Genomic DNA, 84,836 nt, shown 5'->3' on the forward strand with positions numbered 1-84,836 from the left:
TCTTCACGCGCCAGGCCGCCGACAAGGTGGGCGCCACCAAGATGGACCGCCCCGAGGACGTCGAGCCCTCCCCGCGCACCGGCCGCGTCTACGTCGCGCTGACCAACAACAGCGACCGTGGCAAGCCGGGCAAGGAAGGCGCGACCGAGTCCAACCCGCGCAACCTGAACAAGCACGGCCAGATCCTGGAGCTCGCCGAGAACTTCGACGACCCGGCGGGCGACGGCTTCGCCTGGCGCCTGTTCCTGGTCGCCGGTGACCCGAACGACCCGGCGACGTACTTCGCGGGCTTCCCGAAGGACAAGGTCAGCCCGATCTCCTGCCCGGACAACGTGGCCTTCGACCCACACGGCAACCTGTGGATCTCCACGGACGGCAACCAGCTCGGCTCCCACGACGGCCTGTTCGGCGTCGCGACGGCCGGCGACCGCCGCGGTGAACTGAAGCAGTTCCTGACCGTCCCGCGCGGCGCCGAGACCTGCGGCCCGCTCATCCAGGACAAGCGCGTCCTGGTGGCCGTCCAGCACCCGGGCGAGATCGACGGCGCGTCCGTCGAGAAGCCGCAGTCGGTGTGGCCCGACGGTCCCGGCAAGATCGTCCGCCCGGCCGTCGTCTCGGTCTGGCGCAAGGACGGCAAGAACATCGGCGTCTGATCCGCTGGTTGGGCGAATGTTTCACGTGAGCTGTGTTTCACGTGAAACATCCGCCCGCCCGGTCAACTGCCGTCCGGCAACCGCCCGACCGGAAGCGCGAGGGTCGTCAGCGCGCCCCCGTCGGGCGCGTTGGCGAAGCTCAGCGTGATCTCCAGGACCGCCGCCTGTCCCGCCACGATCGTGAGCCCCAGCCCGTGGCCGCGTCCGCGGCCCGGGTCTCCGGTCCGGAACCGCTGGGGGCCCTGCTCGATCAGCTCGGGCGGGTAGCCGGGCCCGTGGTCGCGAACCGTCACCACCGGGCCCTCCACGGTCACCTCGACCGGCGGCCGGCCGTGCTTGTGGGCGTTGGCCAGCAGGTTGGCGAGGATCCGGTCCAGCCGTCGCCGGTCGGTGAGGACCACGGCGTCCCGGACCACCCGCACCGAGGCGGTCGGCCCGGCCCCGGCGACGGCCCGCTCCACGGCCCGGCCGAGTTCCACCCGGGCCAGATCGGCCCGTTCCACGCCCGAGTCCAGCCGGGAGATCTCCAGCAGGTCCTCGGTCAGCAGGTGCAGGGCCTTCAGCCGGTCGTTGATCATCTCTTTGGGGCGGCCCTCGGGCAGCAGCGCCGCCGCGGCCAGCGAGCCGGTGAGCGGGGTGCGCAGCTCGTGCGCGACGTCCGCGGTGAAGCGCTTCTCCGCCTCCAGCCGGTCCTGGAGCGAGCCGGCCATCGAGTCCAGCGCCTGCGCCACGTCCCGTACCTCGTCCCGGTCCCGGGAGCGGCGGCCCTGCCGTCGGTCGTCCGCCCGGGTGGGGAAGCCCACCCGGGCGTCCAGGTCCCCGGCGCTGATCCTGCGGGCCACGGCGGCGGTGGTCGCGAGCCGCCGGCTGATCCGGTCGGCGAGGAAGAGGCCGGCCAGCGCCACCACGCCGGCGGCGAGGGCGGCGGAGGCGAGGATCGCGGTGTCGATGTCCCGCAGTCGGCTGCGGGTGCTCTGGAACGGGATCCAGACGGCGAGTGCCTGCTTGTCGGCGGGGGCGGCGGCCCACATGACGGGCTTGCCGTCGTATGCGCCGACCATGCTGCCGGTGTCACCGCGGGCGACGAGTTCCCGCAGCAGCCCGGGGAGCTGGGGCGGGTCGAGGACGATGTTCACGTCGCCGTGCGTGGTGCCGTACTCGTAGTGGCTGAGGGCGTGCTCCAGGGCCGTGTCCGCGTCCTTGCGGACCGCGCCGACGATCTGCTCGGCGACCACGTTGTGCACCAGGATCCCCAGCACGGCGGCGACCATGCAGCACACCATCGTGGTGGTCAGGGCGATCTTCCAGCGGAGGCTGCTCAGCGCGTGCATCGCTGCCCGTCCGGGCTGAGCGGGACGCCGGTGAGGGACGGGCAGTCGTCGAGGGTGAGCTGGGAGAGGTTCATGATCCCGGCCTTGGGGTCCCACGCGTAGTCGGAGACGGCGACGTACGTGGGGTTCGACGTCGGTTCGCGGACCGCGAGGTGTTCGGCGGCCACCTCCACGCCTTCCAGCACCGCCCGCCGGGACAGGATCCGGGCGATCCTCCCGTCGTCCTGGACCGTGTAGACGCGCAGTTCGCTGAGCCGGCCGTCGATGTCCAGTGCGGTGATCAACTCCTCCCGGCCGTTGCCCGTCAGGTCGTGCAGGACCGCAGGGCGCACCGGGCAGTCGGGGCCGCCGTCCACAGCCTGTGTACAGAGCGCGAGCCGCTGGACGGCCCGGGGGTCGACGAGCCGGCCGGTCCCGCCGTCCTGTGCGGTGGCGGAGGTGACGTCGGCGCGTACGACGCCCAGCGCGTTCACCCCGCGCATGCTGAGGCCCGCCACCGTGGGGAGCCCGGGCACCACGGCGGCCGTCCCCGGCTTCTGGTCCGGCTCCGGCGGGTCGGGGCGGACGTCCTTCCACAGGCTCAGCGGTGCGTGCACCGTGCCGAGGTCGCCCTCGCTCTTCAGCCCCTCCACATCGGCGCACCCCGCCAGGAGGACGGCGAGGACGATCACGGCCGGGGCGCGGTGCATGTTCCGATGCTCTCCCGGCGGGCGGTTCCCGGCCCGGACTCAGGCCCATCCGGGGGACCGGGGTCAGGGCTCAGGCTGGGCAATGGCGCGGGCCGCCGCGACCTCCTGGTGGACGGGGGCCAGGACGCTCGACGTCCCGCCCGGGGGCTCCGCCTCGACGCGTTCCGGAATGGTGCTGCTGCGGACCCGCTCGGCCAGTTCGCGCAGCCGGGAGGCGATCTCCTCCACCTCGCCCGGGTCGGGCGGCGCCGCCCCGTGGTTGACCCGGACCCGCGCGGCGGTGGTCGCGTCCACGATCCGCTCGACGGCGACGACCAGCGGCCACCAGGCGGCGGCCCGCGCCCCCGTCGGCGGCGGCTCGGTCAGCGCCCGCTGGAACTCGCTGCGCACGCCCGACAGGTCGCGGTAGATGCGCCGCCGGGCCTGGAGGCGGGCGGTGCGCGCCGCCGCGTGCGCGGCCTCGTCCGGGAGCGGGGCGAAGGCCCGTTCCACGTAGCGGGCGGCGTCGTCCACGGTGTCGGCGAGCCGGTCCCCGATCCGGGTGTGCCAGCTCTCGGGCCACAGCAGGTATCCCGCGAGCAGGGTGATGGCGCAGCCGATCAGGCTGTCCAGCAGCCGGGGGCGGATCAGGTCGAAGCCCTGGTGGTTGAGGAGGTCGGAGAGCAGCAGGATCACCGGGGTGATCGCGGCGGTCTGGAAGGCGTACCCCTTGACGGAGAAGGCGGGGATCAGCGCGGCGAGCACCATGATCACCGGTACGTCCCACCAGCCGCGCGGCACCTCGGCGAGCACGGCGGCCGCGATGACGAGCCCGCCCGCGGTGCCGACCGCGCGCAGCACGGCCCGGGAGAACACCGAGCCGAAGTCGGGCTTGAGGACGAAGGTGACGGTCAGCGCGACCCAGTAGGAGCGCTCGACCTCGATCACCGAGACGAGTGACTGCGCGAGCCCGATGCACAGCGCGAGCCGCAGCCCGTACCGCCAGGAGGCCTCGGAGAACATCATGTCGCGCACCGCCCGCCGGGCCCGCACGCGCAGGGCGGCGGGCCGGCCGAGGCGGTCGTCCACGTTGTGCAGGTCCGGTGCGGCGAGGTAGACGATCTTCGCGGCATGGCGCAGGGCCGCGTCGACGGCCCGTTCGGCCGGGGTGTGCGCGGCGGGCAGTTCCAGTACCGGGGTTCCGGTGCGGCCCTCCTCGATGGCGTCGGCCAGGTCCCGTACGGCCGCCGGGATCTCGGGCGGCAGCGGCCTGCCGCGCAGGTGTGCGGCGGGCGCGGCCTCCACCAGCGGGATCACCACGTTGAGCTGGGCCAGCATCCGCACGAGCGAGGGGCTGCGCCCGTGCACCCGGGCCCGGCGGCCGAGCACGAGGTCGTAGGCGTGGTTGATGGCCTGGGTGACTTGCTGGCGGCGTTCGTCGTAGAGGGTGCCGGGGCCGCCGGCGGCCTCCAGGGCGGTGGCCAGCGCCCGGTAGGTGTCGGCCACGGCGGTGCGCTCCGGCTGCCGGCCGCGCAGCGGCCAGCCCAGCAGGGTCAGCGCGAGCACGAACAGTCCGCCGGCGCCCAGCAGCAGCGGGGCCGTCCACCAGGGTTCGGGGAGCGGGAGTCCGGCGCCGATGACGGCGTTGAGCAGGAGCAGCAGACCGGACACGGAGGCGACCGTGCCGATGGAGGAGATCATCCCGGAGACCAGGGCGATCAGGGTGAGGGCGCCGACGGCCAGCCAGCCGTGTCCGTAGACCAGGGTGCCCAGGGCCACGCCGACGGCGCCGAAGAGCTGCGGGACGGCGATGTTCAGGACCCGCATCCGGTAGGCGTCGGCGGTGTCGCCGATGACTCCGGCGAGGGCGCCCATGGAGGCGAGCGCCCCGTATTCGGGCTCGTCCAGGGCGAAGCCGACGGCGAGCGGGGTGGCCAGGGCGACGGCGGCGCGCGCCACGGCGGCCCAGGGGATCGGGGCGGAACTGGGCTTCAGCCCGTTGAGCAGCCAGTCGGGCGGAGCGAGCGGATGGTGCCGGGCTCGCCGCGACGCTATGTGTTCGGTGCGTTCGGTGCTCATCCCGCTTCCGTGCCGCCGCTCGCGAATCGGTTCTTCTGGGTTCTTCTGCGTCGTTCTGCGCGTGTTGGTACCTTCCGAGCTTATGGGGTGCGGCGCAGTCGGCCCGTCACCCATGCGGCCAGTGCGGCGGTGAGCCCGATCACCAGCACCACCCAGGCGGTGGTGCGCAGGAACGAGGTGAGGGCGTCGTACACGGCTCCGGCGGCGGGCCGGTCGATGTCGGCGGGCAGGTCGTCCAGGGTGAGCCGGCGGCACACCTCCACCGTGAGCCACAGCAGCCCCGCCCCGACCGCGAGCCCGAGTCCGGTGGCCATGACGGCGCGCCTGCGGTGGACGGCGACCGCGATGGCGGCCGCGGCCAGGACCAGGGTCAGCACGGGCAGCCAGACGCCGGCGATCTGCAGCATGTGGAAACCCTCCCGGAGGGCGGCGAGGTTGTCGTACTCCATGACCTTCACGGACAGGTGCGTCACGGGGATGCGGTCGGCGAAGGGCACGCCGCCCTCGACGAGTTCGCCCTTGACCTGCGCTATGACGGGCGCGAGGTCGATGGTGAGGGCGTCGCCGTGGCCGGTGGTGAGCGCGTCGAGGAAGGCGGCGTGGGCGGCGCGGTTGGCCGCGTCCCAGGCCGTCTGGTAGGCGGGGGTGCCGGCGAAGGAATGCAGGGCCTCGCCCAGCAGCGCGTCCACCCCCATCTGGAAGGGGCCCGCGTCGATCTGCCCGGCGAGGGCGCGGGTGACCTGGGTGACGACGACTTCCTGGACGGCGGGGTTCGCGGCGAGGGGGGACATGGCGGCGGTGTAGCGGTCGGCGTTGCCGAGCTCGTCGTCCGCCCAGTACGCGACGGCGCTCGCGGGCACCAGGAGGGCCACGAGCGCGATCAGTACCGCCGACAGGATGGTGCGCACCTCACCAGGGAAAGCGGGCGCGGGCCGGGACGCGAGCGGTGTTGCTGCGGTTGGGGGGTGGGCCGTCCCGCGGCGCCGCGCCCTTGCCTTCAGTGATCTGGATATCTAATATCCAGGATATGAAGATGGGCGAGGGCGTCGAGTGGGCGCTGCACAGCTGCGTCAACCTGGCCTGGAGCGGCCCGGACCGGTCCGTCTCGGCGGCCCGGCTGGCCGCGTGGCACGACCTGCCCGCCGCCTACCTCAACAAGCAGCTGCAGGCGCTGGCCCGGGCGGGCATCGTCACCTCCTCCCCCGGCCCCCGGGGCGGCTTCAAGCTGGCCCGCCCGCTCGCCGCCATCTCGCTCATGGACGTGGTCGCCGCCGTCGAGGGGCCCGACGAGGCCTTCCGGTGCGCGGAGATCCGGCAGCAGGGTCCCGGCGCCGGCGCCCCGGCGGCCGATGCCGCCGACTGCGCCATCGCGCACGCCATGACCCGGGCCGAACTGGCCTGGCGCAGGGAGCTGGCCGCCCAGAACCTCGACGAGATCCGGCAGCAGGCCGAACGGCAGGCCCCCGGGGCCCCGGCCCGGCTCCGCGCCTGGCTCGCCACGCAGTAGCGAGACCGCACCGCGCCCACCGCACCGCACGTTCGGAAACGGAAACGGAAAACGAAAACGGAAACAGGGAGCTCGGCATGACGCGCAGCATCATCAACCCGGCAGGACTCCACACCCCGACCGACTACGGCTACAGCCACATCGTCTCCGCCTCCGGCGAGCAGGTTTTCATAGCCGGCCAGTACGGCTCCGACGAGAGCGGCCACGTCGTCTCAGAGGACTTCGCCGACCAGGTCGAGCGGGCCCTCGCCAACCTCCGGACCGCCCTTGAGGCCGTCGGCCTGGGCCCCGCCGACGTCGTCCGCATCGGCACCTACATCGTCGGCCACGACCAGTCGAGGCTGGAGGTCCTCCTCAAGCAGCTGCACGCCACCTGGGGCACCGAGCTGCCCGCCCAGACCCTGATCGGGGTGGCCTCACTGGCCCTGCCCGGCATGCTCTTCGAGATCGACGCCGTGGCGGTGCGCACGCACTGACCGTTGATCCACTTGCCGGCCCGGTGTGGCGGGTGTGCCCTGGATGATGGGAGAGAGGAGCCCGTCATGGCACATGCGGCACCCACCGCCCGCAGGCGGCAGCCCGGGCAGTCGGCGGACATGGCCCACCTGAGCAAGAGCGCCTACGTGCGACCCCTGCTCGCCGGACTCGTGTACGGCGTATGGGCCGCCTTCATCCAGCGCCAGATGGGTCCGGTCGACGCGGGCAACGTCTTCTACGGGATCCTGTGCGGCGTACTGTTCGCCGGGATCATGTTCGCCCTGGCCCGGATCGGCCCCCGCCTCAGGCGCGAGGTCCACGCCGCCTCGTACGGCGTCTTCCTCGGCATCGCCGCGGGCTATCTGCACAGCCTCACCAACTGCTCCGTGCTCCGCGCCACCGTGACGGGCCTCTTCGTCGGCCTCGGCGTAGGCCTGGCGGCGTTCTACCGCTACTACCAGCGCGAGAACTGACGGGCGTGGACCCGAGATACGGAGCAGCGCCTGGACCGAGGCGCCCGCAGGACCACACGGTCCTGCGGGCGCCTCGGGTCGCCCCTACGCGGCCGAGTCGGCGGTGGCCGTCTGCTGCGGTTCACTCTCGGACTCGGCGGCCATGGCCTCGGCCTTCGGTGGCTCGGTCGGCTCGGCCTTGCGGACCGGCGGGGTGAATCGCGTGACCTCGGCGCGGAGCATGGCGTTCAGTGCGGCGTACGGGTCGATGGGCATGGCGGAACCTCACGGTGCTCAGGGGGTGTGGGGGCTGCGCGGTGACCGGGGGTGTCCCGGGGATGTCCTGCCGCAAGGGCGGACACCTTCTCGGCCGGCTCAGCAGCGCAGAACCACACTCCGCACCGTCCGCAGGGACAGGGCCGGTTCGGCCGTCTCCGCGGCCGGCCCGCACGGCGGCGCGTCCGGTTGTTTCACGTGAAACACCGAGAGGGTCGCCCGCCGTACGCCGGGCAGCCCGCGCGCGGTGGTCCGTACGGCCGCCCGTGCCTCGGGGTCGGCGGCCGGATCGGACTGGCCCTCGCCCGGTTCGCCGGGCTCGGAGGGCGCCGTGGAGGCGGGCCGGGACTCGGCGGCCGCGGCGCCGGCCGGGCCGGCGCCGAACACGCACAGCAGCACGACACAGGCCGCGGTCAGGGCCCGGGTCAGTGCCAAACGTGTGCATTGACTCCCGCTCATGCGAGGGGTGTGCCCCGCCACGCCGGACGACTCCCCGGCCGGTCCCAAGAAGCCCCCGACCGGGGGACGAAGACACCCCTCACGGCTGACAAACGGCCGTGGGGGGCGGGCGGGTTGGGGGCGCGGGCCGCGCCGGACCGAGGAGTTACAGGGTCAGGTCAGTGGGTGCGGCGCTGCCCGGTCAGCCGGGCCAGTACGGCGGTCTCGCCGCCGAGCAGCCGCAGTTGGGGACGCCCGGCCGGATCCTCCCGGGCCACGGCTCCGCCGGGAGAGACCCGTACGACGGTGAACACGGCCGTACGGCTGTCCGCGCGCGGGATCTCGATGGTCCGGCCGCGCCGCAGCTCGCCCAGGCGCAGCCCCTCCGCGGTGACCACGGCCGTCCCGGCCGCCCCGGGCGCGGGACCGTCGGTGTCCCAGACGGCCTCGTCGTGGTCGCCGGTGAGGGACACGTCGACGCCCAGGCTGGGGATGCGCAACCGCAGCGGCCGCGCGGTCCGCAGGGGTCCCGTGACCGTCCGCAGCGGTCCGGCGGCGGTCCTCGGCGACCGCTCCCCCCGGCCGGGGGTGTGCTGCCCGGATTGCCCGGACTGCCCGGACTGTTCCAGCTCCCGCACGAGCCGGCGGTGCCCGGACAGTCCCAGCGCCCGCGAGGGCAGTGCGTCGTCGGTGGTCACGGCGGCGGGCTTGGCGCCCTCGGTCCGTTGCAACACCACGATGCCGGTGGACAGCAGAGCCACCGTCAGCGAGGCGACGACCCACTGGGCGCGGGGCATGGGAATCCCTCCTGTCCGGCACGTGCGGCCGGGTCATGTGAGCAGTGGACACCTCCTGTGCCCGTCGGCACCGGGTGAAACGCGGTGGACTGACAGACCGTCACGGGCGTGTCGACCCGGGGCGCCTGCGTTTCCGCAGCTCGCACCGCATGCCCGCGCCCCTTCCCGCGCCCGTGGGTGATGCGCCCGAAAGGGTGATGCCGAAGGTGGCGCCGGGGTCTCACATGACGACGGCGGCCGTGCCCGCGCCCATCGCCACGGCGGCGAGGTGCACAGCCGGGTGGCCGTAGTCGCCGTACCAGAGGTGGCGGGCCAGGCCGCCGAGGGCGGCCAGAGCGGCGATGACGCCGATCTGGCCGAACAGCGTGACGGCGCAGCAGGGGGCCAGGAGCAGCAGGAACGAGTTGAGCCAGAACGGGGCGGCGCCCGTCCAGCCTCGCCATTCCCTGATCGCCGTCGGCATGTGCTACCGGCCCCCCTCATCGTCAACTTGTCGGCTGCACAGCCTCCTTGGGGGCAGAGGCGGGCGCAAGGGCCCGTTCGGCTAGATAGCCGAAGGCCAGGCCGAAAGTCGTCCACAGGGTGGTCTGGATGGCCAGGGACGCGAGGCGGAAGTCCCAGATCAACGCGGCCGGGAAGCCCGCCGGGACCTCGTTGATGCCGGGCAGGAGGGCGTACGAGACGCCGATGGCGAGGACGAGGAACGCACCGGCGGCGATCGACGCGTTCCAGTTGCCGAGCTTGGGCGCGAGCCGCCGGCCGAGGATCAGCGCGCCCGCCGCCAGCAGCGCGCTCAGGGCGATCATCAGCAGGTAGAGCGCGGTTCGCCGCCCGGCGGTCTCCGGGTCGCCGACGGCGGGGGGATTGGCGGGGTACTTGAGGAACGGCACCAGGGTGACGGTGACGAACAGGGCCGCGGTGACCAGCGCGGCCGTGGCCCGCGGGCCGAAGCGGCCGATGCGGCCCAGCGCGTAGCAGTAGACGAGCGCGGCGATGCCGCCGAGCGCGACTCCGTACAGCAGGACGCCGGTGCCGAGGCCGGCCGTGGCCTGGAGGGCCCGGCTGACCGGTGCCTCCTCGCCGTGGTCGTGTCCGGCCGGGGCGGCCTCCTCGATGGCGATCGCCGCGTCCACCTTGGATTCACCGAGGAGGTACGCGACGAGGAAGGCGACGGCGCCGGCCAGCAGACCGGCGAGCATGCCCCGGACGAGCAGCGTGCGGGGGGAAACGTTCATGGTTCGGTTCCCTTGCGGAGACGGAGGTCAGTGGCAGGGGAATCAGTGGCAGGGGAACCCGAGGAGGTGGCGTCCGTCGTGGAACCACTCGTGGATCGTCTCTCCTTGGAAGACCGCGGTGGCGCCCTGCTCGGCGCCGACGAAGTAGAGCAGGACCAGCATCAGGGCCCCGGCGAACACGGCCCAGGGGGCCAGTGCGGAGAGCGAGATGGGGGCAAGGGCGGGGGCGTTCGTCGTGGGCACGGCGGAGTGGGCCATGGCAGAACCTCCAGGGGGAAACACGCGTCCCGGTCAGTGGTGCTCTCGACGACGGTGACGGGTCTGACTCGCCTCCCCCTCCGGGAGGTTTCACAGTGGCGCGACCGTGCCGGATTCTCACCGGTGCTTCCGTCGGACCGTCGTCATTCAGTTGTGTCGTCCGGACCGTACCGCGCCTACGCTCCCCTTATGAAGACCCCGTTGATACGTGTCCGTCTTTCGAGGCTCCCACTGGACACGGACGCCCGCCAGGGCCGCTTCGGTCACGCGCGGCCCTGCCCCGGGTACGAGGGGCTGCGGGGCCTGGACGCGGGGGAGTGGGCGGGGCGCACCCTGGACGAGGTGGCGGCCGCGGAACCGGGGGCCCTGCACGCCTGGATGACGGACCCCGGGTACGCGCCCCCGGGCGGGGAGTCCGTGGACGGGCTGATCGCGCGCGTCGGGGCGGAGCTGGCCGGGCTGGCCCCGGGCACCCACCGGATGGCGGTCGAGCAGGCCGTCGTACGGGCGGCCGTGGTGTACGCCCTGGAGCTGCCGGCGCCGGTCTTCTGGCGGCTGGACGTACGGCCGGAGTCGGTGACCACCCTCACCGGCCGGGCGGGACGCTGGAACCTCCTCGTGGGCCGGCCGGAGGACGCCGATCAGGGGCCGCCGCAGCAGTTCGGCCCGGACCCCGCGACGCGGTCCGGGCCGAGCACGCCGTCCTGACCGGCGTTACGCGACGATCCAGTCGGACGTCGCGATCACCGGCTGCACGCCGTCGCGGTGCACGGTGCCCTCGATGAGGCCGTACATCCGGTCCGCCGCGAAGTAGACCTCGTTGTCGTTCTTGAGGCCGAAGGGCTCCAGGTCGACGAGGAAGTGGTGCTTGTTGGGGAGGTTCAGCCGCACCTCGTTGACCCTGGGGCAGTTGTCGAGCACGCGCTCGGCCATCTGGTTCAGGGTCTGCTGCAGCGAGTACGAGTACGTCTCCGCGAAGGCTTCCAGCATGTTCTTGCGGACCTTCTTGTACGACTGGTCCCAGTCGTACGAGGCGTCGTCGGCGGCCAGCGCCGAGTGCGCCCAGCGCGCGGTGACCTTGGTCGCCAGGATGCGGTCGTACGCCTCCTGGAGGGTCGTGTACTTGTCCTTGATGTAGCCGTGGAACTCGGAGTTGGTCGAGTTCATCACCGTCAGGTCCTTCAGACCGGAGATGACCTGCAGGCCCGTGGTCTCGCTGTAGGTGATCTGCGCGGTGCGCACCTCCTGGCCCTTGCGGACGAAGGAGTGCTGCTCCTTGCGCGTCGGGACCGGAATGCGGTCCCACACGTACTCCTCGATGCGGATCTGCGCCTCGCGGATCGGCTGCTGCGAGGAGACGAAGTGCTTGGCGAGCAGGATGCCGAAGGCCTCGGGGGAGTCGATGCCGTGCTCCTTGCCGAAGGCGTACACCGTGTTCTTGGTGGTGTCGGTCGGCAGGCAGTTGGCGTTGTTGCCGGTGAGGTGGACGTCGCGGAACTCGCCGCGGAGCGCGACCGAGACGTTGAGGTCGCGGATCTCGTGCCAGGAACCTCCCCCAGACTCCGTCTGGGAGGTGCCCCCACGGCCCTTGCGGGTGACCTTGACGATGCGGTTCTCGGCCTTGCCGTACTGGTTCTGTGCCAGGACGTGCTTGCTCATGGCTGTCTTCCTTCGGGTACACGGAGTCCGGCTGACGTGCTGACTGGATCCCGTACGCCCGGCGTCCAGCGGAAGGCCCGCTCCCCGCCGTTCGGTCACGGAGGACCGCCCCGGGACTGACGTGCATCCCGGTCCGTAGGTGCTCTGTTCGGATTTCAGCACGTTCACGTGGTGTTCGTAATGGCGCGGAACATCCAAGACAGGCACCCACGGGTTGGGCGACCGTATGTTTCGCCAGGTCAGACCGTGTGCGCGTCGGCCACCGAGAGGGCTTGGTCGAGGATCTCCAGCCCCTTGGCCACGTCCTGCGCCGAGATGTTGCAGGCCGGTGCGACGTGGATGCGGTTGCCGGCGACGAGCGGCCAGAGCCCGCCCTTCTTGCAGGCGGCGGCGAACTCGGCCATCGGAGCGTTGTCCGCCCCGGCGGCGTTGTACGGGACCAGCGGCTCGCGCGTCTCCCGGTTCCGTACGAGCTCCAGGGCCCAGAAGGTGCCGAGGCCGCGGACCTCGCCGACCGACGGGTGCCGCTCGGCCAGCGCGCGCAGGCCGGGGCCGAGCAGCTCCGCACCGGTGCGGGCGGACCGCTCGACGATGTCCTCCTCCTCCATGACGTTGATCGTCGCGACGGCGGCGGCGCAGGCCAGCACGTGCCCGGAGTAGGTCAGCCCGCCCGGGTAGGGCCGTCGGGCGAAGGTCTCGGCGATGGCGGCCGAGATCGCGACGCCGCCGAGCGGTACGTAGCCGCTGGTCACGCCCTTGGCGAAGCAGATCAGGTCGGGGCGCACGTCCCAGTGCTCGGAGGCGAACCACCGGCCGGTGCGCCCGAAGCCGACCATGATCTCGTCGAGGACGAAGACGATGCCGAAGCGGTCGCAGAGCTCGCGCACGCCGGCCAGGTAGCCGTCGGGGTGCACGAGGACGCCCGGGGCGCCGCCGACGGTCTCCAGGATGATCGCGGCGATGGACTGCGGGCCCTCGAAGACGATGGTGTCCTCCAGGTGACGCAGGGCCCGCTCGCACTCCTCGGCCTCCGTGGCCGCGTAGAAGGGCGAGCGGTAGGCGAAGGGCCCCCAGAAGTGCACGACGCCGGCGGTCGCGGAGTCGTTGCCGAAGCGGCGGGCGTCTCCGGTCAGGTTGATCGCGGTGGAGGTGGCGCCGTGGTAGGAGCGGTACGCGGACAGGACCTTGGGCCGGCCGGTGTGCAGCCGGGCCATGCGGACGGCGTTCTCCACGGCCTCGGCCCCGGCGTTGGTGAAGAAGATCTTGTCGAGGTCGCCCGGGGTGCGCTCGGCGATCAGCCGGGCCGCCTCGGAACGCACGTCGACGGCGAAGCCGGGCGCGACGGTGCACAGCTTGGCCGCCTGCTCCTGGATGGCCGCGGTGACCTTGGGGTGCTGGTAGCCGATGTTGGTGTAGACGAGGGCGCTGGAGAAGTCGAGGTAGCGGTTGCCCTGGTAGTCCCAGAAGTACGACCCCTCGGCGCCGGCGACGGCGAGCGGGTCGATGAGCTCCTGCGCCGACCAGGAGTGGAAGACATGCTTCCGGTCAGCGTCTTTCACGGTGGCGAGGGCGTCGGCTTCTGCGTTCATGAAACGAGCGTAGTTGTCCGGGATGTGGACACGCGGGGGTCGCCCACGGTGTCCACTGCGTGGCGCTCGGCAAGCCCCAGGCCTGCGGCCCGCTCGTTGTGGCGGGGTCGGATGTGTGTGTCGGGGTGATCCCCGCAGGGCGTCGAACGCAAGGTGCCCCGGCCCTCCGGCTCCTCGTCACGTCCGGCGTCCGCGGAGACGCCCCGGCGCGCGCCCGACCCCGGCGCGGCCGGCCCACCACCCGCCCCCGCCCGAGCGGCGCGGCCAACCGGCGCCCGGCCAGGTCAGGACAGGGCTTCGGCGTACAGGCGGAACAGCCGCGGGCCGTCGGCCGGAGCGGCGGCGGCGAGCCGGTCCCAGGCCGTGGCGGCCGCCGCGCGGGCCGTCGCCCCCGCCCACGGCCGCGGCAGCAGCTCCGGCGGGAGCAGCGGATCCGGAACCATCGCGGCGGAGAAGGCCGCGGCCAGCGCGACGGCGTGCGCCAGCCCCGCCACCGCCCCGTCCGCGGGCCCGGCCCCGTCCGCAGGTCGCACGGCGACGGCCCGCGTCGACCCTGGCGCCGCGTCCCCGGCCGCCGCGTCCCCGGCCGCCCCGCCCCCGGTGGCCAGGGCGTGCAGGGCCTCGTAGCGGGCGGCGATCTCCGGCAGGGGCCACAGGCGGACCGCCAGGGTCCGCGGATCCGCGGCGGCGCCCACCGCCAGATCGCGCGTGCTCAGGCAGCTCAGCGCCTCGGCCAGACCCAGCTCCGCCGCCCGGGCCCGCACGTACGGGCCGATGGCGTTGGGCGTGACGTACAGGCCGCCCTGCACGGGCGTCGCCCCCAGGCCCGTCAGCGCGTCCCGCAGGGCGTCCCGTGCGGCCCGCGCGGATTCCGGTACGGCGAACGCGAAGACGTGCCAGACGCCGTCCCACGGCTCCAGCCCCCGGTCCTGCCGGTACGCGTGGCGGACGAACTCCACCTCCGGTACGAGCGGCAGCCCCGGCCCGGCCGCCCCCACCAGGCGCAGCACGGCCCGCCGGCCGCGCCCCTCCACCGTGAACCGGCCCTCGGCCACCAGCCGTTTCACGCACAGCCGCACCTGCTGGTCGGTCATCCCGAGCAGCCCTGCGACCTCGTACAGCTCGCCGCCCGCGACCGTCCCGTCCTCCCGGACCAGCGCGTGCACGACCATCCGCGTCGGGATCCCGCCGGCCGCATCCGTACCGCTCACCGCGTCACCGCCTTGTGCATCGTCGTCACGCCCCCGAATCCGAGCACGTCGCGCAGCCAGGGCGTGCGCTGCACCCGTACCGCCCGGAAACCGTGCCGTTCGTACAGGGCCCGCGCCCGCGGGTTCTCCGCGACCACGTCCAGCCGGATCCGCCGGCACCCCTGCTCCACGGTGATCGCCTCGACCTCCCGCAGCAGCAGGCCGCCGATGCCCCGGCTCCGCTCGGCCCGGTCCACGGCGATGCCGTCCATGACCAGCTCGCCGCGGGCCGGGGTGCGCTCCAGCAGGGCCAGCAGGAAGACCCGCCACAGGCCCCGTACGGGCCCGTACGCCGCTCTGACCGCGGCCGCGTCGCCGCCGACCAGGCCGCGCCCGGCCAGCTGGTAGCCCGCCACGCCGACCACCCGGCCGTCCTCGTCCGACCGGGCCGTCACGGCCCGGTCCCGGTGCAGGTGCTTCGCGATGAGCCGCCGCCCGGCCTCCGCCGGGCCGAGGGCGGCGCCCAGCTTCCCGCCGAAGGCCTCCCAGTACAGCTCGGCCACCCGCTCCTCGGCGCCCTCGGGCACCCCGCGCAGCAATGTCGTCATACGCACGAGTCTAATACGTTCATCCACGCTACGATCGTTTCGGAGTTGATAGTTTCACGAAGCCGTGGATCGACGGATCGACGGGTCGACGGATCGACGGATCGACGAATTCGAGAAGGAGCCCCATGTCCCGCACGCTCCGCACCGCCCTGCTGCTCCTCCTGGCCACCGCCCTGCTCGCGGGGGGCCTCGCCGGCCTCGTCCTCTGGCAGCACGACTACGGCCTCCACGAGGAGCGCGTCACCGTTCCCGCCGCCGGCCACGACCTGCCCGGCGTGCTCGCCACCCCCGTCGGCAGGGGGCCCGGCCCCTTCCCGCTCGTCGTCCTCGTGCACGGCGACGGCGAGGTCGACGCCACCCACGACGGTTTCTACCGCCCCTACTGGGAGGCCTTCGCCAAGGCCGGATACGCCTCCCTCTCCCTCGACAAGCCCGCCGACTGGCTCGGCCAGAGCATGGACGACCGGGCCCGCGAGACCACCGACGCGCTCACCTGGGCGGCCCGTACCCGGCCCGAGATCGACGCCGGACGCATCGGCCTGTGGGGCGCCAGCCAGGCCGGGTGGGTCATGCCCAAGGTGGTCGCGCGGGCCCCGGCGCCCGGGGTGCGCTTCGTCATCGCCGTCGGCACCGCCGTGAACTGGGAGCGCCAGGGCGAGTACAACCTGCGGGCCGAGCTCCGCGCCGCCGGGGCCGACGCCGGGCGCACGGCGGCCGCCCTGCGCACCCGGGAGGACAACCTGGCGCTGCTGCGGCGCGGAGCCACGTACGTGGAGTACCGCGCGAGCCCGGGCGCCGACCGGGAACTCACGGCGGAGCGCTGGTCGTTCATCAGCCGCAACCACACCGCGGACGCGACCGCCGACCTGCGGGCGATGCGGGCCGCGGGAGCCGTCCCCGTGCTGCTGATCTCCGGCGCCGACGACCTGAACGTGGACGGTGCCGAGACCGAGGCCGTGTACCGGAGCCTGCTCGCGCCCGGCACGCTCACGGTCCGCCGCTATCCGGGGGCGGCCCACTCCCTGCTCCGGACCCCGGTCGAGCGCTCCTCCTGGCGGCTGACCCTGACGGCCGTGTTCGCCCCGCGCGCCCTCTTCCCGCCCGGCCTCCTCGCCGACCAGCAGCGCTTCCTCCAGGAGCTGCCGCGGAGCTGAAAGGGTCGTCCTCCAGGAACGCCATCCGCAGCTCCGAGAGCCGGGTCACCGGCGCAGGACCCGCGCGGCGGTGTCGGGGTACCGGGCCAGGGCCCGTACCGCCAGGGCCCCGGCATCGAGAACCGCATGCCGACATTGTGCGACTTGCCCTGCCGATATTGCCATTTCGTTATCGGCGATTGCCGGATAGGCCCGAAATGGCGGCAGTTGGTGATGATCTACTGGATGTCGCTTCGGCCTGGCGCGACCAATCAGGGTGGGGCGCAGGCGCTTTAGCGACACTTTAGTCCGCGCGGCTCCGGCAGTGCAATCGGGGATCGCGGAATCAGTATCTGGGGGAGAACATGTCTTTCGTTTCCAAGAAATCCGCCATGCGCGTGACCGTCGCCGCGGTCGCCATGGCGTCCTTCGCCCTGACGGCCCCGCAGGCCTCCGCGGTGGAGGCCGTACCGGCCGCCGGCGGCGTGCAGATCTCCGCCGCGGCGGACGCCACCACGCGCGCCGTCGTCAAGGCCCAGCCGGCGGCGGCGGCCGCGACGGCCAACCTGTGCGGCGCCGGCTACGAGCTGACCTTCGCCGAGCAGCTTCCCGACTCCCGCCGTTTCGGGACCCTCTTCACCTACCGCAAGGAGGGTGTGGGTTCCTGTGCCGTCTTCGACAACAACCTCGGCACGGCGAAGTACATGAAGCTGAAGATCTGCGAGACCTCGAAGCCGCGCCCCGCGGGCACGCCGCGTCCGTGCCAGACGGACGAGGGGAACTTCAGCCAGTACGCCGGTCCGGTGCGCGTGAATGACGTGTGCGGAGAGGTCACCGCGATCATGAAGAGCAACAACATCGCGATCATCGACCGCGTGCGCCTCGTTCCGCCCTGCAAGTAACCGATTCACGGAAGACGGCCCCCGCGGCGGAAATGCGGGGGCCGTCTGCCGTTGCGCCGGAACGTCCCGTCGCGGGGGCTACTTGTCGGAGTAGCTGAAATCCCCGACGGTCCACGCGCTGACGTCCTTCACCGCGATCCGGTACATCCCGCCCGTCTCGGGGATGCCCAGGGTGCCCTGGAGAATGCGCGCCACGTGGAAGTGCAGGTGCGAGGGCGGCGCCGCGGCCTGTCTGTCACCGCGGCCGGCCGAACTGAAGATCTCGGCGAACGGGCCCAGTTGGTCGGAGTCCCGCAGGACCTCGGCCACCCGCTGACGCCAGACGCTCTCGGGGGCGAGCCGGCCCGTGATGACGGCACCGTGGACCACGACGGTCAGGGACATCTGATTGGTCTGCTCCGACTCGACCATGGCGGCGAGATCGAGGAGCAGGTCGTCAGGGATCGACATGGACAGCGACTCTAGCAAGCGCGGTCAGGCATCGGCCGGGCTTCCGAGCAGCGCCGAGGCCTCCTGGAGCGGGGTGAGCGCGGGCGCCGGCACGGGTACCGAAAGGTCGCGGCAGGTGAAACCGAGACGGGTCAGCGCCCGGGTCACCTCGGCCGCCGTGAAGTCGCGCCGGTCCTGCCGGGTGATGACCTCACCGACCTGCTTGACGGGGTAGGTGCGGCGGCTGATGATCACCGACGCTCCCGTGACGGGCTCGGCCTTGACGCCCTTCATCTTCTCCTCCACCTCGCTCTTCTCGAGGTCGAAGGGGTACCGGGCGATGACGAAGCGCATGATGCCTCACAGACGTGGCGGAGCGGGCGGGACGGGGCGGTACAGGGCGGTGCGGGGGCGTTGCGGGGCGCCGGTCAGGCGGCCATGCCCAGGGAGCGGCGGCGCTCCTGGGCGGGGCGGCTGCGCCGGCCGCGGGAGGAACGCGCGCTGCGCCCGGACCGCTCCGGCTGCGGCGCGGTGATGGTGACCGGGATGCCGGACGGGGCCTGGGCGCCGGTGATCCGGCTCAGCGCCTCCTCGCCCGAACGGACCTGGGTGGTCTGCGGGACGATGCCCGCGGCCGCCATCAGCCGGGTCATCTCGCGGCGCTGGTTCGGGGTGACCAGGGTGACGACGCTGCCGGACTCGCCGGCGCGCGCGGTGCGGCCGCCCCGGTGCAGGTAGTCCTTGGGGTCGGTCGGCGGGTCCACGTTCACGACGAGGTCGAGGTTGTCGACGTGGATCCCGCGCGCCGCGACGTTGGTCGCCACGAGCACCGTCACGTGGCCGGTCTTGAACTGGGCCAGGGTCCGGGTGCGCTGGGGCTGGGACTTCCCGCCGTGCAGCGCCGCCGCCCGTACGCCGCTGTTCAGCAGGTGGGTGGTGAGCTGGTCGACGGCGTGCTTGGTGTCCAGGAACATGATCACCCGGCCTTCGCGCGCCGCGATCTCGGTGGTGGTCGCGTGCTTGTCGGTGCCGTGCACGTGCAGCACGTGGTGCTCCATCGTGGTGACGGCGCCGGCCGACGGGTCGACGGAGTGCACGACGGGGTCGGTCAGGTAGCGGCGCACCAGCCGGTCGACGTTGCGGTCGAGGGTGGCGGAGAAGAGCATCCGCTGGCCCTCGGGGCGCACCTGGTCGAGCAGGGCGGTGACCTGCGGCATGAAGCCCATGTCGGCCATCTGGTCGGCTTCGTCCAGGACGGTGATCGCGACCTGGTTCAGCCGGCAGTCGCCACGGTCGATGAGGTCCTTGAGCCGTCCGGGCGTCGCGACGACGACCTCGGCGCCGCCGCGCAGCGCGCTCGCCTGCCGCCCGATGGGCATGCCGCCCACGACGGTGGCCGTACGCAGCTTCATGGCGCGGGCGTAGGGGGCGAGGGCGTCCGTGACCTGCTGCGCGAGCTCGCGGGTGGGGACGAGGACCAGGGCGAGCGGCTGCCGGGCCTCGGCGCGCTGTCCGGCCGTACGGGCCAGCAGCGCGAGGCCGAAGGCGAGGGTCTTGCCGGAGCCGGTGCGCCCGCGGCCCAGTACGTCGCGGCCCGCGAGGGAGTTCGGCAGGGTCGCGGCCTGGATCGGGAACGGCATGGTGACGCCCTCGGAGCCGAGCGCGCTCAGCAGCTGCTCGGGCATGTCGAGGTCGGCGAAGGACTCGGCGGCGGGGAGCGCCGGGGTGATCGTCTCGGGGAGGGCGAATTCGCCCTGGAGGGCGGCGGGGCGGCGGCCGCCGCCGTAGCCGCCGGACCGGCCGGAGCCGCCGTAACCGGAGCCGCCGGAGCGGCTGGGGGCGGAGGAGCCGAAGCGGCTGCCGCCGCGGCCGGAGCCGCCTGAGCCGCCGAAGCCCGCGGAGCCGCCCTTGCGGGGGGCGCGGGAGGTGCGGTCGTTCGTGCGAGTGGTGCGGTTCATGCAGAACCTTCCTCGATGCGGCGCGTATCGAGGAATTCCCGGGCAGGGGGATTCGCGAGAACGAGCCGGAGTAAAGCCGGGACGGGGCCGTGCCGTGCCGTCAGGGGCGGGCCGGTCCGTCGTGGAGAGTGTGCCGCGCTGCGCGTCGGAGAGCCGGGGTGCGGCGGACGGTGTGCGGGCGGGGGCGGGACGGTGCGTCGTGGGAGACACTGCCGCCCGGCCGGACGTTGAGGCGGGCCGGCGCCGAGCGCCGTCACCCGCCGCTCGCGCGGGCCGTCGGGAACCGACAGGGTGCGCGAGCGGGGAAAAAGCAACGCGCCGAGGCCCGCACCCCAAGGTGCGGGCCTCAGCTGCGTGTACGCGTCAGCGTCAGGCGGGAACGATGTTCTCGGCCTGCGGGCCCTTCTGGCCCTGCGTGACGTCGAAGGTAACCTTCTGGCCTTCCTGAAGCTCACGGAAGCCAGAAGAGGCGATGTTCGAGTAGTGAGCGAAGACGTCAGCGCCGCCGCCCTCCTGCTCGATGAAGCCGAAGCCCTTTTCCGCGTTGAACCACTTCACGGTGCCAGATGCCATATGAATTCTCCTTTGGGGCAGTGCCCGGGACCGCACTGTGCGAGCCCGGCGTCGCCGCGATGATTGCCCCGACCGGAATGTGCAAATCTCACTGCATGCGCCGGAAATAAAAAGTGCACCCACCGAAAAATCAGGTGAGAGCACTTGTAAGTTTTTGGGAACCACAACTGCAACTGACTTCACAGTAGCACGGGAGGCGGCTTCGGGGGCGTAGATTTTTCCCCGTAGCAGGTCTGGCGTAATTCCGCACCTGCGGGAACAAAAATCCACGCGTGAAAATCATATAAACGCGTGTCCCGCTTGGTCGTAGCCGTGCGCGGTGTGACGCAGGTCATGCGGAATGTCCGGCCCGCCGGCGCACTCTTCCCTCCCGAGACGCCGTCGAGGAGGAGGAAGCCGTGAGCATCCCGTGGACCGGACCCGGTGAACGGTGACGGCGGCCGAGCCGGCCGCGCTCGTCCGCGCCGCCCAGCGCGGGGACCGGATGGCCGTCCAGGAGCTGCTGGACCTGCTGACCCCGTACGTCGGGCGGCTGTGCGGCCCCATCGCGCTGCAGGACGGGCCGGACGCCACGCAGGAGGCGCTGATCGTGATCTTCCGCAACATCGGCCAACTCCGTGAGCCGCAGGCCCTGTTCGGCTGGGCCCGGGTGATCGCCGTACGGGAGGCCGTCCGCATCGCCCGGGCGGCGGCCCGAGTGGTCCCGGACCCGCTGGAGGACGTGCCCGCGCGCGACGATCCGCAGCTCGCCGCCGACGTGCGCGACGTACTGGAGCGGCTGACCCCGGCGCACCGCGCCGTCCTGGTCCTGCGGGACCTGGAGGGGCTGGACGAGCACTCCGTGAGCGCGCTCCTCGGCGTGCCCGAACCCACCGTGCGGACCCGGCTCTTCCGGGCCCGTCGCAATTTCCGGAAGGCGTGGGGACGTTGAAGGACTCCTGGCCGGTCGCCGAACTCGACGCCGTCCGCAGGCTGCGCGTCCTCGCGCGCAGCACACCCGGCGCCGGCTTCGCGGAGCAGCTGATCGACGCTCCCCTCGACCAGGTCTGGGCGCTCGCCTCCGACCTGGAGAACCAGCTGCCCGTCTTGATCACCGACATCCGCTCCTTCACGGTGACCTCGGCGGCCGGCGAGCGCCTGGAGGCCCGGGCCCGCAGCCCGCTGGGCCTGCGGACCCGCTTCGACGTCGTGCTGCGGCCGGGCTGGTGCCTGATGCAGAGCCGGTTCGTGCTGGGCGGGATGGCCGCGGTGGCGGAGGGGGACGGCACCCGGTTCGCCTTCTTCGGCGCCCTGCGCCTGCCGGGCACCGGGCCGGCCGAGCGCGCGCTGCACCCGCTGATGTCCGCGCTGGGCGCGAGGGCGCTGCGGCGGTTCACGGACCAGCTGGCCCGGCCGGGCGGCGGCGGGTGACCCGTACGGCGCGGGGCCGCGCCGTCCGCCGTCCTACGCCCCGATGCGGACCAGCGCGAGCGTGATGTTGTCGGGGCCGCCGGCGTCGATGGCGGCCCGCCACAGCTCGAAGGCGGCCCTGCCGTCGTCGTGCACCCGCAGCAGCTCCTCGATCTCCTCGTCGGGCACGGGGTCGGTCAGTCCGTCGCTGCACACCAGGTAGCGGTCGCCCTCGGTCAGCTCGAAGGCCGCGATGTGGGGCTCGATCGTGTGGTAGCCGCGGCTGCCGCCGAGGGTCTGGGTCACGGCCGACGTGGTGCGGTGTCCGGGGGCCGGTGGCGGGCTGTCGTCGACGCTGACCTGGCGCAGGCCGTCCGGCGCCGCGCGGAACACCTTGCTGTCGCCGACGTTGAACACCATCAGCGACTCCGGCAGGACGAGGGCCCCGGCGATCGTGGTGCCCATGGCGACCAGGTCCGGCCGGCCGTCGGTGGCCGAGTGCACGGCGTGGTTGCAGCGGCGCAATGCGTCACCGAGGGAGTCCTCGCCGTCCAGTTCGGCGCCGAGCGAGGCGAGGTGCCGTACGACCAGTTCGCTGGCCACCTCACCGGCCGGCTGCCCGCCGAGCCCGTCGGCGACGGCCACGACGAGCGGTCTGCCGAAGGGGAAGAGCAGGGTCTGGGGGTTCTGCGTCACGGTCCCGCACAGGGTCCACGGGCCGACGACGAGGCTGTCCTCGTTGCTTTCGCGCACCAGCCCGACATGACTCAGGGCGGTCACAGCTATGTAGGGCACGTCGATGACCCGCCTCTCGGCAACGGCAACGGCAGACGCGTACCTCACCCATTGTCGCGCCGTCCCGGCATGCGGGGCGCGGTCTGCCGGAGCACCCTGGTCGTGGAGCCGCCTGTTCGCCGACCGGCCGCCCGGCCAGGAAGGACTGGACATGTTCGCGAGGCTGAGCACCTACCAGGGATCACCGGTCCCCCCGGGGGGAGACCTGACCGCCAGTTCGGAGGCGGCCGTCAGGCAGGTCAAGGACGCTCCCGGATTCCGGGGCGTCTACTACCTCGTCGACCGGGCCACGGGGGAGGCCAAGTCGCTGACCCTGTGGGAGGACGAGCGGGCCATGGACGACAGCGAGGAGCAGGCCGCCCGCATCCGCGAGGAGACGGCGCAGCGGGAGGGGCAGCGGATCGTGTCCGTCGAACACTTCGAGGTGGGCTTCAGCCACCTCCAGCCGTAGCGCGGACCGGCTGAGAGGGCCGGCTACGGGGACCAGCTTCCAGAGCACCAGGTACGAGGAGCGATGGCCATGGGCAAGCTCTCGATCGACCAGTTGCGCGAACGGGTCCGCGGGGCGGTCGTCACGCCCGGCGACGCGGCCTACGACGAGGCCCGCAAGGTCAACAACGCCATGATCGACCGGAGGCCGGCCGCCGTCGTGCGCTGCGCCAACGCGGGCGACGTCATGGCCACCGTCGATTTCGCCCGCGAGAACGGGCTCGATCTGGCGGTGCGCGGCGGCGGGCACAGCGTGCCCGGCTTCGGCACCTGCGACGACGGCGTGGTCGCCGACCTGTCGGGGATGCGCGGGGTCCGCGTGGACGCGGCGCGCCGGACGGCGCGCGCCGAGGGCGGCGCGACCTGGGGCGACTTCAACGCGGCGACGCACGCCTTCGGGCTGGCCACCACCGGCGGGATCATCTCGACCACCGGGATCGGCGGGCTCACCCTTGGCGGCGGCATCGGCTACCTGTGCCGCGGAATGGGCCTGAGCTGCGACAACCTGATCTCGGCCGATGTGGTGACCGCGGACGGCCGGCTGCTCGTGGCGAGCGAGGAGGAGAACGCCGACCTCTTCTGGGCGCTGCGCGGCGGCAGCGGCAACTTCGGCGCGGTGACCTCCTTCGAGTACCGGCTCGGCCCCGTCAAGGACATCTACGGCGGGCCGATGCTGTTCGAGCTGGAGGACGCCGCCACCGTGCTGCGCTCCTTCGCGGACCACATCGCCGACGCCCCGGAGGAGCTGGGCGGGTTCCCGGCCTTCCAGATCGCCCCGCCGCTGCCCTTCATCCCGGAGGACCGGCACGGTGAGCCGTTCGCGCTGATCGTGGCCTGCTGGGCCGGGCCGATCGACGAGGGGCCGCGGGCCCTGGAGGCCTTCCACGACTTCGCGCCGGTGGTCGCCGAGCACGTGGGGCCCATGCCGTATCCGGCGCTCAACAGCGCCTTCGACGCCCTCGTACCGCCCGGACTCCAGCACTACTGGAAGGCCAACTTCGTCACCGAGCTCACCGACGAGGCGATCGCGGCGCACCTGGAGCACGCCCCGCGCCTGCCCGCCGTGAACTCGACGGTCCACATCTACCCGGTCAACGGCGCCTGCCACCGCGTCGCCCCGGACGCGACGGCCTACGCCTACCGCGACGCCTCGTTCGCCACCGTCATCGCCGGCATGTGGCCGGACCCCGCCGACAACGAGGCCAACACCGCCTGGGTGCGGGACTACTACGCGGCCACGGCCCCGCACTCCGAGGAGGGCGGCTACATCAACTTCATGGCCGATGACGACCAGGGCCGCATCCGGGCCAACTACAAGGGGAACTACGACCGGCTGGCCGAGGTGAAGCGGACCTACGACCCGGGGAACCTGTTCCACCTGAACCAGAACATCAAGCCGTAGCGGGGGCGCGGCCGTCCGGAGTCATGCGGATGCGGAATGTCACGGGATCTGCATATTTTGTCAGGTGTACCGGAAGATCCTGTACCTCCGGTTTGTCTGACTGAGGAAGGCCCCCATGAAGCGTTTCCCGGTGATCGGTCTGCTCTGCGTCAGCGTGGCGTTCGGTCTCTCCGCCTGTTCGGACGACAGTTCGCCCGAGGAGGAGGCCACCCAGGCGGCGGCCGACCTCTGCACCGATCTGACCGCGTTGAAGGCCGACAACGCCAAGCTGAAGGCCCTGAACCCCGCCACCGCGACCAAGGACCAGGTCAAGGAGGCCTACGACGCCGTCCAGGACGACTGGAACGGGGTCAAGGAGAACCTGAGCAAGATGAAGGAGGCGGAGAAGGCCGCGGTGCAGTCGGCCGCCGAGGACCTCAAGAAGAGCTACGAGGACCTGCCGGGCGACACGACGGGCAAGGACGCGCGCACCCAGCTCGAGCCGCAGATCCAGAAGCTGGACGAGGCTACGACGGCGGCCGCCAAGGGTCTCCGGTGCTGACGGGGTGGTGACGCGGCGGGACCCCGGCCGGCTCCCCGGCCGGGGTCCCGCTCCGTACGTTCACGCGTCGACGTCGTCGTCCGGATCGGCGGGTCCCGCCCCGCGCCGGCGCATCCCGACCTTGACCGCGCCGAAGAGCGCCTTCGCGATCACGCCCACCAGGAGCAGGTCGGCGAGCATCTGCGCGGTGGTCAGTACGCGGGCGGTCTGGGTGACGGGGGCGATGTCCCCGAAGCCCACGGTCGCGAACACCGTGACCGTGAAGTAGAGCGCGTCCGTTCGGTTCAGCGTCTCCGAGAACGATGCCCCGTTCTCTTCGGCGAGCAGGAAGTACGTCACGGAGAAGAGCACCAGGAACAGCGGTACGGCGGTCGCCAGCACCTCCAGGGCGCGCAGCCGCGGGTGCTGAGCGTGGGTGACGGCGGCGACCTGCCAGGCCACCAGGAGGCCGAAGAGGCCCAGGCCCAGTACGAGCGTCACGACGGTGCGCACGCCGAACACGCCGTCCAGGGGCGCCAGGTAGTACAGCGCCGTGATCAGGACGATCGAGGCCGCTGAGCGGAGCAGGCAGCCCCACAGGACGCGCCGGCGCTCCCGGGGTGTTGCGGTGGTGGTGCCGTCCATGGACCACTCCTCGCGCAGGCGGGCAGAGCCCCCCGGCCATTGCAGCACCCGCCGCCGCGCCCCGCATCTCCGCATGCGGACGACTGGGCCGCCCGGGTCAAGGCAGTGCCCTGGGCGTCCAGATGAGCGGATACGCGGCGCTCCCGGTGCGCTCGGCCCATTCGAGCCGCTCCCGTACGACGGCCCGTCGGCTCTCGGGGCTCTCTTCCGCGAGCCGGCCGAGGAGGTCGCGTACGCGGCGCAGGGCCATCGGGGAGTCCGCGGCGGCGAAGAGGAGGTCGTCGAAGGCCGTCCGGACGTACTGGTCCCAGTCGGGGACGGGGACCGTCACCCGTACCCGGCCGGCCCCGTCGGTGAACCGGCCGAAGTCCAGCTCCCGGTCGGCGAGCCGGGTGAGCAGGTCTTCCAGGCGGTCCACGACCTCCACCGCCGTCGCCGGATCGTTGACGGCGGGGGAGAGCGCGCGGAGCGCGATGTCGATCAGGAGCCTGAACGGCAGTTCGGGATCCTGGTCGAAGGTGCGTTCCACGCCGGTGATCACGGCCTCGCGCAGGACCTCCTCGGTCAGTTCGCCGCCCGTCACCTCGGCCAGGGCCATGCCCCGCGAGAGGGTCCGGCCGGGGGTGACCCGGAAGTCGATCGCGCAGTCGTGCCGCTGAGCCATCGCCACCAGGGCGTGTACGTCGATCTGCTGGACCACGGTCGCGGGCCCCGACCAGCGCACGGTCGAGGCGGCGCCGGTCCCCGCGGGCGCCGGCGCCGGGGCCGTGCGGCCGGGGACGTACGGCCGCAGGTGCAGTGAGTCGTACGACCGGTGGGCGCGGGTGGCGATCGCGGTGAGCGAGTGGGCGAGCTGGATCGAGTCGAACGCCTTCGTCTGCAGCGTCCTCATCTGGGCGAGGGCGATCAGCGTGAGGATCATGGCGACGCAGGGGAGGAGGGCCGCGACCTGCTTGCGGGTGCCGATGCCGAGCCCCGCGACGACGCAGAAGACGAAGACCCCGACGGCGAAGGCGAAGGCGCGCCACACGATCGGTTCGTCGCGGAAGAACGCGAGGCGCGGGGTGAACGTGGTCGCGGAGAACTGCACGACCAGGAACAGCATCGAGTAGATGATGCTCACCAGGCTGATGACGCCGAACCCGACCGAGAACAGCATGGTCGTCACGCGTCCGGCTTCCACCTGCGGTCCCACGTCGGCCAGGGGGGCGAGCAGCCCCAGCGCCAGCCCGCCGAGCGCGCAGATCAGCTGGGTCAGGTCCCGGCGCATCGCGCGCGTCGGCCGTTGGAACATGCGGCCAGGCCCCCTCACGGTCACGGTCACGGTCACGGGTTGGGTCACGTGTTGTGGGTTACGGGAGGGATGCAATCACGGGAGTGACGGGACCGGGCGGTGAAATGCCGGATATGCGCTGTTCGCTGTTTCTCGTGGAAGGGTGGTCACCGACGTCGGCAACCGTTCCCGTGAGGAGTGCACCGTGTCCGGTCCGCAAGTCCCCGCGCGCCGGCTCCGCCTGCCCCCGTGGATGCGCAAGCACACGCCGCTGCTGACCCGGATCCTCGAACAGCTCGCCAGTGTCAAGGTCCTGGACTGCGCGTTCCGGCTGGCCGCGCAGGCCTTCCTCGGCGCGGTGCCGGCCCTGTTCGTCATCGGCGCCCTCGCACCCGACTGGCTCCAGCAGGAGCTGGTCTCGTCCATCCGGGCCACGCTCGGGCTCCAGGACGCCGCCCTGGACCAGGTGCGGCAGGTGTACTCCGCCACCGATTCCACCGCCACCGCGAGCACCGGCGCGGTGGGCGTCGTGGTGACGCTGATCTCGGCCACCGCGTGCAGCCGCGCCCTCCAGATGACCTGCGAACGCTCCTGGCACCTGCCCAAGGCCAAGGCCCGGCTCGCGGCCTGGCGGTGGCTGGCCTGGCTCCTCGTATGGCTGAGCGCACTGCTCTTCCAGGGGCCGGTCCAGAGCGCCTTCGGCGCCGGCCCGGTCGGCGGCTTCCTGCTCGCCGTGGTCAGCGGGACGCTGCTCTGGTGGTGGACCCAGCACCTGCTGCTCGGCGCCCGGATCCCGTGGCTGCCGCTGCTGCCCGGCGCGGTGCTGGCCGGGACGGGGGAGCAGCTGCTGTCGATGGTGTCGAAGCTCTACATGCCGCACGCGGTGGAGCGCAGCATGCGGCAGTTCGGCAGCCTCGGGTCGGTCTTCGCGCTGATGTCCTGGCTGATCGTGCTGTTCATCGTTCTCACGCTCTCCATCGCCGTCGGGTACGTGGTGGCCCGCGAGCCCCTGCCGGCCCGCTGGCTCGGTACCGCGCCGCAGGACGGCGAGGCCGAGGCCTCCGGGGGAGACGGGATCACGAGGCGAGGATGAACTCGCCGACCAGCCGCACGAATTCGTCCTCCTTCTCGAAGAACGCGACGTGCCCGGCGTCGATCTCGGCGTACGTGCTGTGGGCGATCGCCCGGTGCAGGGCGCGGCTGTTCTCCACCGGGACGGTGAGGTCCCGGGCGGCGCCGATGACGAGCGTCTCGGCCCGGACGCGCGGCAGCAGGTCGCGGATGTCGACGCGGGTGTCGAGGTCGACGTGGCGCAGGGTGCCGGGCGTGGCCGGCATGTTGGGGATCAGGAGTTCCATCTGCTCGCGGCCGATCGAGTTGAGGAAGCCGCGGCTGAAGCCGGTCATGGCGACGGCGCGGCCGAAGGCGGCCGGGTCGGAGACGCCGATCTGCTTCCAGAGGGTGAACAGGTTGCGCAGGTACTCGTCGCCCTCGGTGTGGGCCCATCCGGCGACCAGGATCAGGCGGCGGACGAGGTCGGGGCGCAGGGCGGCGACGGCCGCGGACACCGGGGCGCCCATGGAGAAGCCCAGCAGGTCCACCGGGCCGGCGGCCGCGTCCTCGATCACGGCGATGACCTGCGCGGCCAGACCCTCCACGGTCAGCGGGGCCCCGTCGTCCGTGGTGCGGTCGGTACCGGAGAGGTCGGGGGTGATCACGGTGTGGCCGGCGGTGAAACGGGGCAGTGTCCGGGCCCAGTTCACGGCGGAGCCGCCCGATCCGGTGCCGTGGACGAGGACGAGCGCGGGGCCCGTGCCGGAGCCGGAGCGCTCGTAGTGCACCCGGGCGCCGGCGACGCTCACGGTGGCGGCGAGGGTGGTGGCGGTGGTGGAGGTGACGGTGGTGGCGGACATGGCTTCTCCTTGTGGCGCGGTACGCGGTACGCGGTACGCGGTGTGGGGTGGGGGGTGCCGGGGAGGTGTTCCGCTCCGGCTCCGCCCACACTGCCGCCGCGCCGCGAGGGGCGGCAGAGCCCCGCTGAACCTGGGACCGGGGATCCCTGGTTACGGCGCGGAACGGTCCGGCAGGATGATCCACATGACGATCGACCGCCGTGAACTCGCCGATTTCCTCCGCCGCTCGCGCGAGCGGGTGCGTCCGCAGGACGCGGGTCTGGTCGCCGGACCCAGGCGGCGCACGCCCGGGCTGCGGCGCGAGGAGGTCGCCCAGCTCGCGGGCATGTCGGCCGACTACTACATCCGGCTGGAGCAGGCCCGCGGCCCGCAGCCGTCACCGCAGATGCTGTCCGCGCTCGCCCGCGCCCTGCGGCTCGGCGACGACGCGCGCGACCACCTGTACCTGCTCGCCGGGCACCGCCCGCCCGCCGGGCGGGTCGCCGGCGACCAGGTCAGCGCGGGCCTCCTGCACCTGCTGGACCAACTGCCCGGCACCCCCGCGCAGGTCCTCAGCGACCTCGGCGACGTCCTGGCCCAGAACGACATGGCCCGCGCCCTGCTCGGCGGCGTGTGCACGGTGTCCGAGCACGGCCGCAACGTGATCTGGCGCTGGTTCGGCGACCCGGCCGCACGGAACGCGTACCCGGCCGGGGAACACGAGCGGTACAGCCGGGCGCACGTCGCGGACCTGCGGGCGGCCGTCGGCCGGCGGGCCTCCGATCCGGCCGCCACCCGGCTGGTGGAGCGTCTGCGGGGGGCCAGCGAGGAGTTCACCGCGCTGTGGGAACTGCACGAGGTCGCCGTCCGCCGGCACAGCCGGATGCGCGTGATCCACCCGGTCGTCGGCGTCGTCGACCTCGACTGCCAGGTGCTCCTCGCACCGGAGGGCGAGCAGCGCCTCGTCCTGCTCACGCCCCCGCCCGGCACGGACACGGCCGACCGCCTCGCCCTCCTCCGGGTCGTCGGCACGGAGCAGTTCACACCGGCCGGCTGATCCGGGCGGTTGACCGGTCGGTTGATCCAGCCGGGTCAGGAGCGGCCGCGGCCGCCCGGGCCGACGATGCCGAACAGGGCGCCGTCGGGGTCGCGCAGGGTGACCTCGCGGGGGAAGAGACCGGAGCCGGTCGCGGAGCCGGTCGCGGAGCCGCTCACCGGTCCGGGCACGGGACGGGTCGTGGAGACGGTGCTGCCGCCCAGTCCGGTGGCCGCCTTCACCGCGGTCTCCACGTCGGGCACCCGGAAGTGGACGTGCCAGCGCGGCCGCAGGCTCGGATCGGGGGCCGCCGCGAGGCTCCCGCCGTGCAGGCGGGCCACCGTCCGGCCCGCGTGGCGCAGCCGGATGCGGTTGTCCGCCTCCACGTAGGCGACCTCGCAGCAGCCGCTCTGCCCGCAGGCCCACTCCAGGACCTCGCCGTAGAAGATGGCGGCGTCGAAGGCGTCCCGGGTGCGCAGTTCGAGCCAGGCCGGGGCCGCCTCCCCGCCCATGCCCCAGTCGGGGATGGCGTCCCCTTGCCAGATCCCGAAGACGGCCCCGTCACGGTCGGAGGCGAGTGCCGCCCGGCCGGTGCCGAAGGCGAGGGGGCCGACGGCGACGGTTCCGCTGCGTTCGCGGATGCGCGCGGCCGTGACGTCGGCGTCGTCGACGGCGAAGTACGGGGTCCAGGCGACGGGGGCCGTGACCGCCGGCGGCAGGGCGCCGATCCCGGCCACCGGGACCCCGTCGCTGAAGCCGACGGTGAACCCGTCCCCGAGCCGGGCCGAACCGAACTCCCAGCCCAGGACCGCACCGTAGAACGCCTTCGAGGCGCCGGGGTCGCGGGCCATCAGACTGACCCAGCAGGGTGCGCCGAACGTCTCGTGACTCGATGTCGACACGTCTGTCCACCCCATCCGCTGGTGCGCCCCCGGGAGCCCCGTTCCGTCGGGCACATCCTCGTACCGTCGCCCGGCGGCCCCGGGGCGACACGGCGTACGGGCACCCGGGCGGCGCAGCGTTCGGACGGGGAACCGGCGACGTAGTCGGACACCGGTTCGTCCAGCCGGAGTCCGCCGTCCTGGGCGAGGAGGGTGAACGGCCGCACCGACTCCGAGGGCCGGGCCGTGGGTCCGTGCGGGTGAAGTGATCTGCCTCACACGCTGTCACAGCGGGCGAGCGGCCGGTGTCCATAGGGCGAAGCGAAACCCCAAGAAGCGGAGGACACCATGGCTGAGAACTTCGATGTCGTCGTGATCGGCGGCGGGTACGCGGGCGTGATGGCGGCCAACCGGCTGACGCAGCGCGGCGACGTGCGCGTCACGCTGGTCAACCCGCGTGCGACCTTCGTCCACCGGATCCGCCTGCACCAGCTGGTCGGCGGGACCGACAGCGCGGTCGTCGACTACCGGGAGGTGCTGGCCGACGGCGTGCGGCTGGTGGTCGACACCGTGGCGCGGATCGACGCGGTCGGGCGCAGTGTGGCGCTGGCTTCGGGTGGTGCGGTCGGTTACGACTACCTGGTCTACGCGGTGGGCAGCGGCAGCGCCGACCCGGGCGTGCCCGGGGCCGCGGAGTTCGCCTACCCGCTCGGCACGCTGGAGGAGGCGCAGCGGCTGCGGCCGGTGCTCGACGGCGCTCCCTCGACGGCCGCGGTGACGGTGGTCGGAGCGGGTCCGACCGGCATCGAGACGGCCGCCGAACTGGCCGAGCAGGGGCGGTCGGTGACCCTCGTGTGCGGCGGGGTCCTCGGGCCGTACCTGCACGCCCGGGGCCGGCGCTCGGTGGCCGGGCGGCTGGCCGCGCTCGGGGTGACCGTGCTCGACGGCCCCGGCGCGAAGGTGACGGCCGTGACGCCCGACGCCGTACGGCTCGCCGACGGCCGGACGCTGCCGAGCGAGGTGACCATCTGGACCGCCGGCTTCGCGGTGCCGGACCTGGCCGTGCGCAGCGGGCTGAGCACCGACGCCCAGGGGCGGCTGCTCACGGACGAGACGCTGACCAGCGTGGACGACGTACGCGTCATCGCGGCCGGCGACTCGGCCGCGCCGTCGGACCTGCCGCTGCGGATGAGCTGCCAGGCCGCGATGCCGATGGGCGCGCGGGCGGCCGACACGGTGCTCAGCCGGATCGCGGGCGAGCGGCCCGAGACCCTCAACCAGTCGTTCGGCGCGCAGTGCATCAGTCTGGGCCGCCGTACCGGCATCTTCCAGTTCGCCAACCGGTCCGACGTCGCCGTGTGGTTCAACGTCCACGGCGGCCTGGGCGCGAAGCTCAAGGAGGCGGTGTGCAAGGGCGTCGTCAAGCACCTGGCCGAAGAGGGGCACAAGCCCGGCGGATACGGCCTGCACCGCATCTCGGGCGGCCCCGGCCGCCAGCGGCGACTGGCCGCGAAGCGGACCGAGGCCCCGGCGCAGCCGCGCGCTTGAACCGGGTGATCCCCGTGGACGCGTCCGAGCTCGCCGAACCGCGCACCGTGTACGTGTTCACCCCCGCAGAGGGGGCAGACCTGGGGGCTGACGTACGACAGCCTCCAGGCCAGGCTCCTGGAGCGCTCGAAGCCGTCGGTCCCGGCTGACCGGACCGCATCGAGGTGATGGCTGCATCCGGTCCTGACGTCGGGTCCCCCCCCCGCATCAGACCTCGGTCCGGATGGGGCGGGCGTGCGTGTGGCGTGAAAAGGCTGTCCGAAAGTTGAAAGCATAGCCGTGGAACGATCACCGCACTATCATCCGATTTTGCTTGGGCTTGACCAGAAGCCCAGGTGAAAGCGATGCGGGGGAATCACATGCATCACCATTTGGGACGGCTCGGAGTAGAGGAAAGGCAAGAGCAGGCATACAGAGGCCTGTTGCGCTGTACACGGGCCACGCCCCACACCCTGGCGGTCCACCTCGGCTGTGCTGACGCCGAGGCCGTGGAATCCGTGTTGAACGCGCTCGTGGCCATGGGCATGGCCACCGCCGACGGGACGGAGGTCTACCGGCCGGTCGCCCCGAGCACGGTCGTGGCCCGGCTCGTCGAGCGGCGGCTCAAGGCCCTCCACGAGGAAATGCGGCATGTCTCGGAGACCCGGGACCTGCTCGAATCCCTGCTGCGCGAGCAGCAATTCGAGAACGACGGCTTGTACGCCGACTCCCAGACCGACGCGCCGCTCATCGAACGGCTCGAAGGTCTCGTCAAAGTCCGGGAGAAACTCGACGAGTTGTCGTTCTTCTGTCGGACCGAACTGCTCGCCACCCAGCCCGGCGGACCGATGACGAAGGACAACATCGCCGCCGCCCGGCCGCTCACCGAGCAGCTGCTGCGGCGCGGGGTCGCGATGCGCACCATCGTGGAGAGCGGCGCCGTCGCCGACCTGGCGACCGCCGCCTACCTGCAGGAACTCACCACCAAGGGGGTAAGGATCCGGGTCGTGGAACGGGCCGCCGAACGGCTGCTGATCTTCGACCGGCAGACCGCGCTGGCCCCCATCGACCCGAACGACTCGACGCTGGGCGCGGTGGCCGTCCGCGAGCCGGGCCTCGTCGGCGGCATGATCTCGCTCTTCGACCGGATCTGGGCCGAGAGCCGCGAGCTGGACGAGGTCGTCGGCAGCCCCGCGGAGGGCGAGGGCCCCGAGGGCGGACTGTCCGAGCTGGAACGGCAGATCCTGGCCACCATGCAGATGGTCGACAAGGACGAGATCGGCGCGCGCGAGGTCGGCGTCTCCGTCCGCACCTACCGCAAGTACGTGGCCGCGCTCATGGGCCGGCTGGACGCGGCCAACCGCTTCCAGGCGGCCCTGCTGGCCCGCGACCGCGGCTGGATCTGACGAGGGCCGGATCCCGTCAGGCCGGGGACCCCCGGGCCGCGTCAGCGGCCCGGGGTGTCCTCGGGGTCGAGCAGCCACTCCCACCCGATCAGCCCCGGGTCCTGCCACAGCCTCCGCAGTTCCTCGGTGACGGTCTCGGCGGCCGTCGCCTCCGGCAGGACGACCGCCAGCGAGAAGCCCACGGCGAAGAACTGCACCGTTCCGCGCCATCCGGGCGGCAGCAGCGACGACACCCGCACCGCCGTGGTCTCCGGCGCCCCGGGCCGTTCGTGGGCCGGCGCGGACGCCGCCGCCGGGGACGGCATCACCAGGACGCGCAGGAAGGTCAGCGCACCGGTGTCCCGCGGCGCGGGCTCGTGAGGGCCGTTCGTCATGCCGCCCGCCCGCCCGGCAGGTCCCGCGCCGCCTTGTCCATGTCCGCCGCCGCCTCCGTCCGTACCGCGCCCGCCTCCACCGCGCCCACGTCCACCGCCTCCGTCTGCACGGCCAGGGCCGTCAGCGGCCGCTCCGCGAACATCCGTACGGCGGCCCGGGAGACGTCGGCGAGCGGGGCCTCGCGCAGCGCCCGGGGCAGGCGCATGAGCCAGGTCGCGTCGTGCCCGTAGGCGGCCGTCTGACAGAGCATGTCCGCAAGGGTCTCCTGTGTGTCGAACACGCTCAGCACCTGCCCCGCGCAGAAGAGCCGCGTGGCGTCCGCCTCGGCCGCCGTGAACGGCTCGCGGGCCAGCCGGCGCACCCGCTCGCGCAACTCCCGTACCGCCTGCGGCCGGTGCGGTCCCTCGTACCAGGCTCGCAGGAAGGCGCGGTGGCCCGCCGCGGCCGTGTCGCGGCCGGTGATCACGGTCAGGCCGGGGGTGCGGTCGACGGCCAGCCGGGAGCCGAACCAGCCGCCCAGCGCCGCCGTGGCCAGGTAGTCCGCGGCCTCGGTCGCGGTGCTCATCGCCGCGGGCGCGCAGAGGGTCACGTGCGCCTCGGCGGCACCCGGCCGGTGCAGGGTCAGCACGGTGTCCTCCCCGTAGGCGTTTCCGGGCCCCGGCGCCGCCCCCTCGGTCATGACGGGGTGGGCGGCGCTCCACCCGGCGAGGGTACGGGTCACCAGGGCGGCCGTGGCGTCCGGGTCGCCGGGACCCGTCACGACGACCACGGCACCCGCGGGTCCGGGCAGGGCGGCGGCGCCGGCGCCGGCCGCCGGGAGCAGCCGCAGGCGCAGCGCGGCGTCGGCGGTCCGCTGGAGGGCGATCGCGGCCGGGCCGGCCAACGCCGCGGCCTGCGCGGGCCCGTTCGGGAGACCCGCTGCGCCCGTACCGGCGGCCAGGACCGTGCCGACGACCGTCCGCAGCCAGTCCCCGGCCCGCTCGGCCGGTGCGTGACCGCTCACTTCCAGCCACTGGTCGTCCGTGGTCACCTGGACCGTGCCGAAGTGGCCGGTGGCCCGCCAGGCCGCGCCGGCCCGCAGCTGGGCCTCGTACGCCAGCCGCCGGACCTGGCCCGGGGCGCGCCAGCCGCCCGGACCGAGCGGTGCCTTGATGCGCAGCTCGGCCAGCGGGGTGCGCTCGTCCCGGTAGCAGACCACGCGGGTGCCGGCCGGGGTGAGGGTCTCGGCCCATGCGGGCACGACCGGCTCGCGGGCGGACCGGACCGGGGCGGCCGGGGCCTCGTACGGCGCCGGACGCGTGCGCTCCGGGCCCGGCGTCAGCACCAGCACGGCCCGCGCGCTCTCACGCAACGCCCGCGCGGCCCCGGCCACTTCGGCGGGGCCGACGTCGGCCAGCAGGTCGGGCAGTTCGGCGAGCAGGCCGGGGCGGCCGAACAGCAGCTCCAGCCGGCCCAGGGCGCGGGCTCGGGTCTGGAGGTCGTCGTGCCGGCGCACGTGGTCCAGTGCCAGGTCGCGGACGGCCGTGCGGACCGCCTCGCCGTGGCCCGGCGCGCCCGGATCCGCCCAGTGGGCCAGCCCCGCGTCGACCCGGTCCACGAACCGCTCGGGCGCGGTGTCCGGCGGCAGCAGACCGGTGACCACCAGGGTCTCGGGGGCCAGGGCGTCGAGCGGCCCGAAGAACCCGCAGCTCGTCTCGACGGGACCGCCGCCACCGCGCGCGCCGGTGGCGCGCAGCAGCCGGGCCAGCACGGTGTGCGCGAGGTACCCGGTCAGGTCGCGGGCGGGGTCCGGCAGCCGGTAGCCGAGCGCCACGGCGGTCGCGGGCACGCCCGGTTCGGTGCCGTACGCCCACCGGTCGGCCTCCGGCGCCTCCTCGCGCAGATCCGGGCGGGCGGGCACGGGCCGCCCCGGGATGTCCCCGAAGTGCCGCTCTACCAGCGCGCGGGCCTCGGCCGCGTCGAACCCGCCGGCGAGCGTCAGCACGGCGTTGCCGGGCGCGTAGTGCTCGGCGAAGAAGGCCCGGCAGTCGGCGACGGTCGCCGCGCGCAGCCGCTCGGCGTCGCCGTACCCGTCGTGCGCGTTGGCGTACGAGCGGTAGAGCACGGCGGGCAGCAGCGGCCAGGGGAAGCCGCCGTACGGGCGCTCCACCGTCGTCCCGTGGATCTCCAGCGCGACGCCCTCCAGTTGCTCCGCGAGGGCCTCCTGGGTGAACAGCGGAGCCCGCATCCGGTCGGCTTCGGCGAACAGCGCCCCGTCGAGGGCGGAGGCGGGCACGGCCTGGTAATAGTCCGTGTAGTCCTGGTGCGTGGTGCCGTTCGCGGAGCCGCCGAGCCGGTGGATCCGGTCGTAGAACTCGCCGCCGGTCAGCCGCTCGCTGCCCTGGAACATGAGGTGCTCGAAGAGGTGCGCGAAGCCCTCGCGGCCGGGGGGTTCGGACCGGAACCCGACCCCGTAGTGCACCGCCACCGCCACCCGGGGGTGGCGGTGGGAGGGGGCGAGCAGCACCCGGAGCCCGTTGGGCAGGGTGAAGCGGTGCATCAGTGGTCTCCTGGTGCGGTGGGACCGCCGAAACCGGTGAGGTAGCCGAGGAAACCGGCGAAGCGTTCGACGGTCTCCGGCTGCCAGCCGACGTAGGCGGTGTAGTCGTGCAGGTGCAGGGCGATGCGCAGGGCCGCCAGCCGCGGCCGCAGCGGGCCGAGGGGGCGCCCGTACCCCTCCTCGACGGCGTCGACGAGCCGTTGCCAGGCCTCGCTGTCGCCGCCGAGCTGCCAGGCGAGCTCGGTGAGTTCGCCGACGGCCCAGCCGACGTCGGAGTACCAGGGGGCGAGGCACACGTCCTCGCCGGCCAGCAGCTCTACGGGGCCGTCGGCGGGGCCGGATGCGGGGCCGGATACGGGGTTCGCGACGAGCGAGCCGAGGCCGGGCGCGCCGTGGGAGACGACGAGGGCCGGGTCGGCGGCGAGTTCGGCGGTCCAGTCGCGCAGCCGGTGCCAGCGCTCGGCGCCGAGCCGCTCGCGCAGCACGGACGCGGCCTGCGCGGCCCAGACCTCCGGCGCGCGACCGGCGAGCCACGCGTCGAGCCGCGCCCAGCCGCGCGAGGCGGTGGGCGGGGCCGGCGCGCCGGCCGGGACCGGGGCCGGGGCAGGAGCCGGGGCGGTGTGCAGCGCGGCGAGGGCGCGGCCGAGGGCGTGCAGGGCCGGGCGCAGCCCGGGGTGCGGGCCGTGCCGCAACAGGTGGCCCGCGACGGACTCGTCCCCGGACAGGCCCCGGTAGGCGCGCGCGCCGCCGGGCAGCTCCTCCCCGTAGACCAGGCGCACGCCGGGGGTCCGGGGGATCTCGGGGAGGGTGGCCGGGAGCGGGTGGAAGCCGGCGGGCGCGAGCGGTCCGGGCTCCCGGACCCACAGGCCGCCGTGGACGGTCGTGCGCAGCAGCCCGGTCCCGAAACGGACGGGACCGGTGCCGGCGACGTCCTCGACGGCGCCCTCGACGACGGTGGCGGTCACAGCGTGCTCGCCGGCGGCGGGAGGGGCACGGACACGGCGGCCGCCGCCAGTTCCCGGCGGCGCTGCTCGACCATCGCGAGCGCGTCCGGCAGCGGCGCCGGCGCCCAGGCGTCCTCGCGGCCCGTGGTCATGGAGAGCCCGGGGCGCGGCGGCAGCACGGCCACGTTGGGCCGGGCGGCCAGCGCCGCGTGGTGGGCCCGGTACGCGGCGCTGTGCAGCCCGCCCGGCGGCAGCGCGGGCAGCAGCACCACCGGGGCGGTGGTGCACTGGGCGGCCAGCAGTGCGGGGCTGTCGGCCAGCCCGAGGGCCAGACGCGCCATGAAGTGCAGGGTCGCGGGGGCGACGATTACGGCCTCGGCCCACTCGGTCCACAGCACGTGCCGCGCGTGCACCTCGTCCTCGGCCCAGCGGTCCGGCAGTACCTCGGCCCCGCTGTGCCCGGCGAGCGTGACGCGGCTGACGAACCGTTCGGCGCTCGCGGTCACCCCGATCCGCAGCTCCAGGGCCGGGTAGGTGCTGCGCAACCAGCCCAGCCAGTACGGCAGTTCGGCGGCGGACACGGCCCCGGTCACCACGAGCAGCAGCCGTGAGATCCCCAGCGCGGGCGCCGGTACGGCGGCCACGGAACCGGGGGCGGCCTGGGCGGGTGGTGCGGCCGGAGCACCCGGTGCGGGCCGTACGGCCTGTGCGGCCTGTGCGGCGACCGCCGCCACAACGGCCGCCGGGGCCGGCGCGACCGAGGTCGCGACGGCCTGCGTACCGGCGCTCACCGGGTCAGCTCCGGCAGCATCGCCCGCAGGTCGGCCAGCGCGGAGGGCAGCCCCTCCACCTGGCACACACCGGTCAGGTTCAGCGCGATCTCGTCGACACCGACCGCCGCGTACTCCACGAGCCGGTCCCGGACCTCGCTGATGTCGCCGTGGACGAACGCGCCGCCCTCGATCACGGCCTTCGCGACGGACAGCGGGTCGGGCTGGTCGATGTCGATGCCCGAGCGGCGCAGCATGTCCTGGTAGTGCGGCATCGACAGGTGCCCGGTGTTGCCCGCCAGGACCAGCTTCGCCGGGTCCCGGTCCGGCGCGGTCAGAGCCACCGGCACCATCGCCACCAGGCGCGGCATCGGCCGGCCCGCGGCCTGCGCCCCGGCCTGGAGCTCGGGGACGATGACGTCCCGCAGGTACTTCGGCGGGGTCAGCCACGTGATGGCCACGTCCGCGACCTCGCCGGCCAGCCGGGCCATCTTCGGGCGCAGCACCCCGGCACCGAGCTCGACGCGCGGCCCCGGCAGGGACGGCAGTCCGATGCGGCAGTCGAAGTACTCGCCCCGCAGCTCGACCTCGCGGTCGGCCAGCAGGCCGCCCATGATGGTGAAGTACTCGCGCACCGCGCCGAGCTGGCTGCGGTAGGGCGCGCCCAGGACGTTCTTCTGTAGGATCGCCGCGCCCGGTCCGATGCCGGCCACCACCGGGTGGCCGGTGGTCACCGCGAGGGACTTGGCCTGGAGCGCGGCCTCGATCGGGTGCCGGAAGGGCATCAGCGTGACCGCCGTACCCACCGGGATCCGGAATCCGGAGGCCGCCGCGTACGTGAAGGTCTGGTACGGCTCGGACATCAGGGCCTGGCCCTGCCACAGCCGGTCCGCGGCGCCGGAGGCGACCAGCGCGGCCAGCGGGAGCGCCTGCTCGTGCCGGGTCGGCATGAACGGCATCATGATCGAGTACTTGGTCATGCCGTGACTTCCTTCGTGGGCCGGGCGGCCGGGGTGGCGCCGCCGCTGAGCAACTGGGCGCTGACCAGTTCGATGTAGGCGGGGCTGGAGTCGAGCAGTTCGTCGTGCGTGCCCTCGGCGATGACCCGGCCGCGGTCCATGACGACGACCTTCGCGGCGTGCCGGACGGTGGACAGGCGGTGGGCGACCACCAGGACCGCGCGGTCCTCGGCGAGGGTGTCGACGATCTGCCGCAGCCGCCGCTCGTTGACGCTGTCGAGCTGCGAGGACGGCTCGTCGAGGAGGACCAGGCTGCTGTCCGCCAGCACCGCGCGGGCCAGGGCGACCCGCTGGCGCTGACCGCCGGAGAGGTCGTGGGCGCCGCCGAGGACGGTGTCCAGGCCGTCGGGCAGGGCCCGGACGGGGGCGTCGAGGCCGACCGCGGCCAGCGCCGCGTACAGCTCCTCGTCGGTCGGCACGGCGGCCAGGCCCAGGCTCAGGTTGGCCCGTACGGTGTCGCCGAGCAGGGTGAACGCCTGGTCGACGAAGGCGATCCGGCCGCGCAGGTCGTTCAGCGGCAGGCTCGCGGCCTCCTCGCCGAACAGGTGCACACGGCCCGACTGCGGCTCCATGAACCGTTCGATGAGGGCCAGCGCGGTGGACTTGCCGGCGCCGGAGAGACCGACGACGGCCGTCAGGCCCTGGGCGGGCACCTCGAAGTCCACGCCGCGCAGGACGGGTTCGTCGCCGTAGCCGAAGGTCACGTCCTCGAAGCGGACGGCGGGGGCCGGACCGGGGGTGTTCCGGCCGCCCGCCGTCCGGGCCGGCTCCGCCGTGCCGGGCGCCAGGTCCTCCACCGGCAGGGCGAAGACGTCGTTGAACCGCTGCCGGGAGGTGAGCCCGGCCTGGATCTGCGCGGCACCGGAGGCCGCCATGATCAGGGGAGCGGTCAGCTGGAGCAGGTAGAGGAGGAAGGCGACGAAGTCGGGGAGGGCGAGGTCGCCGGAGACGAGCCGGGCGCCGCCGCCGAGCAGCACGGTCAGCAGGGCGATCTGCTGGCCCAGGTTGATCACGGGGACGACCAGCGACTCCATGCGGGCCGCGTCCACGCCGAGCTTCTCCAGCCGCCGTGCGTGACCGTCCAGGGTGCGGCCGACCCGCTCCTCCGCCCGGTACGCCTTGATGATGACGAGGGCGTCGAGCGCGGTGATGAACTGGTGGGTCAGGGTGCCGATGTCGTCCTGCATGTTCTGGTACGTGCGCCGCAGGCCGCGGATCACGACGGCCACGATGGCCAGGGCGCACACGAATCCGGCCAGGGTGATCAGCAGCAGCACCCAGTCCAGGACGCCCATGATGACGATGGTGCCGAGCAGGGTGATCGCGGCCATCGGAAGCTGGATCGGCCCGATGTTGATGGCGCCCTTGAGCTGCATGGCGTCGGCGGTCAGCCGGGTGGCGAGGTCGCCGCTGCCCACCGCCTTCGCGTCGGACAGCCGCATGGCCAGGCCGCGCCGCATCGTGGTGATGCGCAGCCGGCGGACGAGCTGCTCGCCGAGGCGGGACAGCAGGAACGCGGCGAACGCGCCCGCCAGGGCGGAACCCAGACCGGTGCCGATCATCAGCAGGGCGGCCCGGGTGAGGCCCTGGCCCTGCTGCACCTGCTGGACCAGCTCGGCGACGACCAGCGGCAGCGCGAGGGTGGCGGCGGCGGAGACCGCCGCGAGCAGGGCGATCACGGCCATCTGGAGCCGGTTGCCGGGGCGCAGCAGCTCCCGCAGGATGCGCAGTTCGCCGTCCCAGGAGTCGGCGGCGCGTTCGGCGCGTTCGGCGGCGGCGGCCTCGGCCGTGGCCTCCGCCGCGGCGGCCGCCTTGGTTTCGGTGGTGACGGTCATGACATTCCCCCCAGTCGGGCGTTGCGCAGGGCGGTCCGCGCCTTGACGATGCCGCCGTGCTGGAGCAGTCCGCCGATGTAGATCCGGCCGCCGACGCGCAGCAGCGCGGCGATCGAACCGAGCAACAGGACGGCGGCCAGGGCGATCTCCCACCACGGCACGTTCTCGCTCGCCATCCGCACCGGCATCACGGCCGAGGACAGGCCCGGCACCAGGGAGAACACCCGGGTGAGGGTGTCGCTGATCCCGGTGAAGGGCGCCAGCGCGGCCATCAGGCTCAGGGTCTGGAGCATGCTGACCGGGCCGGCCGCGTGCTGGAGGTCCTCGGCGCGGGAGGCCAGGGCCCCCGCGACGGCCCACAGGGCGGCGAAGCCCAGGAAGCCGGGGATGAACCAGAGCACCACGGAGACGCTGGTGCCGATCGCGTCGGACGGCGCGTCCACCAGGTCGGCGGCGATGGCGACCGTGACACCGCCCGCGGCCATGGCACTGATCTGCACGAACGCCACGAGCCCGATGCCGAGCACCTTGCCCGCCAGCAGCTGCCAGGCGTGCACCTTGGCCAGCAGCACTTCCACGATGCGGCTGGACTTCTCCTCCAGGACGCCCTGGGCGATGCCCTGGCCGAACATGAAGGTCAGGAAGAACAGGGCCATCACGCCGATCGCGGCGGTCATGGTCCGCTCGGTCGTGCGGTCCGCGTCCGGGTCCAGCGCGGACACGGCCAGCGGCTGTACGGCCAGGGCCCGCGCGATGGTCGGGTCGGTCAGTCCGCCCTCCCGCAGGCGGTCGGTGGTCTGAGCCGTGCGGTGGGCCTCGTACAGCGGGCCGGCCAGCGGCTCCGGCAGCTTCTCGCGGACCAGGACCCGGCCTTCGCCGACCAGCGCGGCGTCGGCCTTCTCCGCCCGTACGGCGGCCTCCGCGGCCGCCTCGTCCTCGTAGGAGACGACCTCCACGCCGCCCGCGCCACCGTCGCCGGATGCCCCGGCGGTCTGCGCGCGCAGCGCTTCGGTCAGGTCCCGGTGTTCGCCGATGACGGCCAGGACCGGACGGTCCGCGGCGCCGGTGAAGACCTTCTGCAGCCCGAGGGCACCGCAGAACACCACGATCATCATGACCAGGGAGGCCCACAGTTCCTTGCGCTGGAACTGCGTGACGATCTCGCGCCAGGCGACGAGGCCGACGAGGGTGAGGGGCCCGTGCGGGGTGTTCCGGTTCATGCTGTCACCGCCTCGCGGAAGATTTCGGTCAGGGACGACTCGCGCCAGGCGAAGTGGACGATGTCGCCGTGGCTCTGGGCGGCCGAGAGGATCTCCCGTACGGGGACCTGCTCGTCGACCTCCAGCGTGTAGCGGTCGTGCCGCGCCTCGACGACGCGGGTGCCCGCAACGGCCGACGCCCACCCGGCCGGAGCGCCCTCCAGGGCGATCTCCAGGCGACGGGTGGTGCTGCCGCGCAGTTCCTCCACCGTCCCCTCGGCGACCAGGGCGCCGTCGCGGACGATGCCCACCCGGTCGCACAGTCGCTCCACCAGGTCGAGCTGGTGGCTGGAGAAGACGACGGGGACGCCGTCGCGGGTGAACTCCGTGAGCGCCTGGGCCATCGCGTCCGAGGCGACCGGGTCGAGGCCGGAGAACGGCTCGTCCAGGATCAGCACACCGGGGCGGTGGATCAGGGCGGCGATCAGCTGGACCTTCTGCTGATTGCCCAGCGACAGCTTGTCCAGCACGTCCTTGGGGGCCATCTTGACCCCGAGGCGCTCGATCCACTCGTCGGCGTGGGCCTTGGCCTCGCGGGCCCCCATGCCGCTGAGACGGGCGAAGTAGACGAGCTGGTCGCGGGGGCGCATCTTGCCGTACAGGCCCCGCTCCTCCGGCATGTAGCCGATGAGGCGGCGGCTGGCGCTGTCGACCGGGCGGCCCTCGAAGCGGACCTCGCCGGTGTCGGCGGCCAGCATGCCGAGCGCGATGCGCATGGCGGTGGTCTTGCCGGCGCCGTTGGCGCCGCAGAACCCGTACAGCTCACCGGGGCGGACCTGGAAGGACAGTCCGCGCAGGACCTTCTTGTCGCCGAACCCCTTGGTGAGCGCGTCGAACTCAAGCACCGGCCACCTCCGGGACGCGGTCCCCGGCGGGGGCCGGGGAGAACTCGACGACGGAACGGACCGGGGTGACCGGGCCCTGCCAGGTCGGGGTGAGACCGGCCCGGGCGGCGAGGTCCTTGACGGCCTCGACGGTCCGGGCGGGGACCGGGACGGTGGCGGCGACGCGCAGCGCGGTGTCGGCGGCGGCCAGGCCCGTGCCCATCTCGGGCAGGTTGATCTCGGCGAGGAGCACCCGCCCGTCGGGGCCGGCGGCCTCGCCGACGCGGCGCAGGATGGCCACGGACTTCTCGTCGCTCCAGTCGGCGAGGATCCCCGACAGCAGGTAGACGTCGTGGCCCTCGGGCAGTTCCTCGAAGAAGCTGGCGGCGACGGCGGTGCCGCGGTCGGCCAGGCCCGCCTCCTCGATGCGGCGGGCGGCGATCCCCGCCACGTTGGGCAGGTCGATGACGGTGCCCCGCAGGTGCGGGTGGGCCCGCAGCAGCTCGATGAGCAGGGTGCCGTTGTTGCCGCCGACGTCGGCGACGCTGCGGACCGCGGACCAGTCGTACGCGCGGATGACGGCGTCGGCGTCCCAGCCGGCCTCGGTCGGACCCTCGGCCTCCAGGGCTCTGACGTAGACGGGGTCGGTGTTGATCTCGTCCCAGTAGTCCCGGCCGAACACGGCGGCGTGGGAGGCCTCGCCGGTGCGCACGGTGTGCAGCAGGCCCACCAGTCCGAGGGAGACCCGGCCGAACAGGCCCTCCATGCTGAGGTACTGGGCCAGGCTCGGCTCGTTGCTGCGCAGCAGCGGGCGGGAAAGGTCGGTGAGCGCGTGGACGCCGTCGGCGTCGACCGTGAACAGCCCCAGCTCCACGAGGTAGCGCAGGAGTTTCGCGAACACCTCGGGGTGCGCGCCGGCCCGTTCGGCCAGCGTCGCGGCGGTGCCGCCTCCTTCGGCCACCAGGTCGGCGATGCCGAGGGTGGCGGCCACGCGGACGGCGTTGGGCTTGAGGAGGTCGGACATGTCGAGGAGGGTCTGGGTGTGTGCGCTGTTGTCGGTCATTCGCCTGGGCTTCCCGTTGTGGAGGTGAGGGCGTCGATGGGCACGGGGCCCGGAAGTGGGGCGGGCACGGTGCCCGGAAGTCAGGTGCGGGCGCGGGGGCCCGGGGGCGGGCGCGGGACCGAGAGGCCCCGGGGGGCGGCGGGTGCCCGGTGTCGGGCACCCGCCGCGGGCGTTTTAGCCCGGCCCGTTGGTGGTGACGTAGCTGAGCGCGAAGCTCGCGACGGCGCCGCAGAACGGGGTGGTGGCCGGGGCGCCGGTCACCGCGTCGACCTCGATCTCGTCGGCGTCGGCGTAGGACTCGTAGCCGGTCACCAGGTCTTCGAGCGTGCTCTGGTCGTTGCTCATGGTGTTCGTCTCCCTTCAAAGGGTGTGTGTGGACGGTGGGTTGGGGTGAGGCTCCGGCTTAGCCGGGTCCGTTGGTGGTGACGTAGCTGAGCATGAAGCTCGCGGCGGCACCGCAGAACGGGGTGGTGGCCGGGGCGCCGGTCACCGCGTCGACCTCGATCTCGTCGGCGTCGGCGTAGGACTCGTAGCCCGTCACCAGCTCCTCGAGGGTGTTCTGGTCGTGGGACATGTTGTTCACCTCCCTTCGTCGGCTGGTTGCGTACGGGGGGACGGCGGCTGCGGGAATCCCGCGGGGGATCAGCAGCCGAGCTTGTAGGTGGCGCCACCGGCGGCGGAGGCGGCGGCCGAGGCGCACCAGCCGGAGGACACGGCGGACGCGGCGATGGTCGCGGCGCAGACCGGGGTGGTGGCGGGGGCGTCGGCGACCGCCTGGATGCCCAGCTCCGAGGCCTCGGCGTAGGTGTTGTAGCCGGCGACGAGGTCCATCATCGAAGCGTTGTCCATGGTTCTTCTCCTTGTGGATGGGTGCCCGGTGGGCACCTGAGAGGTGTGCCGTACGTGGTGCACGTGCGGTACGTACTGAGGTGGAAGCAGGGAGCGGGTGCGCGGGCACTCACGCCCTGCAGCCCCCTCAGGCCGCGGCAGCCGTCGAGGCGGTGCCGGTCGCGCCCGGGGTCGCGGGTGCGGGGAGTTCCGGCGAGGTGAGGTTGCGCGCCGGGCGGTGCGGGTCGATGCCGGCCTGCGTGAAGCGGGCGGTGAGCGCCTCGGCCAGCGGGGTGCCGTGCCGGGCCCGGTCGAGCAGGGCTTCGGCGGCGGCGCCGGCGCGGTGCTGTCCGAAGCTGAGGCCGCGCATGGCCGGCCGGTGGTCCGCGGGCTCGAAGGCCACGCCGACGCCGGGGGCGACGCGGTGGACGAAGTGCGAGGTTTCGGAGCCCAGTCCGGGTAGGGACGGCGCCAGTTCGGCGAGGACCGGAACGGCGTGCCAGGCGTCGGGCTGGAGGTAGACGACGAGGGCGTCGCGTCGCGGGTAGAGCGGCAGGCAGGACAGGACCTTCGCCTGGTAGGCGATCTCCAGCTCGTTGAGCCGGGTCAGGACGGCCTGCCAGGCCTGAGGAGCGGCCTGCGAGTCGGTCAGGTTCAGGTAGACGCGCAGCAGGTCGGCCGGAGCGCCCCGGTTGACCGGGCTGGTGACGACGAAGAAACCGGGGGAGAGCGCGGGCCGCGCGGCCGGTACGCCGAGTTCGACGCGGGTGCCGGGGGCCGGGTCGGTGACGCTCATGGTGCGCCGGGGGACCCAGGTCCGGATGCCGTCCCGCAGGACGAGCACGTCGGCGGCGTCGGACGGGGCGCCGGGCGGCTGGGGCAGCACCACGGCCTCGGCGGTGACGCTCCGGTGGGGTACGGCCTCGCCGAGGCGCCGCTCGAAGTCGGTGTCGCGCAGGATCCGGGGCAGCTTGGAGGCCGACTCGTCCTGGCCGGAGTGCAGGGTCTCGTACAGGGCGGTGCCCAGCAGGGTCTTGAGCTCGCCGGGGCTGTCCGCGGTCAGTTCGCGGCCGGCGACGGTCGCGGAGAGGCGGTCGCCGGCGATGCGGACGCGGTCCAGGGCGTGGAGCAGCGCGGCGGGCGGGGCTTCGGTGGTGCTGGTGCTGGTGCCGGTGCTCGTTCTTGTTCTCGTTCTCGTTCCCGTGCTCACGGGGTTACCTCCAATCCGAGTGCGGTGACGAACTTCTGGGGGTGGAGAAGGATGGTGCGGCCGATGCCGGCGGCCGCCCGCTCGATTCCTGACAGGCGCATCCGCTGCGCGCTGCCTGCGATCAGGCGGTCGAGCATGTGCCAGCCGGCGAAGGCGGCGGCGCGCTCGGGGAGTCCGGGGTCCATGTCGGGGCGTACGGCGGCGTACTCCTGCCAGAAGTGCCGGATCTTGGGCCGCAGGCGTTCGATCTTGGCCACGCCGCGGCTGAGGATCGCCTCGTGGGTGAGCTCGTACTCCTCGGGCCCGCTGCCCTCTTCGTCGCCACGGGTGGTGACCACGTCGAGGACGGAGCGGTAGAGCCACTCGCCGGCGAAGCTGCCCACGTCGCGGGCGGGGTCGGCGAGCCGGAACTCCTCCCAGTCCGCCACGTACAGGCCCTCGTCGGTGAGCAGGAGCTGGTCGACGCGGAAGTCGCAGTGGGAGGGGACCCTGGGCGCGGCGGCCTCGGCGGCGCGCAGCCGCGTCAGTGCCTCGACCAGCTGTGCGTCGCTCTGCATCAGGCGCCAGGCCTGGAGTTCGGCGAAGCCCAGGTTGTCGAACATGCCCGGGGGCAGGCCCTGGAGGAAGCTCAGGGAGGGCAGCGCGGGCGGGGTGGTGTCCAGCTCCTCGGGGCCGGGGTGCTCCGCGCCGTGCAGGAGGCCGATGGCGCGGCCGACCTGGCCGGCCAGCTCGTCGTCGAAGCTCTCGTCCACCATCAGCTCGGCACCGCTGCGGGCGCCGTCGAGGTAGGTGAAGGCGACCAGCCGTTCGGTGGTGTCGTTGCCCAGGAAGACCGGGCCGCGCAGTGCGTGGGGCGGGAGGGTGACGGCGAACCGCTCGAAGGCGAGCAGGCGGCGCATCCGGTCGCGGACGTCATCGCCGGTTCCGACGAGCCGTTTGACGAAGACCTCCCGGCCGCTTTCCGTGCTGCCGGCCCAGATTTCGTTGCGGCCTATCGGTGCGGAGACCGAATTCCTGTCGAAGTGGCCGAATCCCATGCGGTCGAGAAAGGATTCCACCGCCGGAACTCCGTCGAGATCGACGGGAGCGAATGTGGTCGACATCGGGTGGCCGGCCTCAGATGCTCAGCGTCGCGGGACCGTTGCCCGCGGGCGGGCTCTGCCAGCCGGGAATCTGCTGGCTCGGGCCCTGCCAGCCCGGGATCTGCTGGCCCGGGATCTGCTGGTTCGGGCTCTGCCACCCGGGGATGGAAGCTGCCGTGACCTGCGGATCCGTCGGCTCGGTGGGGGTCTCGTCGGCCACCGTGACGGCGGTCGCGGTGACGTGGTGGAGGCCGGCCGGTGCGGCGGAACGGTCTTCCGAGTCACCCGAATTGGTCAGGGTCGCGACGGCGATTCCGGCGACCAGGCCCAGTGCGGTGAATACGTAGACCGAGCGCTTCTTCGAACGTTCCTTGGCGGTGGCCGACTTCGTCATTTCGTTTCCCCTCGTGGTGTCGTTTCCTTCTCGACGTGGACAACTCTGCCGCGCCGGAAGGCCCCTGAGAGGGAAAAGACCGTTCAGCTTCCTGTATGCACGGTTCAGCTTCCTGCACCCGCTTGCGGGCCGCTGAAGAGGCCGAGGAAACGACGCAGGCCCAGGTCGCTGACCTGGGCCTTCGTGGGGGAGCGGGATCGGCCGCGCGGGGCACCGGCGGGAGCGTCCTATCCCAGAGGATTGCGCGCGGCCGCCACGATCCTCTCGAGCGCCGAGGCGTGCCGCTGGAACGCCTGACGCCCGTGCGGGGTGAGGCGGAGGTGGGTGTGCCGTCCCGTACGGTCCCGCGTCTTGCGGACCTCGACGTACCCGGCCTCGGCCAACGCGGCGACCTGCTTGGACAGGGCCGAGTCGCTGGTGCCCACCGCGTCCCGGACGAAGCCGAACTCCACCCAGTCGGCCGGGGACAGGAGCGCGACGATCGAGAGTCGCGCCGGAACGTGCAGGAACTCGTCGAAGTCGGGATCCATCAGCGGTGGCCGTTCCCGCGGACGATGCTCTCGACGACCGGGCGCAACGCGTACGAGGCGATCACGGCGGCCCCGGCGGTGACGGCTGCGGCGAGCGTGTGCCGCGCCGGCAGGCCGAGGAAGTGGGCGCCGATCGCCACCGTCCAGAAGAGGGCGAGAAGGACGACCCCCAGGGCCGCGTAGAACAGCGCCTCCGAGCCGCCGGTCTTCCGGCGGACGGGGGCCCGGCGCTGGTGCACGAACAGCCCGGCCAGGGCCAGGCCGTTGCCCGCCAGGACCGCGGCGGTGTTCCAAGGGCTCGGCAGATCGAAGGACGAGCACACGGCGAACAGGCCCAGCGCCGAAACGATCAGGTAGGGGCGGGAGGAGGCGTGGCGCACGTATGCGTCGAACGTCTGCTCCTGACGGTGACGGATGGCGTCGAGGGCGGTCTGGGCGTCGTGAGCGGTCACGGGTGGCTTCCCTGGTCATCGGTGTTCCGAGTACTTTCTCTACAGGAAAGTACCACCTTCTTTCCTGAGGAGAAAGAAGGCGGGGGCGGGGTGGGCCGGGGCGGAGGTGAGTGCCCATGTCTTGATCCGGCCGTTGATCGGCACGTTGCCGAGCCGGGTGATCAGGAAGGACGCGAGGGTCAGCAGCGCCGCCGTACCCCCGATCAGCCGCGCGCGTCCACGCGTCAGGGCCGCGAGGGCGAGGGAGCTCAGCATCGACACGGCCATCGCGGCCTGCATGGTGATGCCGTTCAGTTCACCGGGATGATGTCGGGCACGCCGAGCCGGACCGCGTCGGCGGTCCGGTCGTCCGGCTGCTGCTGGGCCTCGCGCTCGGCTGCCACGCGCTTGAGGTAGTGGTCGACCTCGCGGTCCTGGTGCGCCCGGTCCCATCCCAGGTGGGGCGCCATCAGCTGGGCCACGGTCGGCGCCGCGTCCACCCCGCGGTCCCAGGACTCGATGGAGATCCGGGTGCGCCGGGCGAGGACATCCTCCAAGTGGCGAGCTCCCTCGTGGGTCACCGCGTACACGGCCTCGACCCTCAGGTAGTCGTCGGAGCTCGGCAGCGCCTCGCCGAGCGCGGGATCGGCCGCCACGAGGGCGAGCAGTTCGGGCGCGAGGGAGCCGTAGCGGTTCAGGAGGTGCTCGATACGGGCGACATGGAGCCCGGAGTGCCCGGCGAGCCGGTGCCGGGAGTTCCACAGTGCCGGGTAGCCGTCGGCTCCCAGCAGCGGAACGCGGTGCGTGATGCAGCCGGGGACCTTCTCGTCCAGGGCGCGGGCGGCCTCGTCGACCGCGTCCTTGGCCATCACCCGGTAGGTGGTGTACTTGCCGCCCGCCACCACGACGAGTCCGGGTACCGGATGGGCGACGAGGTGCTCCCGGGACAGCTTGCTGGTCTCCGCCGCCTCGCCGGACAGCAGGGGGCGCAGGCCGGCGTAGACGCCCTCGACGTCCTCGGGGACCAGGGGGGTGGCCAGCACGCTGTTGACGTGTTCCAGCAGGTACGTGACGTCCTTGGAGCTGAGGGCCGGGTGGGCTTTGTCGAGCGTCCAGTCGGTGTCGGTGGTCCCGATGATCCAGTGCCGGCCCCAGGGGATGACGAACAGCACGCTCTTCTCGGTGCGCAGGATCAGTCCGGTGCGGGAGTTGATCCGGTCACGGGGGACAAGCACGTGGACGCCCTTGGAGGCGCGGACGTGGAACTGGCCGCGGGTGCCGGCCATGGCCTGGGTGTCATCCGTCCACACCCCGGTCGCGTTGATGACCTGCTTGGCCCGCACCTCCGTATCCTCGCCGCTCTCCAGGTCCGTGACCACGGCGCCGACCACCCGCTCGCCCTGCCGCAGGAAGCGGCTGACGCGGGTGCGGTTGGCGGTCAGGGCCCCGTACGAGGCGGCCGTACGGGCGAGGAACAGGGTGTGGCGGGCGTCATCGACCTGGGCGTCCCAGTACTGGATGGCGCCCACCAGGGCGTCGGAGCGCAGCGCGGGCGCCTCGCGCAGGGCCCGATGCTTGCTCAGGTGGCGGTGGACGGGCAGGCCGCCGGAGGTGCCGGAGGCCCTGGCCAGGGCGTCGTACAGCAGCACGCCGCTGCCGACGTACGGGCGCTCCGTGACGCGGTGTTGCAGGGGGTAGAGGAACGGCACCGGACGCACCAGGTGGGGGGCGAGGTACCGGAGCAGGAGGCCCCGTTCCCTGAGCGCTTCGGCGACGAGTCGGAAGTCGAGCATCTCCAGGTAGCGCAGGCCGCCGTGGATGAGTTTGCTGGAGCGGCTGGACGTACCCGAGGCCCAGTCGCGGGCTTCGACGAGTCCGACGCTCAGGCCCCGGGTGGCGGCGTCCAGAGCGGCCCCGCTGCCGACGACGCCGCCGCCGACGACCAGGACGTCGAGTTCACCCTGTCCCATACCCGCGAGGGCCTGGGCGCGGGCCCGCGGTGAGAGAGCCACCGGATAGACCACGGTCTCCTCCTCAGTGCTGCGGGCGAGCGCGGCCGGAAAACCTGCTCGGCCCCTATTCGATCTTGGCCCAGTCGAGCGTGCGCTCCACCGCCCGCTTCCAGCCCTCGTACCCGTCCGCGCGCCGTTCCTCCGGCCACTCGGGCGCCCAGCGCTTGGACTCCTGCCAGTGGGTGCGCAGTTCGTCCGTGTCGCGCCAGAAGCCGGTGGCGAGCCCGGCCGCGTAGGCGGCGCCGAGCGCGGTCGTCTCGGCGACGACGGGACGGCTGACCGGTACGCCGAGGACGTCGGCCTGGGTCTGCATGCACAGGTCGTTGGCCGTGACTCCGCCGTCGACCTTGAGCACGTCGAGGTGGACGCCGGAGTCCTGCTCCATGGCTTCCACCACGTCGCGGGTCTGGTAGCAGATGGCCTCCAGAGTGGCCCGCGCCAGGTGGCCGCTGTCGTGGTAGCGGGCCAGCCCGACGATCGCGCCGCGGGCGTCGGAACGCCAGTACGGGGCGAACAGGCCGGAGAAGGCGGGGACGAAGTAGATGCCGCCGCTGTCCTCGACGGTGCGAGCCAGGCGTTCGCTCTCGGCGGCGTCACCGATGATCTTCAGCTGGTCGCGCAGCCATTGCACGGCCGAGCCGGTGACCGCGATGGATCCTTCGAGGGCGTAGATCGCGGGGTTGTCGCCGAACTGGTAGGCCACGGTGGTCAGGAGACCGTGCTGCGAGCGGACCAGTTCCGTCCCGGTGTTGAGCACCAGGAAGTTGCCGGTTCCGTACGTGTTCTTCGCCTCGCCGGGCGCGTAGCAGACCTGCCCGACGGTGGCCGCCTGCTGGTCGCCGAGGACACCGGTGATGGGAATGGCCTCGCGCAGCGGCCGGGAGGTGCGGGTCCGCCCGTACGCCTCCGGGTGGGAGGACGGGTTGATGGTGGGCAGCATGGCCCGGGGTACGCCGAAGAAGCCGAGCAGTTCGTCGTCCCAGTCGAGGGTCTCCAGGTCCATGAGCATGGTGCGGCTGGCGTTGGTGACGTCGGTGGCGTGGACGCCGCCGTCGGGTCCGCCGGTGAGGTTCCACAGCACCCAGCAGTCGGTGTTGCCGAAGAGGGCGTGGCCCTGCTCGGCGGCCTCGCGCACGCCGTCGACGTTCTCCAGGATCCATTGGATCTTGCCGCCGGAGAAGTAGGTGGCCGGTGGCAGCCCCGCCTTGCGGCGGATGACGTCGCCTTGGCCGCCGCGCTCCAGTGCGGCGGCGATGGAGTCGGTACGGGTGTCCTGCCAGACGATGGCGTTGTAGTACGGGCGGCCGGTGCGGGGGTCCCAGACGACGGTCGTCTCGCGCTGGTTGGTGATGCCGACGGCCGCCAGGTCGGAGGCGTCGAGGTTGCCGTGCCGGAGGGCGTTCTGGATCACCGAGTTGGTGCGTTCCCAGATCTCCACCGGGTCGTGTTCGACCCACCCCGAGCGCGGAAGGATCTGGGAGTGCTCCAGCTGGTGCCGCGCCACCTCGTTGCCGGCGTGGTCGAAGATCATGAAACGGGTGCTCGTGGTCCCCTGGTCCACTGCGCCGACGAAGTCAGCCATGGGGTGCGCCTCCTCTTGGACATTCCGTGTGTGGGGGCTGTCGTCCGGGACGGGCCGTGCCGTGTCCCGGACGCCGCGGACCCGATCAGCTCTCGTCCGGTGCCGGTACGCGTCCGGGAGGCTCCGGTTCGGCGGTCGGCAGGAACCGGCCGATGAGGAGCTTGTAGATACCCGCACCCAGCACACCGCCGATGAACGGGCCGATGATCGGCACCCAGAAGTACAGGTGCCCGTACTGATCTCTCCAGGCCCCTCCGTACCCCGTGAGGAAGCTGGCCAGACGGGGGCCGAGGTCACGGGCCGGGTTGATCGCGTACCCGGCGTTGGTGCCCCAGGCCATGCCGATCGCCACGACGATCAGGCCGACGATGAACGGGGCCAGGTTGGCGCCCGGAGGCGTGCCCAGCAGGTCCGTGACCGCGAAGATCAGCAGGAGCAGGAGCGCGGTGCCGATGATCTGGTCGCGCAGTGCGCCCCACTCGGTCACCGGCAGGTTGGTGTTTCCGTTGGCAGGGAGCGTGGAGAAGACGCCCTGCGTCTTGATGGTGTGACCGGGGTCGGCCTTGGCCAGCGCCTCGGTGTAGTTCCAGCGGACGATCAGGGCCGCCACGAAGGCTCCGGCCAGCTGGGCCAGCGCGTAGGGGGCGACCCTCTTCCACGGGAAGCCCTTGAAGGCCGCAAGGGCGAGGGTCACGGCGGGATTGAGGTGAGCACCGCTCAGCCTCGCCGCGACGTAGACGCCCAGGGTCACGCCGAGACCCCAGGCCCAGGCGATGCTGTCGTGGTTTCCGAGGCCGCCCGCGGGATCCGTCAGGGCTCCGCCGGCGACCACCTGGGCCACCACACCACAGCCGAAGAGGATGAGGATCATGGTGCCTGCGAATTCGGCAGAGAGTTCGCCGACCAGCCCATGTGCTTTGAGGCGCTCCTTCATGGGTGCCCGCTTCCCGCCGGTCCGAAGACCGGCATTCGACTGCCCCGAGCCCCCCGGTTCAGAGTAAGACGGCTCGCCCGTACCGGAAAGGCGAGGGCGGTCCGGCCCCGCGGAGGCCGGTGCCCGCTTCGGATCCCTCGATCCTTCTCCGAGGCGGTCGCCCCAGTTCTCGCGGATGTCCGCGGCATGGCGGCACACTGTTCGTATGGATCACCGGCTCCGACCGGGAGGCACACGATGAAGATGTTGATCAACAGTCCGCAGACCGTGGTCGCCGACGCCCTCCGGGGGCTGGCGGCAGCCCACCCGGACCTGGACGTGGACGCCGAGGCCCGGGTCGTCGTACGGCGGGACGCGCGGCAGGGCGGGCGGGTCGGTCTCGTCTCCGGCGGCGGCTCCGGACACGAGCCCTTGCACGCGGGCTTCGTCGGACACGGAATGCTGTCCGCCGCCTGTCCGGGCGAAGTGTTCACTTCTCCCGTGCCCGACCAGATGGTGCGGGCGGCAAAGGCCGTGGACTCCGGCCAGGGGGTGCTGTTCGTCGTCAAGAATTACACCGGGGACGTGCTGAACTTCGACATGGCCGCCGAACTGGCCGAGGAGGACGGCATCCGGGTCGAGCGGGTGCTGGTCAACGACGACGTCGCCGTGACCGACAGCCTCTACACCGCCGGGCGCCGGGGGACGGGGGCCACGCTCTTCGTCGAGAAGATTGCCGGGGCGGCGGCGGAGGAGGGCGCTTCCCTGGAGCAGGTCGCCGCCATCGCCCGGCGGGTCAACGAGGCCTCGGGCAGCTTCGGCGTGGCGCTGAGCGCCTGCACCACCCCCGCCAAGGGCACCCCCACCTTCGACCTGCCGGACGGCGAGCTGGAGCTGGGCATCGGGATCCACGGCGAGCCGGGCCGGGAGCGGCGCCCGATGATGTCGGCGGGGGAGATCGCGGAGGCCGCAGTGGGCTCCGTGCTGGACGACATGGCGAACGCGACCCCGGGCGCCGACGGGCCGGTACTGGCCTTGGTGAACGGGATGGGCGCAACGCCGCTGCTGGAGCTGTACGGCTTCCACGCGGAGGTGGCCCGGGTGCTGGCGGCACGGGGCGTACAGGTGGCTCGGACCCTTGTGGGGAACTACGTCACCTCGCTGGACATGGCGGGGTGCTCGGTGACGCTGTGCCGGGCCGACGAGGAAATGCTGCGGCTGTGGGACGCGCCGGTGCAGACGGCAGCGCTGCGCTGGGGCCGCTGACCCCAAGGCGGTCTCCCGCCGCGCATCCGCCGAGAGCCGGACATGGGAACCGACCGGCGTGCCGGACCTTGTGTCGAATGGCGGCACCCGCCCGCGTGTCGGACGCGGCGCGTCTCTCCTATCGCCCCAAGGGCGGGGGTCCGGAGCCCGTCGTCGCGAACCAGCGGGCCCGGGTGGGCGGTTACCCGGCTTGGTGCCGCGATGCGAGACGATGTTTCGCGGCGGTACAGGCCACCCATCGCCGTGAGAATCCTGGCAGTAGCGCGCCCGTAGCGACGCTTCCGGCCAAGGGCACGGATGGGGCCCGCGGCCTACGACCGTGCGACGCGCGGTATTGCACAACGTTGGCGTCCTGGTCAGGTCCTCCCCCGTACCGGAGGTTTCCACTACTAGCCTCCGCATCATGCTGCGTATCGCCGACACTCGCACCGGCCGCCTCGTGGAGATCCCCTCCGCACACCGCCACCTGCTGCGCATCTGCGTCCACCTGCCGGTCATCGACACCGGGATCGGCACGGTGCACGTACGGGCGCCTCTGGTCGGTGACGTACTGGCGCGCACAGCGGAGCTCCATGGGCTGCAGTCCGTCACGGTCATCACCACGCCGGACCTGCCGCCTGAGCCGGCCCAGACGCTCGAACAGGCCATGGCTGTTCTCAGAATCCACCCGCCTGCCACCGTGGACGTTCACCATCTGACCGAGGCGATGTGCGCCGCTGCCGACGTGCACGTGCTCGCGTACGGCACCGCCGTGCAGGACGCCGTCGGCGGGGTCCGGATCGACGTGGGCCAGGTCAGCCCGGCACCCCCGGACGGGGGCGCCCCGGACCGTGGCCACCTCCTCGCCTCGGATCTCCCGGACGCATTCGCCCCGGAGGGGACCGACCCGCTGGCTGTGAGGATGCTGTTGCTCGGCAACGCCCACAGCACGCCGGTCACGGTCACAAGCGCCGCGCTCGACGAGGCCCGGCGGATGCTGAGGCACTGGCGGCAGCAGGTGGCCGACTGGGCGCAGGAGCCGTCCAGGCCGGTCCCCGCCGACGTGCTGCGACAGGCCCATGCCGCGCTCGCCGATGATCTCGGCGTCCCCGCTGTCCTGGACATGCTGGTCAGCGTGGCGAAGCGCGCCGACGTGCCGGCCGGTGCCAAGTTCGAGACGTTCGCCTTTCTCGACCGCGTCCTCGGGCTGGACCTCGCGCGCGAGGTCGGCCACCAGCACCCGGCGACGCCATGACTCCGGGCACCTTGCGGCGCCTGGTCGTCCTGCGCCACGCCAAGTCCGCCCGGCCGCAGGACGTGGAGGACTCCACGCATCTACGGGGGGAGTGCCGGGGTTGCTCGACGTCGTACGAGAGATCCCCGCGCACGTGCGGACGCTGATGTTGATCGGGCACAACCCCGGCGTGCAGGAGCTGGTCCTGCTGCTTTCCGGTGAGACGGACGGCTACGCGCTGGAGCAGACCCGTACGAAGTTCCCGACATCCGCGATCGCCGTGCTGCGCGTGCCGGGGCCCTGGTCGTCCCTTGAACCTGGTGCCGCCCGGCTGACCGACATGGTCGTGCCCCGCGGTGCGAACCCCTGACGGGCCGCGTTCCGGTTACCTCTTCCCACCTCTCGTTGACCGCTGTTCACCGTCCCTACTGGCACGTTGTGGCAAGGCCTTCCGTCATCCGCGCCACTCGAACAGGACGAGCGTCGCGTCGTCCGAGGTGGTTTCGCCGCGTGCCCGCTTGAGGGTGTGGGACAGGTCCCGGGCCACCGTGCGGATCCCGTGGTCAGCCTGCTCCAGCTGGTTCACCCAGTCGATCAGCTGCTCCTCGCCGAACTGTTCCTGCCCGCTTTCGTGTTCTTCGATCAGGCCGTCGGTGAAGCAGAGGACGCGGTCGCCCGGCTCCAGCGCCACCGCGCTGACCTGCGGCTGGTCCCCTCCGAAGCCGACGGGGAGGGTCGTGGGGCTGTCCAGACGGCGTACGACGCGGTGCGCGCGGATCAGCATCGGCGCGGGATGCCCCGCGTTGACCCACTGGAGGCGCCCCGTGTCCGTGTCCAGGCGCATCATCTGGGCGGTCACGAAGTGGTCCGGGTCGAACTGCTTGGCGACGGCCCGGTCCATGAAGAGGTAGATCTCGGACAGTTCGATGCTGATCCGGCGGGCGTGGCGGTACGCGCCGATTGCCACCGTGGCCATCGTGGCCGCGTCCAGGCCGTGCCCCATGGCGTCGATCATGGCGAGGTGCAAGACGTCGCCGTTCAGGGCGTAGTCGAAGCTGTCCCCCGCCACGGCGTAGGCGGGCTCCAGTACTCCGGCGACCGCGACGTGCGGCATCACCATCGACAGCGGGGGCAGCAGGGACCACTGGATCTCCGCGGCGACGCTCATCGGTTCGCGGCGGCGGGTCCGGAAGAAGAGGTCGGTGTAGCCGTTCTTGGTCTCCAGCAGGTCGGCCGCCAGGCCCGCGATCCTGTGCAGGAGGCGGCGGGCGTCGTCGTCGATCCCGTCCAGGGTGACCGCGAGGACCCCCACCTGGTCGCCGCCGTCCAGCAGGGGCAGGTGGACCCGTATCCCGTCGGGCGTCAGGACTTCGACGGGGCGTGACTCCAGGAAGCACCGGCCGGCTTCGGACCGGTCGATGGGCTGCGGATCACCTGCGGCCACGCCGCCGGCGGGCAGGGGGACCAGCTGTTGCTGTCCGTAGTCCTGGAGCAGGATCTGTGGTTCGCGGCCCCCCATCCGGGCCACCGTCTCGGCGACGAGCGGGCCGACCATGTGCGGCGGCAGTTCGTGCGCCCGGTCCAGGAGCACCCCGAGCAGTTCCTCCCCGAAGCTCTCCGAGCGGTCCGGGTCCCCGCGCCCTCCGACGGTCATCCTGTTGCCTCCAACCGGGCGGCGGGCCGGCGTCCGGCTGCTCGGGCGGCGTGGCCTCCAGGATGCTCCCCCGCGATCGGGTACGCCACGCGGCTTCCGCGCCGGCGGCCTCTACGACCCGGATTCCCCGGTGGGGGAGCTGTCTGGCGACAGACCAGCCCGAGGTCGCTGACCTGGGGCTTCGTCATGGAACGGAGGACGGCAACCGAGGCGGGGGTCTGCCGCCGTGAGGTGTCGCTGTGCCGTCCAGTGCCGTCGGCCTGAAGGGCCGATGTGCGCGTCCCGCGCACATCGGCCGATGATGGGAGTACGGCCGAACACGCGGAGCTGACCATGACGGGTTGGCGTGTCAGGGACTACACCCAGGACGATCTCGAAGCGGTGATCCGAGTCGACGCGGAGAGCGGCACGGCCGAAGAGTCACCTCTCTTTCCGCTCTCGGACGCCGTGGCGGCCCTCCAGGCCCTCCACCCGGCGGTGGTGGCCACGGCGGACGATGTGGTGGTCGGCGCCGCGGTGAGCAGGGTGGAGGGTGACCGGGCGTGGATCCTGCGCATCAGCATGGCGCCTGCCTGGCGGCACCAGGGGCTGGGCAGCGGCCTGATCACGGCCCTGGAGCACCGGCTGTTCGCCGGTGGCGTCCGAACAGTGCACGCGGTCCTGCCCGACGGAGAGACCGGTGCCACCGCCCTGCACAACTGTGGCTTCGGCGCCCGTCCGGGCCTGGTCTTCTTCGAGAAGCGCGGGCGAGTGACCCCTCAGGCGGTCAGCATGCTCGCGTCGCTGGGCGCGGAGCTGCCGCCCGGGGGACTGTGGCAGAAGGTCGCGGGCATGCAGAGGGAGAAGGAGCTCATCGAGCGGCGCCTGGTCCTGCCACTGGCCCATCCCGAAATGGCCGCCCGGCACGGAGTGGAGCTGCCGCGGGCGGTGATGCTGTTCGGTCCGCCCGGGACGGGGAAGAGCACGTTCGCGCACGCGATCGCCAGCCGTCTGGGATGGCCGTTCCTCGAACTGTTCCCCGCCCGGCTGGCCGCCGAGTACGGCCTGGCGAGCGGGCTGAACCGGCGCTTCGACGAGATCGCCCGGCTCGACCACGTCCTGGTCTTCATCGACGAGGTCGAGGAGATCGCGGGGGCCCGGAGCGGTGCGGACGCGACCGCGGTCGGTGTCGTCAACGAACTGCTCAAGGCGATCGTCCGGTTCCGGGGCCAGGACGGGCGGCTGCTCGTCTGCGCCACGAATGACGTGACCACGCTCGACTCCGCGTTCCTTCGGCACGGCCGCTTCGACTACGTGCTGCCGATCGGCCCGCCCGACGACCGCGCGAGGACCGCGCTGTGGGAGAGCTACCTGGCCCGAGCGGGCGCGGAGGCCGACAGCGAGGCGCTGGCGTCCGCCAGCGAGGGGTTCACCCCTGCCGACATCGCCCATGTGGCGCGTACCGTCTCCCAGGTCCAGTTCGAGCGCACCTTCGACACCGGAACCCGGGCCCGCCCCACCAGCGACGACTACCTGCGCACGATCGGTGAAACCAGGCCCACGGTCAGCGCCGCCATGGCCCAGGAGTTCGCCCACCAGACCGAGACGTTCGCCCGGATCTAGGACGTCTCTTCCTCCTCGGCCTCCATGCGCCGGATTCCCTCGTGGGTGAGGGTGACCATCGCGGGGGTGTTGCCCGGCTCCCAGTCGACGGTGATCAGCCCTTCGCCCGCCAGGTAGGTGCAGGCGGCGGCCAGATCCTGTTCCGGCACGTGGAGGTCGCGTCGCAGCTGCGCTCCGGTGATGCCGAGGAGTCGGTTGCCCTCGACGGCTTCGTACAGGACACGGAGCACCTGTTCGCGGTAGGTCTTGCGTTCGTGCAGCGTCGCCATGACCGCGTCCTCTCGTCTGCGGGAGTGGGCTCCTGGGCCTGTCGGGGCTCTCAGGTCTCGTCGGAGTGGGCGCCGGTGCCGACGGGGGTCCTGCTGGCGGCCAGCCAGGAGCGGGCGGGGCCGGCAGGTGTTGCCGTGTCCAGGGTGAGGTGGAGGCGGGTGTCGCCGTCGAGGCCGGGATAGCTGCGCTGTTCCGTGCCCGCGAAGCAGTGGCGAAGCGCCTCCGCGACCGCTCGGGCGGCTTCGGGCGTGTGCGCGATGATCCGTATCTCGGCGTGTCCGAGCGACGGCAGCGTCTGGGTCTCGATGTACTTCACGTGGGCGTGTTCCCTTTCGGAGTGGGCGAGAGGCCGACGGGGCGGGGCGCCGTGGCGCCCCGCCCGCTGCCCCCGGTCGGAGGAAGGTCTGTTCCTCACCGGTCGGCATCCGTGTGGTGGGCTCGACGACTGGTGTCGTCCGGCAGGCCGGGAGGTCTCGGCAGGGGGTCGCTGAAGTGGTGGGCCGCGATCCGTGCGTCGTGCTGGGCGTTGAGCAGGTGGATCAGGCGCATTCCGATGCCGATCGCGAGGGCGATCACCGCGATGAGGACGAGGGTCTCCACGAAGCTCACCTCCAGCCGTTTCCGGGCAGCGGGAGGGCGCTTCGGTCCATCGGGTTCCCGAAGGGGGACATGCAGGCCCCGCCTTCGCCCTCCCAGGTGGCTTCCCGGCGCACGGCGTCGCGGATGCCGCGCCCGATGGCGGCTTCGTTGGCGGTCAAGACTCCGGCGGTGAGGACGCTGCCGGGGATCGCGGCGGCGGCCATCAGGCGGGCCGCGGTGGCGGGCTCGGTCTCGGGCGGGATGACGAGGAGGTCCCAGCGCCCCACGGTGTAGGAGAGCAGGATCAGCTTGTCGGGGTCCTGTTCGGTGAACCAGCCCACGTGCAGGGTGTGCCCGTCCACGTCAACCTTGTGCGGTACGACTGGCCAGCGGGTGGGGTTCACGGTGACGCGGGTGACGCGGCCCCAGGGTTCCTCCAGGGCGGCGGCGAGCGGTGGGAGCTCGGCTTCGAGGTCGCGGGAGTAGGGCCACCAGGCCCCGTCCAGCTGGCTGGCGAGCGTGGTCTTCGGGGTGAGGGACAAGCGTGCCGGGAGCTTGGCGGCGAGGTCGCGGGGCGCGGTCCGGTCGAGGGTCTTGGTCATGATGCGGACCTGCCCCCGGACTGCCCGTCGGCAGTCCGGTTTTTTGGCGATCGCCGGAAATGACACCCGCGTGAAAGCGGGTGCGCGAAGTACTTCCGGTGCTTTCACTGTACGCCTGTTCAATGGGCAATGACCGGTGTGACCAGGTATTTTCCGGCGGAGGCGCTGCGGAGAGCAGCGGTGCGGGCGGCGGGAGTACCGTGAAACGACGGCGGGCTCGCGTACGTCGCAGGTCGGCACCGGTGCCGACCTGCGACGAGGCACGGCCGCACCCCGTAGAGGGGCGGACCCACATGGCTGACTCCGACACCCCCCCAGGCCCCCACTGCTCCTGCCGGATGCGATCCACCAGGCGGTCAAACCTGGCACGGCGCTGCTGCGGCTGGAGACCACGCAGTCCCGGGAGGGGTTCCTGGACGGCGCGTGGTGGCCCCGCACGCGCGACATCGAGACCGAGCTGCCCGCGCTGATCAGCACGTTGACCGAGTACCTCGGGCCCATCACCAGGGTCGGCGTGGACGCGTCGGCCTGGAACGGCCTCCCCACCCGCCTGGTGATCGACGACCGGGTCGTGCACCTCGACTCCGACCCGGTCGGCGACGACACCGTCCTCATCACCCGTGGCCACAACGACCACTTCGCCCTGCTGGTGGTTCCCCCGGACACCACAGCCGACGCCGCCCGCGAAGCGATGGCCCGCGCCGTCCGCGCCGACAACATCACCGAGGCTGCTCAGATCCTCATCGCCACCACACCCGAACCTGAGGACCGCGCCGCCGATGCGGCAGGCTGACCCCGAATCCTCAGCGGTCGAGCCGACAGCGCGGTGCCACCGTGGCGGGCGGCCCAGTCTCCTTCGGCGTCGGGCGGGATGCAGCAGAGCACGGCCGGAGTGACGGTGGGCCGGCCGGGCCTGGGCGTATCGGCGAGTGGTGCGCTGGTCAGAGCCCCTCGTCGTGCAGGTCCTCTTCGCGCAGCAGGTCGTCCTCGCGGCGGCGCGCGGTCTCCTTCTGGCCGGGCTTCTGTCCCTTCTCGCGGGACGACTTGCCCGGCTGGGGCTGCGCGGGGTCTCCGGGGCGATGGTGTTCCTGCGCCTCACGGCCCTTGCCCGGCTGCTGACGCTTGTCCTGCCTAGCGTCCATGACGGCGACTCCTCTTGATGCGTGGGGTACGGATTCCTCTCGGATCACGCTGACACGCACAGCGACGGTCTGCATCATGTCGACTGCGAAGCGAGGCGCACGGACGACGCCCCACCCCGCCCGTCGGCCTCACCGTGAAAGGCGACTGACGGCAGCCACTCGACATCGAGTAGTGCCCGCGGCTCAACCTGACGCCCCACGAGGGCACTTGTGGCACGCGAATGGCATGAGAGCCCAGAGAGATCTGGACAACAAAAACAAGCCCCAGGTCTGCGACCTGGGGCTTTGTCATGGAGCGGATGACGGGAATCGAACCCGCGCTATAAGCTTGGGAATCTATGGTGCGCGAATGTACCGTGTAGCTCTTGACCTGCGCTTTCTTGTTCTCGGGAGCCCCGTCGGGGCTGCCTTTGCGCACCCGATCTGACCGCTGTTCACCGCCGTTAAGGGCACGGCGGGGGCACGCCCCCGGCGTGAGGACTCATGGCATCGCCTGAGTCACGCCGATGCTGGCAAAGAGAGTTGCTGCCACCGGCCGACTGCCCCCGGCATTGCGTTCGCAAGTGAACTGACTCGGGACGACAGCCAACGGATCGGAAGTCCCGGCAGGATCCTGCCCGACCATTCAGCTCGGGCCGCCGAGCCCTGGAAATGCCTGGTCAGAGCACTGAACCCTGTTGCCTCATCCGCTGCAGCCCACCCCGTGCCAGCACGTCCGCTCACGCAGCCGGCGGCGTAGACCAGAGCTTCGCGTCCCCGGCGCCGAATGCCCGCACCAGTGGGATGCGGGCATTCGGTTGGGGCGGTCGGCTGTGGGAGGCCGCTTGTGTCCGGGCCGCCCCACGGCCACCTTCATGCTCTGCCAGCCGACAGTCTTCCCCGGCTCATCGCCAGTGGTTGGTGTCCGCGATCTCGCCGGTCTCCAGGTCGATACGGCCCTGGAAATCGCCCGCGTTGCGCGTGACCATGATCACGAGCGGCCGACCGTCCTGCGGGAAGGCGGTGTAGAAGCCATGAACATCGTCCGGGCTCGGCAGCAGGTCGCCCGGCGGGTGCAGCCGGAACCGCTCCGAGCCGTCGGCACGGTAGACCACCGCGTTGTCCGACGGGGTAAAGGGTGCGCTGTTGATGGCTTCCACCACCAGCACCAGCGCCTCCCCGTTCTCCCGCCACGCCAGGACGTCCTGTGGTGGCAGCTCGTACTGCTTCTCGACGTTCCCCGCGGGGCCGTTCCAGCGAACGGTGGTGTCACCTCGGGTCCAGGCGACCACGACGTCGGGATCTGCTTCTGTCACTAGGGGATCTCCGTGGGTGGGCCGACTGGGATCAGCCGGGCTCGGTCTCCGAATTCCATGATCTTGGTCGGCGGTGGTGCGTTCCAGGCGTCGGGGGGGCATGTCGCAGGGGACGGTCACGACCTTGTCGAGCGGAACCATCACCTCGCCGACGGGGCGGGTGCCGAGTTCGAGGGCGTCCTGGAGGCGTTCACTGTCTCCAGGGGCGAGGAGGCCCCACGGGGGATTCGGACCGCTCGGCGACGGCGCCGGCACGTCGCCGCAGGGCAACCTGTTGCACCGCTATCAGCGCGGTGTGGAGCCGCAGCGATTGGTGGTGGATCTGCTGGCGCCCGAGAACCTCGGCCCCCGTGCAGACCTCATGACGACGCCGCCCGGCCGCACACTGGAGGTGCCGGGCGGCCGGCAGGCCGCGCAGAGAACCGAGGCTGTGAGTGTGCAACTGGGGCCGCGGACCGGCCGGATCCGACGCCCCAGCCTGTTGGGGGCGATCGTGGCGAAAGCTGCAGCGGTGAGCATCAAGACCGCTTCACCGGAGCGCCACTACCGCGATCTGGCGTTCTTGCTCTCGTTGCCCGCCAATCCGCTGCAACTCAGAGATCAACTCGAACTCGCGAGCGATCCCGTGTCCGGGCGAAGAGGCCGAGGACGGCGAAGATCCGCCCCACAGGGCCAGTCCGGGGCCGTGATCAGACCGGGTTGACCGACGCGGCGGCGAGCTGCTCCGGGAAGAAGAAGTGGAACGGCAGTCCCAACAGGACTCCCGTCCCCAGGAGCAGCGGCGCGGTGACCTGAGCAGAGAGACCCCGCCCACCCAACGCCCGGGGAAGCGGTCACATACGGGACGTGACCCATTCGTGCGCAACCTTCACCGAGCCGGCCCGCGCGTGGTCAGGTCTGCGGGGCTTGAGGAAGGGGTTCGTACGGATCCTCATCCAGGATGCCGCTCCTCGCGACGAGGTACGCCAGCTGGGCGCGGCTGCGGCTTCCCAGTTGTTCCGATGCCTTGCGGACGTGCGTGGCCACGGTGCGGGTGCTCATGCCGAGGCGGCCGGCGATGGTCTCGTCGGTGTAGCCGTTCACCATCAGGTGCAGGACCGCCCGGCGGGTCTCGTCCGTGAGCAGGGGCGGGCGGTGTTCCGTCGGGGTGTGCCGCAGGGGGGCGGCGCGTTCCCATGACTTGTCGAAGATGCCGACGAGGTATCGGATCATCCCGGGGTGCTCGATGACCAGGGCGAGGTCCCGGCGTTCCTCGCCCGGATCGGGGACAAAGGCGATCTTGCGGTCGCACACGATCAGCCGGTCGAACACCTCGTCCAGGGTGCGGACTTCGGCGCCCGCGACCGAGATCTTCTCGACGTAGGCGAGCGTTGGTGCGTGGGAGCGGACGGTGTGCTGGTAGATGGTGCGCTGTCGGATGCCGCGCTCCAGGGCCGCCACGTCGCTGGCGAGGGCCTTCTCCAGCAGGTCCGCCGGTCGGCCGCCGCCGGGCTGGGCGGTCAGCAGTTCCTCCCCGCAGGACCGCACGACCGAGGACAGCGTGGCGCTGATGGCGTCCGCTCCGCTGATCGCGCGGATGCCGGTGTCGGAGCCGGTGTGCGCGCGGTAGACCCCCTCCGCCTGGTGCACGGCGGTCCGGGCGGCCGCCAGAGCGCGCTGCTTCTCCTCGATGTCCCTCTCCAACACGCGCATGACGCCGTTGGCGGCGAGGCCCGGGGGTAGGGGCATCAGCCGGCCGTCGGGCAGTGCCTGCAGGAGCCCCAGGTCCAGCAGGCATTGCGGGCATTCCCGCCCCGGGAGGTCGCCGCGGACGGCGCCCTCGTAGAAGACCAGTCCCTCAGTGCAGAGCTCGACAGATGGAACATCTGCCGTTGTGTCTGATTTAACGCACATTTGTCCATCCTTCAAGTCTCTGCATTGCGTGATCATGCTCCCGGATATCCCTGTTTTCAGCGAGAAGGTCGGCACATGATTCCTGTCACGGGCCGGGGGAAATCCGGCGGCGCAGTGCTCATCAGGGGGAACCAATGTTCAAGACGACTTTCCAGCAGCTCATCGGTGCACTCGCCGTGACGGTTCTCGCGACTCTCGGCGTGGTCGCGAGCGGCGAATCCGCACCGCAGGAAGAGGTCGTCGTTGTCGCCTTGATGGACGACTCGCAGTGGGGCTGACCGGACCGGCTGACCGCCTGCCTCGTCCTTGGATCATTAAATTCTAGTTACAGGAGAGACATGTCCGCCGTTCCCGTGTCCACACGGCCCTCTTCCGTCTTCGACGGGCTGGAGGAGCGACTGGCAGACCTGAGGAGCTCGGGTCTGTACCGAGAGTTCACCCCCTGCTCGTACCTGGCCGATCAGCCCGGTCACGCCATGCACCGGGGAGCGCGCGTCCAGGTCTGGTGCACCAACGACTACCTGGGCATGAGCCAGAACGTGCAGGTCATGGACGCCCAGGTCGCTTCCACCCGGCGGCACGGCACGGGCAACGGCGGCTCCCGCAACATCGCGGGCACCAGTGAGGCGCACGTCGCGCTGGAGACCCGGCTGGCCACCTGGCACGGGAAAGCCCGCGCTCTGATATTCACCAGCGGATATGTGGCCAACTTCGAAACGCTGACCACGCTGCTCGCGGCCGTACCGGACATGGTGGTCTTCTCCGACTCGCTCAACCATCGGTCGTTGATCGAGGGAATTCGAGCCTCCAAGAATAACCGGCACATATTCCCGCACAATGACATCGGCGCGCTGGACGAACTGATGCGCCAGTATCCGGCGGAGCGGCCGAAGCTGATCGTCTTCGAATCCGTCTACTCGATGGACGGCGATATCGCACCCGTCAGCGAGATCTGTGACCTGGCCGAGCGTCACCAAGCCATGACCTACCTCGACGAGACGCATGCGATCGGCGTGAACGGGCCTTCAGGGGCCGGGATTTGCGAGGAGATCGGTGAACATCGGGCGACGTTTGTGCAAGGTGTTTTCGGAAAGGCCGTCGGTACGACCGGAGGATACGTCGCCGGCCCCGACGCCGCCCTCGACTACGTGCGGTCCCACGCGCCCGGATTCATCTTCACCACCACGATTCCCCGTTCCAGCCTGGACGCCACCCAGCGGAGCCTCGACGTGATCCAGGGCGCAGCGGGTACGGAACTCCGCCTGAAACTGCGGGAGAACGCGGAGCTCATGCGCAACCTCCTGCGCGAGGCCCGCATCGACTTCATCGACGCCCCCAGCCACTTGGTCCCGGTGCTGGTCCCGGGCGGTGAGCGGGTCAAGAGGATCTCGCGCCGCCTCCTGGACGAGTACGGCATCTACGTCCAGCCCATCAACTTCCCGTCCGTCGCGAAGGGGGGCGAGCGCTTCCGGGTCACGGTCGCGCCCTTCCGTACCCGCGAGGACATCGAGGGATTCGTCCGCGCCCTGCGCGCCTGTCTCGACGACCTTCGATAGCGCCGTCGGCAGCTTTGCCCTTTCACTTTTATCGCATTCCAGCGCATCAAGGAGATCCGCTCATGCAGGTCAAGGAAATCACCCCGTTCATCGGCTCGGAGCTGACCGGCGTCGGCTACGAGGACCTCCAGGACCCCGAAGTCTTCGCCCAGCTCGTCGACATCGTGCACCGCCGTGAGCTGGCGGTCGTCCGTGGTCTGGACATCACCCCGGAGCAGCAGATCGAGCTGGCCTCCCGGATCGGCCGGCCCGTGCCGTTCCTCATGGCCAAGTACCGCCACCCCGAGCACCCGGAGATCATGATCTCCTCCAACGCCATGAAGGCGGACCGCCCAGTCGGCGTCGCCCGCGTCGGCAACTTCTGGCACCAGGACTCCTCGTACATGAAGGACCCGGCGCCCTACACGATGCTGCACGGCATCGACGTGCCCGCCACCAGCGGCCACACCCTGTACGCCAGCGCCCTCGACGTCTACGACCGCCTTCCCGCGGAGTGGAAGGAGAAGATCGCCGGCCGCACCGCCCTGCACACAGTGAGCAAGCGGCAGCGGATCTCGCCCGAGCACGCCGGGCTCTCCATCGCCGAGCTCAAGGCGCTGGTCGAGCTGGAGTACCCGCCGACCGAGCACCCGCTGGTCAAGCAGGACCCGGTCACCGGCCGTTCCTACCTCTACGGCGCCCCCGAGTACATGGACTCCGTCGTCGGCTTCGACGCCAACGAGAACGCCGAGTTCTTTGCCGTCATCGACCGGCTCATCCAGGACCCCGCGCACGTCTACACCCACCGCTGGACCACCAACGACCTGGTGGTGTGGAAGACGGCGACGACCTACCACGCCGCCACCGCTATCGAGCCCGGGGCCACCCGGACCGTGCACCGCGTGAGCATCGAAGAGGGCGAGACGTGGGCGGCATAGCCGACTTCGAGGTCTCCTTCCCGTCCGCGAGGACCGACGTCCACGTCATGGCCGCCGCCTCGGGCGTGCCCGTCGAGGACCTGGCCCGGATCACGCACTGCGAGACCTTTCCGGTGCTCGCGGACGGGGAGCAGGCCTGGGAACTCGCGCTGGACGCCGCCCGGACGGTCCTGGAACGGACCGGTGTGCCACCGGAGCTGATCCGGCAGGTCGTCTACGCCGGATCCGGCGAGTGGGACCGGCCGTTCTGGTCGCCCGCGGCGAAGGTGGCCCACGCCCTGGGCATCGAAGGCGCTCACTGCTTCGAAGTGGCGAACTTCTGCAACGCGGGGATGACCGCGGTCCGGCTCCTGTCCGCCCCCGGGGCCCTGGAGGAGAACACGTACGCACTGGTCCTCGTCGGGGACCGGCTGAGCCGGATGGTTGATTACGGTGATCCGGATTCCAAGGCTCTGTTCAACCTCGGTGATGCGGCTGCGGCGGTGCTGCTGGGCAGCGGTCCGAGTCGTTTCCGTGTCGTCCACTCCGCCATGCGCACCGACGGCGGCTGGTCCGACTACTACGTCGGCGAGCTGACCGGATCCCGTGTCCTGATCCGGCGCGGCGAACACCGCAAGGGACTCGCGGACGCCTACGTACGGCACTTCACCGCCCTGGTGGACGACACGCTGACTGCGCTCGGGATCACCCTGGACAAGGTCTCCCACTTCCTCGTCAACCACGGCGACCGGGACATGCACCAGCGGCTGCTGGGCGCCCTGGGCATCCCGGCCGAGCGGAGCGTCTTCAACTACGACCGGCTGGCCCACATGGGCGGAGCGGACACCCTCATCGCCCTGCAGGACCTCGAACGCAGGGGCCGGCTGCACCACGGCGACCTGATCATGCTCGCCACCAGCGCCATGGGCTTCAGCTGGGGCATCACGACCTTGGAGTATCTCGGATGAAGATCCTCGTCATTCACCAGGTGCCGTACCGGAAGATCGGCTACGAGCGCGGCATAGACCACGAGCGCCACCAGGTGACGTACATCGGGCACCCGCACCGGATGGCGGACCTCCCCGAGCACCTGCCGGCCCGGCGGCTCGTCCTCGACGCCGACGAGGACCTGGTCGCGGGCATCCGCGCCCGTACCTCTCCCGCCGACGGCTACGAGAAGGTGCTCGCGCTCTCCGAGTTCGGCCTCATCGAGGCCTGCCACGTACGGGAGCACCTCGGTATCGAGGGGCCGGGGCTCGCCGCCGTCGAGCGGGTCCGGGACAAGGTCCGGATGAAGGAGGCACTGGCCGGCTCGGACCTGCGGCACCCCCGCTTCGTGGCCGTGCCCGCACCGGACGGCACGCTGCCGTGGACCGGGCGTACGGTCCTCAAACCGCGCCAGGGCGCCTCCAGCGAGGACGTCTCCGTCCACGCGACGGCCCGCGAGGCGCTCCAGGCCTACGGTCTGCTCCCGGATGCCGGGGAGTTCCAGCTGGAGGAGCACATCGACGGGGACATCCTGCACGCCGACGGGCTGGTGCAGGAGGGGCGCCTCGTCGACCTGGCGGTCAGCCGGTACGTCAACAAGCCGGTCGAGTACGCCCAAGGAGCCCCGCTGGGCTCGCACCAGGAGCCGTGTACACCGCCCCAACGAGCGCTGGCGGAGCGCGTGGTGACGGTCCTCGGGATCGAGGAGGGCTGCATCCACCTGGAGTTCTTTGAAACCCCGGAAGGCGAGCTGGTCTTCCTGGAGGTGGCCAACCGGGTCGGCGGAGCGGCTGTGGTCTCCACGCACGAGCTGCACACCGGGGTGCACCTGCCCTCGCACGAGATCGCCGTCCGGCTCGGCCTGCAGCGGCCGCCGGCCGGCCCGCCCAGCGGCCGCCACCACGGCTGGCTCGCCTTCCCCGGTCACCAGCTGGCGGCCGGTGAGGCGCGGACGATCGAGGTACCCGACCGGATCCGCACCCATCCGTGCCTGGACGCCCTCCACGTCCTCGCCCCGGAGCGGGAGACGCCGCGGCACATCACCTACCAGGAATGGGAGGTGCCGGTCTTCGTCGAGGCCTCGCACACCGACGCGGACGAACTCCGCCGGTTCCTCAAGGAATGCGCCCGCGCCATCTCCGTGCGCACGGCCCCCGCCGGGCAGGTGGCGGCATGAACGCCCCGGTCCGCACCACACGCGTGATCACGCAGCGCCGGCGGCCCCGCGGCATGCCCGTGCCCGAGGACTTCGCCGAGGCGGAGCTGCCGCTGGCCGCGCCGGCCGCCGGCCAGGCCGTGGTGGAGAACCTGTGGCTCTCCGTCGACCCGTACATGCGCGAGTGCATGGACGGGGACTGGGAGCTGCACGCTCCGCTGGAAGGCCGTTCCATCGGTCGGGTGGTGGAGTCGCGCAGCACCGAACTGCCCGTGGGGACACTGGTGTTCCACCGGGAGGGCTGGCGGACCCACGCCGTGGTGTCCGCGGAGGACGTACGCGTCCTGCCTCGCTACGAGGGGGTCGCCCCCCAGTCCTTCCTCGGCCTGCTCGGCGGGACCGGCCTGACGGCGTACGTCGCGCTGACCCGCATCGCCCGGCTGCGGGCCGGTGACACGGTCTACGTCTCGGCCGCGGCCGGTGGCGTCGGCACGGCTGCCGGCCGGCTGGCGCGGCTGCTGGGCGCCGGCCGGATCGTCGGCAGCGCCGGCTCCCCGGAGAAAGTCCGCCTGCTCACCGAGGAACTCGGCTACGACGCGGCCTTCGACCACCGCGCCGGTCCCGGTCTGTCCGGGCAACTGGACCGGGCGGCGCCCGAAGGCGTCGACGTCTACGTCGACAACGTGGGCGGCGCGCACCTGGAGGCGGCGATCGGGGCGATGCGCGAGCACGGGCGCATCGCCTGGTGCGGGGCCGTCGCGCAGTACAACGCGGGATCCGCCCCGGCAGCCCCCCGCAACCTCTTCGACCTCGTGGAGAAGAGCATCCGCCTGGAGGGCTTCCTCGTCTCCCGCCACGGCGACGCGCAGGTGGAGCTGGAGAAGTTCCTGGTTCCCCACCTGAGCTCCGGCCGCGTCGCCGACCGGCTCCACGTCACCGAGGGGTTCGAGCGGACCGTCGACGCCTTCCTCGGGATGCTGCGCGGCGAGAACACCGGCAAGGCGGTCGTACGGCTGGACCACGACGCCCCGGAGTCGTCCGCCGACCCGGAGTCGTCCGCCGACCCAGAGCCGTCCGCCGACCCCGAGCCGTCCGCCGGCCACACCTGCTGAGCGAGTGAGGGTTCCATGGCACACGTCCGTACCGGACTGCACATCAGCCTCGTGAAGCTCGGCTCCACCGACCGGATCTGCGCCATCTGGAGCGTACGGGGGACCGCGGCGGATCCGTGCGAGTTCCCCGGCGCCCTCCTGCTCCCGCGCCGAGGGGCGGAGCAGGACTGGGCCGTCGAGACGGCACTGGAGGTGATGGCGGCGCACGGGGCCGGGGACGGACCCGTCTGCGTGGACCTCACGACGACGGCAGACGGGATCGCACCGGCCGGCATCCGCCCCGGACTGTGCGCCTCCGACCTGCTGGGCCTGGCCCGTACGGCGCTGGGCGAGGGCCAGCGGGAGTGGGCCGAGCTGGCCCGCGCGGACCCGGCCGCCTTCCGCGGTGCGGCCGCCCGGCCGTACGCGATGCGCCGGCAGGCCGCCTGCCTGGTCACCCGGGACCCGAACGGTCCGCGCAGGGAGACGACCCTGCTGCACGCACGACAGGACCGGGTCCTGCACGACTACACGCTGGGGCTCCTGACATCGGCCGGGACTTCGGCCGGTCCATCAGCCGGGACCGCCGACGCCACCACGAGCGAAGAGAACCGCCCTTCCCACCCCAGGAGACAGTGATGCGCCTGCCCATGGAACTCGAACCGGAACCGGCCGTACGAACGGTACGCCCGCCCGCGGCGGACGGCGGGCCGGTGCCCTGGGAGCGGTACTTCTCCCGCGGCGCCCACGCCATGGTGCCCTCCGAGGTCCGCTCCCTGTTCAGCGTGGCGGCCTTGCCCGGCATCGTCTCGCTGGCGGGCGGCATGCCGGACGTCCGTGCCCTCCCGCAGGAGGTCATGGCCGGGACCGTCGCCGACGTGGTGCGCGAGCACGGCCCGACGGCCCTCCAGTACGGGGCCGCCCAGGGCGACCCGGGTCTGCGGGAACGCATCTGCTCCGTCATGGCGGTCGAGGGGATCTCCGGCCGACCGGAAGAGGTCATGGTGACCGTCGGCTCCCAGCAGGCCCTGGACCTGCTGGTCCGGGTGCTGCTCGACCCCGGGGACACGGTCGTCGCCGAAGGCCCCACCTACGTCACCGCCCTCGGCACGTTCAAGGCCGCGGGCGCCCGCGTGGTGCAGGTCGCCATGGACCGGGCCGGCGTGGTCCCGGACGAACTGGCCGCGACACTGCACCGGCTGGCAGCCGAGGGGCGGCCCGCGAAGTTCTTCTACACCGTCCCCACCTTCCAGAACCCCACCGGTGCCACCCTGCCGGCCGGCCGCCGCGCGCAGATCCTGGAGGTCTGCCGCCGGGCCGGGGTCGTGGTGGTGGAGGACAACCCGTACGGCCTGCTGCACTACGACGGCGAACCGTCGCGGGCCCTGTGCGCCGACGATCCGGATCGGGTGGTCTACCTCGGGTCCTTCTCCAAGACGCTTGCGCCGGGCCTGCGCGTGGGCTGGGTGCACGCACCCGCCGCCCTCACCCGCAAGCTGGTGCTCGCCGCCGAGAGCGCCATGCTCTCCCACTCGGCGCTCGCCCAGCTGACGGTGGACCGCTATCTGCGCACCCAGCCGTGGCAGGACGGGCTCGCCGGCTTCCGCGCGGGCTACCGCGCCCGGCGCGACACCATGCTGCGCGCCCTCTCCGACTCGATGCCCGCCGGGGTGTCGTGGACCGTCCCCGACGGCGGCTTCTTCATCTGGATGACGCTCCCCGAGGGCCTGGACTCCCGCGAACTGCTGCCTCACGCGCTGACGGCCGGCGTCGCGTTCGTCCCCGGCACCGGCTTCTACGCGGACGGCCGCGGCGCCCGGAACCTGCGGCTGTCCTTCTCCTACCCGCCGACGGAACAGATCGGCATCGGCGTCCGCCGGCTGGCCGCGGTGATCACCGAGCGGCTGGCGGCACGGGGACAGCAGTGAGACGTACGGCAGCCACCCGCACCGCACCTACGACGAGGACATGACCATGAGGCATTACCCCACCGACCTGCTGCTGGCCGTCGAGCACGTCGAACGCGCCCTCGCGTCCGGCGCCCTCGCCCCGCTCGACGCCCGGCTGCGGCAGGCCGGCGTTGCCGACCCGCTGCGCCGGTTCGACAGCAGGCGGCTCTTCGAGGGGCTGGACCGGCTGCTCGGCGGGGTCTGCCAGTACCCGTGGCAGCCGCTGACCGACAGCGACGACGTGATGGAGCTGCGCCCGGTGAGCACCGTCGTCCTCGACGACCGGCTGGCCGAGGCCACCCTGCGCGGTCTGCTGCTCGCGTGGGCCCTGGGCAATCGGGTGACGCTGCGCTCGGCGCGGCCTGACCTGTGGGAGCAGGTCATGGCGGCGCTGCGGGAGGCCGGCGTTCCGCTGCCCGCGGGCCAGGTGACCGCACCGGATACCGAGGTGCCCGCGGACCCCTTGGAGATACCGGCGCTGCCTGCCGACGCGGACCTCGCCGTGGACTGCCGAGCCGCCTGGACGAACGGGCTGTTCCGGCTTCGGCACCTGCCGGGCGTCTCCCTGAACCAGGTCCGCAGCGAGGACCGCCCGGAACACGCGGACCGGCTGGCTGCGCGCCTGCGCTACCTCGTCGCGCGCGCCCGGCGCACCCCGTACTACCGGGAGCTGCCCGACGTGACCGGGGACGGCGACCTCACCCGCCTCCCCGTCCTGGAGAAGGCCGTCCTGGAGGCGCACTCGCTGCCCGCGAGCCGGGACCTGAGCAGCGGCGACCCCGCCACCGGAGAGGTGCTGCGCTCGGGCGCGACCAGCGGCGAACCGCGCTACATCGTCTACTCCCGCACCGACTGGGAGAACATGGTCCGCGAGGCCGTTCCCATGCTGTACGCGCTCGGGCTCGAACCGGGCGACCGCATCGTCAACACGCTGTTCGGCGGAGGCATGTACGGCGGTCTGACCACGACGTTCAGCGAGCTGTCCCGGATGCCCGTGGAGTCCTACGCGACGGCGCAGTTCGTGACCGTCGACGATCTGCTGATGCTCACCGAGAGCTTCGACGCCAACGTGGTCCTCGGCATGCCGGCCCTCATCCTGCCGCTTCTGCGCGACGCCAAGAAGCGCCGCCCCGAGCTGCGCGTCGACAAGGTGATCTACGGCGGCACCCCGATGACCGAGACCGACAAGACGTGGCTGCGCCAGGAGCTGGGGACCCGCGTGGTCTCCAGCATCCTCGCCGCCAACGACGGTGCGCAGCTCGGCTACCAGTGCGGATTCCTCGGCGGGACCGTGCACCACGTCAACGACGACTACAACCTCATCGAGGTCGTGGACGCGGACGGCCGAGCCGTCCCGACAGGCACCACGGGCGAGCTGCTGGTCACCGGCCTGCAGAAGTTCGAGGGCCCGCTGATCCGCTACCGCATCGGCGACATGGGCCGCACCTACGAGCACCACTGCGCCTGCGGGGTGTCGGGGCGGGTGCTGGAGTACCTGGGCCGCTCCGACGGGCTGGTGCGCTTCAAGGGCGAAACGGTGCTGTACGGGGAGGTCTTCGACGCCCTCGCGCCCTTCGGCGTCTCGCAGCTCCAGATCGAGGTGGCCACCGAGGGCAGCCGGGAGATCCTGACACTGCGCACCGAGGCTCCCTGCCCGCCGGCACCCGAGGCCGTACGCGAGCTGCTGGTCAAGGAGTTCCCGGTACTAGGCGGCTACCAGGACTTCGATGCCGCGCTGGACGCGTACGAGCTCAGGATCGTCTGCCTGGCGGAGGGCGGTCTGCCGCGCAACGCGGTCAGCGGCAAGGTCAAGAACGTCATCGACCGCCGGCTGGACGGGGTGCAGTGATGCTCAGGCACGACCGTGTCGCGCGCACCATGCTGGGCGTGATCACCCTCTCCAGCGTCGGTGTCGGCATCCACACACTCGCCATGGGTCAACTGCTGTACAGCCGTACCGGCAGCCCGGCCGCCTTCGCGTTCGTGCTGACCCTCCAGGGCGTGGCGGCCCTGTGTGTCCTTCCGGTGTGCGGTCCGCTGGTCGATGCCCTCAGCTCCAAGTGGGTGTACGCGCTGTGCGGGCTGGGCCGGGCAGGCACCGTCACGGTGATCGTGGGCGCCGCGGCCCTGGTGCCGGGCACCGACGCGGTGCCCTGGATCGTGGCGGCCTCGGCGCTGCTGGCCGTCTTCGACAACGTCGAGCGGTCAGCGCTGTTCAAGCTGACCGCGCACCACGTGGACCCGCACCACTCCACCCGCTTCAACAGCCTGATCGGTGTGGCCTTCCAGGCCGGTGCGCTGAGCGGGATGGCCCTCCTCGGCCTGATCCTGACCTGGGGCACCGCATCGCAGGCCCTGGTGGTCGACGTCCTGATGTCACTGTGCTGCGCCCTCACCATGAGCCGGATCCGTCTGACGGCGAACGAGGACAACCCGCCCGTCTCCATGCGCCTGATGACCCGGGCCGTGGCGGGCACGGTGGGGGAGTGGCGTCGGATGCTGATCCGCCACCGGGAAGACCGGACCGTCTTCCTCATGATCGTGCTGTGCGGTGGGGACTTCGTCTTCGCCCAGGGGCTGAGCACCCTGGTCATCCCCCTGACCGCCGAGTTCCACGGGGGCCGGGGCTGGTACGTGGCGGCGCTGGAGGCCACCTTCGCGGCCGGAATGATCAGCGCATCGTTCCTGACCCGGTACTTGGTCTCGCAGCGCCTGCTGCCGGTGTGGCTGCTCGGTCAGGCCGCGGCGGCCATCCTGCTGGCGTTGAGCGGAACGGGTGCGGTGCACTTCGCCGCCTTCTTCCTGGCGGGCTTCGCCAACCTCAACAGCCTCACCTGGCTGCTGACTTCGCTCCAGCACTATGCGGCCGAGGGCGACAAGGCCAAGATGGCGTCACTGCGGCTGCTGGCCATCGGCCTCGGCACGGCGGCCCTCATGCCGGTCGTGGGCTACTTCGCCGCCTCCTCGCTCGGCGCGGGCTTCTGGAGCGTGGCGGCGACCATGACGCTCTTCGCGCTGGGCGGCTTCGTCGTCGCGCGCCACCACCGGCCGCGGACGCCCCCCGGGCCGGAAGTGGGATCCGCACGGGAGGAGGCCGCCAGGCCCTCGGCCACGGCCGCGGCGGGCTAACAGGACCGGAGGTCTAGACAACGACGAAGGCCCAGGTCGCTGACCTGGGCCTTCGTTCAAGAGCGGATGACGGGAATCGAACCCGCGCTATAAGCTTGGCAATCTATGGCGCGTCAGACTTCGATGTGGTGCCTGACCTGGGGTTATCGGGTTTCAGGCGACGGGTCGCGGGGACGCTTCCGCACCCGTGCTGACCGCTGTTCACCGTCCCCAAGGCCACGGATGGGGCACGGCCCCGCCGGCTTGGCGTTGCGGAGCCTTGTGACCGCATCGGGGACGCTGAACTGAGGCACCGGGTAACCCCGGTGCCATACCCTTCACGTGTGCAAGGGGAATCAGCCGTGTTCTTCCTCCTCGGCCTCCATGCGCCGGATTCCCTCGTGGGTGAGGGTGACCATCGCGGGGGTGTTGCCCGGCTCCCAGTCGACGGTGATCAGCCCCTCGCCCGCCAGGTAGGTGCAGGCTGCGGCCAGGTCCTGTTCGGGTACGTGGAGGTCGTGCCGGAGCTGTGCTCCGGTGATGCCGAGGAGGCGGTTGCCTTCGACGGCTTCGTACAGGACCCGGAGCACCTGTTCGCGGTAGGTCTTGCGTTCGCGCAGTGTGGCCATGACCGCGTCCTCTCGTGTGCGGAGTGGGCTCCGGGGGCCGTCGGGGGGCTCAGGTCTCGTCGGAGTGGGCGCCTGCGCCGGCGGGTGTCCGGCTGGCGGCCAGCCAGGAGCGGGCGGGGCCGGCGGGGGTCGCCGTGTCCACGGTGAGGTGGAGGCGGGTGTCGCCGTCGAGGCCGGGATAGCTGCGCTGTTCCGCTCCGGCGAAGCAGTGGCGAAGCGCCTCCGCGACCGCTCGGGCGGCTTCGGGCGTGTGCGCGATGATCCGTATCTCGGCGTGTCCGAGCGATGGCAGTGTCTGGGTCTCGATGTACTTCACGTGGGCGTGTTCCCTTTCGAAGGGGGCGAGGAGTCGGCGAGTGGGGCGCTGTGCGCGCCCCGCCCGCTGCTCCCGGTCGGAGGAAGGTCTGTTCCTCACCGGTCGGCATCCGTGTGGTGGGCTCGACGACTGGTGTCGTCCGGCAGGCCGGGAGGTCTCGGTAGGGGGTCGCTGAAGTGGTAGGCCGCGATCCGTGCCTCGTGCTGCGCGTTGAGCAGGTGGATCAGGCGCATTCCGATGCCGATCGCGAGGGCGATCACCGCGATGAGGACGATGGTCTCCATGGAGTTCACCTCCAGCCGTTTCCGGGCAGGGGGAGGGTGCGTCGGTCGATCGGATTCCCGAAGGGGGACATGCAGGCTCCGCCTTCGCTCTCCCAGCCGGCTTCCTGGCGCTGGGTGTCGCGGATGCCGCGCCCGATGGCGGCTTCGTTGGCGGTCAAGACTCCGGCGGTGAGGACGCTGCCGGGGATCGCGGCGGCGGCCATCAGCCGGGCCGCGGCGGCGGGTGCGGTCTCGGGCGGGATGACGAGGAGGTCCCAGCGGCCCACCGTGTAGGAGAGCAGGATGAGCTTGTCGGGGTCCTGTTCGGTGAACCAGCCCACGTGCACCGTCTGCCCGGCCACGGCAACCGTGTGCGGGATGAGGGGCCAGCGGGTGGGGTTCACAGTGACGCGGGTAATGCGCCCCCAGGGCTCTTCCAGGGCGGCGGCCAGCGCGGGGAGCTCGGTTTCCAGGTCACGGGAACGGGGCCACCAGGCGCCGTCCAGCCGGCCTGCGAGAGCGGTCTTCGGCGTAAGGGACAGGCGCGCCGGAACGACGGGAGCACCCACCCGGGACTCGGCGCGGCCAAGGGTCGTAGTCATGTCGCGGACCCGTCCCCGGGCCGTTCGCGAACGCCCCGGTGCAGTGATCGCCGGAAACGACGTCCGCAGTGGAGCGGGTGTGCGAAATACTCCCGGTTTCTCCACCGTACTTCGGTTCGAGGCCTTGGAAGCCGGTTCTGACCAGGTATTTTCCGGCAGCGACGGTTGGTCGGAGAGTGCTTCACTGCGGGGGCGGACCGAGTACCGTGAAACGACGGAGGCACTTCCCTGCTCAAGCGCCTTCCGACGCCGCTGCCGGTCGGCCGGACGGGGTGTCGCCGCACCGCGAGACAGGCGGACCATTATGGCCGCATCCGACACCCCCGTCCCCGTCCCTCTGAAGCTCCTCCCGGACGCGATCCACCAAGCCGTCAAACCCGGCACCGCCCTGCTCCGGCTGGAGACCACGCAGTCCCGCCAAGGTGTTCTCGACGGCGCTTGGTGGCCGCGCTCCCGGGACCTCACCACCGAGCTGCCCGCCCTGATCACGGCGCTGACCGGGCACCTCGGACCCATCACGCGGGTCGGTCTGGACGCCACCGCCTGGCAGGACATCCCCACCCGCTTGGTCATCGACGACCAGGTCGTGCACCTCGACTCCGACCCGGTCGGTGACGACACCGTGCTCATCACCCGCGGCCACAACGACCACTTCGCGCTGCTGGTGGTTCCCCCGGACACAACCGCCGATGCCGCCCGCGAAGCGATGGCCCGCGCGGTCCGCGCCGACAACATCACCCACGCCGCCCAGATCCTCATTGCCCCCACCACCGATCCTGCGGACGCGTAGCCCGTCGTTGCTCGTGCAGAGGTGCGGGGTCGGCTGTGGGGGAGGGAGCGCTGAGGAGGGCGGGCCGTCGCAGTCGAACTGCCGACAAGGGCACGCAATTCCTCGAGTAGCGCCTTGAGGCTCAACCTGACGCCCCACGAGGACACTTCTGGCACGCACATGGCACTGGGTTCATCCGGGTGGACGTCACTGCGCAGCCTTCTTTACGTGTGCGAGTGGCTGCTGCCGGCGGTGGGGCTGTTCCCGAGCTTGCGTCGCCGTTGACGACGGACCCCCGATCCCTCCGCGTCGGTCTACGAGGTCGTCGATCGTCGATGAGTCGGCGCCGCACATGCGCAGGGTGCTTTTGGCGAGAGCCTCGGCGGCGTCCGGCGGTGTGATCCGTCCCGTGGTCACCTCGCCTCCCGCCGCGTGGCCGAGTGCGACGATCGCCGTGGCCAGCCAGGTGGTCGGCAGGTCGCGAGCGAACTCGCCGCACTCTTGGCCTCGTTTGAGCACCTGGTCGAGGTGGTCGAAAACCGCTTCGTGGCGGGTGTCGTCGGCTTCAGTGCCGACCGCCGCGGTAAGGGTGCTCAGAAGCAGTGGGTAACGCTGGAGCGTTCGCCAGCTTGCGTCGAGCAGGCGGAGCAATGCCTCCGCCGCAGGGCCCTCATTCAGGGCCGCGGCGTCCATTTCCGACGCCGCCTCGCTGGTGATCGCGTCGATCACCGCGCTCACGAGCACGTCGCGGGACTTGAAGTGGGCGTAGACGGTCTGGCGGCTCACCCCCGCCCCCACCGCGATGTCCTCGACGCTCGCATGCGGCTGGGCAGCAAGGATTTCCGTAGCCGCCCGCAGGATCGCGGCGGTGCTGCGGTCGGCGTCAGTGCGGCGTCGCCTGCGCCGGGGAGGTGTTAGCTCAGACATCTTGTCAAGATTAGCAAAACACCCTTATCTTTGACGGCATGTCAAAGTTAATGAGGGCAGGCCGGGTGGGACCGCGCACGGCCGGGGTTCGCCGACGTTCCGTACTGCGGGCCGGCGCGGTAGTGGTGGCGGCTGGAGCCACGGCGGCCGCCTCGCCGTCGGTGCGGGCGGCCGCGTCACCCGCAGTGCACACCATTGCGTTGACCGGCGTCACGGTCATCGACGCCACCGGGCGTCCCCCTCGCCCCGATATGACCCTGCTCATCCGTGGGCAGCGGATCGTCGCGATGGGCCGGCGGGCCGGTCTCCCGGTGCCGCCCGGTGTCAAGATCTTCGATCTGTCCGGCAAGTACGTGATCCCCGGGCTCGTCGACGCCCACGTCCACAGCATTCCCTCGGAGCGGATCTCGCCGCCGCTCTACCTGGCCAACGGGGTCACCACGGTCCGGGAGATGTCCGGCACCCCGCTCCTGCACCGCTGGCGTACCCAGGTCGAGTGCGGCGAGTTGCTCGGACCGCGGTCGATCATTGCCGGCCGCATCGTCGATGGCGCTCCCACCATCGGAGATCCCGCGCTATTCGTCGAAGTCGCCACCGAAGCTCAGGCCCGACAGGCGGTACGCCAAGCCAAGGAGGAGGGGGCCGACTTCGTGAAGGTGTACTCGAGGCTTGCGGGCGATCTGCATCGCGCGATCGCGGATGAGGCCCGCCGACAACGGATCCCGTTCGCCGGACACTGTCCGGACGCCGTCCCGCTCAGCAGCGCGAGCGCAGCGGGGCAACTCAGCATCGAGCATCTGTACTCGACCTGGTACGACACCTCCACCCGCGAACAGGATCTGCGTGCACGTATCACCGAGCTGAAGATCGGCCGGGGTGACTTCGTCACCTGGTTGCACGAGGTCCACCGGCTGGAGTGGGACGCGGTGACCAGCTACAGCCCACGGAAGGCGGCCGCGGTGTTGGCCACCCTGTCCCGCAACGGCACCCGAGTGGTCCCCACCCTCGTCGCATACGGGGTGCTCGACAGGCCGGACGACGTGGTGCTGACCGACGAGCGACTCGCGTACGTGCCGGTGTCGGTGGCCGATGGCTGGCGCTGGGCCCTGGAGAACATCATCAAGGCCGGGCGCACTCCCGAGGAGACCGCCCAGTGGCGCGCCCTGCTCGATCGCCGGCTGGACTTCGTCGGTGAGCTGGACCGTGCCGGGGTGCCGGTACTCGCCGGCACCGACGCGGGCGACCTGCCGTTCGTCGTTCCAGGATTCAGCCTGCATGACGAGCTCGCTTCCCTCGTGCGCGCAGGATTCTCACCGATGCGCGCCCTCCAGGCCGCGACCGTTGAGCCCGCCCGGATGTTCGGCCTGGCCGACTCTCTCGGCACGGTCGAACCCGGCAAGATCGCCGACCTCGTCGTCCTGGACGCCGACCCGCTGGCCGACATCCGCAACACCACGCGTATCCACACCGTCCTGGTTTGTGGGCATTGGATCTCCCCCGAACAGCGGGTCCGCATGCTGGCCGACGTGGCATCGGCAGCAGCCGCCGAGCCCACCGAGCCGAGCCCGACCGGACGCTGAGCGAGCCGGCACATCTGCCCACCTGTTGCACCTGTTGCACGGCCAAGGAGTTCACCATGCCCATCCGGCTCGTCACCGCGCTCGCCCTGCTGTCCACCGGCCTGCTCGCCGGCGCCTTCGGCTACGGCGCCGTGAACGTCGCCACCACCTTCGACGTGGTGCCGCTCGACGTTCGGCTGACCTTTCACTCCGCCCTGATGCGGATGAACGGTCCGGTCATGCAGACCACGATGGGCCTCGCGGCGCTCAGCTCGCTGGCGCTGGCCGTCCTGACCCGTAGTGTCCCCAGGCGGCTGGCCGGGGCGGCCGGGGTGCTGGCCGTGGTCTCGTTCCTGATCACCCGCTTCGGCAACGTCCCGATCAACGGACAGGTCAAGGTGTGGGCCGTCACCACACCACCGGCCAACTACGCGGAGATCCTCCAGCGGTGGGAGAGCTTCAACATCGCACGCACGCTCACCGCACTCGCCGCGTTCGTGCTCATCATCGGGCTCACCCTCCGCACTGGCACGACAGGGCCGTCATCGGACGGCAGCCGACGTGAGTTTCCCGCGCAGCCGTAGTCACCCCCATCCACGTACATCGAATACGAACCCGCAAGGAGATCTCCCGTGCGCTTCGCACGAACTCTCTTGGCCATGTCGATCCTTGCCTTCATCGCAACGCCGGCCGCCTACGGTGCTGCTGCGACCCCCACCACCCAGCCGGCCTCCGTCCGCACGGCTCTCCGCTGGGAAGCCGCCTGGTCTGCCGCGCCCCAGCGTCCCAGAGCGAACTTCACGCCCAACTGGTCTGAGCGGGGATTCGCGAACCAGTCCGTCCGCCAGACCGTACGGGTCACCGTCAGCGGCGCAGCCGTAAGGATCCGTCTGGCCAACACCTACGGCGCCGCCCCGCTCACCGTCACGGGCGCCACCGTGGCTCGCGCCTCCGGCGGTGCCGCCATCCAGCCCGGATCGGCGCGCCGGTTCACCGTTGACCGGGCCTCGACGTTCACGATCCCGGCCGGTGCCGAACTGGCCAGCGACCCCGTGCCGCTGCCCGTTACCGCCCTGGAGCCGCTGACGGTCACCCTGTACTTCGCCGCCCCGACCGGGCCGGCGACCTACCACGCCCAGGCCATGGCCACCAGCTATCGAGCCACCGGCCGGCACCTGGCCGACAGCAGCGCCGCCGCCTTCACCGAATACACCGCGTCCTGGTACTACATGGCCGGAGTCGATGTCATCCGCACCTCACGTGGACGTGACGGTGTGGTCCTGTTCGGAGATTCACTCACCGACGGCTACGGATCCACCCCAGGTGCCGACAACCGTTATCCCGATGAACTCGCCGAACGCCTGGCTGCCGTCGGTCGCCCGCGTGCCGTACTCAACCAAGGCATCGGTGGCAACCGCATGACGGTCGATTCCGGCTGGCTCGGCGACAAAGCCACCTCCCGATTCCACCGCGACGTTCTCGGCCAACCCGGCGTGGGCACGGTCATCGTGCTGGAAGGGATCAACGACATTGCCATGAGCGAGGCCCGGCAACCCCTCGCGGCCCCGTACACCGAGGTGTCGGCAGCCGAGATCATCGCCGGACACCGTGAGCTGATTCGCCAAGCCCGCGCCAAGGGCCTCCGGATCATGGGCGCCACCATGCCGCCGAACAAGGGATCGCGCTATTACACGCCGCTCAGCGAGACCAAGCGAGAGGAAGTCAACACCTGGATCCGCGCCGCCGGCGCGTACGACGCGGTCATCGACTTCGACCGCGTGCTGGCCTCACCCTCCGACGAGGACCAACTCGACCCGGCCTTCGACAGCGGTGACCACCTGCACCCCAACGACGCCGGATACCGCGAAATGGCCAATGCCATCGATCTCGCTGATCTCTGATGCCCCCGACCCTTACGAACCGCGACCCCCACGCCTCGCTTGACGAAAGACGTACAGGCCCCTGGCCGTTACCCCTGACGTAATCGACTGCGCTCCCCTGCTGCGGCAGTGTGGGGCACGTCAACGAGATCCCCGACGAAGGTTCCGGCACCGCAGACCAGAGGAGCGCACAATGTCCGTCAAGTTCTTTGACACCACCGCGAGTTCCGTTGCCGACACCACCCGTCACGTCGTCCAGGAGTTCCTCGCCGCCCGGGTGGCCGGGGACGTCGAGCGGCTCGTCGCGCTCTTCGCGGACGACGTCGACTGGCTGCTCGCCGAGAACCCCGCCGTCCCGTGGATCCGGCCGCGCTCCACCGGAGCCGAATGCGCCGCCCAGTTCACGGAGCTGGCCGAGCACACGGTGGCCGAGGACACGCGGGCCTCCGTCGACACGTTCCTCGTGGACGGCCCCGACGCCGTCCTGATGGGGCACCTCTCGGGGACCGTGCGCGCGACGGGGAAGTCCTTCGAGGGCCCCTTCGCGCTGCGCCTCACCGTCGAGGAGGGCCGCATCACCCGGCACCACCTCTACGAGAACAGCGTGTCGATCGCCGAGGCGTGCACCACTTCCTGAGTCCCGATCCCCCGAGTTCCGACCTCCCGCATGGCAAGCCCGAGAGGTCTGGACAAGCAAGAAGCCCCAGGTCTGTGACCTGGGGCTTCCCTCAAGAGCGGATGACGGGAATCGAACCCGCGCTATAAGTTTGGGAATCACCCGGCACTTGGTCCCTTGTATAGCCTCTGACCTGCGGGAACGCGCACCGATCGCCCCGTCCTGACTGCTTCGGTGAACCCCTTGGTGACCGCTGTTTACCGCCTCTACTGGCACGTTGTGGCACGGCCGCCCGCAGGACTGACGTCGTGTACTCGGGTCGTCCTGGTGGCCGCGGTATTGGCGCGCTGCTGCCCAGCGGCCCTTGTCCATCGGCGCCGGCGGTACCCGTTCCTAGGCCGTCCGCCGGGCCGAGCAGGCCCTTGCGCGGGCGCAGGCGCACCTCAATCGCACGGTGGGCCGGATCGGCTCCCCCGACCGCTACGGGCAGAAAGCTGCGGCAGGCCGCCGCGTCGGCTGGTCCCGCCAGCACGTCACCACCCTTGCCAACGCCTACCGTGCGGGCGAACTTGACCAGGAGGAGAGGACCGAAGCCGCATGAGCACCGCGCCCCAGCCGTCCGCCATCCCGCAGCCGCCCGCCCAGCCCGAGGCGATCCGCGCCGCCCTCGCCCAGGTAGCCCCCAGCTGCTCGCCGACTTCGACCGCGACCGCGCGGCCAGCACCGCCCGCGCGCGTGCCGACGTTTCCGCCATTCCCCTCCGCACCTTCACGGAGGCATGGGCCGTCGAGGTGGCCATTGCCCGACCCGGAGACCGCCGCCCGGCTCCGCGCGCTCCCGCGGATGAGGCAGCGCCTCCTGGCCGTGTCCTGGTCGTACCGCCGCCGCACTTGCTCTGACACGAGAGGGGCAGGTGGTGCGGGGGTGGTTCGCGGCGCCAGGAAGGCCTGGACAACGACGAGTCACCGTGCCGGTGCCAGGAACTGGGTGGCCGCCAGGCGTGCGTACAGGCTGTCTTGGTCGAGCAGTTCCGCATGGGTGCCCACCGCGCGTACCAATCCCGCGTCCATCACCACGATCCGGTCGGGGTGGGTCACCGTTGAGAGGCGGTGTGCCACGACGAGGACGGTGGTCGTCCGGGCGGCCTGCGTGATGACGTCGCGTACCGCCGGCGGAGGTGACCCGGGACATCAGGTCGCCTGGCTGGTGCCGCTCGACCTCCGTGAGCCGCAGCCGCAGCAGTCGCCCGACAAGGGTGCGGCGCATGCTTGAGCGCAGCGCCGTGGAGGTCGACCTGCCCTCCCTGATCGTACGCACGGGCGATCTCCACCCCCGCGGGGCCTCCCGCGCTCTGGTCGCGGAGATTCTTCACGCCCACGGCGGCCGTCTCCAGGACGACGCGCACTCCTTCGACGACCGAGGCCCGCCGATCCCGACGGGCACACTCGGTTCAGGCCGAGGGCGCCGGCGCGGATGATTCGGCGGCGCGGCGGTATTCGGCGTTGATGCGCTGGGCTTCCTCGAGCTGGTCTTCGAGGATGATGATGCGGCAGGCGGCATCGATCGGGGTGCCCTGGTCGACGAGTTCGCGGGCGCGGGCGGCGATGCGCAGCTGGTAGCGGGAGTAACGGCGGTGGCCGCCCTCGGAGCGGAGCGGGGTGATCAGGCGGGCTTCGCCGATGGCGCGGAGGAAGCCCTGGGTGGTGCCGAGCATGGCGGCGGCCCGGCCCATGGTGTAGGCGGGGTAGTCGTCGTCGTCGAGACGGCCGAACGAGTCGTCTGCTGTCATTGAAGGTCTCTCATGGAACGCGTGGAGGGGGGACGGGGGGGGGGGGGGGGGGGGGGGGGGAAGAAAAAACCCCCCCCCCCCCCCCCCCCCCCCCGGAGGGGTGGTTGGGGGGGGGGTTTGCCTCCCCAGGACGCTCCTTCCTCTCTTCTC

94 protein-coding genes and 1 pseudogene (1 of these 95 running past the window's edge) are annotated in these 84,836 nt (G+C 71.9%); 36 read left to right on the forward strand and 59 right to left on the reverse strand.

What is annotated here, in order from left to right:
• On the forward strand, nucleotides 1–653 hold the end of the coding sequence (locus ACZ4VT_RS03755; RefSeq protein WP_467946264.1) for a PhoX family protein. 1,435 nt of this gene lie to the left of the window's left edge; 653 of the gene's 2,088 nt are visible here — the last part of the coding sequence; the start codon falls outside the window, past its left edge; it ends in the stop codon at nucleotides 651–653.
• A 62-nt stretch (nucleotides 654–715) separates the two neighbouring features.
• On the opposite strand, the gene ACZ4VT_RS03760 is transcribed toward ACZ4VT_RS03755, so the two are convergent.
• The 4 genes from ACZ4VT_RS03760 to ACZ4VT_RS03775 all read right to left on the reverse strand — a co-directional run bounded on the left by ACZ4VT_RS03760 (nucleotide 716) and on the right by ACZ4VT_RS03775 (nucleotide 5,639).
• Nucleotides 716–1,984, reverse strand: coding sequence for a sensor histidine kinase (locus ACZ4VT_RS03760; RefSeq protein WP_467946266.1), 1,269 nt, complete (start codon nucleotides 1,982–1,984; stop codon nucleotides 716–718).
• Complete coding sequence (locus ACZ4VT_RS03765; protein WP_467946268.1) at nucleotides 1,972–2,673, reverse strand: hypothetical protein; 702 nt, start codon at nucleotides 2,671–2,673, stop codon at nucleotides 1,972–1,974. Before ACZ4VT_RS03765 ends, ACZ4VT_RS03760 begins: the two co-directional genes overlap by 13 nt.
• Before the next feature lie 63 nt (nucleotides 2,674–2,736).
• Nucleotides 2,737–4,731 (reverse strand): FUSC family protein, encoded by a 1,995-nt coding sequence (locus ACZ4VT_RS03770; protein WP_467946269.1) that lies wholly within the window; start codon nucleotides 4,729–4,731, stop codon nucleotides 2,737–2,739.
• An 80-nt stretch (nucleotides 4,732–4,811) separates the two neighbouring features.
• Nucleotides 4,812–5,639, reverse strand: a complete 828-nt coding sequence (locus ACZ4VT_RS03775) for a hypothetical protein (protein WP_467946271.1) — start codon at nucleotides 5,637–5,639, stop codon at nucleotides 4,812–4,814.
• Between the two features lie 125 nt (nucleotides 5,640–5,764).
• Here ACZ4VT_RS03775 and ACZ4VT_RS03780 point away from each other — a divergent pair, with 125 nt between their 5' ends.
• The 3 genes from ACZ4VT_RS03780 (at nucleotide 5,765) to ACZ4VT_RS03790 (ending at nucleotide 7,188) form a co-directional block, all read left to right on the forward strand.
• Nucleotides 5,765–6,238, forward strand: coding sequence for an RrF2 family transcriptional regulator (locus tag ACZ4VT_RS03780; protein WP_467946430.1), 474 nt, complete (start codon nucleotides 5,765–5,767; stop codon nucleotides 6,236–6,238).
• A gap of 77 nt (nucleotides 6,239–6,315) precedes the next feature.
• Nucleotides 6,316–6,714 (forward strand): RidA family protein, encoded by a 399-nt coding sequence (locus ACZ4VT_RS03785; protein WP_467946272.1) that lies wholly within the window; start codon nucleotides 6,316–6,318, stop codon nucleotides 6,712–6,714.
• A gap of 66 nt (nucleotides 6,715–6,780) precedes the next feature.
• Entirely contained in the window at nucleotides 6,781–7,188 is a 408-nt protein-coding gene (locus ACZ4VT_RS03790) for a hypothetical protein (RefSeq protein ID WP_467946274.1), read from the forward strand.
• Between the two features lie 84 nt (nucleotides 7,189–7,272).
• On the opposite strand, the gene ACZ4VT_RS03795 is transcribed toward ACZ4VT_RS03790, so the two are convergent.
• From ACZ4VT_RS03795 to ACZ4VT_RS03820, 6 genes are all read right to left on the reverse strand, one after another.
• The gene (locus ACZ4VT_RS03795) at nucleotides 7,273–7,443 is read right to left on the reverse strand and encodes a hypothetical protein (protein WP_467946276.1); all 171 of its coding nucleotides are present in this window, start codon (nucleotides 7,441–7,443) and stop codon (nucleotides 7,273–7,275) included.
• Nucleotides 7,444–7,542: 99 nt separating this feature from the next.
• A complete protein-coding gene (locus ACZ4VT_RS03800) occupies nucleotides 7,543–7,878 on the reverse strand; it encodes a hypothetical protein (protein WP_467946278.1) in 336 nt (111 codons plus the stop codon).
• 182 nt (nucleotides 7,879–8,060) lie between these two features.
• On the reverse strand, nucleotides 8,061–8,678 hold the full coding sequence (locus tag ACZ4VT_RS03805; RefSeq protein ID WP_467946280.1) for a class F sortase: 618 nt from the start codon (nucleotides 8,676–8,678) through the stop codon (nucleotides 8,061–8,063).
• A 220-nt stretch (nucleotides 8,679–8,898) separates the two neighbouring features.
• Nucleotides 8,899–9,141: a hypothetical protein gene (locus ACZ4VT_RS03810; protein WP_362798970.1), complete on the reverse strand. Its 243-nt coding sequence runs from the start codon at nucleotides 9,139–9,141 to the stop codon at nucleotides 8,899–8,901.
• Between the two features lie 22 nt (nucleotides 9,142–9,163).
• A complete protein-coding gene (locus ACZ4VT_RS03815) occupies nucleotides 9,164–9,913 on the reverse strand; it encodes a CbtA family protein (protein WP_467946282.1) in 750 nt (249 codons plus the stop codon).
• Between the two features lie 42 nt (nucleotides 9,914–9,955).
• Nucleotides 9,956–10,171, reverse strand: coding sequence for a CbtB domain-containing protein (locus tag ACZ4VT_RS03820; RefSeq protein WP_467946284.1), 216 nt, complete (start codon nucleotides 10,169–10,171; stop codon nucleotides 9,956–9,958).
• A 189-nt stretch (nucleotides 10,172–10,360) separates the two neighbouring features.
• On the opposite strand from ACZ4VT_RS03820, the gene ACZ4VT_RS03825 reads away from it, so the two are divergent.
• Complete coding sequence (locus ACZ4VT_RS03825) at nucleotides 10,361–10,879, forward strand: histidine phosphatase family protein (protein ID WP_467946286.1); 519 nt, start codon at nucleotides 10,361–10,363, stop codon at nucleotides 10,877–10,879.
• A 6-nt stretch (nucleotides 10,880–10,885) separates the two neighbouring features.
• Here the strand turns inward: ACZ4VT_RS03825 and pucL are convergent, their stop codons facing one another.
• The 4 genes from pucL to ACZ4VT_RS03845 all read right to left on the reverse strand — a co-directional run bounded on the left by pucL (nucleotide 10,886) and on the right by ACZ4VT_RS03845 (nucleotide 15,217).
• The gene (gene pucL / locus ACZ4VT_RS03830; RefSeq protein ID WP_467946288.1) at nucleotides 10,886–11,830 is read right to left on the reverse strand and encodes a factor-independent urate hydroxylase; all 945 of its coding nucleotides are present in this window, start codon (nucleotides 11,828–11,830) and stop codon (nucleotides 10,886–10,888) included.
• A 239-nt stretch (nucleotides 11,831–12,069) separates the two neighbouring features.
• On the reverse strand, nucleotides 12,070–13,419 hold the full coding sequence (locus ACZ4VT_RS03835) for an aminotransferase class III-fold pyridoxal phosphate-dependent enzyme (protein ID WP_467946290.1): 1,350 nt from the start codon (nucleotides 13,417–13,419) through the stop codon (nucleotides 12,070–12,072).
• A 284-nt stretch (nucleotides 13,420–13,703) separates the two neighbouring features.
• Entirely contained in the window at nucleotides 13,704–14,630 is a 927-nt protein-coding gene (locus ACZ4VT_RS03840) for a PaaX family transcriptional regulator C-terminal domain-containing protein (protein ID WP_467946292.1), read from the reverse strand.
• Nucleotides 14,627–15,217, reverse strand: a complete 591-nt coding sequence (locus ACZ4VT_RS03845) for a GNAT family N-acetyltransferase (RefSeq protein ID WP_467946294.1) — start codon at nucleotides 15,215–15,217, stop codon at nucleotides 14,627–14,629. Before ACZ4VT_RS03845 ends, ACZ4VT_RS03840 begins: the two co-directional genes overlap by 4 nt.
• Before the next feature lie 125 nt (nucleotides 15,218–15,342).
• Between ACZ4VT_RS03845 and ACZ4VT_RS03850 the strand changes: the two genes are divergently transcribed.
• Together ACZ4VT_RS03850 and ACZ4VT_RS03855 are read left to right on the forward strand one after the other, a co-directional pair.
• Entirely contained in the window at nucleotides 15,343–16,371 is a 1,029-nt protein-coding gene (locus tag ACZ4VT_RS03850) for an alpha/beta hydrolase family protein (protein ID WP_467946296.1), read from the forward strand.
• Between the two features lie 371 nt (nucleotides 16,372–16,742).
• Nucleotides 16,743–17,252 (forward strand): hypothetical protein, encoded by a 510-nt coding sequence (locus ACZ4VT_RS03855; protein ID WP_467946298.1) that lies wholly within the window; start codon nucleotides 16,743–16,745, stop codon nucleotides 17,250–17,252.
• 78 nt (nucleotides 17,253–17,330) lie between these two features.
• Here ACZ4VT_RS03855 and ACZ4VT_RS03860 read toward each other — a convergent pair whose 3' ends face one another.
• The 4 genes from ACZ4VT_RS03860 to ACZ4VT_RS03875 form a co-directional block, all read right to left on the reverse strand.
• Complete coding sequence (locus ACZ4VT_RS03860) at nucleotides 17,331–17,702, reverse strand: hypothetical protein (protein ID WP_467946300.1); 372 nt, start codon at nucleotides 17,700–17,702, stop codon at nucleotides 17,331–17,333.
• Between the two features lie 24 nt (nucleotides 17,703–17,726).
• Nucleotides 17,727–18,035 carry an SCO5918 family protein gene (locus ACZ4VT_RS03865; protein WP_319723949.1) on the reverse strand — a complete coding sequence of 103 codons (309 nt, stop codon included), beginning with the start codon at nucleotides 18,033–18,035 and terminating at the stop codon, nucleotides 17,727–17,729.
• 74 nt (nucleotides 18,036–18,109) lie between these two features.
• Nucleotides 18,110–19,639: a DEAD/DEAH box helicase gene (locus ACZ4VT_RS03870; RefSeq protein WP_467946302.1), complete on the reverse strand. Its 1,530-nt coding sequence runs from the start codon at nucleotides 19,637–19,639 to the stop codon at nucleotides 18,110–18,112.
• Nucleotides 19,640–20,008: 369 nt separating this feature from the next.
• Nucleotides 20,009–20,212 carry a cold-shock protein gene (locus ACZ4VT_RS03875; protein ID WP_030011983.1) on the reverse strand — a complete coding sequence of 68 codons (204 nt, stop codon included), beginning with the start codon at nucleotides 20,210–20,212 and terminating at the stop codon, nucleotides 20,009–20,011.
• A 430-nt stretch (nucleotides 20,213–20,642) separates the two neighbouring features.
• Here ACZ4VT_RS03875 and ACZ4VT_RS03880 point away from each other — a divergent pair, with 430 nt between their 5' ends.
• The gene (locus ACZ4VT_RS03880; protein ID WP_467946303.1) at nucleotides 20,643–21,143 is read left to right on the forward strand and encodes an RNA polymerase sigma factor; all 501 of its coding nucleotides are present in this window, start codon (nucleotides 20,643–20,645) and stop codon (nucleotides 21,141–21,143) included.
• Nucleotides 21,140–21,622, forward strand: a complete 483-nt coding sequence (locus ACZ4VT_RS03885; RefSeq protein ID WP_467946305.1) for a hypothetical protein — start codon at nucleotides 21,140–21,142, stop codon at nucleotides 21,620–21,622. Before ACZ4VT_RS03880 ends, ACZ4VT_RS03885 begins: the two co-directional genes overlap by 4 nt.
• A 33-nt stretch (nucleotides 21,623–21,655) precedes the next feature.
• On the opposite strand, the gene ACZ4VT_RS03890 is transcribed toward ACZ4VT_RS03885, so the two are convergent.
• Entirely contained in the window at nucleotides 21,656–22,396 is a 741-nt protein-coding gene (locus ACZ4VT_RS03890) for a PP2C family protein-serine/threonine phosphatase (protein WP_467946307.1), read from the reverse strand.
• Between the two features lie 151 nt (nucleotides 22,397–22,547).
• Between ACZ4VT_RS03890 and ACZ4VT_RS03895 the strand changes: the two genes are divergently transcribed.
• The 3 genes from ACZ4VT_RS03895 to ACZ4VT_RS03905 all read left to right on the forward strand — a co-directional run bounded on the left by ACZ4VT_RS03895 (nucleotide 22,548) and on the right by ACZ4VT_RS03905 (nucleotide 24,828).
• Nucleotides 22,548–22,847, forward strand: a complete 300-nt coding sequence (locus ACZ4VT_RS03895) for a hypothetical protein (RefSeq protein ID WP_351292154.1) — start codon at nucleotides 22,548–22,550, stop codon at nucleotides 22,845–22,847.
• A 69-nt stretch (nucleotides 22,848–22,916) separates the two neighbouring features.
• A complete protein-coding gene (locus ACZ4VT_RS03900) occupies nucleotides 22,917–24,287 on the forward strand; it encodes an FAD-binding oxidoreductase (protein WP_467946310.1) in 1,371 nt (456 codons plus the stop codon).
• A gap of 115 nt (nucleotides 24,288–24,402) precedes the next feature.
• Nucleotides 24,403–24,828: a hypothetical protein gene (locus ACZ4VT_RS03905; protein ID WP_467946312.1), complete on the forward strand. Its 426-nt coding sequence runs from the start codon at nucleotides 24,403–24,405 to the stop codon at nucleotides 24,826–24,828.
• A gap of 60 nt (nucleotides 24,829–24,888) precedes the next feature.
• On the opposite strand, the gene ACZ4VT_RS03910 is transcribed toward ACZ4VT_RS03905, so the two are convergent.
• Nucleotides 24,889–25,452: a potassium channel family protein gene (locus ACZ4VT_RS03910; protein WP_467946314.1), complete on the reverse strand. Its 564-nt coding sequence runs from the start codon at nucleotides 25,450–25,452 to the stop codon at nucleotides 24,889–24,891.
• A 97-nt stretch (nucleotides 25,453–25,549) separates the two neighbouring features.
• Nucleotides 25,550–26,746 (reverse strand): DUF2254 family protein, encoded by a 1,197-nt coding sequence (locus tag ACZ4VT_RS03915; protein ID WP_467946315.1) that lies wholly within the window; start codon nucleotides 26,744–26,746, stop codon nucleotides 25,550–25,552.
• Between the two features lie 184 nt (nucleotides 26,747–26,930).
• On the opposite strand from ACZ4VT_RS03915, the gene ACZ4VT_RS03920 reads away from it, so the two are divergent.
• Entirely contained in the window at nucleotides 26,931–27,818 is an 888-nt protein-coding gene (locus ACZ4VT_RS03920; protein ID WP_467946317.1) for a YhjD/YihY/BrkB family envelope integrity protein, read from the forward strand.
• Here the strand turns inward: ACZ4VT_RS03920 and ACZ4VT_RS03925 are convergent.
• Nucleotides 27,802–28,638 (reverse strand): alpha/beta fold hydrolase, encoded by an 837-nt coding sequence (locus tag ACZ4VT_RS03925; protein WP_467946319.1) that lies wholly within the window; start codon nucleotides 28,636–28,638, stop codon nucleotides 27,802–27,804. The two genes, ACZ4VT_RS03920 and ACZ4VT_RS03925, sit on opposite strands and share 17 nt — an antisense overlap.
• Nucleotides 28,639–28,813: 175 nt before the next feature.
• Between ACZ4VT_RS03925 and ACZ4VT_RS03930 the strand changes: the two genes are divergently transcribed.
• Complete coding sequence (locus tag ACZ4VT_RS03930; protein WP_467946321.1) at nucleotides 28,814–29,674, forward strand: helix-turn-helix transcriptional regulator; 861 nt, start codon at nucleotides 28,814–28,816, stop codon at nucleotides 29,672–29,674.
• A 35-nt stretch (nucleotides 29,675–29,709) separates the two neighbouring features.
• Here the strand turns inward: ACZ4VT_RS03930 and ACZ4VT_RS03935 are convergent, their stop codons facing one another.
• Nucleotides 29,710–30,504, reverse strand: a complete 795-nt coding sequence (locus ACZ4VT_RS03935) for a VOC family protein (RefSeq protein WP_467946432.1) — start codon at nucleotides 30,502–30,504, stop codon at nucleotides 29,710–29,712.
• Nucleotides 30,505–30,882: 378 nt separating this feature from the next.
• Here ACZ4VT_RS03935 and ACZ4VT_RS03940 point away from each other — a divergent pair, with 378 nt between their 5' ends.
• Together ACZ4VT_RS03940 and ACZ4VT_RS03945 are read left to right on the forward strand one after the other, a co-directional pair.
• Entirely contained in the window at nucleotides 30,883–32,082 is a 1,200-nt protein-coding gene (locus ACZ4VT_RS03940; protein WP_467946323.1) for an NAD(P)/FAD-dependent oxidoreductase, read from the forward strand.
• A 488-nt stretch (nucleotides 32,083–32,570) separates the two neighbouring features.
• Nucleotides 32,571–33,467 carry a helix-turn-helix transcriptional regulator gene (locus tag ACZ4VT_RS03945; RefSeq protein ID WP_467946325.1) on the forward strand — a complete coding sequence of 299 codons (897 nt, stop codon included), beginning with the start codon at nucleotides 32,571–32,573 and terminating at the stop codon, nucleotides 33,465–33,467.
• A 41-nt stretch (nucleotides 33,468–33,508) separates the two neighbouring features.
• Here ACZ4VT_RS03945 and ACZ4VT_RS03950 read toward each other — a convergent pair whose 3' ends face one another.
• The 21 genes from ACZ4VT_RS03950 to ACZ4VT_RS04050 all read right to left on the reverse strand — a co-directional run bounded on the left by ACZ4VT_RS03950 (nucleotide 33,509) and on the right by ACZ4VT_RS04050 (nucleotide 53,098).
• Nucleotides 33,509–33,841, reverse strand: coding sequence for a hypothetical protein (locus ACZ4VT_RS03950; protein ID WP_467946327.1), 333 nt, complete (start codon nucleotides 33,839–33,841; stop codon nucleotides 33,509–33,511).
• Nucleotides 33,838–36,381, reverse strand: coding sequence for an insulinase family protein (locus tag ACZ4VT_RS03955; RefSeq protein ID WP_467946328.1), 2,544 nt, complete (start codon nucleotides 36,379–36,381; stop codon nucleotides 33,838–33,840). Before ACZ4VT_RS03955 ends, ACZ4VT_RS03950 begins: the two co-directional genes overlap by 4 nt.
• Nucleotides 36,381–37,346 (reverse strand): hypothetical protein, encoded by a 966-nt coding sequence (locus tag ACZ4VT_RS03960; RefSeq protein ID WP_467946330.1) that lies wholly within the window; start codon nucleotides 37,344–37,346, stop codon nucleotides 36,381–36,383. The genes ACZ4VT_RS03955 and ACZ4VT_RS03960 overlap by 1 nt, the downstream gene beginning before the upstream one ends.
• On the reverse strand, nucleotides 37,343–38,116 hold the full coding sequence (locus tag ACZ4VT_RS03965) for a flavoprotein (protein ID WP_467946332.1): 774 nt from the start codon (nucleotides 38,114–38,116) through the stop codon (nucleotides 37,343–37,345). Before ACZ4VT_RS03965 ends, ACZ4VT_RS03960 begins: the two co-directional genes overlap by 4 nt.
• Entirely contained in the window at nucleotides 38,113–39,075 is a 963-nt protein-coding gene (locus tag ACZ4VT_RS03970) for an LLM class flavin-dependent oxidoreductase (protein WP_376612011.1), read from the reverse strand. Before ACZ4VT_RS03970 ends, ACZ4VT_RS03965 begins: the two co-directional genes overlap by 4 nt.
• Entirely contained in the window at nucleotides 39,072–40,949 is a 1,878-nt protein-coding gene (locus ACZ4VT_RS03975) for an ABC transporter ATP-binding protein (protein WP_467946334.1), read from the reverse strand. Before ACZ4VT_RS03975 ends, ACZ4VT_RS03970 begins: the two co-directional genes overlap by 4 nt.
• Nucleotides 40,946–42,169 carry an ABC transporter permease gene (locus tag ACZ4VT_RS03980; RefSeq protein WP_467946336.1) on the reverse strand — a complete coding sequence of 408 codons (1,224 nt, stop codon included), beginning with the start codon at nucleotides 42,167–42,169 and terminating at the stop codon, nucleotides 40,946–40,948. Before ACZ4VT_RS03980 ends, ACZ4VT_RS03975 begins: the two co-directional genes overlap by 4 nt.
• The gene (locus ACZ4VT_RS03985; protein ID WP_467946338.1) at nucleotides 42,166–43,053 is read right to left on the reverse strand and encodes an ABC transporter ATP-binding protein; all 888 of its coding nucleotides are present in this window, start codon (nucleotides 43,051–43,053) and stop codon (nucleotides 42,166–42,168) included. The genes ACZ4VT_RS03980 and ACZ4VT_RS03985 overlap by 4 nt, the downstream gene beginning before the upstream one ends.
• Nucleotides 43,046–44,095 carry a methyltransferase gene (locus ACZ4VT_RS03990; RefSeq protein ID WP_467946340.1) on the reverse strand — a complete coding sequence of 350 codons (1,050 nt, stop codon included), beginning with the start codon at nucleotides 44,093–44,095 and terminating at the stop codon, nucleotides 43,046–43,048. The genes ACZ4VT_RS03985 and ACZ4VT_RS03990 overlap by 8 nt, the downstream gene beginning before the upstream one ends.
• 174 nt (nucleotides 44,096–44,269) lie before the next feature.
• Nucleotides 44,270–44,440, reverse strand: coding sequence for an LxmA leader domain family RiPP (locus ACZ4VT_RS03995; protein ID WP_351292112.1), 171 nt, complete (start codon nucleotides 44,438–44,440; stop codon nucleotides 44,270–44,272).
• 58 nt (nucleotides 44,441–44,498) lie between these two features.
• Nucleotides 44,499–44,669, reverse strand: a complete 171-nt coding sequence (locus ACZ4VT_RS04000) for an LxmA leader domain family RiPP (protein WP_158717266.1) — start codon at nucleotides 44,667–44,669, stop codon at nucleotides 44,499–44,501.
• A 68-nt stretch (nucleotides 44,670–44,737) separates the two neighbouring features.
• Nucleotides 44,738–44,944, reverse strand: a complete 207-nt coding sequence (locus ACZ4VT_RS04005) for an LxmA leader domain family RiPP (protein WP_030718520.1) — start codon at nucleotides 44,942–44,944, stop codon at nucleotides 44,738–44,740.
• A 127-nt stretch (nucleotides 44,945–45,071) separates the two neighbouring features.
• Entirely contained in the window at nucleotides 45,072–46,133 is a 1,062-nt protein-coding gene (locus tag ACZ4VT_RS04010; RefSeq protein WP_467946343.1) for a T3SS effector HopA1 family protein, read from the reverse strand.
• Nucleotides 46,130–47,191, reverse strand: a complete 1,062-nt coding sequence (lxmK, locus tag ACZ4VT_RS04015; protein ID WP_467946345.1) for a class V lanthionine synthetase subunit LxmK — start codon at nucleotides 47,189–47,191, stop codon at nucleotides 46,130–46,132. Before lxmK ends, ACZ4VT_RS04010 begins: the two co-directional genes overlap by 4 nt.
• Nucleotides 47,192–47,249: 58 nt before the next feature.
• Nucleotides 47,250–47,609 (reverse strand): hypothetical protein, encoded by a 360-nt coding sequence (locus ACZ4VT_RS04020; protein WP_467946347.1) that lies wholly within the window; start codon nucleotides 47,607–47,609, stop codon nucleotides 47,250–47,252.
• A gap of 227 nt (nucleotides 47,610–47,836) precedes the next feature.
• Complete coding sequence (locus tag ACZ4VT_RS04025; RefSeq protein WP_467946349.1) at nucleotides 47,837–48,139, reverse strand: winged helix-turn-helix domain-containing protein; 303 nt, start codon at nucleotides 48,137–48,139, stop codon at nucleotides 47,837–47,839.
• Nucleotides 48,139–48,591 (reverse strand): hypothetical protein, encoded by a 453-nt coding sequence (locus tag ACZ4VT_RS04030; RefSeq protein WP_467946351.1) that lies wholly within the window; start codon nucleotides 48,589–48,591, stop codon nucleotides 48,139–48,141. Before ACZ4VT_RS04030 ends, ACZ4VT_RS04025 begins: the two co-directional genes overlap by 1 nt.
• Nucleotides 48,592–48,630: 39 nt before the next feature.
• Nucleotides 48,631–48,870, reverse strand: coding sequence for an anthrone oxygenase family protein (locus tag ACZ4VT_RS04035; protein ID WP_467946353.1), 240 nt, complete (start codon nucleotides 48,868–48,870; stop codon nucleotides 48,631–48,633).
• Between the two features lie 11 nt (nucleotides 48,871–48,881).
• Nucleotides 48,882–50,540, reverse strand: a complete 1,659-nt coding sequence (locus tag ACZ4VT_RS04040) for a glycerol-3-phosphate dehydrogenase/oxidase (protein WP_467946355.1) — start codon at nucleotides 50,538–50,540, stop codon at nucleotides 48,882–48,884.
• A gap of 106 nt (nucleotides 50,541–50,646) precedes the next feature.
• The gene (glpK, locus tag ACZ4VT_RS04045; protein WP_467946356.1) at nucleotides 50,647–52,164 is read right to left on the reverse strand and encodes a glycerol kinase GlpK; all 1,518 of its coding nucleotides are present in this window, start codon (nucleotides 52,162–52,164) and stop codon (nucleotides 50,647–50,649) included.
• Nucleotides 52,165–52,249: 85 nt separating this feature from the next.
• On the reverse strand, nucleotides 52,250–53,098 hold the full coding sequence (locus ACZ4VT_RS04050; RefSeq protein WP_467946358.1) for an MIP/aquaporin family protein: 849 nt from the start codon (nucleotides 53,096–53,098) through the stop codon (nucleotides 52,250–52,252).
• 237 nt (nucleotides 53,099–53,335) lie between these two features.
• On the opposite strand from ACZ4VT_RS04050, the gene dhaK reads away from it, so the two are divergent.
• The 3 genes from dhaK (at nucleotide 53,336) to ACZ4VT_RS04065 (ending at nucleotide 55,926) form a co-directional block, all read left to right on the forward strand.
• On the forward strand, nucleotides 53,336–54,343 hold the full coding sequence (dhaK, locus tag ACZ4VT_RS04055; RefSeq protein WP_467946360.1) for a dihydroxyacetone kinase subunit DhaK: 1,008 nt from the start codon (nucleotides 53,336–53,338) through the stop codon (nucleotides 54,341–54,343).
• 403 nt (nucleotides 54,344–54,746) lie between these two features.
• Nucleotides 54,747–55,577 carry a hypothetical protein gene (locus ACZ4VT_RS04060; protein WP_467946362.1) on the forward strand — a complete coding sequence of 277 codons (831 nt, stop codon included), beginning with the start codon at nucleotides 54,747–54,749 and terminating at the stop codon, nucleotides 55,575–55,577.
• 100 nt (nucleotides 55,578–55,677) lie between these two features.
• On the forward strand, nucleotides 55,678–55,926 hold the full coding sequence (locus ACZ4VT_RS04065; protein WP_467946364.1) for a SixA phosphatase family protein: 249 nt from the start codon (nucleotides 55,678–55,680) through the stop codon (nucleotides 55,924–55,926).
• An 84-nt stretch (nucleotides 55,927–56,010) separates the two neighbouring features.
• On the opposite strand, the gene ACZ4VT_RS04070 is transcribed toward ACZ4VT_RS04065, so the two are convergent.
• Nucleotides 56,011–57,210: a PP2C family protein-serine/threonine phosphatase gene (locus tag ACZ4VT_RS04070; RefSeq protein ID WP_467946366.1), complete on the reverse strand. Its 1,200-nt coding sequence runs from the start codon at nucleotides 57,208–57,210 to the stop codon at nucleotides 56,011–56,013.
• A gap of 333 nt (nucleotides 57,211–57,543) precedes the next feature.
• On the opposite strand from ACZ4VT_RS04070, the gene ACZ4VT_RS04075 reads away from it, so the two are divergent.
• On the forward strand, nucleotides 57,544–58,812 hold the full coding sequence (locus ACZ4VT_RS04075; protein WP_467946368.1) for an ATP-binding protein: 1,269 nt from the start codon (nucleotides 57,544–57,546) through the stop codon (nucleotides 58,810–58,812).
• On the opposite strand, the gene ACZ4VT_RS04080 is transcribed toward ACZ4VT_RS04075, so the two are convergent.
• The 4 genes from ACZ4VT_RS04080 to ACZ4VT_RS04095 form a co-directional block, all read right to left on the reverse strand.
• On the reverse strand, nucleotides 58,809–59,081 hold the full coding sequence (locus ACZ4VT_RS04080) for a hypothetical protein (RefSeq protein ID WP_467946370.1): 273 nt from the start codon (nucleotides 59,079–59,081) through the stop codon (nucleotides 58,809–58,811). The two genes, ACZ4VT_RS04075 and ACZ4VT_RS04080, sit on opposite strands and share 4 nt — an antisense overlap.
• A gap of 50 nt (nucleotides 59,082–59,131) precedes the next feature.
• On the reverse strand, nucleotides 59,132–59,398 hold the full coding sequence (locus ACZ4VT_RS04085) for a hypothetical protein (RefSeq protein WP_467946372.1): 267 nt from the start codon (nucleotides 59,396–59,398) through the stop codon (nucleotides 59,132–59,134).
• A 95-nt stretch (nucleotides 59,399–59,493) separates the two neighbouring features.
• Nucleotides 59,494–59,682: a hypothetical protein gene (locus ACZ4VT_RS04090; protein ID WP_467946374.1), complete on the reverse strand. Its 189-nt coding sequence runs from the start codon at nucleotides 59,680–59,682 to the stop codon at nucleotides 59,494–59,496.
• 5 nt (nucleotides 59,683–59,687) lie between these two features.
• Entirely contained in the window at nucleotides 59,688–60,263 is a 576-nt protein-coding gene (locus ACZ4VT_RS04095) for a DUF5994 family protein (protein WP_467946375.1), read from the reverse strand.
• 412 nt (nucleotides 60,264–60,675) lie between these two features.
• Between ACZ4VT_RS04095 and ACZ4VT_RS04100 the strand changes: the two genes are divergently transcribed.
• A complete protein-coding gene (locus ACZ4VT_RS04100; protein ID WP_467946434.1) occupies nucleotides 60,676–61,056 on the forward strand; it encodes a DUF5994 family protein in 381 nt (126 codons plus the stop codon).
• Nucleotides 61,057–61,204: 148 nt separating this feature from the next.
• Here ACZ4VT_RS04100 and ACZ4VT_RS04105 read toward each other — a convergent pair whose 3' ends face one another.
• The 3 genes from ACZ4VT_RS04105 to ACZ4VT_RS04115 form a co-directional block, all read right to left on the reverse strand.
• Nucleotides 61,205–61,405, reverse strand: coding sequence for a hypothetical protein (locus tag ACZ4VT_RS04105; protein ID WP_467946376.1), 201 nt, complete (start codon nucleotides 61,403–61,405; stop codon nucleotides 61,205–61,207).
• A gap of 884 nt (nucleotides 61,406–62,289) precedes the next feature.
• Nucleotides 62,290–62,700, reverse strand: coding sequence for a hypothetical protein (locus ACZ4VT_RS04110; protein ID WP_467946439.1), 411 nt, complete (start codon nucleotides 62,698–62,700; stop codon nucleotides 62,290–62,292).
• A gap of 891 nt (nucleotides 62,701–63,591) precedes the next feature.
• Nucleotides 63,592–64,593: a LuxR C-terminal-related transcriptional regulator gene (locus tag ACZ4VT_RS04115; protein WP_467946378.1), complete on the reverse strand. Its 1,002-nt coding sequence runs from the start codon at nucleotides 64,591–64,593 to the stop codon at nucleotides 63,592–63,594.
• Nucleotides 64,594–64,727: 134 nt separating this feature from the next.
• Here ACZ4VT_RS04115 and ACZ4VT_RS04120 point away from each other — a divergent pair, with 134 nt between their 5' ends.
• From ACZ4VT_RS04120 to ACZ4VT_RS04165, 10 genes are all read left to right on the forward strand, one after another.
• Nucleotides 64,728–64,871, forward strand: coding sequence for a hypothetical protein (locus ACZ4VT_RS04120; RefSeq protein ID WP_467946380.1), 144 nt, complete (start codon nucleotides 64,728–64,730; stop codon nucleotides 64,869–64,871).
• Between the two features lie 60 nt (nucleotides 64,872–64,931).
• Nucleotides 64,932–66,149 carry a 5-aminolevulinate synthase gene (gene hemA / locus ACZ4VT_RS04125; RefSeq protein WP_467946382.1) on the forward strand — a complete coding sequence of 406 codons (1,218 nt, stop codon included), beginning with the start codon at nucleotides 64,932–64,934 and terminating at the stop codon, nucleotides 66,147–66,149.
• A 62-nt stretch (nucleotides 66,150–66,211) separates the two neighbouring features.
• Nucleotides 66,212–67,066, forward strand: coding sequence for a TauD/TfdA dioxygenase family protein (locus ACZ4VT_RS04130; RefSeq protein ID WP_467946384.1), 855 nt, complete (start codon nucleotides 66,212–66,214; stop codon nucleotides 67,064–67,066).
• Nucleotides 67,054–68,013, forward strand: coding sequence for a 3-oxoacyl-ACP synthase III family protein (locus tag ACZ4VT_RS04135; protein ID WP_467946386.1), 960 nt, complete (start codon nucleotides 67,054–67,056; stop codon nucleotides 68,011–68,013). Before ACZ4VT_RS04130 ends, ACZ4VT_RS04135 begins: the two co-directional genes overlap by 13 nt.
• Nucleotides 68,010–69,209: an ATP-grasp domain-containing protein gene (locus tag ACZ4VT_RS04140; RefSeq protein WP_467946388.1), complete on the forward strand. Its 1,200-nt coding sequence runs from the start codon at nucleotides 68,010–68,012 to the stop codon at nucleotides 69,207–69,209. The genes ACZ4VT_RS04135 and ACZ4VT_RS04140 overlap by 4 nt, the downstream gene beginning before the upstream one ends.
• The gene (locus ACZ4VT_RS04145; protein ID WP_467946389.1) at nucleotides 69,206–70,300 is read left to right on the forward strand and encodes a zinc-binding dehydrogenase; all 1,095 of its coding nucleotides are present in this window, start codon (nucleotides 69,206–69,208) and stop codon (nucleotides 70,298–70,300) included. The genes ACZ4VT_RS04140 and ACZ4VT_RS04145 overlap by 4 nt, the downstream gene beginning before the upstream one ends.
• 15 nt (nucleotides 70,301–70,315) lie before the next feature.
• On the forward strand, nucleotides 70,316–70,918 hold the full coding sequence (locus ACZ4VT_RS04150) for a hypothetical protein (RefSeq protein ID WP_467946391.1): 603 nt from the start codon (nucleotides 70,316–70,318) through the stop codon (nucleotides 70,916–70,918).
• On the forward strand, nucleotides 70,918–72,207 hold the full coding sequence (locus tag ACZ4VT_RS04155) for an aminotransferase-like domain-containing protein (protein ID WP_467946392.1): 1,290 nt from the start codon (nucleotides 70,918–70,920) through the stop codon (nucleotides 72,205–72,207). The genes ACZ4VT_RS04150 and ACZ4VT_RS04155 overlap by 1 nt, the downstream gene beginning before the upstream one ends.
• Before the next feature lie 40 nt (nucleotides 72,208–72,247).
• The gene (locus ACZ4VT_RS04160; RefSeq protein ID WP_467946394.1) at nucleotides 72,248–74,077 is read left to right on the forward strand and encodes a phenylacetate--CoA ligase family protein; all 1,830 of its coding nucleotides are present in this window, start codon (nucleotides 72,248–72,250) and stop codon (nucleotides 74,075–74,077) included.
• Nucleotides 74,077–75,357 (forward strand): MFS transporter, encoded by a 1,281-nt coding sequence (locus tag ACZ4VT_RS04165; RefSeq protein ID WP_467946396.1) that lies wholly within the window; start codon nucleotides 74,077–74,079, stop codon nucleotides 75,355–75,357. The genes ACZ4VT_RS04160 and ACZ4VT_RS04165 overlap by 1 nt, the downstream gene beginning before the upstream one ends.
• A 335-nt stretch (nucleotides 75,358–75,692) precedes the next feature.
• Here ACZ4VT_RS04165 and ACZ4VT_RS04170 read toward each other — a convergent pair whose 3' ends face one another.
• The 4 genes from ACZ4VT_RS04170 to ACZ4VT_RS04185 form a co-directional block, all read right to left on the reverse strand.
• Nucleotides 75,693–75,965 (reverse strand): hypothetical protein, encoded by a 273-nt coding sequence (locus ACZ4VT_RS04170; protein WP_467946397.1) that lies wholly within the window; start codon nucleotides 75,963–75,965, stop codon nucleotides 75,693–75,695.
• A gap of 49 nt (nucleotides 75,966–76,014) precedes the next feature.
• Complete coding sequence (locus ACZ4VT_RS04175) at nucleotides 76,015–76,281, reverse strand: hypothetical protein (RefSeq protein ID WP_467946436.1); 267 nt, start codon at nucleotides 76,279–76,281, stop codon at nucleotides 76,015–76,017.
• 95 nt (nucleotides 76,282–76,376) lie between these two features.
• On the reverse strand, nucleotides 76,377–76,565 hold the full coding sequence (locus tag ACZ4VT_RS04180) for a hypothetical protein (RefSeq protein WP_467946399.1): 189 nt from the start codon (nucleotides 76,563–76,565) through the stop codon (nucleotides 76,377–76,379).
• A 5-nt stretch (nucleotides 76,566–76,570) separates the two neighbouring features.
• Complete coding sequence (locus ACZ4VT_RS04185; protein WP_467946401.1) at nucleotides 76,571–77,146, reverse strand: DUF5994 family protein; 576 nt, start codon at nucleotides 77,144–77,146, stop codon at nucleotides 76,571–76,573.
• A 304-nt stretch (nucleotides 77,147–77,450) separates the two neighbouring features.
• Between ACZ4VT_RS04185 and ACZ4VT_RS04190 the strand changes: the two genes are divergently transcribed.
• On the forward strand, nucleotides 77,451–77,936 hold the full coding sequence (locus ACZ4VT_RS04190; protein ID WP_467946402.1) for a DUF5994 family protein: 486 nt from the start codon (nucleotides 77,451–77,453) through the stop codon (nucleotides 77,934–77,936).
• A gap of 186 nt (nucleotides 77,937–78,122) precedes the next feature.
• Here the strand turns inward: ACZ4VT_RS04190 and ACZ4VT_RS04195 are convergent, their stop codons facing one another.
• The gene (locus ACZ4VT_RS04195) at nucleotides 78,123–78,842 is read right to left on the reverse strand and encodes a TetR/AcrR family transcriptional regulator (RefSeq protein ID WP_467946404.1); all 720 of its coding nucleotides are present in this window, start codon (nucleotides 78,840–78,842) and stop codon (nucleotides 78,123–78,125) included.
• Between the two features lie 200 nt (nucleotides 78,843–79,042).
• Between ACZ4VT_RS04195 and ACZ4VT_RS04200 the strand changes: the two genes are divergently transcribed.
• The 4 genes from ACZ4VT_RS04200 to ACZ4VT_RS04215 all read left to right on the forward strand — a co-directional run bounded on the left by ACZ4VT_RS04200 (nucleotide 79,043) and on the right by ACZ4VT_RS04215 (nucleotide 82,918).
• Nucleotides 79,043–80,422, forward strand: coding sequence for an amidohydrolase family protein (locus ACZ4VT_RS04200; protein ID WP_467946406.1), 1,380 nt, complete (start codon nucleotides 79,043–79,045; stop codon nucleotides 80,420–80,422).
• Nucleotides 80,423–80,478: 56 nt separating this feature from the next.
• Complete coding sequence (locus ACZ4VT_RS04205) at nucleotides 80,479–80,985, forward strand: anthrone oxygenase family protein (protein WP_467946408.1); 507 nt, start codon at nucleotides 80,479–80,481, stop codon at nucleotides 80,983–80,985.
• 75 nt (nucleotides 80,986–81,060) lie between these two features.
• Nucleotides 81,061–82,302 (forward strand): SGNH/GDSL hydrolase family protein, encoded by a 1,242-nt coding sequence (locus ACZ4VT_RS04210; RefSeq protein ID WP_467946409.1) that lies wholly within the window; start codon nucleotides 81,061–81,063, stop codon nucleotides 82,300–82,302.
• A 172-nt stretch (nucleotides 82,303–82,474) separates the two neighbouring features.
• Nucleotides 82,475–82,918 (forward strand): nuclear transport factor 2 family protein, encoded by a 444-nt coding sequence (locus tag ACZ4VT_RS04215; protein ID WP_467946411.1) that lies wholly within the window; start codon nucleotides 82,475–82,477, stop codon nucleotides 82,916–82,918.
• 941 nt (nucleotides 82,919–83,859) lie between these two features.
• On the opposite strand, the pseudogene ACZ4VT_RS04220 reads toward ACZ4VT_RS04215, so the two are convergent.
• Together ACZ4VT_RS04220 and ACZ4VT_RS04225 are read right to left on the reverse strand one after the other, a co-directional pair.
• Nucleotides 83,860–84,066, reverse strand: a pseudogene (locus ACZ4VT_RS04220) (ABC transporter ATP-binding protein); the annotation flags it as partial.
• 281 nt (nucleotides 84,067–84,347) lie between these two features.
• On the reverse strand, nucleotides 84,348–84,686 hold the full coding sequence (locus tag ACZ4VT_RS04225; protein ID WP_467946412.1) for a MerR family transcriptional regulator: 339 nt from the start codon (nucleotides 84,684–84,686) through the stop codon (nucleotides 84,348–84,350).
• Nucleotides 84,687–84,836 lie beyond the last annotated feature (150 nt).

Source organism: Streptomyces sp. NPDC029164, assembly GCF_055563995.1.

Excerpts from the sequence above, each read along its gene's own strand:
- ACZ4VT_RS03760 (WP_467946266.1), bottom strand. The coding sequence starts at position 1,984 with ATGCACGCGCTGAGCAGCCTCCGCTGGAAGATCGCCCTGACCACCACG.
- ACZ4VT_RS03765 (WP_467946268.1), bottom strand. The coding sequence starts at position 2,673 with ATGCACCGCGCCCCGGCCGTGATCGTCCTCGCCGTCCTCCTGGCGGGG.
- ACZ4VT_RS03770 (WP_467946269.1), bottom strand. The coding sequence starts at position 4,731 with ATGAGCACCGAACGCACCGAACACATAGCGTCGCGGCGAGCCCGGCAC.
- ACZ4VT_RS03780 (WP_467946430.1), top strand. The coding sequence starts at position 5,765 with ATGGGCGAGGGCGTCGAGTGGGCGCTGCACAGCTGCGTCAACCTGGCC.
- ACZ4VT_RS03785 (WP_467946272.1), top strand. The coding sequence starts at position 6,316 with ATGACGCGCAGCATCATCAACCCGGCAGGACTCCACACCCCGACCGAC.
- ACZ4VT_RS03790 (WP_467946274.1), top strand. The coding sequence starts at position 6,781 with ATGGCACATGCGGCACCCACCGCCCGCAGGCGGCAGCCCGGGCAGTCG.
- ACZ4VT_RS03795 (WP_467946276.1), bottom strand. The coding sequence starts at position 7,443 with ATGCCCATCGACCCGTACGCCGCACTGAACGCCATGCTCCGCGCCGAG.
- ACZ4VT_RS03805 (WP_467946280.1), bottom strand. The coding sequence starts at position 8,678 with ATGCCCCGCGCCCAGTGGGTCGTCGCCTCGCTGACGGTGGCTCTGCTG.
- ACZ4VT_RS03810 (WP_362798970.1), bottom strand. The coding sequence starts at position 9,141 with ATGCCGACGGCGATCAGGGAATGGCGAGGCTGGACGGGCGCCGCCCCG.
- ACZ4VT_RS03815 (WP_467946282.1), bottom strand. The coding sequence starts at position 9,913 with ATGAACGTTTCCCCCCGCACGCTGCTCGTCCGGGGCATGCTCGCCGGT.
- ACZ4VT_RS03820 (WP_467946284.1), bottom strand. The coding sequence starts at position 10,171 with ATGGCCCACTCCGCCGTGCCCACGACGAACGCCCCCGCCCTTGCCCCC.
- ACZ4VT_RS03825 (WP_467946286.1), top strand. The coding sequence starts at position 10,361 with ATGAAGACCCCGTTGATACGTGTCCGTCTTTCGAGGCTCCCACTGGAC.
- pucL (WP_467946288.1), bottom strand. The coding sequence starts at position 11,830 with ATGAGCAAGCACGTCCTGGCACAGAACCAGTACGGCAAGGCCGAGAAC.
- ACZ4VT_RS03835 (WP_467946290.1), bottom strand. The coding sequence starts at position 13,419 with ATGAACGCAGAAGCCGACGCCCTCGCCACCGTGAAAGACGCTGACCGG.
- ACZ4VT_RS03845 (WP_467946294.1), bottom strand. The coding sequence starts at position 15,217 with ATGACGACATTGCTGCGCGGGGTGCCCGAGGGCGCCGAGGAGCGGGTG.
- ACZ4VT_RS03850 (WP_467946296.1), top strand. The coding sequence starts at position 15,343 with ATGTCCCGCACGCTCCGCACCGCCCTGCTGCTCCTCCTGGCCACCGCC.
- ACZ4VT_RS03855 (WP_467946298.1), top strand. The coding sequence starts at position 16,743 with ATGCGCGTGACCGTCGCCGCGGTCGCCATGGCGTCCTTCGCCCTGACG.
- ACZ4VT_RS03860 (WP_467946300.1), bottom strand. The coding sequence starts at position 17,702 with ATGTCGATCCCTGACGACCTGCTCCTCGATCTCGCCGCCATGGTCGAG.
- ACZ4VT_RS03865 (WP_319723949.1), bottom strand. The coding sequence starts at position 18,035 with ATGCGCTTCGTCATCGCCCGGTACCCCTTCGACCTCGAGAAGAGCGAG.
- ACZ4VT_RS03870 (WP_467946302.1), bottom strand. The coding sequence starts at position 19,639 with ATGAACCGCACCACTCGCACGAACGACCGCACCTCCCGCGCCCCCCGC.
- ACZ4VT_RS03875 (WP_030011983.1), bottom strand. The coding sequence starts at position 20,212 with ATGGCATCTGGCACCGTGAAGTGGTTCAACGCGGAAAAGGGCTTCGGC.
- ACZ4VT_RS03895 (WP_351292154.1), top strand. The coding sequence starts at position 22,548 with ATGTTCGCGAGGCTGAGCACCTACCAGGGATCACCGGTCCCCCCGGGG.
- ACZ4VT_RS03900 (WP_467946310.1), top strand. The coding sequence starts at position 22,917 with ATGGGCAAGCTCTCGATCGACCAGTTGCGCGAACGGGTCCGCGGGGCG.
- ACZ4VT_RS03905 (WP_467946312.1), top strand. The coding sequence starts at position 24,403 with ATGAAGCGTTTCCCGGTGATCGGTCTGCTCTGCGTCAGCGTGGCGTTC.
- ACZ4VT_RS03910 (WP_467946314.1), bottom strand. The coding sequence starts at position 25,452 with ATGGACGGCACCACCACCGCAACACCCCGGGAGCGCCGGCGCGTCCTG.
- ACZ4VT_RS03915 (WP_467946315.1), bottom strand. The coding sequence starts at position 26,746 with ATGTTCCAACGGCCGACGCGCGCGATGCGCCGGGACCTGACCCAGCTG.
- ACZ4VT_RS03925 (WP_467946319.1), bottom strand. The coding sequence starts at position 28,638 with ATGTCCGCCACCACCGTCACCTCCACCACCGCCACCACCCTCGCCGCC.
- ACZ4VT_RS03930 (WP_467946321.1), top strand. The coding sequence starts at position 28,814 with ATGATCCACATGACGATCGACCGCCGTGAACTCGCCGATTTCCTCCGC.
- ACZ4VT_RS03935 (WP_467946432.1), bottom strand. The coding sequence starts at position 30,504 with ATGGCCCGCGACCCCGGCGCCTCGAAGGCGTTCTACGGTGCGGTCCTG.
- ACZ4VT_RS03940 (WP_467946323.1), top strand. The coding sequence starts at position 30,883 with ATGGCTGAGAACTTCGATGTCGTCGTGATCGGCGGCGGGTACGCGGGC.
- ACZ4VT_RS03950 (WP_467946327.1), bottom strand. The coding sequence starts at position 33,841 with ATGACGAACGGCCCTCACGAGCCCGCGCCGCGGGACACCGGTGCGCTG.
- ACZ4VT_RS03955 (WP_467946328.1), bottom strand. The coding sequence starts at position 36,381 with ATGCACCGCTTCACCCTGCCCAACGGGCTCCGGGTGCTGCTCGCCCCC.
- ACZ4VT_RS03970 (WP_376612011.1), bottom strand. The coding sequence starts at position 39,075 with ATGACCAAGTACTCGATCATGATGCCGTTCATGCCGACCCGGCACGAG.
- ACZ4VT_RS03975 (WP_467946334.1), bottom strand. The coding sequence starts at position 40,949 with ATGACCGTCACCACCGAAACCAAGGCGGCCGCCGCGGCGGAGGCCACG.
- ACZ4VT_RS03980 (WP_467946336.1), bottom strand. The coding sequence starts at position 42,169 with ATGAACCGGAACACCCCGCACGGGCCCCTCACCCTCGTCGGCCTCGTC.
- ACZ4VT_RS03990 (WP_467946340.1), bottom strand. The coding sequence starts at position 44,095 with ATGACCGACAACAGCGCACACACCCAGACCCTCCTCGACATGTCCGAC.
- ACZ4VT_RS03995 (WP_351292112.1), bottom strand. The coding sequence starts at position 44,440 with ATGAGCAACGACCAGAGCACGCTCGAAGACCTGGTGACCGGCTACGAG.
- ACZ4VT_RS04000 (WP_158717266.1), bottom strand. The coding sequence starts at position 44,669 with ATGTCCCACGACCAGAACACCCTCGAGGAGCTGGTGACGGGCTACGAG.
- ACZ4VT_RS04005 (WP_030718520.1), bottom strand. The coding sequence starts at position 44,944 with ATGGACAACGCTTCGATGATGGACCTCGTCGCCGGCTACAACACCTAC.
- ACZ4VT_RS04020 (WP_467946347.1), bottom strand. The coding sequence starts at position 47,609 with ATGACGAAGTCGGCCACCGCCAAGGAACGTTCGAAGAAGCGCTCGGTC.
- ACZ4VT_RS04025 (WP_467946349.1), bottom strand. The coding sequence starts at position 48,139 with ATGGATCCCGACTTCGACGAGTTCCTGCACGTTCCGGCGCGACTCTCG.
- ACZ4VT_RS04035 (WP_467946353.1), bottom strand. The coding sequence starts at position 48,870 with ATGCAGGCCGCGATGGCCGTGTCGATGCTGAGCTCCCTCGCCCTCGCG.
- ACZ4VT_RS04040 (WP_467946355.1), bottom strand. The coding sequence starts at position 50,540 with ATGGGACAGGGTGAACTCGACGTCCTGGTCGTCGGCGGCGGCGTCGTC.
- glpK (WP_467946356.1), bottom strand. The coding sequence starts at position 52,164 with ATGGCTGACTTCGTCGGCGCAGTGGACCAGGGGACCACGAGCACCCGT.
- ACZ4VT_RS04050 (WP_467946358.1), bottom strand. The coding sequence starts at position 53,098 with ATGAAGGAGCGCCTCAAAGCACATGGGCTGGTCGGCGAACTCTCTGCC.
- dhaK (WP_467946360.1), top strand. The coding sequence starts at position 53,336 with ATGAAGATGTTGATCAACAGTCCGCAGACCGTGGTCGCCGACGCCCTC.
- ACZ4VT_RS04060 (WP_467946362.1), top strand. The coding sequence starts at position 54,747 with ATGCTGCGTATCGCCGACACTCGCACCGGCCGCCTCGTGGAGATCCCC.
- ACZ4VT_RS04070 (WP_467946366.1), bottom strand. The coding sequence starts at position 57,210 with ATGACCGTCGGAGGGCGCGGGGACCCGGACCGCTCGGAGAGCTTCGGG.
- ACZ4VT_RS04075 (WP_467946368.1), top strand. The coding sequence starts at position 57,544 with ATGACGGGTTGGCGTGTCAGGGACTACACCCAGGACGATCTCGAAGCG.
- ACZ4VT_RS04080 (WP_467946370.1), bottom strand. The coding sequence starts at position 59,081 with ATGGCGACGCTGCACGAACGCAAGACCTACCGCGAACAGGTGCTCCGT.
- ACZ4VT_RS04095 (WP_467946375.1), bottom strand. The coding sequence starts at position 60,263 with ATGACCAAGACCCTCGACCGGACCGCGCCCCGCGACCTCGCCGCCAAG.
- ACZ4VT_RS04105 (WP_467946376.1), bottom strand. The coding sequence starts at position 61,405 with ATGGACGCTAGGCAGGACAAGCGTCAGCAGCCGGGCAAGGGCCGTGAG.
- ACZ4VT_RS04115 (WP_467946378.1), bottom strand. The coding sequence starts at position 64,593 with ATGTGCGTTAAATCAGACACAACGGCAGATGTTCCATCTGTCGAGCTC.
- ACZ4VT_RS04120 (WP_467946380.1), top strand. The coding sequence starts at position 64,728 with ATGTTCAAGACGACTTTCCAGCAGCTCATCGGTGCACTCGCCGTGACG.
- hemA (WP_467946382.1), top strand. The coding sequence starts at position 64,932 with ATGTCCGCCGTTCCCGTGTCCACACGGCCCTCTTCCGTCTTCGACGGG.
- ACZ4VT_RS04130 (WP_467946384.1), top strand. The coding sequence starts at position 66,212 with ATGCAGGTCAAGGAAATCACCCCGTTCATCGGCTCGGAGCTGACCGGC.
- ACZ4VT_RS04140 (WP_467946388.1), top strand. The coding sequence starts at position 68,010 with ATGAAGATCCTCGTCATTCACCAGGTGCCGTACCGGAAGATCGGCTAC.
- ACZ4VT_RS04145 (WP_467946389.1), top strand. The coding sequence starts at position 69,206 with ATGAACGCCCCGGTCCGCACCACACGCGTGATCACGCAGCGCCGGCGG.
- ACZ4VT_RS04150 (WP_467946391.1), top strand. The coding sequence starts at position 70,316 with ATGGCACACGTCCGTACCGGACTGCACATCAGCCTCGTGAAGCTCGGC.
- ACZ4VT_RS04155 (WP_467946392.1), top strand. The coding sequence starts at position 70,918 with ATGCGCCTGCCCATGGAACTCGAACCGGAACCGGCCGTACGAACGGTA.
- ACZ4VT_RS04160 (WP_467946394.1), top strand. The coding sequence starts at position 72,248 with ATGACCATGAGGCATTACCCCACCGACCTGCTGCTGGCCGTCGAGCAC.
- ACZ4VT_RS04165 (WP_467946396.1), top strand. The coding sequence starts at position 74,077 with ATGCTCAGGCACGACCGTGTCGCGCGCACCATGCTGGGCGTGATCACC.
- ACZ4VT_RS04170 (WP_467946397.1), bottom strand. The coding sequence starts at position 75,965 with ATGGCCACACTGCGCGAACGCAAGACCTACCGCGAACAGGTGCTCCGG.
- ACZ4VT_RS04180 (WP_467946399.1), bottom strand. The coding sequence starts at position 76,565 with ATGGAGACCATCGTCCTCATCGCGGTGATCGCCCTCGCGATCGGCATC.
- ACZ4VT_RS04185 (WP_467946401.1), bottom strand. The coding sequence starts at position 77,146 with ATGACTACGACCCTTGGCCGCGCCGAGTCCCGGGTGGGTGCTCCCGTC.
- ACZ4VT_RS04190 (WP_467946402.1), top strand. The coding sequence starts at position 77,451 with ATGGCCGCATCCGACACCCCCGTCCCCGTCCCTCTGAAGCTCCTCCCG.
- ACZ4VT_RS04195 (WP_467946404.1), bottom strand. The coding sequence starts at position 78,842 with ATGTCTGAGCTAACACCTCCCCGGCGCAGGCGACGCCGCACTGACGCC.
- ACZ4VT_RS04205 (WP_467946408.1), top strand. The coding sequence starts at position 80,479 with ATGCCCATCCGGCTCGTCACCGCGCTCGCCCTGCTGTCCACCGGCCTG.
- ACZ4VT_RS04210 (WP_467946409.1), top strand. The coding sequence starts at position 81,061 with ATGTCGATCCTTGCCTTCATCGCAACGCCGGCCGCCTACGGTGCTGCT.
- ACZ4VT_RS04215 (WP_467946411.1), top strand. The coding sequence starts at position 82,475 with ATGTCCGTCAAGTTCTTTGACACCACCGCGAGTTCCGTTGCCGACACC.
- ACZ4VT_RS04225 (WP_467946412.1), bottom strand. The coding sequence starts at position 84,686 with ATGACAGCAGACGACTCGTTCGGCCGTCTCGACGACGACGACTACCCC.